The organism is Streptomyces angustmyceticus (assembly GCF_040701845.1).
Lineage (GTDB): Bacteria > Actinomycetota > Actinomycetes > Streptomycetales > Streptomycetaceae > Streptomyces > Streptomyces angustmyceticus_A.
Genome location: NZ_JBFBHQ010000001.1, coordinates 598,847 through 712,400 on the forward strand (window position 1 = coordinate 598,847; position 113,554 = coordinate 712,400).

General features: G+C 73.3%; 102 protein-coding genes, 1 pseudogene and 1 riboswitch (2 of these 104 cut by a window edge). Of the genes and pseudogenes, 54 read left to right on the forward strand and 49 right to left on the reverse strand.

The window, feature by feature from the left end; translation table 11 throughout:
- The 6 genes from AB0411_RS02540 to AB0411_RS02565 form a co-directional block, all read right to left on the reverse strand.
- Positions 1-799: the 5' portion of a nucleobase:cation symporter-2 family protein gene (locus AB0411_RS02540; RefSeq protein ID WP_366415324.1), read on the reverse strand. Its footprint begins 605 nt before the window's first position; the window shows 799 of its 1,404 coding nt (coding positions 1-799); the start codon lies at positions 797-799; its stop codon lies beyond the left edge, outside the window.
- 85 nt (positions 800-884) lie between these two features.
- Complete coding sequence (gene pucL / locus AB0411_RS02545; RefSeq protein WP_366415325.1) at positions 885-1,832, reverse strand: factor-independent urate hydroxylase; 948 nt, start codon at positions 1,830-1,832, stop codon at positions 885-887.
- Positions 1,833-1,839: 7 nt separating this feature from the next.
- On the reverse strand, positions 1,840-2,247 hold the full coding sequence (gene uraH, locus AB0411_RS02550; protein ID WP_366415326.1) for a hydroxyisourate hydrolase: 408 nt from the start codon (positions 2,245-2,247) through the stop codon (positions 1,840-1,842).
- Positions 2,244-2,795: a 2-oxo-4-hydroxy-4-carboxy-5-ureidoimidazoline decarboxylase gene (gene uraD, locus AB0411_RS02555; RefSeq protein ID WP_366415327.1), complete on the reverse strand. Its 552-nt coding sequence runs from the start codon at positions 2,793-2,795 to the stop codon at positions 2,244-2,246. The genes uraH and uraD overlap by 4 nt, the downstream gene beginning before the upstream one ends.
- A gap of 170 nt (positions 2,796-2,965) precedes the next feature.
- A complete protein-coding gene (locus tag AB0411_RS02560) occupies positions 2,966-3,364 on the reverse strand; it encodes a helix-turn-helix domain-containing protein (protein WP_366415328.1) in 399 nt (132 codons plus the stop codon).
- Complete coding sequence (locus AB0411_RS02565) at positions 3,361-3,630, reverse strand: hypothetical protein (protein ID WP_366415329.1); 270 nt, start codon at positions 3,628-3,630, stop codon at positions 3,361-3,363. Before AB0411_RS02565 ends, AB0411_RS02560 begins: the two co-directional genes overlap by 4 nt.
- A 136-nt stretch (positions 3,631-3,766) precedes the next feature.
- Between AB0411_RS02565 and AB0411_RS02570 the strand changes: the two genes are divergently transcribed.
- From AB0411_RS02570 to AB0411_RS02595, 6 genes are all read left to right on the forward strand, one after another.
- Positions 3,767-4,609: a TIM barrel protein gene (locus tag AB0411_RS02570; protein WP_366415330.1), complete on the forward strand. Its 843-nt coding sequence runs from the start codon at positions 3,767-3,769 to the stop codon at positions 4,607-4,609.
- Between the two features lie 121 nt (positions 4,610-4,730).
- Positions 4,731-5,627: a 2-hydroxy-3-oxopropionate reductase gene (locus AB0411_RS02575; RefSeq protein WP_366415331.1), complete on the forward strand. Its 897-nt coding sequence runs from the start codon at positions 4,731-4,733 to the stop codon at positions 5,625-5,627.
- Positions 5,628-5,631: 4 nt separating this feature from the next.
- Positions 5,632-6,867: a thiamine pyrophosphate-binding protein gene (locus AB0411_RS02580; RefSeq protein ID WP_366415332.1), complete on the forward strand. Its 1,236-nt coding sequence runs from the start codon at positions 5,632-5,634 to the stop codon at positions 6,865-6,867.
- Positions 6,868-7,089: 222 nt separating this feature from the next.
- A complete protein-coding gene (locus AB0411_RS02585; RefSeq protein WP_366415624.1) occupies positions 7,090-8,547 on the forward strand; it encodes a catalase in 1,458 nt (485 codons plus the stop codon).
- A gap of 482 nt (positions 8,548-9,029) precedes the next feature.
- The gene (locus AB0411_RS02590) at positions 9,030-9,788 is read left to right on the forward strand and encodes a hypothetical protein (RefSeq protein WP_366415333.1); all 759 of its coding nucleotides are present in this window, start codon (positions 9,030-9,032) and stop codon (positions 9,786-9,788) included.
- Positions 9,789-9,945: 157 nt separating this feature from the next.
- Positions 9,946-10,536: a GNAT family N-acetyltransferase gene (locus AB0411_RS02595; protein ID WP_366415334.1), complete on the forward strand. Its 591-nt coding sequence runs from the start codon at positions 9,946-9,948 to the stop codon at positions 10,534-10,536.
- Positions 10,537-10,572: 36 nt separating this feature from the next.
- Here the strand turns inward: AB0411_RS02595 and AB0411_RS02600 are convergent, their stop codons facing one another.
- The gene (locus AB0411_RS02600) at positions 10,573-11,241 is read right to left on the reverse strand and encodes a class I SAM-dependent methyltransferase (protein WP_366415335.1); all 669 of its coding nucleotides are present in this window, start codon (positions 11,239-11,241) and stop codon (positions 10,573-10,575) included.
- A gap of 333 nt (positions 11,242-11,574) precedes the next feature.
- Here AB0411_RS02600 and AB0411_RS02605 point away from each other — a divergent pair, with 333 nt between their 5' ends.
- From AB0411_RS02605 to AB0411_RS02615, 3 genes are all read left to right on the forward strand, one after another.
- The gene (locus AB0411_RS02605; protein WP_366415336.1) at positions 11,575-11,955 is read left to right on the forward strand and encodes an MmcQ/YjbR family DNA-binding protein; all 381 of its coding nucleotides are present in this window, start codon (positions 11,575-11,577) and stop codon (positions 11,953-11,955) included.
- Between the two features lie 199 nt (positions 11,956-12,154).
- Positions 12,155-12,727 carry a hypothetical protein gene (locus tag AB0411_RS02610; protein WP_366415337.1) on the forward strand — a complete coding sequence of 191 codons (573 nt, stop codon included), beginning with the start codon at positions 12,155-12,157 and terminating at the stop codon, positions 12,725-12,727.
- A gap of 271 nt (positions 12,728-12,998) precedes the next feature.
- On the forward strand, positions 12,999-13,631 hold the full coding sequence (locus AB0411_RS02615) for a methyltransferase family protein (protein ID WP_366415338.1): 633 nt from the start codon (positions 12,999-13,001) through the stop codon (positions 13,629-13,631).
- Positions 13,632-13,791: 160 nt separating this feature from the next.
- Here AB0411_RS02615 and AB0411_RS02620 read toward each other — a convergent pair whose 3' ends face one another.
- Entirely contained in the window at positions 13,792-15,432 is a 1,641-nt protein-coding gene (locus tag AB0411_RS02620) for an AMP-binding protein (RefSeq protein WP_366415339.1), read from the reverse strand.
- Positions 15,429-17,132 (reverse strand): AMP-binding protein, encoded by a 1,704-nt coding sequence (locus tag AB0411_RS02625; protein ID WP_366415340.1) that lies wholly within the window; start codon positions 17,130-17,132, stop codon positions 15,429-15,431. Before AB0411_RS02625 ends, AB0411_RS02620 begins: the two co-directional genes overlap by 4 nt.
- Before the next feature lie 93 nt (positions 17,133-17,225).
- On the opposite strand from AB0411_RS02625, the gene AB0411_RS02630 reads away from it, so the two are divergent.
- Positions 17,226-18,137, forward strand: coding sequence for a response regulator transcription factor (locus AB0411_RS02630; RefSeq protein WP_437041178.1), 912 nt, complete (start codon positions 17,226-17,228; stop codon positions 18,135-18,137).
- A 113-nt stretch (positions 18,138-18,250) separates the two neighbouring features.
- Here the strand turns inward: AB0411_RS02630 and dmpI are convergent, their stop codons facing one another.
- Together dmpI and AB0411_RS02640 are read right to left on the reverse strand one after the other, a co-directional pair.
- On the reverse strand, positions 18,251-18,433 hold the full coding sequence (dmpI, locus tag AB0411_RS02635) for a 4-oxalocrotonate tautomerase DmpI (protein ID WP_246296523.1): 183 nt from the start codon (positions 18,431-18,433) through the stop codon (positions 18,251-18,253).
- Positions 18,434-18,603: 170 nt separating this feature from the next.
- Positions 18,604-19,533 carry a LysR family transcriptional regulator gene (locus AB0411_RS02640; protein WP_366415342.1) on the reverse strand — a complete coding sequence of 310 codons (930 nt, stop codon included), beginning with the start codon at positions 19,531-19,533 and terminating at the stop codon, positions 18,604-18,606.
- 127 nt (positions 19,534-19,660) lie between these two features.
- Between AB0411_RS02640 and AB0411_RS02645 the strand changes: the two genes are divergently transcribed.
- Positions 19,661-20,224 (forward strand): GNAT family N-acetyltransferase, encoded by a 564-nt coding sequence (locus tag AB0411_RS02645; protein ID WP_366415343.1) that lies wholly within the window; start codon positions 19,661-19,663, stop codon positions 20,222-20,224.
- A 135-nt stretch (positions 20,225-20,359) separates the two neighbouring features.
- Here AB0411_RS02645 and AB0411_RS02650 read toward each other — a convergent pair whose 3' ends face one another.
- The 6 genes from AB0411_RS02650 to AB0411_RS02675 all read right to left on the reverse strand — a co-directional run bounded on the left by AB0411_RS02650 (position 20,360) and on the right by AB0411_RS02675 (position 28,642).
- On the reverse strand, positions 20,360-21,619 hold the full coding sequence (locus tag AB0411_RS02650) for a GNAT family N-acetyltransferase (protein WP_366415344.1): 1,260 nt from the start codon (positions 21,617-21,619) through the stop codon (positions 20,360-20,362).
- Between the two features lie 147 nt (positions 21,620-21,766).
- Positions 21,767-23,005, reverse strand: a complete 1,239-nt coding sequence (locus AB0411_RS02655) for an XdhC family protein (protein ID WP_366415345.1) — start codon at positions 23,003-23,005, stop codon at positions 21,767-21,769.
- Positions 23,006-23,041: 36 nt separating this feature from the next.
- Positions 23,042-24,499, reverse strand: coding sequence for an NCS2 family permease (locus AB0411_RS02660; RefSeq protein ID WP_366415346.1), 1,458 nt, complete (start codon positions 24,497-24,499; stop codon positions 23,042-23,044).
- A gap of 243 nt (positions 24,500-24,742) precedes the next feature.
- Entirely contained in the window at positions 24,743-27,154 is a 2,412-nt protein-coding gene (locus AB0411_RS02665; protein WP_366415347.1) for a xanthine dehydrogenase family protein molybdopterin-binding subunit, read from the reverse strand.
- A 4-nt stretch (positions 27,155-27,158) separates the two neighbouring features.
- A complete protein-coding gene (locus tag AB0411_RS02670) occupies positions 27,159-27,764 on the reverse strand; it encodes a (2Fe-2S)-binding protein (protein ID WP_366415348.1) in 606 nt (201 codons plus the stop codon).
- Positions 27,755-28,642, reverse strand: a complete 888-nt coding sequence (locus tag AB0411_RS02675) for an FAD binding domain-containing protein (protein ID WP_366415349.1) — start codon at positions 28,640-28,642, stop codon at positions 27,755-27,757. Before AB0411_RS02675 ends, AB0411_RS02670 begins: the two co-directional genes overlap by 10 nt.
- 270 nt (positions 28,643-28,912) lie before the next feature.
- On the opposite strand from AB0411_RS02675, the gene AB0411_RS02680 reads away from it, so the two are divergent.
- The 3 genes from AB0411_RS02680 (at position 28,913) to AB0411_RS02690 (ending at position 33,030) form a co-directional block, all read left to right on the forward strand.
- Entirely contained in the window at positions 28,913-30,574 is a 1,662-nt protein-coding gene (locus tag AB0411_RS02680; protein ID WP_366415350.1) for a PucR family transcriptional regulator, read from the forward strand.
- Positions 30,575-30,907: 333 nt separating this feature from the next.
- Complete coding sequence (locus AB0411_RS02685) at positions 30,908-31,762, forward strand: hypothetical protein (protein ID WP_403145013.1); 855 nt, start codon at positions 30,908-30,910, stop codon at positions 31,760-31,762.
- Positions 31,763-32,154: 392 nt separating this feature from the next.
- Positions 32,155-33,030, forward strand: a complete 876-nt coding sequence (locus AB0411_RS02690; RefSeq protein ID WP_366415351.1) for a hypothetical protein — start codon at positions 32,155-32,157, stop codon at positions 33,028-33,030.
- A gap of 50 nt (positions 33,031-33,080) precedes the next feature.
- Here AB0411_RS02690 and AB0411_RS02695 read toward each other — a convergent pair whose 3' ends face one another.
- A complete protein-coding gene (locus AB0411_RS02695) occupies positions 33,081-33,809 on the reverse strand; it encodes a GntR family transcriptional regulator (protein ID WP_366415352.1) in 729 nt (242 codons plus the stop codon).
- A gap of 144 nt (positions 33,810-33,953) precedes the next feature.
- Here AB0411_RS02695 and AB0411_RS02700 point away from each other — a divergent pair, with 144 nt between their 5' ends.
- On the forward strand, positions 33,954-34,793 hold the full coding sequence (locus AB0411_RS02700; RefSeq protein ID WP_366415353.1) for a (2Fe-2S)-binding protein: 840 nt from the start codon (positions 33,954-33,956) through the stop codon (positions 34,791-34,793).
- A gap of 257 nt (positions 34,794-35,050) precedes the next feature.
- The gene (locus AB0411_RS02705) at positions 35,051-36,130 is read left to right on the forward strand and encodes a DUF2637 domain-containing protein (protein ID WP_366415354.1); all 1,080 of its coding nucleotides are present in this window, start codon (positions 35,051-35,053) and stop codon (positions 36,128-36,130) included.
- A gap of 40 nt (positions 36,131-36,170) precedes the next feature.
- Here the strand turns inward: AB0411_RS02705 and AB0411_RS02710 are convergent, their stop codons facing one another.
- On the reverse strand, positions 36,171-36,536 hold the full coding sequence (locus AB0411_RS02710; protein ID WP_381846766.1) for an ATP-binding protein: 366 nt from the start codon (positions 36,534-36,536) through the stop codon (positions 36,171-36,173).
- Positions 36,537-36,966: 430 nt separating this feature from the next.
- Here AB0411_RS02710 and AB0411_RS02715 point away from each other — a divergent pair, with 430 nt between their 5' ends.
- The 4 genes from AB0411_RS02715 to AB0411_RS02730 all read left to right on the forward strand — a co-directional run bounded on the left by AB0411_RS02715 (position 36,967) and on the right by AB0411_RS02730 (position 43,942).
- Positions 36,967-40,128 (forward strand): alpha-mannosidase, encoded by a 3,162-nt coding sequence (locus tag AB0411_RS02715; RefSeq protein ID WP_366415355.1) that lies wholly within the window; start codon positions 36,967-36,969, stop codon positions 40,126-40,128.
- Between the two features lie 120 nt (positions 40,129-40,248).
- A complete protein-coding gene (locus AB0411_RS02720) occupies positions 40,249-40,743 on the forward strand; it encodes a hypothetical protein (protein ID WP_366415356.1) in 495 nt (164 codons plus the stop codon).
- A 71-nt stretch (positions 40,744-40,814) separates the two neighbouring features.
- The gene (locus AB0411_RS02725) at positions 40,815-43,610 is read left to right on the forward strand and encodes a M48 family metalloprotease (protein ID WP_366415357.1); all 2,796 of its coding nucleotides are present in this window, start codon (positions 40,815-40,817) and stop codon (positions 43,608-43,610) included.
- 107 nt (positions 43,611-43,717) lie between these two features.
- Positions 43,718-43,942, forward strand: a complete 225-nt coding sequence (locus AB0411_RS02730) for a hypothetical protein (RefSeq protein WP_366415358.1) — start codon at positions 43,718-43,720, stop codon at positions 43,940-43,942.
- 55 nt (positions 43,943-43,997) lie between these two features.
- Here AB0411_RS02730 and AB0411_RS02735 read toward each other — a convergent pair whose 3' ends face one another.
- Positions 43,998-44,435, reverse strand: a complete 438-nt coding sequence (locus tag AB0411_RS02735) for an SRPBCC family protein (protein WP_366415359.1) — start codon at positions 44,433-44,435, stop codon at positions 43,998-44,000.
- 95 nt (positions 44,436-44,530) lie between these two features.
- Complete coding sequence (locus AB0411_RS02740) at positions 44,531-45,307, reverse strand: SDR family oxidoreductase (RefSeq protein ID WP_366415361.1); 777 nt, start codon at positions 45,305-45,307, stop codon at positions 44,531-44,533.
- 159 nt (positions 45,308-45,466) lie between these two features.
- Here AB0411_RS02740 and AB0411_RS02745 point away from each other — a divergent pair, with 159 nt between their 5' ends.
- Positions 45,467-46,099 (forward strand): TetR family transcriptional regulator, encoded by a 633-nt coding sequence (locus AB0411_RS02745; protein WP_366415362.1) that lies wholly within the window; start codon positions 45,467-45,469, stop codon positions 46,097-46,099.
- 91 nt (positions 46,100-46,190) lie between these two features.
- Here the strand turns inward: AB0411_RS02745 and AB0411_RS02750 are convergent, their stop codons facing one another.
- A complete protein-coding gene (locus tag AB0411_RS02750; protein ID WP_366415363.1) occupies positions 46,191-47,933 on the reverse strand; it encodes a pyruvate dehydrogenase in 1,743 nt (580 codons plus the stop codon).
- A gap of 141 nt (positions 47,934-48,074) precedes the next feature.
- A complete protein-coding gene (locus AB0411_RS02755; protein WP_366415364.1) occupies positions 48,075-49,304 on the reverse strand; it encodes a protein phosphatase 2C domain-containing protein in 1,230 nt (409 codons plus the stop codon).
- A gap of 1,127 nt (positions 49,305-50,431) precedes the next feature.
- On the opposite strand from AB0411_RS02755, the gene AB0411_RS02760 reads away from it, so the two are divergent.
- Together AB0411_RS02760 and AB0411_RS02765 are read left to right on the forward strand one after the other, a co-directional pair.
- On the forward strand, positions 50,432-50,914 hold the full coding sequence (locus tag AB0411_RS02760) for a DUF456 domain-containing protein (RefSeq protein WP_366415365.1): 483 nt from the start codon (positions 50,432-50,434) through the stop codon (positions 50,912-50,914).
- Positions 50,915-51,219: 305 nt separating this feature from the next.
- The gene (locus tag AB0411_RS02765) at positions 51,220-51,951 is read left to right on the forward strand and encodes a hypothetical protein (RefSeq protein WP_366415366.1); all 732 of its coding nucleotides are present in this window, start codon (positions 51,220-51,222) and stop codon (positions 51,949-51,951) included.
- 163 nt (positions 51,952-52,114) lie between these two features.
- Here the strand turns inward: AB0411_RS02765 and AB0411_RS02770 are convergent.
- From AB0411_RS02770 to AB0411_RS02785, 4 genes and pseudogenes are all read right to left on the reverse strand, one after another.
- A pseudogene (locus tag AB0411_RS02770) lies at positions 52,115-52,370 on the reverse strand (VOC family protein); the annotation flags it as partial.
- 129 nt (positions 52,371-52,499) lie between these two features.
- A complete protein-coding gene (gene rsgA / locus AB0411_RS02775) occupies positions 52,500-53,639 on the reverse strand; it encodes a ribosome small subunit-dependent GTPase A (protein WP_366415367.1) in 1,140 nt (379 codons plus the stop codon).
- A gap of 359 nt (positions 53,640-53,998) precedes the next feature.
- Positions 53,999-55,078 carry a tRNA (adenosine(37)-N6)-threonylcarbamoyltransferase complex transferase subunit TsaD gene (tsaD, locus tag AB0411_RS02780; RefSeq protein ID WP_366415368.1) on the reverse strand — a complete coding sequence of 360 codons (1,080 nt, stop codon included), beginning with the start codon at positions 55,076-55,078 and terminating at the stop codon, positions 53,999-54,001.
- A 96-nt stretch (positions 55,079-55,174) separates the two neighbouring features.
- Positions 55,175-55,702 (reverse strand): DinB family protein, encoded by a 528-nt coding sequence (locus AB0411_RS02785; RefSeq protein ID WP_366415369.1) that lies wholly within the window; start codon positions 55,700-55,702, stop codon positions 55,175-55,177.
- 348 nt (positions 55,703-56,050) lie between these two features.
- Between AB0411_RS02785 and AB0411_RS02790 the strand changes: the two genes are divergently transcribed.
- Together AB0411_RS02790 and AB0411_RS02795 are read left to right on the forward strand one after the other, a co-directional pair.
- A complete protein-coding gene (locus AB0411_RS02790; RefSeq protein WP_366415626.1) occupies positions 56,051-58,837 on the forward strand; it encodes a SpoIIE family protein phosphatase in 2,787 nt (928 codons plus the stop codon).
- Between the two features lie 122 nt (positions 58,838-58,959).
- Positions 58,960-59,454 carry a hypothetical protein gene (locus tag AB0411_RS02795; protein WP_366415370.1) on the forward strand — a complete coding sequence of 165 codons (495 nt, stop codon included), beginning with the start codon at positions 58,960-58,962 and terminating at the stop codon, positions 59,452-59,454.
- Between the two features lie 45 nt (positions 59,455-59,499).
- Here the strand turns inward: AB0411_RS02795 and AB0411_RS02800 are convergent, their stop codons facing one another.
- Positions 59,500-59,979: a DUF4118 domain-containing protein gene (locus AB0411_RS02800; RefSeq protein ID WP_366415371.1), complete on the reverse strand. Its 480-nt coding sequence runs from the start codon at positions 59,977-59,979 to the stop codon at positions 59,500-59,502.
- A 285-nt stretch (positions 59,980-60,264) separates the two neighbouring features.
- Between AB0411_RS02800 and AB0411_RS02805 the strand changes: the two genes are divergently transcribed.
- From AB0411_RS02805 to AB0411_RS02815, 3 genes are all read left to right on the forward strand, one after another.
- The gene (locus AB0411_RS02805; protein ID WP_366415372.1) at positions 60,265-62,235 is read left to right on the forward strand and encodes an amino acid transporter; all 1,971 of its coding nucleotides are present in this window, start codon (positions 60,265-60,267) and stop codon (positions 62,233-62,235) included.
- Positions 62,236-62,352: 117 nt separating this feature from the next.
- Positions 62,353-63,153 (forward strand): maleylpyruvate isomerase family mycothiol-dependent enzyme, encoded by an 801-nt coding sequence (locus tag AB0411_RS02810; protein ID WP_366415373.1) that lies wholly within the window; start codon positions 62,353-62,355, stop codon positions 63,151-63,153.
- A 101-nt stretch (positions 63,154-63,254) separates the two neighbouring features.
- The gene (locus AB0411_RS02815; protein WP_366415374.1) at positions 63,255-64,166 is read left to right on the forward strand and encodes a sigma factor; all 912 of its coding nucleotides are present in this window, start codon (positions 63,255-63,257) and stop codon (positions 64,164-64,166) included.
- A 40-nt stretch (positions 64,167-64,206) separates the two neighbouring features.
- Here the strand turns inward: AB0411_RS02815 and AB0411_RS02820 are convergent, their stop codons facing one another.
- Positions 64,207-64,938: a Clp protease N-terminal domain-containing protein gene (locus AB0411_RS02820; RefSeq protein ID WP_366415375.1), complete on the reverse strand. Its 732-nt coding sequence runs from the start codon at positions 64,936-64,938 to the stop codon at positions 64,207-64,209.
- A gap of 109 nt (positions 64,939-65,047) precedes the next feature.
- On the opposite strand from AB0411_RS02820, the gene AB0411_RS02825 reads away from it, so the two are divergent.
- Positions 65,048-65,617: a mycothiol transferase gene (locus AB0411_RS02825; RefSeq protein WP_366415376.1), complete on the forward strand. Its 570-nt coding sequence runs from the start codon at positions 65,048-65,050 to the stop codon at positions 65,615-65,617.
- A 69-nt stretch (positions 65,618-65,686) separates the two neighbouring features.
- On the opposite strand, the gene AB0411_RS02830 is transcribed toward AB0411_RS02825, so the two are convergent.
- Positions 65,687-65,944 carry a hypothetical protein gene (locus AB0411_RS02830; RefSeq protein ID WP_366415377.1) on the reverse strand — a complete coding sequence of 86 codons (258 nt, stop codon included), beginning with the start codon at positions 65,942-65,944 and terminating at the stop codon, positions 65,687-65,689.
- 1,027 nt (positions 65,945-66,971) lie between these two features.
- Between AB0411_RS02830 and AB0411_RS02835 the strand changes: the two genes are divergently transcribed.
- Entirely contained in the window at positions 66,972-67,613 is a 642-nt protein-coding gene (locus AB0411_RS02835) for a helix-turn-helix domain-containing protein (protein ID WP_366415627.1), read from the forward strand.
- An 81-nt stretch (positions 67,614-67,694) separates the two neighbouring features.
- On the opposite strand, the gene AB0411_RS02840 is transcribed toward AB0411_RS02835, so the two are convergent.
- Complete coding sequence (locus tag AB0411_RS02840) at positions 67,695-69,344, reverse strand: nucleobase:cation symporter-2 family protein (RefSeq protein WP_366415378.1); 1,650 nt, start codon at positions 69,342-69,344, stop codon at positions 67,695-67,697.
- Positions 69,345-69,856: 512 nt separating this feature from the next.
- On the opposite strand from AB0411_RS02840, the gene AB0411_RS02845 reads away from it, so the two are divergent.
- On the forward strand, positions 69,857-70,072 hold the full coding sequence (locus AB0411_RS02845) for a hypothetical protein (protein WP_366415379.1): 216 nt from the start codon (positions 69,857-69,859) through the stop codon (positions 70,070-70,072).
- Here the strand turns inward: AB0411_RS02845 and AB0411_RS02850 are convergent.
- Both AB0411_RS02850 and AB0411_RS02855 read right to left on the reverse strand, forming a co-directional pair.
- Positions 70,069-71,208: a caspase family protein gene (locus AB0411_RS02850; protein WP_366415628.1), complete on the reverse strand. Its 1,140-nt coding sequence runs from the start codon at positions 71,206-71,208 to the stop codon at positions 70,069-70,071. The two genes, AB0411_RS02845 and AB0411_RS02850, sit on opposite strands and share 4 nt — an antisense overlap.
- Positions 71,209-71,210: 2 nt before the next feature.
- A complete protein-coding gene (locus tag AB0411_RS02855; protein ID WP_366415380.1) occupies positions 71,211-71,576 on the reverse strand; it encodes an effector-associated constant component EACC1 in 366 nt (121 codons plus the stop codon).
- Positions 71,577-71,820: 244 nt separating this feature from the next.
- Here AB0411_RS02855 and AB0411_RS02860 point away from each other — a divergent pair, with 244 nt between their 5' ends.
- Positions 71,821-72,321 (forward strand): MarR family winged helix-turn-helix transcriptional regulator, encoded by a 501-nt coding sequence (locus AB0411_RS02860; protein WP_366415381.1) that lies wholly within the window; start codon positions 71,821-71,823, stop codon positions 72,319-72,321.
- A 54-nt stretch (positions 72,322-72,375) separates the two neighbouring features.
- On the opposite strand, the gene AB0411_RS02865 is transcribed toward AB0411_RS02860, so the two are convergent.
- Positions 72,376-73,671, reverse strand: a complete 1,296-nt coding sequence (locus AB0411_RS02865; RefSeq protein WP_403145335.1) for a streptophobe family protein — start codon at positions 73,669-73,671, stop codon at positions 72,376-72,378.
- Positions 73,672-74,171: 500 nt separating this feature from the next.
- Here AB0411_RS02865 and AB0411_RS02870 point away from each other — a divergent pair, with 500 nt between their 5' ends.
- Positions 74,172-75,353 (forward strand): L,D-transpeptidase family protein, encoded by a 1,182-nt coding sequence (locus tag AB0411_RS02870; RefSeq protein ID WP_366415383.1) that lies wholly within the window; start codon positions 74,172-74,174, stop codon positions 75,351-75,353.
- A gap of 15 nt (positions 75,354-75,368) precedes the next feature.
- Here AB0411_RS02870 and AB0411_RS02875 read toward each other — a convergent pair whose 3' ends face one another.
- From AB0411_RS02875 to AB0411_RS02885, 3 genes are all read right to left on the reverse strand, one after another.
- Positions 75,369-75,812 (reverse strand): hypothetical protein, encoded by a 444-nt coding sequence (locus AB0411_RS02875; protein ID WP_366415384.1) that lies wholly within the window; start codon positions 75,810-75,812, stop codon positions 75,369-75,371.
- 37 nt (positions 75,813-75,849) lie between these two features.
- Positions 75,850-76,248 (reverse strand): cupredoxin domain-containing protein, encoded by a 399-nt coding sequence (locus AB0411_RS02880; RefSeq protein ID WP_366415386.1) that lies wholly within the window; start codon positions 76,246-76,248, stop codon positions 75,850-75,852.
- A 146-nt stretch (positions 76,249-76,394) separates the two neighbouring features.
- Positions 76,395-77,453 (reverse strand): aldo/keto reductase, encoded by a 1,059-nt coding sequence (locus tag AB0411_RS02885; RefSeq protein ID WP_366415387.1) that lies wholly within the window; start codon positions 77,451-77,453, stop codon positions 76,395-76,397.
- A 140-nt stretch (positions 77,454-77,593) separates the two neighbouring features.
- Positions 77,594-77,810, forward strand: a riboswitch (cobalamin riboswitch).
- Between the two features lie 156 nt (positions 77,811-77,966).
- Here AB0411_RS02885 and metE point away from each other — a divergent pair.
- Positions 77,967-80,291: a 5-methyltetrahydropteroyltriglutamate--homocysteine S-methyltransferase gene (metE, locus tag AB0411_RS02890; RefSeq protein ID WP_366415388.1), complete on the forward strand. Its 2,325-nt coding sequence runs from the start codon at positions 77,967-77,969 to the stop codon at positions 80,289-80,291.
- Between the two features lie 86 nt (positions 80,292-80,377).
- Here the strand turns inward: metE and lysA are convergent, their stop codons facing one another.
- Positions 80,378-81,709: a diaminopimelate decarboxylase gene (lysA, locus tag AB0411_RS02895; RefSeq protein WP_366415389.1), complete on the reverse strand. Its 1,332-nt coding sequence runs from the start codon at positions 81,707-81,709 to the stop codon at positions 80,378-80,380.
- Positions 81,710-81,844: 135 nt separating this feature from the next.
- On the opposite strand from lysA, the gene AB0411_RS02900 reads away from it, so the two are divergent.
- On the forward strand, positions 81,845-83,056 hold the full coding sequence (locus AB0411_RS02900) for a PucR family transcriptional regulator (RefSeq protein WP_366415390.1): 1,212 nt from the start codon (positions 81,845-81,847) through the stop codon (positions 83,054-83,056).
- A gap of 138 nt (positions 83,057-83,194) precedes the next feature.
- On the opposite strand, the gene AB0411_RS02905 is transcribed toward AB0411_RS02900, so the two are convergent.
- From AB0411_RS02905 to AB0411_RS02920, 4 genes are all read right to left on the reverse strand, one after another.
- On the reverse strand, positions 83,195-85,252 hold the full coding sequence (locus AB0411_RS02905; RefSeq protein ID WP_366415391.1) for a phosphocholine-specific phospholipase C: 2,058 nt from the start codon (positions 85,250-85,252) through the stop codon (positions 83,195-83,197).
- 797 nt (positions 85,253-86,049) lie between these two features.
- On the reverse strand, positions 86,050-86,607 hold the full coding sequence (locus tag AB0411_RS02910; RefSeq protein ID WP_366415392.1) for an ATP-binding protein: 558 nt from the start codon (positions 86,605-86,607) through the stop codon (positions 86,050-86,052).
- A 133-nt stretch (positions 86,608-86,740) separates the two neighbouring features.
- Positions 86,741-87,124 carry a hypothetical protein gene (locus AB0411_RS02915; protein ID WP_366415393.1) on the reverse strand — a complete coding sequence of 128 codons (384 nt, stop codon included), beginning with the start codon at positions 87,122-87,124 and terminating at the stop codon, positions 86,741-86,743.
- Between the two features lie 264 nt (positions 87,125-87,388).
- Positions 87,389-88,084 carry an isochorismatase family protein gene (locus tag AB0411_RS02920; RefSeq protein WP_366415395.1) on the reverse strand — a complete coding sequence of 232 codons (696 nt, stop codon included), beginning with the start codon at positions 88,082-88,084 and terminating at the stop codon, positions 87,389-87,391.
- A gap of 205 nt (positions 88,085-88,289) precedes the next feature.
- Here AB0411_RS02920 and AB0411_RS02925 point away from each other — a divergent pair, with 205 nt between their 5' ends.
- Entirely contained in the window at positions 88,290-89,486 is a 1,197-nt protein-coding gene (locus tag AB0411_RS02925) for a serine hydrolase domain-containing protein (protein WP_366415396.1), read from the forward strand.
- A gap of 12 nt (positions 89,487-89,498) precedes the next feature.
- Here AB0411_RS02925 and AB0411_RS02930 read toward each other — a convergent pair whose 3' ends face one another.
- On the reverse strand, positions 89,499-90,038 hold the full coding sequence (locus AB0411_RS02930) for a MarR family winged helix-turn-helix transcriptional regulator (protein ID WP_366415397.1): 540 nt from the start codon (positions 90,036-90,038) through the stop codon (positions 89,499-89,501).
- Positions 90,039-90,203: 165 nt separating this feature from the next.
- Here AB0411_RS02930 and AB0411_RS02935 point away from each other — a divergent pair, with 165 nt between their 5' ends.
- Positions 90,204-90,461 (forward strand): hypothetical protein, encoded by a 258-nt coding sequence (locus AB0411_RS02935; RefSeq protein WP_366415398.1) that lies wholly within the window; start codon positions 90,204-90,206, stop codon positions 90,459-90,461.
- A 24-nt stretch (positions 90,462-90,485) separates the two neighbouring features.
- Here the strand turns inward: AB0411_RS02935 and AB0411_RS02940 are convergent, their stop codons facing one another.
- Positions 90,486-91,964 (reverse strand): hypothetical protein, encoded by a 1,479-nt coding sequence (locus AB0411_RS02940; protein WP_366415629.1) that lies wholly within the window; start codon positions 91,962-91,964, stop codon positions 90,486-90,488.
- A 275-nt stretch (positions 91,965-92,239) separates the two neighbouring features.
- Between AB0411_RS02940 and AB0411_RS02945 the strand changes: the two genes are divergently transcribed.
- Together AB0411_RS02945 and AB0411_RS02950 are read left to right on the forward strand one after the other, a co-directional pair.
- Positions 92,240-93,505 (forward strand): molybdopterin-dependent oxidoreductase, encoded by a 1,266-nt coding sequence (locus AB0411_RS02945; protein WP_366415399.1) that lies wholly within the window; start codon positions 92,240-92,242, stop codon positions 93,503-93,505.
- 236 nt (positions 93,506-93,741) lie between these two features.
- Positions 93,742-94,206 carry a hypothetical protein gene (locus tag AB0411_RS02950; protein ID WP_366415630.1) on the forward strand — a complete coding sequence of 155 codons (465 nt, stop codon included), beginning with the start codon at positions 93,742-93,744 and terminating at the stop codon, positions 94,204-94,206.
- Here the strand turns inward: AB0411_RS02950 and AB0411_RS02955 are convergent.
- The 4 genes from AB0411_RS02955 to AB0411_RS02970 form a co-directional block, all read right to left on the reverse strand.
- Positions 94,137-94,874 carry a methyltransferase domain-containing protein gene (locus AB0411_RS02955; RefSeq protein ID WP_366415400.1) on the reverse strand — a complete coding sequence of 246 codons (738 nt, stop codon included), beginning with the start codon at positions 94,872-94,874 and terminating at the stop codon, positions 94,137-94,139. The genes AB0411_RS02950 and AB0411_RS02955 overlap by 70 nt on opposite strands.
- Before the next feature lie 8 nt (positions 94,875-94,882).
- Positions 94,883-95,551, reverse strand: coding sequence for a TIGR04282 family arsenosugar biosynthesis glycosyltransferase (locus tag AB0411_RS02960; protein ID WP_366415401.1), 669 nt, complete (start codon positions 95,549-95,551; stop codon positions 94,883-94,885).
- Positions 95,548-96,267 (reverse strand): glycosyltransferase family 2 protein, encoded by a 720-nt coding sequence (locus AB0411_RS02965; protein ID WP_366415402.1) that lies wholly within the window; start codon positions 96,265-96,267, stop codon positions 95,548-95,550. The genes AB0411_RS02960 and AB0411_RS02965 overlap by 4 nt, the downstream gene beginning before the upstream one ends.
- Before the next feature lie 87 nt (positions 96,268-96,354).
- Positions 96,355-97,416, reverse strand: a complete 1,062-nt coding sequence (locus tag AB0411_RS02970) for an NAD-dependent epimerase/dehydratase family protein (protein ID WP_366415403.1) — start codon at positions 97,414-97,416, stop codon at positions 96,355-96,357.
- A 338-nt stretch (positions 97,417-97,754) separates the two neighbouring features.
- On the opposite strand from AB0411_RS02970, the gene AB0411_RS02975 reads away from it, so the two are divergent.
- Entirely contained in the window at positions 97,755-98,759 is a 1,005-nt protein-coding gene (locus tag AB0411_RS02975; RefSeq protein WP_366415631.1) for a PP2C family protein-serine/threonine phosphatase, read from the forward strand.
- Positions 98,760-98,802: 43 nt separating this feature from the next.
- Here AB0411_RS02975 and AB0411_RS02980 read toward each other — a convergent pair whose 3' ends face one another.
- Positions 98,803-99,954, reverse strand: coding sequence for a YihY/virulence factor BrkB family protein (locus AB0411_RS02980; RefSeq protein WP_366415404.1), 1,152 nt, complete (start codon positions 99,952-99,954; stop codon positions 98,803-98,805).
- An 18-nt stretch (positions 99,955-99,972) separates the two neighbouring features.
- On the opposite strand from AB0411_RS02980, the gene AB0411_RS02985 reads away from it, so the two are divergent.
- The 14 genes from AB0411_RS02985 to AB0411_RS03050 form a co-directional block, all read left to right on the forward strand.
- A complete protein-coding gene (locus tag AB0411_RS02985) occupies positions 99,973-101,616 on the forward strand; it encodes an acyl-CoA dehydrogenase family protein (RefSeq protein WP_366415405.1) in 1,644 nt (547 codons plus the stop codon).
- Positions 101,617-102,105: 489 nt separating this feature from the next.
- Entirely contained in the window at positions 102,106-103,395 is a 1,290-nt protein-coding gene (locus tag AB0411_RS02990; protein WP_366415406.1) for a GAF domain-containing protein, read from the forward strand.
- Between the two features lie 269 nt (positions 103,396-103,664).
- Complete coding sequence (locus AB0411_RS02995; protein WP_366415408.1) at positions 103,665-104,354, forward strand: class F sortase; 690 nt, start codon at positions 103,665-103,667, stop codon at positions 104,352-104,354.
- Between the two features lie 137 nt (positions 104,355-104,491).
- Positions 104,492-105,088, forward strand: a complete 597-nt coding sequence (locus tag AB0411_RS03000) for a GNAT family N-acetyltransferase (RefSeq protein WP_366415409.1) — start codon at positions 104,492-104,494, stop codon at positions 105,086-105,088.
- A gap of 92 nt (positions 105,089-105,180) precedes the next feature.
- Positions 105,181-105,264 carry a putative leader peptide gene (locus tag AB0411_RS03005; protein WP_350257049.1) on the forward strand — a complete coding sequence of 28 codons (84 nt, stop codon included), beginning with the start codon at positions 105,181-105,183 and terminating at the stop codon, positions 105,262-105,264.
- Positions 105,265-105,480: 216 nt separating this feature from the next.
- Positions 105,481-107,178 (forward strand): nitrite/sulfite reductase, encoded by a 1,698-nt coding sequence (locus AB0411_RS03010; RefSeq protein WP_366415411.1) that lies wholly within the window; start codon positions 105,481-105,483, stop codon positions 107,176-107,178.
- 115 nt (positions 107,179-107,293) lie between these two features.
- Complete coding sequence (locus AB0411_RS03015; RefSeq protein WP_366415412.1) at positions 107,294-107,482, forward strand: hypothetical protein; 189 nt, start codon at positions 107,294-107,296, stop codon at positions 107,480-107,482.
- Positions 107,479-108,171 (forward strand): phosphoadenylyl-sulfate reductase, encoded by a 693-nt coding sequence (locus AB0411_RS03020; protein ID WP_366415413.1) that lies wholly within the window; start codon positions 107,479-107,481, stop codon positions 108,169-108,171. Before AB0411_RS03015 ends, AB0411_RS03020 begins: the two co-directional genes overlap by 4 nt.
- Before the next feature lie 20 nt (positions 108,172-108,191).
- Complete coding sequence (cysC, locus tag AB0411_RS03025; RefSeq protein ID WP_366415414.1) at positions 108,192-108,725, forward strand: adenylyl-sulfate kinase; 534 nt, start codon at positions 108,192-108,194, stop codon at positions 108,723-108,725.
- Positions 108,722-109,666 (forward strand): sulfate adenylyltransferase subunit CysD, encoded by a 945-nt coding sequence (cysD, locus tag AB0411_RS03030; protein ID WP_366415415.1) that lies wholly within the window; start codon positions 108,722-108,724, stop codon positions 109,664-109,666. The genes cysC and cysD overlap by 4 nt, the downstream gene beginning before the upstream one ends.
- A gap of 2 nt (positions 109,667-109,668) precedes the next feature.
- Entirely contained in the window at positions 109,669-111,030 is a 1,362-nt protein-coding gene (locus AB0411_RS03035; protein WP_366415416.1) for a sulfate adenylyltransferase subunit 1, read from the forward strand.
- 213 nt (positions 111,031-111,243) lie between these two features.
- Complete coding sequence (locus AB0411_RS03040) at positions 111,244-112,353, forward strand: aliphatic sulfonate ABC transporter substrate-binding protein (RefSeq protein ID WP_366415417.1); 1,110 nt, start codon at positions 111,244-111,246, stop codon at positions 112,351-112,353.
- Positions 112,354-112,396: 43 nt separating this feature from the next.
- Entirely contained in the window at positions 112,397-113,206 is an 810-nt protein-coding gene (locus AB0411_RS03045) for an ABC transporter ATP-binding protein (RefSeq protein WP_366415418.1), read from the forward strand.
- Positions 113,193-113,554: the start of an ABC transporter permease gene (locus AB0411_RS03050; RefSeq protein ID WP_366415419.1), read on the forward strand. The gene runs 568 nt beyond the window's last position; the window shows 362 of its 930 coding nt (coding positions 1-362); its start codon is at positions 113,193-113,195; the stop codon falls past the right edge of the window. Before AB0411_RS03045 ends, AB0411_RS03050 begins: the two co-directional genes overlap by 14 nt.

Here is a 113,554-nt window from a genome sequence, read left to right on the forward strand (position 1 = left end):
GCACGAGCATCACGATGCACAGCGAGAGGATCGCCGCGGGCTGGAACTCGGGGGCGCCGAAGGCGAACGGGGTGGGCAGCGCGGCGACCGGGGCCGTGCGCAGAGCGCCGAAGTCCGCCATCCCGAAGGGGATCGCGGCGAGCGTGCCGACGACCAGGCCGACCAGCAGCGCGATCTGCTGGAGGAACCCGCGGGCGAAGCGCTGGACGAGCAGGATCACCACGAGGGTGAAGGCGGCGAGCGCCAGGTGCCTCATGGCGCCGAAGTCCGCGGCCCGTGCGTCGCCGCCCTGCGCCCAGCCGACCGGCACGGGCATCAGGGTGACCCCGATGAGGGTGATGACGACGCCGGTGACGAGCGGCGGGAAGAAGCGCAGCAGTCTGCCGAAAAACGGTCCGACGGCGAGGCAGAAGACCCCGGCGACCATCACCGCCCCGTAGATCGCGGGGAGTTGGTGGCCCTTGGCGGTGGTCTCGGCGATGGCCAGCATCGGCGTGATGCCGGCGGAGCTGGCCGCGTTGACGAACGGCAGGCGGTTGCCGGCGAACCGGCGGACACCGAGCGTCTGCAGGAGGGTGGCGAGGCCGGCGATGAGCAGACCGGCGGCGATCAGCCGGGTCCGGCCCGCGGTGTCCAGGCCGACGGCCTGGCCGATGATGAGCGGAGGGGTGACGACACCGGCGTACATGGCGGCGATGTGCTGGAGCGCGGCCGGGACGAGCCGCCTGACGGCCGGCTTCTCGTCCACCGGGTGGACCGGTGGCGCGGGGTGGTGCGGGGTGTGCGTGTGCTGTGCCATGGGTCGTTCCCCTCGGGTTTCGCGCGCCCCTCCCCGCTGCGGAACGGGGAGGGGGACGCGAGGCACGGCGTTGCGTCGGAGCCGCTCAGAGGTTCGTCAGATCCACCGGGATCCCGGGCTCGACACCGTCGCGCAGAACAGTGGCTTCGATCAGGCCGTACGGGCGGTCGGCCGCGTAGTACACCTCGTTGTCGTTCTTGAGCCCGAACGGCTCGAGGTCCACGAGGAAGTGGTGCTTGTTCGGGAGCGAGAAGCGGATCTCGTCGATCTCGGAACGGTTGTTGATCACGCGCGACCCCATTTGGTACAGGGTCTGCTGGAGCGAGAGGCTGTAGGTCTCCGCGAAGGCCTGCAGGATGTGCTTTTTGACCTGCTCGTACGAGCGCTCCCAGTTCGGCATCCGCTGCTCGTCGTCGGTCCAGTTGAACCGCCAGCGGCCGGACACCTCGGTGGCCAGGATGCGGTCGTAGGCCTCCTTCAGGGTCGTGTACTGGTCCTTGATGTAGCCCCAGAACTCCGAGTTGGTGGAGTTCATCACCACCAGGTCCTTCAAGCCGGAGATGACCTGCCACCGCTCACCGTCGTAGGTGATCTCGGTCAGGCGGGTCTCCTGGCCCTTGCGGACGAAGGAGTGCTGGACCTCGTCGGCCCCGATGAAGCGGGAGTTGGCGTCGGAGGTGGCGATCCGCTCCCAGGAGTACTCCTCGATCCGGATGCGGGCCCGGTGGATCGGCTCCTGGCTGGTGACGAAGTGCCGGGCCAGGTGGATGCCGAACTGCTCGGCCGACTCGATCCCGTGCTCCTTGGCGAAGGCGTACACGGTGTTCTTGGTGGTGTCGGTGGGCAGGCAGTGGGCGTTGGAGCCGGAGAGGTGGACCTCTTCCAGGTCGCCGGAGAGGGAGACCGAGACGTTCAGGTCCTTGATGTGGTGCGTGTCGCCGTCGCGGGTGATCTTGACGACGCGGTTCTCCGCTTTGCCGTACTGGTTCTGGCCGAGAATCACCGGGCGGGCCGGGCGGGAATGGGCAGTCATGTCGGTGCTAGCTCCCTCGGTATACGGAGTAGCCGAACGGGTTGAGCAGCAGCGGTACGTGATAGTGCTCGCCCGGCGTGACGGCAAAGGTGATCGCCACTTCCGGGAAGAATGCTCCGCTGTCCCTTACGCGGGGGGCGTCCTGCTGTTCCTCGGCTTGCTGGGTTGCCTTGTGATGGACGAAGTAGTCCTCGACGGCGAAGTCGAGGCGCACGTGGGTGGTGCCTTCCGGCAGGGCCGGCAGATCCTTGCAGCGTCCGTCCGCGTCGGTGGAGGACGCGCCGTGGGCGCTCCAGGCACCGTCGCCTCCGGAGCGCACCGAGAGCGTGAGGGCGACGCCCTCCGCGGGGCGGCCCACGCTGGTGTCCAGGATGTGCGTGGACACCGACGTTCGTGCGGCCGTCTCGCTGCTCATGCGTCGTCTCCTTCTGCGTGCTCCGCGATACGGGTCAGGCGGATGCGGTTGATCTTGCCGAGCTCCCCGCGAACGATCTCTCGTTCTTGTTGCGGCGTGTTGTCGATCCGGTGACGGATCGCGTCGCGCATCTGCTCGCCGGTACGGCCGGAGGCGCAGATCAGGAAGACATGCCCGAACTTCTCCTGGTAGGCCAGGTTGAGTTCGAGCATCTCCGCCCTGAGCGCGTCGGAGGCGCCGGCCATCCCGCTCTGTTCGCGGTGCGAGGTGGCATCGCCCGGCTTCGGCCGGCCGATCGGCGGGTGCCCCGCCATCGCCTCGGCCAGGTCCTCGGCGCTCAGCTCGGCCATGGCGGCGTCGCTGGCGGCGAACAGGGCGTCGGCGGTGGCGTAGGGGCGCTGCGCAAGGAGCTTGCTCCCCCATGCCCGGCTGGCACACACCTCGTGCAGTGCGGCCAGGGCCGTACCGTCGTCGGCGGTGTTGAACCGGGTGAGCCCCGGCGTGCGCTCGGGGGTGTCCCCCGTCGAGCGCGGTGAACTCGAAGACACGGGAAGCCTCCGTGGCCTGGTGCTGGACAGCTCTCTTTGGCTGGAAACAGCTAAGACCCCCGGCAACATCACGTCAACACTTTGTTGAAAACTCGGCGACACGAAGCCGCCGTCCGGGTGACGTGCACGACCGTTTCACCGGGGCGCCGCCCGGCGCCGCACCCGGCCGCCTACGGGCCCTCCACCTGCGCGTTCCCGTCCTTCGCCGCGTTCTCGCGATTCAGGTAGTTGTACACGGTGAACCTGCTGACGCCGAGGGCGCCCGCGACCGTCTCGACGCCGTGCCGGACCGAGAAGGCGCCGCGGGACTCCAGGATCCGCACCACCGACTGCTTGGTCTTGCGGTCCAGCTCGGCGAGCGGCATGCCGTGCCGGCGCTGGAGCTCGGCGAGGATGTGGTCGAGCGAGTCCGACAGATGCGGGAGCCGTACGGCCACCCGCTCGTACCCCTCCCAGGTCAGCACGACATCGTCGCCCCGGGCCTGGTCCGGCGCGACCATCTGTCCGCCCATCGCGTCGATCAACGGCTTGACCGCCTGCACGAACGGGTGGTCGGCGGGCTCCGTCACGTCGCCTCCCCCTCGCCCCGCCCGGCTTCCCGGATCACATTGACCTGCAGGGAGACCCGGGTGGCGCCCGCCTGCAGCGATTCGCGCAGCAGGGCGGTCACGGCGCCCAGCACCTGCTCGGCGTCGCCCTCGGCCGTGTTGCCGAACGGCCCGACGTCGACGGCGTCCAGGGCGGCGCCGGTGACGACGTCCCGCGCCACCACCGCATGCGCCGGCGCCTCGTCCAGGTCGAACGGCTCCGTCGTGAACTCCACTCTCAATCGCACGCCGCTCAACCTACGCGCGGTTCGGCCCGGCCACCAGAAATTGCTTCGGGGCCCCCTTGACAGCCTCCGAGCCCGGCAGGCAGTGTTCCAGTAAGCAGAAAAACAGTTCCACTATCCGGAAGGGGCGCCGGGCCTGATGGGTTTCACGGACACGCGCTTCAACGTCAATCTGTCGATTCTGTTCACCGAGCTTCCGTTGCTGGAGCGGCCGGCGGCCGCGCGGGCGGCGGGGTTCACGGCGGTGGAGCTGTGGTGGCCGTGGGTGGACGCCCCGGTACCCGAGCAGGCGGAGCTGGCGGCGCTGCGCGCGGCGCTGAACGATGCCGGGACACAGCTGGTGGGGCTGAACTTCTACGCCGGCCGGCTGCCCGGACCCGACCGCGGCGCGCTGTCGGTGCCGGGCGAGGAGTCGGAGAAGTTCCGCGCGAACGTGCCGGTGGCGGTGGAGTTCGGCCGCTCGCTGGGCTGCACGTCCTTCAACGCCCTCTACGGCAACCGGGTCGAGGGGGTGCCGGCCGCCGAGCAGGACGCGCTGGCGCTGGAGAACCTGGCCTTCGCCGCCCGTGCGGTCGCGGAGGTCGGCGGGACGCTGCTGATCGAGGCGCTCAACGCACCCGAGTCCCCGAACTGCCCCATCGTCAGCGCGCCGAAGGCGATCGAGGTGGTGGACGCGGTGAACGCGGCCACCGGCCTGGACAACGCCCGCTTCCTGATGGACCTCTACCACCTGTCCATGAACGGCGAGGACCTGGACGAGGTCATCGACCGCTACACACCCAAGACGGCGCATGTGCAGATCGCCGACAACCCCGGCCGCGGCGCCCCCGGCACCGGCTCGCTGGACCTCGCCGCCCTGCTGGCCCGGCTGACGAAGGCCGGTTACGACGGCTGGACCGGCCTGGAGTACAAGCCCGGCGACGGACCGAGCGCCGGCGCCTTCGCCTGGCTCCCCGCACCCCTGCGCGCCGCCCGCACCTGACCCGGCACCTCGCCGGGCCGCCGTGGCGCACCGCAGCGCGGCCCGGCGCACTCCCGAACGAGCACCCCGGCGGCCCGCCCCCGCCGCCGACGCAGCACCGCATGGAAAGAAAGGCACCCCGATGAGCAATCTGCCCAAGATCGCATGGATCGGTCTCGGCATCATGGGCTCCCCCATGGCCGAGAACCTGATCAAGGCCGGCTACCCCGTCACCGGCTACACCCTGGAGACCGACAAGCTCGAACGCCTCGCGGCGGCCGGCGGAACGGCGGCCGCCTCGATCGCCGAGGCCGTCGCCGACGCCGATGTCGTCATCACCATGGTCCCCGCCTCCCCCCAGGTCGAGGCCATCGCCTACGGCCCCGACGGCATCCTCGCCCACGCCCGCCCGGGCACCCTGTTGATCGACATGTCCTCGATCACGCCCCAGACCTCCATCGACCTCGCCCGGGCCGCGGCCGACAAGGGCGTCCGCGTCCTGGACGCCCCGGTCTCCGGCGGCGAGGCCGGCGCCGTCGAAGCCGTCCTGTCCATCATGGTCGGCGGCGACCAGGCCGACTTCGACGCGGCCCGCCCCCTCTTCGAGGCCCTCGGCAAGACCATCGTGCGCTGCGGCCCGCACGGCTCCGGCCAGACCGTCAAGGCCGCCAACCAGCTCATCGTCGCCGTCAACATCCAGGCCTGCGCCGAAGCCGTCGTCTTCCTGGAGAAGTCCGGCGTCGACCTCCATGCCGCCCTCGACGTCCTGAACGGCGGCCTGGCCGGTTCCACCGTCCTGGCCCGCAAGAAGGACAACTTCGCCCAGCGCGACTTCCGGCCCGGCTTCCGCATCGACCTCCACCACAAGGACATGGGCATCGTCACCGACGCCGCCCGCACCGTCGGTGCCGCCCTCCCCGTCGGCAGCCTCGTGGCCAGCCTCGTCGCCTCCCTGCGCGCCCAGGGCGACGGCGGCCTCGACCACTCCGCCCTCCTGCGCGGCGTCGAACGCCTCTCCGGACACACCGCCGGAAACTGAGTCCATGGCGGCGCAGCGGATTCCCGCCGTACGAGCGGCCGTCCAGGTCATGAAGGACGAGGGCGTCGAGATCGCCTTCGGCTGCCCCGGCGCCGCCCTGCTCCCCCTCTGCACGGCCATGGCGGAGGCCGGCGGCATCGAACGGCTGCCGGCCCGCCACGCGGAGGGCGCCCTGCACATGGCGTACGGCTGGGCCCGTACGAGCGGACGGCCCGGTGTCGCCGCGGCGGCCGCGGGCCCGGGCGCGACGCGCCTGCTCGCCGGGCTGTACGCGGCGCAGCAGGACGCGGTACCGCTGGTGTGCCTCACCGGCCGGGAGGCGGCCGGTGAGCTCCGGACCACCGGCCCGCTGCGCGCCTCCGGGCCGCCGGACCTGGCCCGGCTGGCCGGCCCGGTCACCAAACGCGCCGAGCGGATCGAGGATCCGGCGCGGATCCCGGGCGCCTTTCGCGAGGCGTTCCGGATCGCGCGGGAGGGCCGCCCCGGCCCGGTCCTGATCGACATCCCGGCCGACCTGGCCGCGGCGGACATCGCGGACGGGAGCGGGTCCGGCCGCGCCGACCGGACGCCACAGGCCGCACCGGTACGCGGGCGGGCGGAGCCACCGCCCGCCCCGGCGGACCGGACCGGCCCCACCCGCTCCGGTGGCCCGGGCGCCCCGGCTCCCTGGCCCCTGACGGAGATCGCCGGGATGTTCACGGAGGGGACGCCGGACACCCACCTCGTCGGCGGCGCGGTGGGCATCCGGGCCTCCGCCGCGGGACCCGGTGGCGGCCGGTTGCACCACCACCACGGGCCGCCCGGCTGGGAGGTACCGGCCGCGATCGGCGTCCGCAAGGCCCTGGACCTGCGGGGCGAGCCGGACGCGGAGGTTCTCGTGGCCGTCGACGGCGAGGAATTCCCGTTCCTCGCCGAGGAGTTGGCGTCGGCGGTGCGCCACGAGGTGCCCTTCGTGCTGGTCATGCACCGGCCCGGCCACGGCCGGCGCCAGGACCGCTGCGCTCCCGACGAGCACCTCACGGACCACGTGAAGCTCGTGGAGGCGTACGGCTGCGCGGGCCGGGACGTGGTCGAACCGGCGGAGCTCCGCTCGGCGGTCGAGTGGGCCCGGAAGGAGGCCGTCTCCACCCGGCGGCCGGTCCTCGTGGACGTCCGGACCGGGCCCGCGGGACGTCCGCCCGGCGGTGCGGCCGGCGGCCCGGTGCACGAGCACACCCACGGGACGCGCAACACGCCCTAGCCCGGTCACACCCCGGACCAGGGCCCCAGACTTCCGGGCGGCGGCCGCGCCGACACTTGTCCTGTCGCGCCCAGGCGCGGCCGCCGCCCGGAATCCCTCCGGATACCTCCCCGCTTTGTTTCAACAAACTGTTGACGTTTGGTCGTAGCGCTTCTTACGCTCCGACACGCGGAAGCCAACTTCCGCGCTCTCGTACGGAAGGTCACCATGTCGAAGCCCACGCTGACGGCGCGCTTTCTCACTACGGAGGCTGGCGCCCCCGTCGCCGACAACCAGAACTCCGCCACCGCCGGCGTCGGCGGCCCGATCATCCTCCAGGACCAGCACCTGCTGGAGAAGCTCGCCCGCTTCAACCGCGAGCGCATCCCGGAGCGCGTCGTGCACGCCCGTGGCTCCGGCGCGTACGGCTACTTCGAGGTGACCGACGACGTCACGGGCTTCACCCGCGCCGACTTCCTCGGCGCCGTCGGCAAGCGCACCGAGACGTTCATCCGCTTCTCGACCGTCGCCGACAGCCTCGGCGGCCCGGACGCGGCCCGTGACCCGCGTGGCTTCGCGCTGAAGTTCTACACCGAAGAGGGCAACTACGACCTCGTCGGCAACAACACCCCGGTGTTCTTCATCAAGGACCCGATCAAGTTCCCCGACTTCATCCACTCCCAGAAGCGCGACCCCTTCACGGGCAAGCAGGAGCCGGACAACGTCTGGGACTTCTGGGCGCACTCCCCCGAGGCGACCCACCAGGTCACCTGGCTCATGGGCGACCGCGGCATCCCGGCCTCCTACCGCCACATGAACGGCTACGGCTCGCACACCTACCAGTGGACGAACGCCGAGGGCGAGGCCTTCTTCGTCAAGTACCACTTCAAGACCAACCAGGGCATCCGCTGCCTGGACGCCGCGCAGGGCGCCGAGCTGTCCGGCACGGACCCCAACAGCCACCAGACCGATCTGCTCCAGTCCATCGAGCGGGGCGTCTACCCCTCCTGGACGCTGTACGTGCAGATCATGCCGGCGGCCGAGGCGGCGAACTACCGCTTCAACCCGTTCGACCTGACGAAGGTGTGGCCGCACGCGGACTACCCGCTGCAGCGCGTCGGCCGCCTGGTCCTGGACCGCAACCCCGACAACGTCTTCGCCGAGGTCGAGCAGTCGGCCTTCTCCCCGAACAACTTCGTGCCCGGCATCGGCCCGTCCCCGGACAAGATGCTCCAGGGCCGGCTGTTCGCCTACGCCGACGCGCACCGCTACCGCCTGGGCGTCAACCACACCCAGCTGCCGGTGAACGCCCCCAAGGCGACCGAGGCCCACAACTACGGCCGGGACGGCCTGATGGCAACCCACCGCTACGACCGGCACGCCAAGAACTACGAGCCGAACTCCTACGGCGGCCCGGTGCAGACCGACGAGGCCCTCTCCGCCCCGTTCGCCGTCTCCGGCCACACCGGCACCCACGAGGCCCCGGCGCACACCAAGGACGACGACTTCTTCCAGGCCGGTGAGCTCTACCGCCTGATGTCGCAGGACGAGAAGACCCGTCTGGTGAACAACATCGCCGGTGGCCTCTCCCAGGTCGGCCGGGACGACGTGATCGAGAAGAACCTGGCCCACTTCCACGCCGCCGACCCGGACTACGGCGCCCGTGTCGAAGCCAGGGTCCGTGAGCTGCGCGAGGACTGACGGGAGGTCGGCACCCTCGCGCATCCGTACCGGCCGGCCTGTTTGAGGGGTGGCCGGCCGGTACGGAGCGGCAGCGCGAGCTCCGCGGTACACCGGGAGGACCAGTGCGGTGGCCGTGCCCGCCCGACAGACAGGGCGGGCCTCTCCCCCACCGCGGAGCCCGCCTGCTCCCCTTTCACCCACAGACTCCGTCCGGCGGCGCGATGTCCTGTCGCGCCCGATTCTCGCGCCGTCGGACGGGAACCACAGCAGGCCCGGAATCCGTACGGTCACGGATTCCGGGCCTGGTGCGTGGCGCGCCCGCCCTCACCGACGGCCCCTGCGCTCCGCGATGCGCTCCCCCCGTGCGCCGTGACTCCCCCTCGGTCCTTCCCCACCTGCGGCTCTCCTCGTAAATCACCCCCCTGCGACCGGTTTTGGAGAGACCATGGGGAGAGCAGCAGATCCGACCTGTCTGCCGCCCGACCTGCCAGGAGCCGACGATGGCCGACAGCGTGCCGGTGCGGTGCCCCACGTGCCGCCGTGAGAACGCCTTCACCCCGCCCACGTTCCCGTGCGCGTGCGGTGCCCCGCTGACCCTGCCCGTGCTGCGCGGCGGGGTGCCCGTCGAGATACTCCACCGCACCTGGCAGGCCTCCTGGGTGGAGGTGCGCTGCGAGGTCTGCGGACGGCAGGACGAGTGGCCGGCACCGGAGTCCGGCTGCGCCTGCGGCACGGTCGTACGGATCCCCGTAGCCCCCGCGCCACCCCAACCACCCCCGAATTTCCCCTCATCCGGCCGTCCAGCCGCCCCGAACCCTGCCGCGGCGGCCTCCCCCTCCCCGACCGCAGAGACTTCCCACGCGTCCCTGCGCCCGGCGTTCCGCCCGGTCACCATCCGTACGGCCCGCGACTGCGTCACCGCCGCCGAGCAGTACCTGAAGTGGCTGGGCTACGCCGATGTCGCACGGACCAAGGAGCGCACGGCCTCCGGCGTGGACCTCCGCGGCACGGGCGTGGTCGCCCAGGTCGACCCGACCACCCGCGCCACCCAGCTGCGCGAGATCGAATGCCTCTGGCTCAACGGCCTCAACGACTCGGCCATAGCGGTCTTCTTCTCCCTCGCCGGCTACGCCCGCGACGCCCGCTCCCGCGCCGACGAACTGCACCTCCCCCTGTTCGTCATGGACCTCACGGGCACCCCGCAACCGGTCAACGACCCGGCCGACGAACTGATCAAGTACGGGGCGGCGGGGCGGTGATGCCGCCACACCCCGACACCGCCACCACCCACGGCCGTCACCGACGGCACCGGCCACTGCACCACGCCTGACGCTCACGGCTCACGGCTCACGGCTCACGGCTCACGGCCACCGAAACCCGCTCGTCTCCCCCACCCATACCAGCGACACTGACACCGTGATCATCCGTACGCCCGCCCTCGCCGACCTGCCCGCCCTCCGCACCATCGAGCGCGCCGCCGGTGAGGCGTTCCGCGACCTCGGCATGACGGCGATCGCCGACGACGAACCCCCGTCATTCGCGGAACTGACGGCATATCTGCGCACAGGCCGAGCCCTGGCCGCGTACGAGGAACCGGGCAGTACTCCCACAGCCGTGACCAGGTCCGGGACTGGGGCTGGGACTGGGGCTGGCCCCGGGTCCTGGACCGGCCGGCCGATCGGCTACCTCCTCTGGAACCCGGTCGACGGCTGCACCCACATCGAGCAGGTCTCCGTCCACCCCCAACACGCCCACCGCCGCATCGGCCAAGCCCTCATCGACCATGCGGAACGCTCCGGCGGCGCGGCCCCACTCACCCTCACCACCTTCACCGACGTGCCATGGAACGCCCCGTACTACGCCCGCCTCGGATTCCGCATCCTCACCGATGCCGCACTCACCCCGGGCCTACGAGCGATCCGCACCCACGAGGCATCGCTGGGCCTCGACCGCTGGCCACGGGTCTGCATGCGACGGGACCCTGGCGGGGCCGGCGGCGGAACATGAGCGCTTCGACTGCCCCACCCCAGGCAATGGCGCCGCTCAGCCGCCCGTGCGGGACGCCGTGACCACGTGGCTCCGCATCCACGGTCCACCCCACCACATGCGCCAGCCCAGCGGGCGGACACCGAGTCCGCTCACGGGCAGCTCCGCCAAGACGTCCCGGTAACGGGCCACGGAGCGGCCGATGTCCACGATCACCAGCCGTCCCCCAGGGCCCAGTACGCGTACCGCCTCGGCGACCGCCCGACGCCGTCCTTCAGCATCCTTGATGTTGTGGATGGCCAGGCTGGAGAGCACGACATCGAACTCGCCGTCGCCGAAGGGCAGGTCCCGCAGGTCACCGGTGTGCAGCTCCACCCGGTCGTGGACCCCCTCAGCCTCCGCGTTGCGCGAGGTGACTCTCCGGGCGTTGCCCGACTGGTCAACAGCGCGCCACAAGTCCACGCCCGCGGCCCGGCCCTCCGACAGCCGCCGTGCGCCGGCCAGCAGCACGGCACCACGGCCGCACCCGAGGTCCAGGAGCTGCTCGTCTCCCCGCAGCGCCAACTCATCCAGCAGTTCCTCCCACACCGCGAACTTGCCGCGCCGCGTGGCATGCGCGTACAGGACGAAAGCGACGGCCATCACCAGCGCGCACAGAAACGGCACCCAGGCCACCCCGATCCCGGGCCCCGCGAGCGCACCGAACCCCGCCGCTGCCGGCCCCACGGCTCCGCAGGCAAGACCGAACAATGCGTACGGGGCGTCGATGCCATATGCCCCTCGCCGTCGCTCCCGCCCTCCGCCAACTCCACTCAGCACGATGAGTCCCCCTCAAGGATCACGACGAAATGCAGGCTAGTCCCATGAGTTGGCGCCCCGAGTGGCCTGAGCAGCCCGAGAGACCATTCCGGTCAAGGTTCCCGACAGGGCCGTATACCGAGACCGCTCGCCGTAGGGCTTGCGAACGCCCCCGGCCCGGATCGGGACTCCGGCTGCCGGATCCCGCGGCCGCACATGCCGTCCCATCAGGCAAGACCGTCCGCCGGACATAATGACGGAATGATCGACGCGAACACCCTTCGGGCCGTCTGCCTGGACTTCAACGGCGCGGTCGAGGAGTTTCCCTTTCCACGCCACCCCGACGTGTCCACCTTCAAGGTCGGCGGAAAGATCTTCGCGCTGACGACCCTGACGGCCACCCCGCTCACCGTGAGCCTCAAGTGCGATCCCGAGCTGGCGGAACGACTACGCGCCACACACCCCGAGGTGGTCCCCGGCTACCACCTCAACAAACGCCACTGGAACACCGTCTCCCTGACCGGCACCCTCCCCGACCGCCTCGTCCTCGACATGATCGAGGACTCCTACGACCTGGTCGTCGCCTCGCTCCCGCGCGCCCAACGCCTCCTGCTCGACTGGCCCGGGGAACGACGGGCTTGAACAACCACCCAGGCGCGACACCCCAGGCGGCCCGACAAGGCACAAGCCGCGCCCGTGCGCTTCATCAGCGGCGGCTTGTCGCATACGAGTGTCCGAAGCGAACCTGCACGACATCCAGGCGTTAAGGTCAGGCTGGCCCGCCCGCTCACTCATGACCAATTGGCAAGCAACTCACCGCAAAAACAAGGGAGTTCATCGAATGCAGCGATCGATACGACTGGCCGGGACGATCACGGTCGCGGCGGCGACACTGCTCGTGAGCGGCTGCGGCGGGGGCACGCACCACGACAAGGCAGCGAATACATCAAGCAAGCTCGGAAAGAATCCCTCACCAAAGCCGCGGCATGAGGAAATTGACGAACAGGAAAGCATGAAGAGCTTTCTCCCCGGAGCGTTCGCGCCCGTAGATGAAGAGTCCCTCAATGCAGATGAAGCGACGTTCGACAAAGACCAACTGAAGGGCAACTCCAAAAGCCCCGAGGAGGTCGCCAAGGACGCCGGGGCCACCAAGAAGGGCAGGGACGCGCTCTTCCTGGCCGTTGCCAAGAACGGCAATAGGGCAGTACTCGCCGGCAAAGCCGACTGCTCCGGCACGTATCACGTCGCCAGGGACGGCCGGACGACCTTCGACTTCTCGTGCGCGGGCGGCGACAAGGAACACGCAAAGGCCACCGGTACCGGCATCGAGGCCACCCGCCTTGCCATCACGTGGCCCACAGGAAAGAAGGACATCCTGGTCAAGGTCGCCGACAGGAACGGCAAAGAATTCTAGAGGGTTGTTCCGTGGCGATCTCCGGGTTGTGACACCAGTGCGTCCACGAGTTCTTACCCCCCGGACCACGCGCCGCCCCCGTACCTGGCGAAGGCAACTCCACGGCGGGTAGGGACGGCTGATTGCGCCACGGCAGCGACATAGGGGCACGGTGGGCATGGAGGCATCATCTCCGGTTCGTGCCGCTGCGCTGCTCCACCTGGGGGTGGAGAGTTGTGGTTCCACCCGTGGGTGGTGGTGCGCCCGTGTGCACCGGGAGCAGGCTCGTCGTATGGGCTTTCTACATTCGACGGTCGTTGCCGTCACTGACGTCTGCGTCGTGGTCTTTCTTGTGGCCTGGATCGCGGGGGCCGTCTACTTCGGCGTGAAGAGCCGGAAGGGGCCGGCCGGGTGGGTGCGCGGGTTGCCGCGCACGCTGCCCGGGCGGGTTCCGGTGATGGTGGGCGTGGGGGTGTTCTCGGTGGTGGTCGGCAGTGCGCCGGCTTCCTTCTGGCGTCATCTCCAGTACTGGCAGCCCGAGCTCGCGGTCCTGGGGGCGCTGCTCGCCGTCGCCTCGACGGCGTTGCTGCTGTGGGCCCGGTGGGCTCTGGGGGCGATGTGGGCCAGCGTCCCGCTGGTGCAGGAGCACCATGAGCTGCGTACGGACGGCCCCTACCGGCTGGTCCGCCACCCGATCTACACGGGTCTGCTCGGCCTGATCGTCGGCGGGATGCTGGCCTGCGGCTTCGGTGTCTGGGTTGTCTACCTGGCGGTGGCCCTCCCCTGGCTGCTGCGCCGGGTGCGGGTCGAAGACGGCTTGATGGCCGGGCAGTTCGGCGGTTCCTACGCTGACTACCGGGCGCGCGTCCCTGCGCTGATTCCGTGGACTGGTCCCGGCCGCACGGCCGGTGGCGGGCGGCAGTAGTGCGCGGCCCATGGGACGGCGCTCCACGTCGGTGAGCGGCGGGGCTGTGCGCGCGGGAGGGGCGAGGCATCCGGGTGCCCAGCCCCCTCCCCCGTCGCCCCCCGATCACCGGGCGTGGATTCCTCTCGCTACGCGCCCGGGCTTCAGCGCCGGGGGCGGCTCACGGCGATACGTGCCCCGCCTCCCCCGCCAACCGCTCCCTCAGTTCCACCTTGCGGACCTTGCCGCTGACGGTCATCGGGAAGGTGTCGACGATGTGGAGGTAGCGGGGGATCTTGAAGTGGGCGAGGCGGGAGCGGCAGTAGTGGTCCAACTCGGCTTGGGTGAGGGGGTCTTGGGGGTCGCGGAGGATGACGCAGGCGGCGATCTCCTCGCCGTACTTCTCGTCGGGGACGCCGACGACCTGGACATCGGCGATCTTGGGGTGGGAGTAGAGGAACTCCTCGATCTCACGGGGGTAGACGTTCTCGCCGCCTCTGATGATCATGTCCTTGATGCGGCCGACGATCCGGAGGTAGCCGTCGTCGTTCATCACCGCGAGGTCGCCGGTGTGCATCCACCGGTCGGCATCGATGACCTCGTCGGTGTGCGCGGCGTCCTCCCAGTAGCCGAGCATCACGCTGTAGCCGCGGGTGCACAGTTCGCCCGGGGTGCCGCGGGGGACGGTCGCCCCGCTTCCCGGGTCGACGACCTTGACCTCGATGTGCGGCAGCACCCGGCCGACGGTCGTCGTGCGGTGGGCGAGGTCGTCCTCGCGCCGGGTCTGGGTGGAGACCGGGGAGGTCTCGGTCATGCCGTAGCAGATGGAGACCTCGGCCATGTGCATCTCGGCGACCACCCGCTTCATCACCTCCTCCGGGCAGGGCGAGCCCGCCATGATGCCGGTGCGGAGGCTGGTGAGGTCGTAGGTGTCGAAGTCGGGGTGGTTGAGCTCGGCGATGAACATGGTGGGGACACCGTAGAGGGAGGTGCAGCGCTCGTCCTGGACGGCCCGGAGGGTGGCGGCGGCGTCGAAGGCGGGGCCGGGGATGACGAGGCAGGCGCCGTGCGAGGTGCCGGCGAGATTGCCCATGACCATGCCGAAGCAGTGGTAGAAGGGCACCGGCAGGCACACCCGGTCGTGCTCGGTGTAGGCGACGGTCTCGCCGACCCAGTAGCCGTTGTTGAGGATGTTGCGGTGGGAGAGGGTGGCGCCCTTGGGGAAGCCGGTGGTGCCCGAGGTGTACTGGATGTTGACCGGGTCGTCGGCGGTCAGGGCCGTGTCGTACGCGGCGAGCCGGGCGGGCGGGACGGTGGCGCCGGCCGCGAGCAGTTCGTCCCAGGCCGGGTCGTCGATGTAGACCACCTCGCGCAGCGCGGGGCTCTCGGCACGCACCTGCTCGATCATCCCGCGGTAGTCGCTGGTCCTGTGGTGGGTCGCGGAGACCAGGAGGGTGATGCCGGCCTGCCGCAGGACGTACGCCAGCTCGTGGACGCGGTAGGAGGGGTTGACGTTGACGAGGATCGCGCCGATCCGGGCGGTGGCGTACTGGACGAGGACCCATTCGGCGCAGTTGGGCGCCCAGATGCCGACCCGGTCGCCGGTGCGGACGCCCTTGGCGAGCAGGCCGAGCGCCACCTCGTCGACCGCGCGGCCCAGTTCGGTGTAGGTCCAGCGGCGGCCGCTCGCCACCTCGACCAGCGCCTCGCGGTCGCCGAACCGGGTGATGGTGCGGGCCAGGTCGGTGCCGATGGTGTGGTCGAGCAGGGGCCGGTCGCCGGCCCCGACGGCGTACGAGAGTTCCTGGTCCGGGCGGCTCATCGGTGGTTCTCCTCGCGGTACTCGGCGCTGCCGTCGCCCTGCGCGGTGCGTTCGCGCAGTTCGATACGGCGGATCTTGCCGGAGACGGTCTTCGGCAGTTCGGCGAACTCCAGCCGCCGGATGCGCTTGTAGGGGGCCAGGACCTCGCGGGAGTGCGCGAAGATCAGCTGTGCGGTCTCGGGGCCGGGCGACCAGCCGGCCGCCAGCACGACATAGGCCTTGGGCACGGACAGCCGCAGCGGGTCGGGGGCCGGCACCACGGCGGCCTCCGCGACCGCCTCGTGCGCCAGCAGGGCGCTCTCCAGCTCGAAGGGCGAGATCTTGTAGTCGGACGCCTTGAAGACGTCGTCGGCCCGCCCGATGTAGGTGAGCCGGCCCTCGCTGTCGCGGAAGCCGATGTCGCCGGTGCGGTAGTAGCCGCCGGCCATCGCCTCCGCGGTGCGTTCGGGGTCGCCCTGATAGCCGGTCATCAGGCCGACCGGCCGGGTGGAGAGGTCGAGGGCGATCTCGCCCTCGTCGGCCGGCGCCCCGGTGACCGGGTCGAGCAGCACCACGTCGAAGCCGGGGGTGGGCCGGCCCATGGAGCCCGGGGTGACGGGCTGGCCCGGGGTGTTCGCCACCTGGACGGCGGTCTCGGTCTGCCCGAAGCCGTCGCGGATCGTCACGCCCCAGGACTGCCGCACCTGCTCGATGATCTCCGGGTTGAGCGGTTCACCTGCGGCGACGATCTCCCGGGGCGGCGTGCGGAGCGCCGACAGGTCGGCCTGGATGAGCATCCGCCAGACGGTGGGCGGGGCGCAGAAGCTGGTGACCCCGGCCCGGTCCATCTCGGCCATCAGCCGGGCCGGGTCGAAGCGGGTGTAGTTGTGGATGAAGACGGTGGCCTCGGCGTTCCAGGGCGCGAAGAGATTGGACCAGGCGTGCTTGGCCCATCCGGGCGACGAGATGTTCAGGTGCACGTCGCCGGGTCGCAGGCCGATCCAGTACATCGTCGCGAGGTGGCCGATGGGATAGGACGCGTGGGTGTGCTCGACGAGCTTGGGGAGGGCGGTGGTGCCGGAGGTGAAGTAGAGCATCAGGGGGTCGTCGGCCCGGGTGGGGCCGTCCGGCTCATAGCTGTCGGGGCTCGCGTAGGCCTCCTCGTACGCCAGCCAGCCGTCCGCCGCGCCGCCGACCGCGATCCGGGTGTAGTCGCCCGGTACGGCGGCGAACTTGTCGGTGTCCGCGGCGCGCACCAGGACGTGGCGGGCCCGGCCGCGGTCGATCCGGTCGGCGAGATCGGCGGTGCCCAGCAGGGGGGTCGCGGGGATGACGACCGCGCGCAGCTTCATCGCGGCCAGCGCGCTCTCCCACAGTTCCGCCTGGTTGCCGAGCATCATGACGATGCGGTCGCCGGCCCGTACCCCTTGGGCGGAGAGCCAGTTGGCGGCCTGGTCGGAGCGGCGGCGCAGCTCCTCGAAGCTCAGCCGGGTCTCGCTGCCGTCCTCCTCGACGATGTGCAGTGCGGTGCGGTCGTTGCCGCGGGCGAGGGCGTCGAACCAGTCCAGGGCCCAGTTGAAGTGGGCGGGGCGGGGCCAGCGGAATTCCGCGCGAGCCGCTTCGTAGTCCTCCCGGTGCCGCAGCAGGAGATCCCGCGCCGCCCGGAACGCCTCGGTGGCGGCCGGTGCGCGGCCCGTCGCACCGTTTTCCGTGTCCGTCATGTGTCCTCCTCATTGCCGCACCGCTCCCTGCCATCGTGTAATCAGTGGCGCAGGTCTCACCACCCCCGAATGGGGGGAACCGGAGGTATCGGCGTGCAGTTCGAGCCGGCGGCGAACGATTCGGCGGACGTACGGGCGGCGCTGTCGCGGCTGCGGCGGGCGACCGGTCTGCCGGTGGCGTTCGGCGGCCTGCTGGCCGGCACGGGGCGCTACCGCATCAACGAGCTGGCCGGTACGGAGACCACGGTGCTGCACGGCCTGGACATCCTGCAGGGCAACGGGCTGGGCGGGAAGGCCGTGGCGCTGTCCCGCCCGCTGGCGGTGACCGACTACGGCGCCTCGTCGGTGATCAGCCACGAGTACGACGCGGCGGTGGCCGCGGAGGGGCTGCGGTCGGTGCTCGCGGTGCCGGTGATCGTCCGGCGGCGGGTGCGCGGGGTGCTGTACGGGGCGCTGCGCCGGCCGGTGCGGCTGGGCGACCGGCCGCTGTCGGCGGCCGTGGAGGCGGCACGGGAGCTGGAGCAGGCGCTCGTGCTGCAGGACGAGGCGGCGCGGCTGCTGGCGGAGGCCCTTCCGCCAGCCGCGGGGGCGCGGGAGGCACCCCCGCGGCAGGGGGCTGACGCCGGCGATCCGGCGAGGTGGGAGGAGGTGCGGGAGGCGCACGGCGAGCTGCGCGCACTGGCGCAGCGGGTGGACGACCCGCTGCTGCGCCGGGAGATGCTGGCGGCGTGCGGGCGGCTCGCGGCGGCCTCGTCGCGACGGCCCGGCGCGGACGGTGCGGGCGGCGTGGCGGGCGCGGCCGGCGCGGATCCGGGGCTGTCGCCGCGTGAGGTGGACGTCCTGGCCTGTGTGGCGTCGGGCGCGACGAACGCGGTGGTGGCGGAGCGGCTGGGGCTGCGCCCGGAGACGGTGAAGAGCTATCTCCGGTCCTGCATGCGGAAGTTGGGGGCGCACACCCGGCTGCAGGCGGTGGTCGCGGCGCGGCGGGCCGGGGTGCTCCCGTAGGGCGGGAGCCGAGGCGTTCCCGTAGGGGGCGAGGGGCGGGGTGCTCCCGTAGGGGCGCAGGGTGCTCCCGTGGGGGGGCCGGCCCTCCCCCGTGGTGGCCGGCCCGGCCGTGGCTACTTGTCGGCGGTCAGCGTGCCCGCCGCGCCCCAGCTGTCGGTGGGGACCTCCTGGATCCACACCTGCACGGTCTCGGCGGGAATGCGGTACGCGTCCACGAACGCGTCGGTGATCTGGCGGACCAGCTCCCGCTTCAGCTCGACGCTGCGCGGACCCTGCTGGACGGTGACGATCGGCATGACGGAACTCCCTTGTCGGTGACGGCCGTCGGGAACAGCTGTGGGGTTCTCCCCGTGTTCCCCGGCCTGGAGCACCCGGATTCCTCCCGGGTATCCGGTGGTTGACCGGCGTGAGCCCAGTCCATCGCGAATGGGGCGGGCGACCAAGAAGCGGAACGCGCACCCAGCGATCACGGATCGAGATCGGTCACCGCGCTCCGCTCCGTCGCCGCGCAGGCCCGCAGCAGGGGATCCAGTCCGGCGGGCGGGTCCGTGCGGCGCACCACGAGCGAGGTGGTCAGCTCCATGCCCGGGTGGCCGAACGGCAGGAAGACGACCCTGGGGGTGCTCAGCCGGGCGGCGTGCGAGGCGTAGACGACGGTCCACAGCCCGTCGGACGTGCCGGCGGCACCGATCGCCGTCAGGGTGTCGTCCAGCGAGCCGTACGCGGGCCCCGGGACGGGGGTGAAACCGGCGTCGTGGCAGGCGCCGACGACCAGATCGACCAGGGCGGGATTGGTGCGCCGCGCGGTCAGCACCATTGGGACGGCGGCGAGTTCGGCGAGCGCGAGGGCGCCCGGCGAGGCGGCCAGTGGGTGCCGGGCCGGGAGGACCGCCACCAGCGGGTCCTGCCACAGCGGCACGAAACGCAGGCCGTCGTGTCCCCGGGGTTCCGGCTCACCGCGGAGGAAGGCCGCGTCCAGCCCGCCGGACGCCACCAGGTCGAGCCGCTCCGCGGCCCGCGCCGCCACCAGCTCCACCCGGGTTTCCGGGGCGATGCCGGCCAGCGCCTCCAGCACCCGGTCCAGATGGGCGCCCAGGCCCGTGCTCGTCCCCAGGCGCAGGGTGGTGGAGCGGCCGGCGGTCAGCTCGTCGACGACGGCACGGGCGCGCCGCTCGGCGGCGAGCAGGGCCCGTGCCTCCGGCAGGAACCGCTCGCCCACGGCCGTCAGCCGCACCTGGCGCGCCGACCGGTCGAACAGCTCGGCCCCCAACTCCCGCTCCAGCCGCCTGATCTGCTGGCTCACCGCCGACTGCACGATGTGCAGCTTCTCCGCCGCCCGCCCGAAATGCAGCTCCTTCGCGACCATGACGAAGTACCGCACCTGCCGCAGCTCCACGCCGCTCCCCTTTCCCGGCCCGCTCGCCACGGGCCCGGCCGCCCCGCCCCAGCACTCCCCCGGCCGTCAACTTCGGCGCGGGTCAATTCCGTTGCCGTCCGGTCCGCGGCCCGGACATCATCCCCTCATGATCGACGCCACCGCTCTCTCCGAGAAACCGGTGCTCACGGGCGACCGGATCCGTCTCACACCGCTGTCGGCACGTCACGCGGCGGCCTTCCACGCCTCCGCCGCCCACCCGGAGATCCGCCGGCTGACCGGCACCCACCATGACTTCACGCTGGAGGAGCTGCAGGCGTGGTGCGCCGGCCGGGCCGACTGCCCGGACCGGCTGGACCTGGCCGTCGAGGACCGGGACTCCGGCGCGTTCCTGGGCGAACTCGCGCTGAACGACATCGACGCGCCGAATGCCTGCGGAAGCTTCCGGATCGCCCTCGCCCCGGACGCGACCGACCGCGGCATCGGCACCGAGGCGATCCGGCTGCTGCTGGGCTACGCCTTCGACCGGGTGGGCCTGCACCGCGTCCAGCTGGAGGTCTACGACTTCAACCCGCGCGCCCGGCGGGCGTACGAGAAGTGCGGCTTCGAGGTGGAGGGCCGGATGCGGGAGGCCCTGTTCTGGGACGGCGCGTGGCATGACGTGCTCGTGATGGCGGCACTGCGGCCGCGGCGGGACGGGGGCGGGAACTGAGAGGGGCCGGGCGCATGTCGAGGTCGGCCGCGCGTCGAGGCCGCGCGCGGGCGGCCCCGCGCCGGCCGGGCACGGGGAGCCACCCTGACCGGCCCCCGCCCGCGCACGTGCCCCCGCCCGCGCCCCGCCCGTCGCTCAGTGGTTCTCCCCGGTGAAGGGCAGCCACTCCGTCTGCAGGGCGGCGTCCAGGCGGCGGACCGCGCCCGGGGTGTGCTCGGTGGCCAGGCCGGCGTGTGCGAAGTGGCGCAGGGGGGTGCCGCCGAGGTAGCAGGAGGCCAGCTCCCGTACGTCCAGGGAGAGGTCGGGGGCCTCGTCGGCGGGCTCCCACGTGGCGCCCTCGGGGCCGGCGGTCAGCCGGAAGCGGCCCGCGTTGGCCGGCAGGACGGTGTCGCGCAGGTCGACGACGAGGTCGACGGGGGCCGCCCAGGAGCGGGCGGTCAGCGCGGCGCGGACGTCCAGCAGCCGGAGCCAGAGGTCGGGTTCCTGGCCGGTGACGCGTACCTGGTCGCGGTCGGCGGCGAGGTGCAGGAGCGGGTCGTCGGCGGGGCGGCCCTGGATCTCTACGGTCGAGGTGAGGTCGATCGAGACGAGGTAGGACCACAGGGCGGCGGCGGCCGGTCCGGATTCCGCTTCGAGTTCGCCGACACGGACCGTGCCGGGGCCGCTCCCGCCGGGGCCGCGGGTGCGGTAGACCGCGTAGCCGCCGGGCGTCCGGCCGGGGGCGCCGAGCACCACCACGTGCGCCGCCCCGAATCCGTCCTGTCCGGCTCTCATACTGGCGCCGTCGAGGTCCAGTGCCCCGCAGCGCCACCAGCTCTCGTCGCGGGTGAACCGCCCGGCCCGCCGCGCCAGGGTCGCGTCGTAGTGCGGGGCGAGGACGGCGGGTGCCCCGGCCGGGTCGATCAGCCGCAGCGGACGGCTGTCGGGCGCGGTACGGAGCGCGAGGGGGCGGGTGGAGTCGATCTCGATGCGGCAGAGCTCGGTGGCGGCACCGAAGCCGTAGCGGCCGTAGATGGCGCTCTCGGACGGCCACAGGCAGGCCAGTGGGCGCCCGTCGGCGGCGCAGCGGCGCCAGAGCCCGTCCATCATCGAGGTGAGGATGCCGCGGCGCCGATGGGTGGGCAGTACGGAGACGAAGTCCACTGCGGCGCACGGGAGTTGGCCGCCCGGGACGGAGAGGGTGCGACGGTGCGCCCCGGCCACCCCGGCCAGCTGTCCGCCGTCGTACGCGCCGACGCGGAGGCCGGCCCGGAGCATCTCCGCGTGCCGGTGCCGGGTCCTGTCGCCGGGCGTCAGATGGAAGACGGAGTACGTCAGGTCCAGGGCCCGGTCGCAGTCGGCCTCCGGGATGTCGCGGAGCTCCGTGGTGGGGCGGGCGTCGTCGTCAGTGGTCACCGGGGGACGCTAGCGCGGTGCGCCGGGACGGTCATCCCGATTTCCGGCGCCTGTCGCCGGGCGGCCGCCCGACCGCCTGACGCCGACCACCGGACGCGGGCCGCCGGCCGCACGCCCGCCGCGCCGCCGCTCCCCGCGCCCCCGCCCTCACGCCACCGACCCGATCCGCCCCACCGGCCGCCCCGTGTCGTGGTGGATGGGGGTGTGCGCGCCGGTCAGCGGGGTGCCGGTGCCGCCGCGGCGGTTGGCGACGATCTCGGCGGCGATGGACAGCGCGGTCTCCTCGGGGGTGCGGGCGCCGAGGTCGAGGCCGATGGGCGAGCGCAGCCGGTTGAGTTCGAGTTCGGTCAGGCCGGTGTCGCGCAGCCGCTGCAGCCGGTCCAGGTGGGTGCGGCGCGAGCCCATCGCGCCGACGTAGGCGACCGGGAGCTTGAGCGCCCGCTCCAGCAGCGGGACGTCGAACTTGGCGTCGTGGGTGAGCACGCACAGCACCGTGCGGGGGTCGAGGTCCTGGGAGTCCAGGTAGCGGTGCGGCCAGTCGACGACGATCTCGTCGGCGTCCGGGAAGCGGGTGCGGGTGGCGAAGACGGGGCGGGCGTCGCAGACCGTGACGTGGTAGTTGAGGAACTTGCCGACCTTGACCAGCGCGGAGGCGAAGTCGATCGCGCCGAAGACGATCATGCGGGGCGCGGGGACGGAGGATTCGACGAGGAGGCGGAGGGGCTGACCGCACTGCGCGCCGGTCGGCTGCTCCGCGTCGCCGCCCTTCGCGCCCCCGCCGGGCGCCGGGCCCGACCCGATCTCGATCGTCGTGGTGCGCCCGGCGTCCAGCAGGGCGCGGGTCAGGGCGGTCGCGGTGCGGTCGAGGGCGGGGTGGCCGCCGAGGGTGCCGGTGCGGCTGCCGTCGGGGCGGACCACCAGCGCCCGGCCGAGGAGCTCGGCGGGGCCGTCGATGACCCGGGCGAGGGCCGCCGCCTCTCCCGTGGCGGCGGCGGCCAGGCCGGCGGCGAGCGTGCCGGCGGCGCCCTCCGCCGGCTCCCCCGCCGTGCGGTCGCCGGCCGGGCGCGCGGCGGGCGCCCGGACCGGCTGGACGAGGATGTCGATGACGCCGCCGCAGGTCAGGCCCACGGCGAAGGCATCCTCGTCGCTGTACCCGAAGCGCTCCACTACCGGCTCGCCGGTCCGCAGCGCCTCCTGGCACAGCTCGTACACCGCCCCCTCCACACATCCGCCGGAGACCGACCCGATCGCCGTGCCGTCACTGTCGACGGCCAGGGCGGCTCCGGGCTGGCGGGGCGCGCTGCCGTGCGTGGCCACCACGGTGGCCACCGCGAAGTCGCGGCCCTGCCCGACCCACCGGTGCAGCTCTTCGGCGATGTCCAGCATGTCGGTCTCCTTACGGACGGGGGAGGAGGCGGGCGGTTACTTGACGCCCAGCCACTGCTCGATGGGATGGAGCGAGAAGTAGACGACGAAGATCGCGGCCAGCACCCACATGAAGCCGCCGATCTCGCGCCATTTGCCCTGTGCCGCCTTAATGGCAACGTAGGCGATGACGCCCGCGCCGACACCTGCGGTGATGCTGTAGGTGAACGGCATCAGGACCACGGTCAAGAAGACCGGGATGGACACCGAGCGATCGCGCCAGTCCACGTGGCCGGCGGCGCTCATCATCATCGAGCCGATGACGACGAGGGCGGCCGAGGCGACCTGGGCCGGTACGAGCTGGGTGACCGGGGTGAAGAACAGGCAGGCCGCGAAGAGCAGGCCGGTGATCACGGACGACAGGCCGGTGCGCGCGCCCTCGCCGACACCGCTCGCCGACTCGATGAACACGGTCTGGCCGGACGCGCCGGCCACCCCGCCGATCGCCCCGCCCGCGCCGTCCACGAACAGCGCCTTGGACAGGCCCGGCATCCGGCCCTTGTCGTCGGCCAGCTCGGCCTCGGTGCCGACGCCGATGATGGTGGCCATGGCGTCGAAGAAGCCCGCCAGCACCAGGGTGAAGACGATCATGCCGACGCTGAGCGCCCCGAGGGAGCCCCAGCCGCCGAACTCGACATGACCGAAGAGGCCGAAGTCGGGCATCGCGACCGCGCTGCCGCTCAGCTCCGGGGGCGTACCGCCCCAGTCCTTGGCCGTGAGGCCGCCGATCCTGGTCGCGGCGATGGACAGCACGCTGCCGGCCACGATGCCGATGAGGATCGCGCCGGGCACCTTGCGGGCCTGCAGCATGAAGATCAGCAGCAGGGTGACGCAGAAGAACAGCACCGGCCAGCCGGACAGCTGCCCGGTGAGGCCGAGGGTGACGGGGCCGCCCTGCCCCTTGCCCACGAAACCGGCCTTCACCAGCCCGAGCAGGGCGACGAACATGCCGATGCCCATGGTGATCGCGTGCTTGAGCGCCAGCGGGATCGCGTTCATGATCATCTCGCGGAGGCCGGTGACCACCAGGAGGCAGATCACCACGCCGTAGACCACACACATGCCCATGGCCTGCGGCCAGGTCATGTGCGGGACGACCTGGGCGGTCAGCGCGGCCGAGACGTTCAGGCCGGCCGCCAGGGCCAGCGGCACCTTGCCGATGAAGCCCATCAGCAGCGTGGAGACCGCCGCGGCCAGTGCGGTCGCGGTGACCACGCCCGCGTGCGCGAGGGTGTTCTTCTCCACGTCCGGGGTCGACAGGATCAGCGGGTTGAGCAGGAGGATGTAGCACATCGCCATGAAGGTGGTGATGCCGCCGCGCACCTCTCGCGCCGGCGTCGATCCTCTGTCGGATATGTGGAAGTACCGGTCGAGCCAGGACCGGCCCGCGGGCTGGCGCGAGCCGGCCCCGGCGTCTTCCGCCGTGGTCCTCGGCTCGGTGGACTGCTGGGTCATGGTGCCTTACTCCCAAGGTTCACAGGGGCACTCGCACGGGGTGCGAGATTTGGGATGGAACGTCGGCTGCACGACCCGGGGGACGGCCCGAGGCGAACGGGGGGTACTGGCTCCGCCGGAGCGGAGCAGCGACTGCGTGGTGCGTTGGCGGGACTCCGGGCGGTGGGCGGAGGAGGACGGACAGGGACACCCCTGACACCCACCGCCCGGAGGCCGGTGCCCGGGGTCGCCCCCGGACGGTCTCTAGGTGCCGGTGAGGTGTTCGGGCCGCACCGGCGTCTTGTTGAGCTCCAGCCCGGTCGCGTTCCGGATCGCCGCGAGGACGGCCGGGGTGGACGACAGGGTGGGGGCCTCGCCGATGCCGCGCAGCCCGTACGGAGCGTGCTCGTCGGCGAGTTCGAGCACATCGACCGGGATGGTCGGGGTGTCGAGAATCGTGGGGATGAGGTAGTCCGTGAAGGACGGGTTGCGCACCTTCGCGGTCTTCGGGTCGACGATGATCTCCTCCATGACCGCCACGCCCAGCCCCTGGGTGGTGCCTCCCTGGATCTGGCCGACGACGGACAGCGGGTTGAGGGCCTTGCCGACGTCCTGGGCGCAGGCCAGTTCGATGACCTTGACCAGGCCGAGTTCGGTGTCCACCTCGACCACCGCGCGGTGGGCCGCGAAGGAGTACTGGACGTGGCCGTTGCCCTGGCCGGTGTGCAGGTCGAAGGGCTCGGTGGGGCGGTGGCGCCACTCCAGCTCCAGGTCGACCGCCTCGTCCTCCAGGACGTCCGCCAGGTTGGCGAGGACCTCGCCGCCGTCGGTGACGACCTTGCCGCCCTCCAGCAGGAGTTCGGCGGTCGCCCACGCGGGGTGGTACGTGCCGAACTTGCGCCGGCCGATGTCGAGGACCTGCTCGCGGACGTGCTCACAGGCGTTCTTGACGGCGCCGCCGGTGACATAGGTCTGGCGGGAGGCGGAGGTCGATCCGGCCGAGCCGACCTGGGTGTCGGCCGGCTGGATGGTGACCTGCTGGACCCCCAGCTCCGTACGGGCGATCTGGGCGTGGACGGTGACACCGCCCTGGCCGACCTCCGCCATCGCGGTGTGGACCGTGGCGACCGGCACCCCGCCGACGACCTCCATCCGCACCCGGGCGGTGGAGTAGTCGTCGAAGCCCTCGGAGAAGCCCACGTTCTTGATGCCGACGGCGTAGCCGACACCGCGGACCACGCCCTCGCCGTGGGTGGTGTTGGACAGCCCGCCGGGCAGCGCACGGACGTCCGCGCCCGCCCCGGCCGTCAGCCACTGCTGCTCCGGCGGGAGCGGCATCGCCTTGACGCGGCGCAGGAGTTCGGCGACCGGGGCCGGGGAGTCGACCGGCTGCCCGGTCGGCATGATCGTGCCCTGTTCCATGGCGTTGAGCTGCCGGAACTCGACCGGGTCCATGCCCAGTTTCTTGGCGACCTTGTCCATCTGCGCCTCGTAGGCGAAGCACGCCTGGACGGCGCCGAAGCCGCGCATCGCCCCGCAGGGCGGGTTGTTGGAGTACAGCGCGATGGCCTCGATGTCGACGTCGTCGACCACGTACGGGCCGACGGCGAGCGAGGAGGCGTTGCCGACGACGGCCGGAGAGGCGGACGCATAGGCGCCGCCGTCCAGCACGATGCGGCACTTGAGGTGGGTGAGCTTGCCGTCCTTGGTGGCGCCGTGCTCGTACCAGAGCTTCGCCGGGTGCCGGTGGACGTGCCCGAAGAAGGACTCGAACCGGTTGTAGACGATCTTGACGGGCTTGCCGGTGCGCAGCGCCAGCAGGCAGGCGTGGATCTGCATCGACAGGTCCTCGCGGCCGCCGAACGCGCCGCCGACGCCGGACAGCGTCATCCGCACCTTCTCCTCGGGCAGGCCGAGGACGGGGGCGATCTGGCGCAGGTCGGAGTGCAGCCACTGGGTGGCGACGTAGAGGTCGACGCCGCCGTCCTCGCCGGGCACCGCGAGGCCGGACTCCGGGCCGAGGAAGGCCTGGTCCTGCATGCCGAAGACGTACTCGCCGGAGACGATGACATCGGCCTTCTTGGCGGCCTCGTCGGCGTCGCCGCGGAGGATCGGCTGGCGGTGGACGATGTTCGGGTGCGGTACGTGCCCGATGTGGTGGTCGGTGCGGTTCTCGTGGACCAGCGGGGCGCCCTCGGCGGTGGCGGAGGCCTCGTCGGTGACGACCGGCAGCTCGGCGTAGTCGATCTTGATCTTGGCGGCGGCGCGGCGCGCGGTCTCCGGGTGGTCGGCGGCGACCAGCGCCACCGGCTCGCCGTGGTGGCGCACCTTGCCGTGCGCGAGAACCGGGGTGTCCTGGATCTCCAGGCCGTAGTTCTTCACGTCGGTGGGCAGGTCGTCGTAGGTCAGGACGGCGTAGACGCCGGAGGTCGCCAGCGCCTCGGAGGTGTCGATCGACCGGATCTCGGCATGCGCGGTGGTGGAGCGCAGGGTGAAGCCCCACAGCATGTCCTCGTGCCACATGTCCGAGGAGTAGGCGAACTCGCCGGTCACCTTGAGGGTGCCGTCGGGCCGCAGGGTGGACTCGCCGATGCCGGCCTTGGTCGGGCCGCCCTGCGTCAGGTTCGTCGGGGTGCGGCCGGGCGCGGTGGCGACCCGGGTCTCCTTGTCGGCCATGGCGTCAGGCCCCCTGTCCGGCGGTCCGGGTCTCGCCGCGGGCGGCCGCCAGCCGGACCGCGTCGAGGATCTTCTCGTAGCCCGTGCAGCGGCACAGGTTGCCCGACAGGGCCTCGCGGATGTCGGCGTCCGACGGGGAGTCGTTGCGCTCCAGCAGCTCGTCGGCGGCGACCAGCAGCCCCGGGGTGCAAAAGCCGCACTGGACGGCGCCGGCGTCGATGAACGCCTGCTGGATCGGCGAGAGCCCCTCGTGCGAGGCACCGTCACCGCTCTGCGGGCCGGCCGGGCGGGCCTGCCAGCCCTGGGCCTCGTCCAGGCCGGTGCCGCAGGTGCCGTCGGCGCAGCCGCCCTCGGCGCGCTGCCGGGCGAAGTCCGCCAGACCCTCGACGGTGACCACCTCGCGGCCCTCGACCTGGCCCGCCGCGACCAGACAGGAGCACACCGGCACCCCGTCGAGGCGGACCGTGCAGGAGCCGCATTCGCCCTGCTCACAGGCGTTCTTGGAGCCCGGGAGGCCCATCCGCTCACGGAGGACGTACAGCAGGCTCTCGCCTTCCCAGACGTCGTCGGCCTCCTGCCGGCGGCCGTTGACGGTGAATGTCACGCGCACTGTGCGCTCCTCTCGTTGCCCCGGTAGGACTCCCAGGTCCAGCCGAGGGTGCGGCGCGCCATGATGCCGACCGCGTGCCGGCGGTACTTGGCGCTGCCGCGCACATCGTCGATCGGGTTGCAGGCGCCGGCGGCGAGCTGCGCGAACTGCTTGGCGACGGACGGCGGGATGGGGTTGCCGGACTCCCAGAAGCCGCCCTCCTCCAGCGCCGCGGCGAGGAAGTCCTCGGCCTCGCGGGCCCGTACGGGCGTGGGCGCGGCGGAGCCGATGCCGGTGCGCACCGTGCGGGTCTCGGGGTGCAGCGCGATGCCGAAGGCGCAGACCGCGATCACCATGGCGTTGCGGGTGCCGACCTTGGAGAACTGCTGCGGGCCGTCCGCCTTGGGCAGGTGCACCGAGCGGATCAGCTCGTCGGCCTCCATGGCGTTGCGCTTGACGCCGGTGTAGAAGTCGTCGATCGGGATCATCCGGCGGCCGCGCACGGATTCCACCTCCACCTCGCAGCCGGCGGCGAGCAGCGCGGGGTGCGCGTCGCCGGCCGGGGAGGCGGTACCGAGGTTGCCGCCGACACCGCCGCGGTTGCGGATCTGCGGGGAGGCCACCGTGTGCGACGCCAGGGCCAGGCCCGGGAGTTCGCCCCGCAGGTTCTCCATGATCTTGGTGTACGGGACGGAGGCGCCCAGGCGCACGGTCTTCTCGCCGACCTCCCACTCGCTCAGCTCACCGATGCGGTTCAGGTCGAGCAGGTACTCGGGACGGCGGTGGTCGAAATTGATCTCGACCATCACGTCCGTGCCGCCCGCGATAGGCACAGCGGTAGGGTGCTCGGCCTTGGCGGCGAGCGCCTCCTCCCAGCTGGCGGGGCGAAGGAAGTCCATGGTTGGCCTCTTCTACGAATTCTACGAAATCGGGTCGTTCGCTACTCATGGTGAGGACGCTGCGTCGCCATCGCCACGGATACGTTCATGTCCTGTTCATGTGGATGGGCTCAGTGAACGCGCCCGGCACCCACTGGGTGCAGTCACCGAAACCATGAAGCGGTTGGCTGGCCAGGCCACCCGTCTTGTAGATTCGAACGAAAGACGAGGCTCTGAAACCTCGCGGCATTCCACCGGCAACACAGACAGCAAAGAACGGCGGGCGAGGTCATGCGGCTCCGCGCACTCCTGGACACTCCCACCCTGGGCCTTCGGCTGCTCGGGGGCGAGGACGAGCTGGACCGTACGGTACGCGGCGTGATGACCACCGACCTGCGTGACCCCAGCCGCTACCTCTCCGGCGGCGAACTGGTGCTGACGGGGCTCGCGTGGCGCCGGGAGCCCGACGACTCCGAGCGGTTCGTCCGCATCCTGGCCACCGCCGGGGTCGCCGGACTCGCGGCGGGCGAGGCCGAGCTGGGCTCGGTCCCCGACGACCTAGTGCAGGCCTGCCTCCGGCACCGGCTGCCGCTGTTCTCCGTCGTCGAGGACGTCTCGTTCGCCTCCATCACCGAGCATGTCGTCCGCCAGGTCTCCAGCGAACGCGCGGGCGACCTGGCCGCCGTGGTGGACCGGCACCGGCGGCTGATGACCTCCGGCCCCACGGGCGGCGGCCCGGAGGTGGTCCTGGACCTGCTCGGCTCCGACCTGGACCTGCGGGCCTGGGTGCTCTCCCCCACCGGCCGGCAGATCGCGGGCTCGACGCTGGCGGACGCCGGCCCCGAACTCTCCGGCGAGGTCGCCGCCCGGCTCGCCGGCGAGCACCTGGCGGCGGCCCGCACGGGCCGCAGGGGCCCGCACCGCGTCACCCTGGACTCCGCCACCTTCTCCCTCTTCCCGATCCGCCACGAGGGCCGTGACCTGCGCCAGACGCTGCTGAGCGACTGGTTGCTGGCCGTCGAGGCGGACGCCGGCGACTGGCCCGACGAGCGGCTCGACCTGCTGCACGGGGTCACCCAGCTGATCGCCGTGGAGCGCGACCGGCGCGACGCGGCCCGCACGGTCCGCCGCCGGCTCGCCCAGGAGGTGCTGGAGCTCGTCCAGACCGGCGCGCCGCCCGCCGAGATCGCGGCCCGGCTGCGGGTGGCGGCCCCGGTGCTGCTGCCCGGACTGGGCGCCGCACCGCACTGGCAGATCGTGGTGGCCAGGGTCGAGTGGGAGGACGGCGACCTCCCCGGCGGCCCGGTGGCACAGAGCCTGCTGGAGGAGATGCTGGTCGACCCCGGCACCTTCGGCCCGGAGCCCTCCGACCGCATCGCCGTGGCGCACACCGGCGACGAGGCGGTGGCGCTGGTTCCGCTGCCCGTCCCGGACGAGCCCGGTGACGCCTCGATCACCGGCCTGCACGCCGATCAGCTGCTCTCCGTCGTCCGCGAGCCGCTGAGCCGCGGGCTGGCCGACGACGGGCGGCTGACGGTCGGGGTGAGCGCCGCGGTGCACTCGGCGGAGGGGCTGCGCGGCGCCCTGGAGGAGGCCCGGCACGCCCGCCGGGTCGCCGCGGCCCGCACGGGCCGGGTCTGCGCCGCCGGACACGAGGAGCTGGCCTCGCACGTCCTGCTGCTGCCGTTCGTGCCCGACGACGTCCGCCGGGCCTTCACCGCCCGCCTCCTGGACCCGCTGCGCGACTACGACCGCAAGCACCGCGCCGAGCTGATCCCCACCCTGGAGGCGTTCTTGGACTGCGACGGCTCCTGGACCCGCTGCGCCAGCCGCCTCCACCTGCACGTCAACACCCTCCGCTACCGGGTGGGCCGCATCGAGCAGCTCACCGGCCGCGACCTGTCCCGCCTGGAGGACAAGCTCGACTTCTTCCTGGCCCTGCGGATGAGCTGACGACGCCCCCGCCGGGCGTCGCGCCGCGACGGCCCCGCGCCCTGCGGCTCCCCGGGCCCCGCCGGTACGACCCGGCGGGGCCCGATTACTCCATCCGGGGTAACTCGATCGGGCGTCATCGCGCTCAACTTCCGCCTGCCGCAGGCCGGTCGCACAGTGCGGCGATGCGCCCGATCAGGGCCCTGCGGGGCCCGTGAACCCCCCTCCCGGGGATTGTGAATTCATTCACCCACCCCCTTGGCCGCACCACGGAATTCGTGCTGAGATTCGCCCACTGCTTCCAACTTCCAGCTCAATGGCGCGCTCGGGGAGGGCAATGTGGCGGATACCGCCATGTCGGAATCCGCGGATTCCGCGGATCCGGTCAGTTCTGCGGTTCCGGTGCCGATCGTGGTACCAGCACCCGCATCCGCACCGGAAACAGGCTCGGCAGGCACGGTCGAGGGGGACGACCCCCTCGACCGTGCCGTTTGGCGGCTGCGCTCCCGCGGCTGCTGGGACGACGCGGCCGCCCTGCTGGAACCGCACTCCGTCCACCACGCACCGTCCGCACTGCGCCGCGCCGCGCTGCTGGTCGAGCGGTGCATGTTCACGGCGGCCGGCTGGGCCGAGGCGGAGGACGCGCTGCGCGCCGCCGAGGCACTGGCGGGCACCGACGACGAGCGGGGCGGCGCGGCCTGCGAGCGCGGCCATCTCGCGTACGCCGCCACGGTCCTGGGCGTCCGCGACCGGGCCGACGAGGCCCGCTCCGCACTCGGCCGGGCCGCCGCGCTGCTGACGCCCACCGCGGCCGGGCGCCCGCTGCTGGACTTCCGCCGCGGGCTGATGGCCGAGCACGTCGCCGACAGCCCGGACTCGGCGCGGGCCGCCTACCGCCGCGCCCACGCCGGCGCCACCGCCCACGGCGACACCCTGCTGCTGTCCTTCACCTGGCGCCATCTGGCCGGACTGGCGCTGCGCGACGGCGAGTTGGCCGAGGCCCGGCACGGTTTCGCCGAGTCGCTGCGGATCCGCGAGGAACTCGGCTTCCTGGTCGGCACGGCACCGGCCCTCGTGGCGCTGGCCGAGGCCGCCCCGGACGCCGACGCGGACCGGCTGCGCGCCGAGGCGGCCCGGCTCTTCCGTCTCATGGGCGGCGTGCCCACCTGGCTCGCCGACCATCTGTCCACCGGCATCACGGCCACCTAGGACGTGTCCGTGCACCTCACGGGCGGCGGCCGGGCCAGCACTTTCCGTGGTGGCCCGGCCGCCGCCCGTACGTCACCGCCCGTGCCCGTTCATCCGCGCACCGTCAACCCCCCAACATCGGCCATGCCGGCTCCGTCGACGATTGGCCGGATCTGGACGGTCCCCGCCCCGGATCGGCCGGGGTGCGACGGTTGCCGCTCCGGCCGGCCGTCGACGCGCCGGGCGAACCCTGAGGTGGGACTATGGGCCGAAGGCCCGGGGAAGGGGTGTCTCACGACGCCCCACAGGCCCCGAGAATGGCCACAAGTCGCACTGTGAGGCGGCAGCGGGGTATGGATGCTGGTCCGGGACCAGCTGGCCCCACCCACTGGCACAGCCTTTCAGGAGGCCACATGACAGCAGGAGTGACCAACACGACCGCTGCAACCGACTGGGGCAAGGCAGATTTCGAGGCGATTTACAACTGCCCGGATCCCCGTAGGTACTTCACCACTCTGCACCCCCTGGACTACCAGATTCCGCACCACGGCCAAGCGGTCTTCCGCGCCGTGGCCGAGACCCTCCAGCGGCACCGGAGCGACCGCCCGCCGCTGAACGTCGTCGACCTCTGCTGCTCGTACGGGGTCAACGCCGCACTGCTCAACCACGAGCTGTCCCTCGCCGATCTCTACGGCCGCTACACGGCGAACGGCCACGCACTGCCGTCCACCGCCCAACTCGTCGAAGAGGACCGCTCGTTCTTCGCCACCCGGCGACGTGCCGAACCCTTGCGGGTGACCGGCATCGACGCGGCGGACCGCGCGGTCGGCTATGCGCGGGCGGTCGGCCTGCTCGACCACGGCTTCGCGGAGAACCTGGAACTCGACGAGCCGAGCCCGGAGCTGCGGAAGGTGCTGGCCGGCACCGACCTGATCACCGTCACCGGCGGTGTCGGCTATATCTCCGCGCGCACCTTCGGCCGCCTCTTCGACTGCGTGTCCGCACCGCCATGGGTCGCCGCGTTCGTCCTGCGCGAGGTGGACTACCGGCCGATCTCCGCCCTGCTGGCCCGGGCCGGGCTGGTGACGGAGAGGCTCACCACCCGCACCTTCCGTCAGCGGCAGTTCGCCGACGGCAACGAGCGGCAGGCGGCGTTCGACGCACTGGCCGCCCGGGGCCTGTCCACCGCACAGAAGGAAGCCGACGGCTTCTACCACGCCGACCTCTATCTCTCCCGGCCCGCCGCCGATGTCGCGGCCCTGCCACTGGAGGAGTTGCTGCCCGGCTAGCCGGCCCGGCGCCGGGCCGCCTCGGCCGGGCGGGCCCGCCCGGAGCGGGGTCAGTGCGGGTGGCGGGCCACCGACACATGTTCGCGGGTGATCCGCTCGGCCACCGCGTACTCCTGGGCGACCAGGGCGTCGAGCAGCGCCGTGTGCTCGGAGGCGTCGGCCAGCAGGTCGGCCGTGCGCCTCCGGGGACCGTCGGCCGGCGGCCGCTGGGAGCGGCGCAGCAGATCCCCGGTGACCTCGGTGAGCCAGCGGTTGCCGGTGAGCGACATCAGGGCGTCATGGAAGGCGTGGTCGGCCTCCGCGTAGCCGACCCGGTCCCCGCGGGCCGCGGCCGTGACGCCCTCCTCCGCGAGCGGGCGCAGCCCCTCGAAGCGCTCGGGGGGCAGCGCCCGGGCCAGCCGGACCACCGCGGGCACCTCCAGCATCGCCCGGACCTCGGCCAGCTCGGCGAGGTCGCGGGAGCTGCACTCGGCGACCCGGAAGCCGCGGTTGGGCACGACCTCGACGGCCCCTTCGCAGGCGAGCTGCTGCATGGCCTCGCGGACCGGGGTCGCGGAGACGCCGTAGCACTCGGCGAGCCCGGGTGCGGAGTAGACCTCGCCCGGGGTCAGCTCCCCGCCGACCAGTGCATGGCGCAGCGCGGCCAGCACCTGGCCGCGCACGGAGTGCCGCCGGGGCACGGGGGGACCGGCCTGCCCGGGCACCCGTGCCCCGGCGTGCGGTCCCTGTTCCGCTGTGCCCTGTTCCCTCACGGTTCCTCCTGACGTCTGAAGCACCATAGGCGGCGGACGCCCCAGTTCAAATCCGGGGCGCCGGTCAGAAGGCCCTGCGGGCCGCCAGGACTGGCGTTCAGCAGGCCGGGGTAAGCCTTCGAATAAGGTAAGCCTTACCTTCTGACGATCGCTGATTCGGTGGTCCCCCGCATGACTCGTGTCCCCGCCGCCCCGCCTGCCGTCCACCCCCTCGCCGAGGCCTACGACCGGCTCACCGCGGCCTTCCCCGGCCTGCGGGTGGCCCTGTGGGACACGACCCCGCCCAGCGGCGACGGCTGGGTCCGCGCGGCCGGGCTGGCGGCCGGCGGCGAGAGCCTGGAGTCCTTCCTCGCCTGGGACGACGCACGGATCGTGCGGGACTACGGACAGCGCGCCCGGCCGGACGTCGTCGCGGGCTTCGCGCTGCACCGCTACGCCTGGCCCGCCTGCCTGCTGATCACCGTCCCCTGGTTCCTGCACCGGCGGGTCCCGCGGCTGCCCGTGCAGGACGTCTGCTTCCAGCGGGAGCCGGGCCGGATGGCAGTGCGGATCGAGGCGTTCGCCTGCCTTCCGGACGATCCGGCGGCAGCGCTGCCCGGCGCCCGGGTGGTGCCGGACGAGGAGGCGCTGCGCGCCGAGGTCAGGGCGGCGGTGGCCGCCCACCTCGGGCCCGTCCTGGACGGTTTCCGCACCCGGATGCGGCGCGGGCCGCGGGCGCTGTGGGGCCTGGCGTCCGACGAGATCGCCGAGGGCCTGTGGTACATCGGGCACCTGCTGGGCGAGGAGCAGCGCGCGGTGGCCGCGCTGGAGCTGCTGCTGCCGGGCGCCACCGCTCCGTACGCGGGCGGCGCGGGGTTCCGCGAGCTGACCGGACCGCGCGGCGAGGCCCTGGCGACCCGGGACCGCGCCAGCTGCTGCATGTTCTACACACTGCGCCCCGAGGACACCTGCCTCACCTGCCCGCGCACCCTCGACGAGGAGCGCGTCCGGCGCCTCACCGCAGCCGGCTGAGGCTCCCGCCGTGTGCGGACGGGTCCCGGGTCGCGGTACGTGCCCGCCGGGGCCGGGAGGGACGGGCCGGGGCCGCACGGAACACCCGCCGGGGTGAGGTTCGTCGAACTCAACTCCGCATACACGGAAGACAGTTCGACCACAGGATGACTCATCCTCCCCCTTGGCGTTCTCTTGCCCCGAAACCCACTGGGCGGGGTGCGGATTCCGCCAGGATGTCGCGCGAAATCGTGTAGCCGAGGCAAAGGGACCCCAGAATGAGGATGACCGACATATCGCTGGATTGGCTGGTTCCCGGAGCCCTGGTGCTCGTCGGTGTGCCGGTGGCCGTGGCGCTGGTGGTGCGCGGCAGGCGTGCGGCCGCGCGGTCCGGCGGGGAGGACTCCTGGGAGCGCAGCGAGGAGCGCCGCCGCCGTAAGGAGACCGTCTTCGCCTCGGCCTCCTATCTGCTGCTGTTCTGCTGTGCGGCGGTCGCCGCCGCGCTGTCCTTCCATGGTCTGGTCGGCTTCGGCGTGCAGAACCTCAACCTCTCCGGGGGCTGGGAGTACCTGGTGCCGTTCGGGCTCGACGGCGCGGCGATGTTCTGCTCCGTGCTCGCCGTGCGGGAGGCCAGCCACGGTGACGCGGCGCTGGGCTCGCGGATGCTGGTGTGGACGTTCGCGGGCGCGGCGGCGTGGTTCAACTGGGTGCATGCGCCGCGCGGCCTGGACCACGCGGGCGCACCGCAGTTCTTCGCCGGGATGTCGCTGTCGGCGGCGGTCCTCTTCGACCGGGCGCTCAAGCAGACCCGCCGGGCCGCGCTGCGCGAACAGGGCCTGGTGCCCCGTCCGCTGCCGCAGATCCGGATCGTCCGCTGGCTGCGCGCTCCCCGCGAGACCTTCGCGGCCTGGTCGCTGATGCTGCTGGAGGGCGTACGGACGCTGGACGAGGCGGTCGAGGAGGTCCGCGAGGACCGGCGCGAGAAGGAGGCGCACCGCCTTCGCCGGCGCGAGCAGGGCAGGCTCGACCGCGCACGCCTCAAGGCCATCAACCGGCAGCACCGCAGCTGGGGCCTCGGGCGTGGTGGCGGCCGGCAGTTGGTGACGACGGCAGCGGCCCCCGCGGAGGTGGCCGGACCCGACCCCGCCATAGCCGGCGACGTCGAGCCGCCGCGGACCGGGGACCTGCCGTCACGCGCCCGTCCGGCACTCAAGGCCGTGTCCGGCGCTGAGGCCGAGGGCGCCGGCACCGCGGCCCCGCGGACCGTGGATCTCACCGCCGAGGACGACACCCAGACGATTCCCCGTCTGGACTCCCTGGAGGAGAAGCTCGCCGAGATCGAACGGCAATTCGGCTGACCGGCGGCGGACCGCGCCCTCGGGCACCCCCGCCCAGGGGTCAGGCCGGTCCGCCGCCCAGTTCGAACCACACGCTCTTGCCGAGGCTTTCGGTGCGTATCCCCCAGGCGTCGGCTAAGGAGCGCACCAGCATCAGCCCCCTGCCGGAGGTCCCGTCGGTCGTCGGCGCGCGCGGCTCGGGACGGCCGGGGACGAAGTCCCTGACCTCCACCCGCAGCCGGTCGCCGACCCTGGCCGTGACGACGGCCCCGCCCTCCGCATGCACCAGCGCGTTGGTGACCAGCTCGCTGGTGAGCAGCGTCGCGACCTCCGCGAGTTCGCCGTCCCCCGGCGACGCCCAGCGGCTGAGCAGCTGGCGCAGCTCCCTGCGCACCTCGCCGACCGCTTTCAGATCCGCATGCCGCACCTTGCGCTCCAGTACACCCGGCGCTCGTGCGGTGATCCCCCCGTCCCGGCCCCCCTCGGCCGTTTCCTGCCGTCTGTCCCGTCCTTCGCGCCGCACAGGCTGACGCATTTTCTCCCCCGCCCCCAACGAACTTCGGCGCTCTGCCTCGAACAGCCTCACGCTCAGCATGCCCATCCGCTCTGCCGCCATGCTTCGGTTTTGCCGCTTCCGCCCGCCTTGCCGCCGATCCGCCGCCTGCGCGCCGGGTGGGCCGGGCGGGGCCCGGGGGGCCTCCCTGCTCGGGTCCGGCCGGACGGACACCCCTGAGTGGGTATGTCTGACCCGAGCCTGTCGTGGGAGCCCGGCCGGGGCTGCCGGGCACTCCCCGGCGACCGCCGGGACCCCGCCCGCGCCCGGGAGGCGTCGGGGAGTACGAGCGTGAGGAGCCGCTGTGCACGACGACCGTCTGCTGGTGGAGGGGCGCCTGGAGCGGGCGCTGGGGCAGTTCATCCGGCCCGCGCAGTACGCGGCGCGGGTGCCGCTGCGGCTGGCCGTCTGGCACGCGCCGGTCATGGGGGGATCTCCTGCGCGAGGGGGGTCGGGAGAGGGGGAAACGGTGCCGGTGGGCGAGGCGCTGCGGGCCGCGTACGAGCCGTTCACGGTCGGCGAGCCCTGGGGGCCGCCGTGGTCCACGAGCTGGTTCCGGCTGGCGGGCGAGGTGCCGCAGGAGTGGGCGGGGCGGCGGGTGGAGGCCGTCATCGACCCCGGCTTCAGCGGTGACGGGCCCGGGTTCCAGGCCGAGGGCCTCGTCTACGACGCCGAGGGCGTACCGATCAAGGGCATCCACCCGCGCAACCGGCACGTCCCCGTGGGCGCGCCGGCCGGCGGTGGCGAGGAGGTCCGCCTGCTGCTGGAGGCGGCCGCGAACCCGGCGGTGCTGCGGGACTTCCGCCCCACCGACCTCGGCGATGTGCGCACCGCTCCGAGCCGGCCGCTGTACCGCTTCGCCTCGGCGGATCTCGCGGTGCTCGACGAGACGGTCTGGCAGTTGGTCCTGGACATCGAGGTGCTGTCGGAGCTGATGCACGAGCTGCCGGCCGACGGCTCGCGCCGGCACGAGATCCTGCGGGCCCTGGAGGACATGCTGGACGCGCTCGACCTGCACGACGTCGGCGCCACCGCGGCCGCCGGGCGCGACGCGCTGGCGGACGTCCTGAGCCGCCCGGCCGCGGCGAGCGCCCACCGCGTCTCGGCCACCGGACATGCCCATATCGACTCCGCCTGGCTGTGGCCGCTGCGCGAGACCGTGCGCAAGGCGTCCCGCACCTTCGCCAATGTCACCCAGCTGGCCCAGGAGTACCCGGAAGTGGTGTTCGCCTGCTCCCAGGCGCAGCAGTACGCCTGGGTCAAGGAGCACCAGCCGCACATCTGGGAACGCATCAAGGAGGCCGTACGGGACGGCAATTGGGCGCCGGTGGGCTCGATGTGGGTGGAGTCCGACGCCAATATGCCCGGCGGTGAGGCGCTGGCCCGGCAGCTGGCGTGCGGCAAGCGCTTCTTCCTGGAGGAGCTGGGCGTGGAGACCGAGGAGGTCTGGCTGCCGGACTCCTTCGGCTACACCGCCGCCTTCCCGCAGCTGGCGCGGCTGGCCGGCGCGAAGTGGTTCCTCACCCAGAAGCTGTCGTGGAACCAGACCGACAAGATGCCGCACCACACCTTCTGGTGGGAGGGCATCGACGGCACCCGCGTCTTCACCCACTTCCCGCCGGTCGACACCTACAACTCCCGGCTGGCCGCCGCCGAACTCGCCCACGCCGAACGCAACTTCGCCGAGAAGGGCCGCGCCACCCGCTCCCTGGTGCCGTTCGGCTGGGGCGACGGCGGGGGCGGCCCGACCCGCGAGATGCTGGAGCGGGCCCGCCGGCTGCGCTCCCTGGAAGGCTCGCCGCGCGTCGCGATCGAGCCGCCCGCCCGGTTCTTCGCGGCCGCCCACGCGGAGTACGGGGCGGCGGCGCCGGTCTGGTCCGGTGAGCTGTACCTCCAGTTCCACCGCGGCACGTACACCTCGCAGGCGAAGACCAAGCAGGGCAACCGGCGCAGCGAACACCTGCTGCGCGAGGCCGAGTTGTGGGCCGCGACGGCGGCGGTGCGGACGGGCGGCGGCTACGCCTACCCGTACGACGCCCTCGACCGCCTCTGGAAGACCGTGCTGCTGCACCAGTTCCACGACATCCTGCCGGGGTCGTCGATCGCCTGGGTCCACCGCGAGGCCCGGGACACCTACGCGGCGGTCGCGGCCGAGCTGACCGGCATCATCGAGACGGCACTCGGGGCGCTGGCGGACGGGGACGCGGCGGCCGGGAGTCCGACGGTGTTCAACGCCTCGCCCTACGACCGCAACGAGGTCGTGGCGCTGCCGGCGGCGCCCGGGGCGGACGGGCCCACCGAGGTCGCGGTGCACGTCCCCGCGCTGGGCTCGGCCGCCGTCCGCCCGGCCGCCCCGGACTCCGCCACCCCGCCGCCCCCTCCCGTACGGGCGGACGCCGACGCCGGGGACACCGTCACGCTCGACAACGGGCTGCTGCGGGTGGTCGTCGACGCCGACGGCCTGCTGACGTCGGTGCGTGATCTGCACGCCGGGCGGGAGGTGCTGGCGCCGGGCGCCCGCGGCAATCTGCTGCAGCTGCACCCCGACCACCCCAACCAGTACGACGCCTGGGACCTCGACCGGCACTACCGCCGCCGGCACACCGATCTGGCCGAGGCCGAGTCCGTCGAGCTGACCGCGGCCGGGCCGCTGTCCGCGACGGTCCGGGTGACCAGGGCGTTCGGCGCGTCCCGGATCACCCAGGAGCTGACGCTGCGGGCGGGCTCGCACCGCCTCGACATCGCCTGCGACATCGACTGGCACGAGTCGGAGAAGGTCCTCAAGGCCGCCTTCCCCCTGGACGTGCACGCCGAACAGTGCGCCTGCGAGGTGCAGTTCGGGCATGTCCACCGCCCCACCCACACCAACACCAGCTGGGACGCGGCCCGCTTCGAGATCTGCGCCCACCGCTGGCTGCGGGTCGCCGAGCCCGGCTACGGCGTCGCCCTGCTCAACGACTCCACCTACGGCCACGACGTCACCCGCACCCCGCACCCCGAGGGCCTGGGCACGACGGTCCGGCTGACCCTGCTGCGCGCGCCGCACAGCCCCGACCCCGAGACCGACCAGGGCAGTCACCGCTTCCGCTACGCGCTGCTGCCGGGCGCCGGGACCGGCGAGGCGGTCGCCGAGGGGCTGGCACTCAACCTGCCCCTGCGGACCGCCACCGCACCGCCCGTCCCCCCGCTGATCCGCGTCGACCACCCGGCCGTGACCGTCGAGTCGGTCAAGCTCGCCGAGGACCGCAGCGGCGATGTGGTGGTGCGGCTCTACGAGTCGCACGGCGGCCGGGCGAGCGGCACCCTCTCCCCCGGCTTCCCGGTCGAACGGGCCACCGTGACCGACCTGCTGGAGCGGCCGCTGCACGAGGAGGAGGGCGGGCCGACCTCGGATGTGGCGGTGGAGCTGCGCCCGTTCCAGATCCTGACGCTCCGGCTGCGGCCGCAGTGCCCGCCGGGGAGCTGAACCGGGTTCCGGGCGGGCGGGGCCCGGGCCGGCTCCCGCGCCCTGACCGGTTCTCGTCACCTGCCGTGGCACCGCATGCTGGAATGCTTCCAACGCACTTGCCATTCACGGGGGTTGTCGATGGTGTACGTACGCGATCTGGTGCGCGAGGTGGTGGCGGAGCACGCGGCGCACGAATTGCCGCTCGTCGACAGCCTGCGCAGGCTCGATGACGACGAGGTCGTCCGCACCCTCGGCCGGCGGGGGCAGAAGCGGGAACCGCTCGGCTTCGGCTATGCCGAGGTGGCCGCGCTGGTCACCCCCGTGGTCTGGCTCGTGCTCGACCAGGCGGCCCGGCGTGCGGTCGACACGGCCACCGAGAGCCTGCTGACGCGGGGCCGCTCGGGAGTGCGCAGGATGCTGCGCCGCGCTCCGGCCCCGCCGCAGCGGGTGCCGGTCGAGCTGGACCCGGCCGAGCTCGCGCTCGTCAGGGCGCAGATCCTGGAGCGGGCGGCCGAGCGGGGCATCGAGGCCCGGGAGGCCGAGGCCCTGGCGGACGGCGTCGTGGCGAGGCTTGCGACGGCGGCGGCCGAGACCCGCCCCGAGCTGCCTCCCACACCCGACGCCGCCTCGTGAAGGGCTTCGCCGCCTTCCGGAGCGCGACCGGGACCGGGCCCCGGTTCGCGCTCCTGATGGTTCTCGTGACGGTGTCGAGCGTTCCCCTCTTCGGCACCCTGTTCACGGTCGTCCTGGAGCGGAACAACCCGCGGCGCGGCCTGACCGGCGCCATGGGCTGCCTGTACGCCGCCGGGTTCGACCCCGCCCAGAGCGACACGGACAACATGACGGCGACCATGCGCCGTTCGCCCGCCCTGGTGAAGTGCCTGGGCGAACAGCCGGTGTCCTACGCGGGCGTGATCGCGACGCTGGTGCTGCTCGCCGTCGCGGGGCTGGTGTACTGGTGTCTGCCGAAGGTGCGCGACCGGCGGCGCCGGTTGGTGCCGGTCGAGGCCGTGGACGCCGACGGCACGCTGCGGGCGGAGCTGGCCGCGCTGGCCGAACGCACCGGGATCCGCTCGGACGTGCGCTTCCGCATCGACCCAGCCCGGATGACCTCCGGCGCCGGTGTCCACGGCCGCACCGGCAGATACACCGTCTGCCTGCACGCGGGCCTGCCGGCCCGGCGCGGCACCGACCCGGAGGGCTTCCGCGCCGTCGTCCTGCACGAACTCGCCCACATCCACCACCGGGACGTGGACTACGCCTACGCCGCCACGGTGCTGTGGCGGGTCTTCGTCCTCTTCGCCCTGCTGCCGGACTTCGCCCTGATCGGCTGGGCCGTCTTCCTCGTCGTCTCCGGCACCGAGACGCCGTGGTGGCCCGGGGCCGCGCCCGAGGTGCTGGCCTTTGTCACCACCGGACTCCTGCTGGCCGGACTGGTACATCTGGCCCGGGCGGATCTGCTGCGCCGGCGGGAACACCACGCCGACCTTCGAGCGGTCGCCTGGGGCGCGCACCCCGCCAACTGGGACCGGCCCGACCCGCCGGGCACCGTGGCCCCCCTGCTGCACCGGCTCACCGCGCTGCTGCGGACCCACCCCGGCTGGGCGGAACGCCGGCGGGTCCTCGCCGATCGCGATCACCTCCTCCGGGTCAGTCCGCTGGAGATGTTCCTGGCCGGCGCCTCGGCCTCGATGCTCTTCGGGTCGCTGGCCACGCTCCCCTTCCGGCCCCTGGCGCACGGCGCTCTGTGGCTCACGGTCGCGCTGGTGGCTCCGGTGCTCTGCATCGCCCTGGGCCTGCCGGTCGTACGGGCCTCGCGCACGGCCGGTGGGGCCCCCGGGTCCGGCGCGCTCCCGGGCCTCTGGCTCGGCTGCGGCCTGCTGGTGGGGGAGTTCGTGGCCAGCGGCCGGTACCGGGTCGACTGGCTGCTGCCGCAGCCCCTGTATCTGCTCGCGTTCCTCTTCATCGGGGCGGTGCCCGCGGTGTGGTGGTCCCAGACCCTGCGCCTGGCCCTCGGTCTGCCGAAACGGGGTCAGCGCCGTGCGGCGGCCGTGGTGTGTGCGCTGGTGACCGCGACGGTGCTGTGGGGCGGGCTGACGTGGTGGCGGCTGGGAGGCGAGCGCATCGCGCTGGGGGGCGGCGGCGATCTGGGCGGGGCGCTGGCCAGGGCCTACGCCGAGGCGGTCCCGGGCGCCTGGCAGGACTACGACATGGACCTGTCGGCCCTCTCCTACGGCCTGTCCCTGCTCTCGCCGCTGCACCGGCAGGTTCCGGTCGGAGTCGCCGTGCTCCTGATGTGGCTCGTACCGCTGGTCCTGCTGCTGTGGCAACGACCCGGCGCGGGTCCGCGGGTGCGCCGGACGCTCGTCGCCGGCTGTGCGGGCGGGCTGGTGTCCTGGGCGGGACTGGCCCTGACGTGGTCCGTGGGGCACGCCCGGCGGCCGGCCACGGTGAAGGAGCGGACCGGTCCCTTCCTCGTCGTCCACCAGTGGTGGGTGATCGTGACGGTACTGGCGGTCTGTCTGCTGACGGCCGCCGTCGTGGCCGCCTTCTCCCGGCGGCACTGGCTGCTGCGCGCGGTGATCGCCGCTCAGGTGACCCAACTGACGGCGTACGGTGCGGTGTTCCTCCTGTCCTCGGCCGACGGGTGCCTGGGGCCGCTGAACACCGTCCTCGACGTCTGCCGGTGGCACCCCCGCAACGGCCTGGCCCTCGGCACGGCCGTCACTCTCCTCACCCTCACCAACGCCGTGCTCGGCTCGGCCTGCGCGGCCCTCCTGGGCGCAGGTACGGCAGGGATCGTACGGCGGTTGCGGGGACGGCCTGCGGTGCGCCTCCCGGCAGTCCCGGCGCCCGCCGTGCCGGTACGCCGGCGCCCGGTCCTCCTGAAGGCGGGTACGGCGCTCACGCTCGGCGTGCCCGCTGTGCTGCTGACCGTCGTGGCGAGCACTCAGGTCGCCGTCACCTCCGCCGCGTCCCCGTTCTCGCCGAAGGCGGCAGCCCGGGGAACGAAGGGACCGGACGGCAGCCCGCCGCCGACGCAGACACGCACGATGCGTACGTGGCAGACCTGGTCCTGGCTGAACAACGGCGGGAACCTGCACACCCAGCGCATCAACGCCGCCCAACTGGCGCTGAACGCCGAGCTGCTGAAGGCCGCCGCCCGCAAGCGGGACACGAACGGGCAGGTCCCGGTGGACGAGAAGACGTTCCACCGCGTCTGCGGCGCCTTGGGCAAGCGGGTCGAAGAGGCCCAGGACTACTTCCCGGTCCCCAGCCCCGACCTGCAGAAGTCCTGGTCGGACGCGCTGAGCCGGCTGCATCACGGCACCGGGCGCTGCCAGGAGGCGATGATCCCGCCCAAGGGCGGACCGCGCAGGACGGATGCGGAACGCTCACAGCAGTTCTCCGCGTCTCTCAAGGAGTTGGCCGCCGGACTGCGCAGCTTCGTCGCCGCGCGCCAGGACATCCAGAAGGCGGCCACCTCGAAGACCAAGTAGGGCCGGGGCCGGCCGTCCGCTGCGTACGGCCGGGCGCGGCCGGGACGCCTTACGGTCTCGACCGGTCCGGCACGGACCGGGTCACGGAAACAGGAGCAGGAGCAGGAATGAAGCTTTTCTGGCTTTTCGGGTGGATACGGCACGCCGAAGCGTTCGGGTACAGCCATGGCGCCCTCCCCGGCACCATCGGGACGATCGCCCTCCTCCTCACGGCCGTCGTCGTCGGCTGCGCCCTCCACCGCGTCGACCGCATCCGCCGCCTCCGCTACGCGGCACCTGCCGCGGCGGTCGCCGTCTTCGGCGCCGGAGTCGCCTGGCTCGCGACCAGTTGAGGCACGGTTCTTCGACCTCCAAGGGCCAGGGCCGCGCCCGGGCCCAGTGGCCCGGTCAGGCGGTCCGGGCGAAGCGCTCTTCGAGGGCGGCCAGGCCGGTGGCGTAGACGGTGTCGCCGAAGTGCCGCTCGATCTCGGGAACGAGTGCGTCGGCGGCCCCGTAGGTCGCGGTCCACCGGATCTCGGCTCCCGCGTGGTGCGGGTGCACGGACAGCGTGGCGACGTAGTCGGAGACGGGGACGGCGGATTCATGGATGGTGTACCGGAGCATCCGGCGCGCGTCGTCCTTCTCCAGGAGCCGTTCCCGGATGACCACCCGGCCGTCGACGGAGAACGCCTGCACCGCCCCGGGCGTCTCGGGATCGGCGCCGTCCTCGAAGACCGACGGCGGCAGCAGGGGGTGCCAGTCGGCGAGGCCGCCGAACCTGCCGATGAGCCGCCAGACGGCATCGGGGCCGGCGGTGACGACGGTGGTGCGGGTGAGCGTGTGCACGGGCGGACCCTTGATGGCGGGGGACTCCGATGCCTGCGATGACTGCGGGTGCCCCTGACCGGCCGTTGCCTCCGGCCGTTGCTCTCGGCCGCCGCTCACCACGTGCCGTCGCCGCGCACTACGGCGTCGGCGCCGCCGTCGATGAAGACGACCTGGCCGGTGACCAGTTCGTTCTCGGGAGCGGTGAGCCAGGCCAGGAGGGGGGCGATCTGTCCCGGCTGGGCGTGGCCGTGCAGGGGCATGGGGACGGTCGCGTCGACGATCGTGCGCATGTCGGCAGCGGCCAGCAGGGGTTCGGTCATCGGGGTGACGACGGTTCCGGGGGCGATGGCGTTGAGGGGGATGCCGGCGCCCGCCCAGTCGGCCGTTACGGCGGTGCGGCGTATCCACCGGGCGAGGGCGGCCTTGGTCGAGCCGTAGATCGCATGGCCCTCGCCCCGGTCGACCGCCGCCTGGGCGGCGGCCAGCGCCGCTTCCTCGTCACCGGCGAGCGCCGCGTCGGCGATGGCCGGGTCGTGAGGGTGGACGGCGGCGACCGAGGCGATGGCGACGGCGCGCGGGGCGGTACCGGCGGCCAGCAGGGGACGCAGTCCTTCCAACGTGGCGACCGCGCCGAAGTAGTTGACGCTGACGGCGCGCGGCGCGAACCCGGCGAGACCGGCGCCCGCGATCACGGCGTCGAGCCGCCCACCGCTCAACTCAGCCGCCCGCCGGACCAGATGGGCCCGGCCCTCGGGGGTGGCGAGGTCCGCGACGATGTCGGCGTCCTGGAGGTCGGCGCCGATGACCGTGTGCCCCTGCGCCGTGAGCCGGGCGGCGGTGGCCTTGCCGATGCCGGAGGCGGCTCCGGTGATGAGGTAGGTGCGGGGCATGGCCGGCTCCTTCGCTGCGCTGATCCGGGCTGATCGGTGGTCGGTCGGGGCGTCGGTCGATCGGTGACCGGTGATCAGGGTACGCCTTTTTTGGCATGCCGTGCCATAAATTCTCTGGGAGAATGCGGAACCGAGGTGAAGCACGGCGAGGAGCACACCATGGCGGCAGCACGGGGCCGTCCGTCCCTGACGGACCAACGGCGCCTTCAGACGCAGCTGGAGATCGCGGAGGCCGCGGCGACCCTGTTCGCCGACCGCGGTTACGACACGACGACGGTCGAGGACATCGCCTCGGCCGCGGGCATCTCCCTGCGCACCTTCTACCGCTACTGCCCGGCGAAGGAGGACGCCCTCACCCCGCTCTTCGCCTCCAGCGTCGGCCACCTCGTGGACGTCCTCGCGGAGCATCCCGCCGAAGAACCGCTCAGCACGGCCCTCGACGCGTCCTTCGGGACGGCGACGGCCGAACGGCGCCTGGCGGACGCCGCCCGGGCCCGCCGGCTGGTCCGGGTCCTGGGGACCGTCCCCGTCCTCAAGATGCGCTGGCTCGCCGCGGGGCGGGAGATGCAGGAACGGCTCGCGCCCGCACTGGCGTCCCGCGCGGGCGCCCCCGTCGGCAGTCTCGAAGTGCGCCTGCTGACCACCGCGGTACTGGATGCGTTCACCGTCACCATGGAGCACTGGGCGTGGCAGGACGAGCCCGGGGAACTCGTCGACCTGATGCGGCGCGCACTGTCCTTCCTGCGGCTCGACGAACTCCGGGCGCAGCCGGAACCGTCCACCGACAGGTAATCAACCTCCCGGAATCCGGAGCAGGTTGTCCCCTGGATCCGGATTCCGGGCACGTTGCCCCCTGGACCGGGATCCGGGGCACGTGGCACCCCTAGATCCGGGGCACGTTCCGCAAGTTGGAGCGGGCCATCTGCAGCATCCGGCCGACGCCGCCGTCGAGCACGATCTTGCCGGCCGACAGCGCGAAGCCGGACACCATCTCCGCGCTGATCTTCGGCGGGATCGACAGGGCGTTGGGATCGGTGACGACATCGACCAGCGCCGGCCCCTTGTGCTTGAAGGCCTCGCGCAGGGCGCCGCGCAGGTGCTTGGGCTTCTCCACCCTGATGCCGTGGGCCCCGGCCGCGCGGGCGATGGCCGCGAAGTCCGGGTTCTTGTTGCCGGTGCCGTACGACGGCAGGCCGGAGACCAGCATCTCCAGCTCCACCATGCCCAGCGAGGAGTTGTTGAACAGCACCACCTTCACCGGCAGGTCGTACTGGACCAGGGTGAGGAAGTCGCCCATCAGCATGGAGAACCCGCCGTCGCCCGACATCGAGACGACCTGGCGTCCGCGGTCGATGAACTGGGCGCCGATCGCCTGCGGAAGCGCGTTGGCCATCGAGCCGTGGCTGAATGAACCGATCACCCGGCGGCGGCCGTTGGGCGTGAGATAGCGGGCCGCCCAGACGTTGCACATGCCGGTGTCGACCGTGAAGACCGCGTCGTCGTCGGCCTCCTCGTCCAGGACCGAGGCCACGTACTCGGGGTGGATCGGCAGGTGCTTCTCGACCTTCCGGGTGTAGGCCCTGACCACGCCCTCCAGGGCGTCGGCGTGCTTCTTCAGCATCCGGTCCAGGAACCTGCGGTCCGTCTTCGGATTCACCTTGGGCATCACACCGCGCAGCGTCTCGCGGACATCGCCCCAGACGGCCAGGTCGAGTTTGGAGCGGCGGCCGAGGTGTTCGGGCCGGACGTCGACCTGCACGATGGTGACGTCGTCGGGCAGGAACGCCTCGTACGGGAAGTCCGTGCCGAGCAGGATCAGCAGGTCGCACTCGTGGGTGGCCTCGTACGCCGCGCCGTACCCCAGCAGTCCGCTCATGCCGACGTCGTAGGGGTTGTCGTACTGGATCCATTCCTTGCCGCGCAGTGCGTGGCCGACCGGGGACTTCACCCGCTCGGCGAACTCCATGACCTCGGCGTGCGCACCCGCGGTGCCGCTGCCGCAGAACAGCGTGACCTTGTCGGCCTCGTTGATCATCCGGGCCAGCGTGTCGATCTCGGCGTCCCCGGGGCGGACCGACGGGCGCGTGGTGACCAGGGCGTGTTCGATGGTGCGCTCGGGGGCCTGCTCGGCGGCGATGTCGCCGGGGAGGGAGACGACCGAGACCCCGCGCTGGCCGATGGCGTGCTGGATCGCGGTCTGCAGCACCCGCGGCATCTGCTTGGTGCTGGAGATCAGTTCGCTGTAGTGGCTGCACTCGACGAACAGCCGGTCGGGGTGGGTCTCCTGGAAGTAGTTGGTGCCGATCTCGCTGGACGGGATGTGGGAGGCCAGGGCGAGGACCGGGGCCATGGAACGGTGGGCGTCGTAGAGGCCGTTGATGAGGTGCAGGTTGCCGGGACCGCAGGAGCCGGCGCAGGCCGCGAGCGAGCCGGTGAGCTGTGCCTCCGCCCCGGCGGCGAACGCGGCGACCTCTTCGTGGCGGACCTGGATCCAGTCGATCGCGGAGTTGCGGCGGATGGCGTCCACCACCGGGTTGAGGCTGTCGCCGACGACCCCGTAGAGCCGGCGCACCCCCGCCCGCACGAGGATGTCCACGAACTGCTCGGCCACGGTCTGCTTCGCCATGTCGCTGTCGCTCCTTCGACGGGTGGGGGCTGCCCGCTGAGGCGGAGGGGGCTGCTCTCCCATGAACCCATGCGGTGCCGCGGCGCGCCTCCGCTGTGCGTCCCCTCCCCCTCCGCGCTCCGGCTCCCCGTGTGCCCGGCGCTACGACTCCCACACCCCGACGGCCGTACGGTCCATCGCGTGGCCCTCGGCCCGTAGTTGCGAGGCGGCGAGGAAGTCCACCAGGCCCGGCGGCTCGGCGGTGGACCACCGGTCGGCCAGCCGGGCGGCGAGGGCGGGCCCGTCCCGCAGCGGCTCGGCGAGGCCGGCGCTGCACAGCAGCAGCGTGTCCCCCGGACGGGCGAACGCCGTGCGGAAGAGGAACGGCTCGGACCGCTCCGGGCCCTCGGCCGACGGGTACGGGTCGTGCGCCGGCTCCTGGGCGGGACGGGGCAGTCCGGTGCCGCCGCCCGCCGTTCTGCCGGCGGTGTGGTCCGTCACGGCGGGCTCCAGGTCCTGCCAGGCCCCGTCGCGCAGCAGGAAGAGGCCGCCCGCGCCGACACCGAAGAACACCCGGGTACGGCAGTCCGGGTCGGCGGGTACCAGCAGACAGCGCAACGCGGCCGGCTGCCACCCCGCGGGTGCGTCCCGGGGCCGCTCCGCGGGGGCGTCCCGCTCCGGCGCCCGGCCGCGCAGTTTGCCGTAGCTGCGGTCGGTGAGCCGCTGCAGCCCGGATTTGAGGGCGTCGCGACGCTCCGCCTTGATGTCCTCCGCCAGTCGGGTGTAGCTGCGGCCGATCGCGCCACCGATCCAGGTGCAGGCGTCCCGGGCGTCCCTCGCGGCACGGTGGGCGCCCCCGGCGGACGGCCGGCCGGTGGCGACGGCCACCAGGATCAGCGCGTGCCGGCCGGCCCCGAAGCGGGTGGTGAGCAGCGCGTCCCGGCGCACCTCACCACGAACGCGGGCGGCGTCACCGCGCTGCGAGGCGGCCCGCAGGGTCAGCGCGCCGTAGCAAGAGCCGTCGAGGGTGGTGTCGGGCACCGGGTCGTCCAGCACCGCGGGGTCGGCTTCGGGCAGTTCTCCCGGCTCGGCGGGCTGGGCCGACCCGGCCGGCTTGACGGGCTCGGCTCCGGGGGAGGGCGAGTGGGCAGGTGCGGGGGTGGCGGCGGTGGGTGGAGGGGTGTCGTGGGGGTCGGGCGGGGTCGAGCGTCGGTTGACGGGTGGGAGATCGGCGGCCCGGCGGTCGGGGGACGGGGCGGGGGTCGAGGGGTGGTCCGGGGACGGGCGGTCGGCGGCTCGTCGGTTCGGGGCCGAGGGGCGGGCGGCGGACGGGCCGGGGGCGGAAGGGCGGTCGGTCGACGAGCGGTCAGCGGACGGGCGGTCAGCGGACACGCCGGGGGCCGAGGGGCGGGCGGCCGACGGGCCGCGGGGCGGCGGGCTGTCGGGGGCTCGTCGATCTGAGGACGGACCGTCGGCGGCTCGTCGGTTCGGGGCCGACGGGCCGTCGGCGGACGGGCCGGGGGCCGACGGGCGGTCCCGAGACGGGCGACCGGTGGAGGTCCCGCGCGTCCCGGGGCCGGTCGACCGGAGCGGGATCGGTGGGGACGGCTCGGGCGGGGAGGGGGCGGTCCTGCCCGGTGGTTTTCGCGGCGGCGGCTCGGCCGCACCGGAACTCGGAGGCGGGGTCGGGGTCGGGGTCGGGGTCGGGGGCTTCTGCCGCGTCGTACCGCCCCTCCGCGGCGCTCCCAGCGCCCGCAGCGCCGACGCGACCCGTTCGTCGAGGGTGTCCACGGCGTCGGACGGCCCGGCATCGCCCACCGTGCCGGGTGCCGGGGCGCCCTCTCCCGCGCCCTCGCCGCCGTACAACTGCCGCCACCAGTCGTCCTCGTGGCTCCGCGCGGCTCCCTGCTGATTCATGGGCCGTATTGTCCCTGCGCGACCACGGCCGAAACAGGGCGCGAAAGAGCGTCCACCGGGCGGCCGGCCTCCTACGGGTGACCGGCCGCAGGACTTCAGCGGACGGCGCAGGTCATGGGTGGCCCGGTGGAGCGGAGGACCGGGGACGTCGGCCGGTCCGGCCTTCGGCGTCGTCGGTTTGACGGGGTGAAACGGGAGGGGCGGGGCTGACGACGGCCCATCCGGCGGGAATGTGGCCCGGCCGGATGGGCATGTGGTCCGGCCGGCGGGCATCCCCTCCTCGGCGGGCGAGCACCCCTCTGACCCGGCCGACGCCCGTGGCCCGGCCGATGCCCCTGGCCCTGTTTACGGCCCTGGCCCGATCGACGTCCCCGGCCCAAGCGGCACCCCGGCCCCGGCCACTGCCCCCGCTCCGGCCGGCCGGCAAGCGCTTCCGGGCCGCTTCCGGCACGCTGGGCCCATGAGAGTGTGCAGCCTACGAGCCGTCACGGCGTCTGTGCCCGCCGGGTGTGAGGCCGGAAGGTGAACGCGTGCGGCGAGCGGGCCGGCGGACGGTGCGTGCCTCGCGCGGGCAGGCCGGCCGGGCGTGACAGGGCCTCCGCATGAGCGTGTGGCAGTTGGTCGCGGTCGGTCTGGTGATGCTGCTGGGGCTGCTCGGGGTGCTCGTACCGGGCATCCCCGGCCCGCTGATCGTCTGGGCGGCCGTCCTGTGGTGGACGCTGTCCGAGAAGTCCTCCCTCGCCTGGGTGGTGCTCATGGGCGCGACCGCCGTACTGCTCCTCAACCAGACGCTGAAGTGGCTGCTGCCGGTCCGCAACCTGCGGGCCGCGGGCGCGCCGTACCGGGCGCTGTTCCTGGCGGGCGTGGCCGGCATCGTGGGGTTCTTCGTGATCCCGGTCATCGGCGGACCGCTGTGCGCCGTCGGGGGCCTCTACCTGCTGGAACGCGTCCGGCTCGGCAGCCACGGCGACGCCTGGGCCTCGACCCGTACCGCCATGCGCGCCATCGGCCTGAGCGTCCTGATCGAGCTGTTCGCCTGTCTCCTGGTCGCCGGCACCTGGGCGGGAGCGGTGGCGGCAGGCTGAGACCTCACCCGGCCCGGCCCCGGCACCGCCTCCCCCCCATCAGCATCTCTCCCCCGCCGTCCGCAGCCCGTGGTGCCACAGATGGTGCGGGCCCATGCGCCCCACAGTGCCGCCACGCGCCAGTCGGGCCCACCGGCTCGAAGGTGGAAGCCGGCGAGGCAGCCGGCAGAGGTCTTGTCGTAGCGAGTGGTGATGCCTCTCCTTGCTGCCCTTCTTCTTACGGTTGACAGCTTTGTCCATACGGCTCCCACTCGGCTGGTCGAGTGGGAAACTCAGCGGACGTGACGACCTGAGGAGTTCAAGGCATGGCAACAGGTGCGCTTGACGGGCCGGTTCCGGCAGCAGCCGTACGCGGGCAGCGAGTCCTCGACCTCCTGGACAAGGCAATCGACATCCAGAGCCCGCTGGTGCGCAAGAACATCGCCCGGGCCCGCCAGCGGAACCCAGAGGCGACACCGGCACAGGTGATCCGCAATCTGGAGCGGATGTACGTCAGCGCCTTGACCGGGACGGGTGCTGCAGTTGGAGGAACTGCGGCCGCGCCCGGCGTCGGCACGGGAGTCGCACTGGCACTGTCGGCAGGCGAGACTCTCTCATCTCTTGAGCTGAGCGCCCTCTACGCGCTCTCGATCGCCGAAGTCCACGGGGTCCCCCTCGACGAGATCGAGCGCCGCCGAACGATCGTGATGGGAATCATGCTCGGCGGGACCGGCTCCACCACCATCACCAAGGTCGCCGAGCGTACGGGGCAACACTGGGGACGTCAGGTTGTCGCCAAGGTGCCTGTCGAGACGTTGCGTCAGATCAACAAGATCTTGGGGAGGAACTTCGTCACGAAGTACGGGACCAAGCAGGGAATCATCGTTCTCGGTCGAGTGGCACCGTTCGGTATCGGCGCCGTGATCGGTGGTGGCGCCAACGCTGCCATCGCCACCCTGGCTGTGCGGGCCGGTCGTCGCGCATTCGGCCCACCCCCGACGTCGTGGCCATGCCTGACGCGCAGCACACCGCCCACGCCCGAGAACCCGCATGGTTGACCGTCGGTGCAGCTGAAGGGTGTCGAGTGCCCCGCCTCCACCACCGGAGTCGGCTACGGCACCTGCACCGCGCCGGCGGGGGTGCGCAGTGGCCGGTGGGTGACCGTGGCCGCGCCCCTCGCACTGGTCACCCACCACCGACCACCCCGTCCAGGCGTCAGTCCTACTGACGCCGCTGGCCGAGGATGCGGAACTCGTTGCCTTCGGGGTCTGCCAGGACGACCCACGCTTGTTCGCCCTGGCCGACGTCCACGCGCCGTGCGCCGTGCGCCTCCAGGCGGACCACCTCGGCGGCTTGGTCGTCGGGGCCTGGAGTCGAGGTGCGGTCGGCTCTTGGCCTTCTTGCTTTCCTCGAGCCGGACGAAGTCCATACCCGGAAGGCGGTCCGGCGCCGGGCGGATCTCGAACTCCTCCTCGGACGGAATTGGGCCCCGCCCCAGCTCCGGGACCCGGCGTCGGCCCCAGCCCCCCCGCCCCGGTCGGCCCCGGAGCACGTGCGGCGCCGGCCCCGGCCCCGGGTACAGGCCCCGGGGCCCCGGGCCGCTACCTCACCTCTGCGGCCCCCGCTTCCGTTCCATCATGTGGCGGCCCAGCGCCTGCTTCTGCTTCCAGTCCCGGCGGATCTCGGCGCGCAGCCGGGCGTCCGTCTTGGCCACGATGCGCTGGTTCTCCCGCAGCAGCTTGCGGTAGCTCTCCAGGCGCCGCAGGGGCAACTCGCCGTTTTCGACGGCCTCTTGGACCGCACAGCCCGGTTCGGCCTCGTGTGCGCAGTCGTGGAAGCGGCACTCCTCGGCCAGCGACTCGACATCCGAGAACGTCCGGGACAGGCCGGTCCCCGCGTCCCACATGCCGACGCCGCGCAGCCCCGGCGTGTCGATCAGCACCCCGCCGCCGGGGAGCGCCCGCAGGTCGCGGGTGGTCGTGGTGTGCCGGCCCTTGCCGTCACGGTCGCGGATGGCCTGCACCCGCTGCAGTTCCTCACCGAGCAGGGCGTTGGCCAGCGTGGACTTGCCCGCGCCGGACTGCCCCAGCAGGACGGAGGTGCCGCCCGCGAGCACGGCGGTGACCACCTCCACCCCCTCGCCGGTCATCGAACTGACCGCCAGCACCTGCACCCCTGGGGCCGCGGTCTCCGCGTCCGCGACGAGATGCGCCAGAGTGTCCGGCCCCCCGGCCAGATCGGCTTTCGTCAGCACCACCAGCGGTTGTGCCCCGCTTTCCCAGGCCAGCGAGACGAACCGCTCGATCCGCCCGAGGTCCAGCGCATCGGCCAGCGACACCGCGATCACCGCGTGGTCGACGTTCGCCGCGAGGATCTGTCCCTCGGAGCGCTTGGAGGAGGCGGACCGCAAGAACGCCGTGCGCCGCGGCAGCAACGCCCGTACCACGCCGTCGAGATGGCTGCCGGTCAGCCCGTTCTCCAGGTCGATCACGGCCCAGTCGCCGGTGCACGGCACCCGCATCGGGTCGCTCGTGGCGACCAGCGCGGTGTCCGCCAGTACGGTCCGGACGCCGGCGCCCTCGCCCGTGCCCTCGGCGACGACGGCATCCACCCGTCCGCGGTCCACGCGGACGATACGGCCGGGCACCGTCCCGCGCCCGGCATGGGGGGTGAAACTTTCCGCGAACCCGTCGTCCCAGCCGTAGGCGGCCAGCGGGTGCGCAGCAGAGAAATCGAGGTCCAACAACGGGATGACCCTTCAGGAAGGAGCAGCCCCGGCCGCCCGCGCAAGGCGCGGGAAGAAGAAAGATGATGTCGAGTCAGCCGGAGACCACGGGAGAGAGGTTGATGGTCTTCTGGACGCGGGCAGCGCCCTGCGCAGCGACAGTCATCGGTCCTCACCTCCCGGTATTTCTCGACAGCCGACGACGGTGACCTCGGGTCCCGTCCGGAACACTGCCGACCTTAGGCCGTCCCGGAGCGGCAGTGCCACTCCTTTTTCCGCCCCCCTTTTTCCGCTCCCCTTCTTCCGCTCCCCTCTGCCCGTTGCCTTCGCCCGCTCCCTTGTCCCCCTCCCCTCGCCCGCTCCCTTGTTCCGCGCCTTTGCTACGCCGCCGTTCGCCCCGCCGCCGCGTCCATGTGCCCCGTCGGGTGCAGCGCGGCGTACTCCAGGGGCGCCGACGGGTCGATCGAGACGTCCAGCGGGGCCGGAGCGGTGCCCGCACGGACCAGGAGGTCCCCGATGGCGGCGATCATCGCCCCGTTGTCGGTGCACAGCCGCAGCGGCGGTACCCGCAGGGTGATCCCCGCGGCGGCGCACCGCTCCTCCGCCAGGCTCCGGACCCGGGAGTTGGCGGCGACCCCGCCGACCACGACGAGGGTGCCGACACCGTGGTCGGTGCAGGCGGCGACCGCCTTGCGGGTCAGGACGTCGGCGACCGCCTCCTGCAGTGCGGCCGCGCCGTCCGCCACCGGCAGCTCCCGGCCGCGGTGCCGCTCCGCCCAGCGCGCGGCGGCGGTCTTCAGGCCCGAGAACGAGAAGCCGTAGGGGTCGTCGTGCGGCCCGGTCAGCGGGCGGGGAAAGCGGACGGCGCGCGCGTCGCCCCCGCGTGCCGTCCGGTCGATGGCCGGTCCCCCGGGATACGGCAGCCCGAAGACCCGGGCGGCCTTGTCGAAGCATTCTCCCGCCGCGTCGTCGAGGGTGTCGCCGAGGTGCACGATGCGGTCCCGGGCCAGGTCGCGGACGAGCAGCAGCGACGTGTGGCCGCCGGAGACGATCAGCACCACGCAGGGGTCGGGCAGCGGGCCGTGCGCCAGGGTGTCGGCGGCGACATGGCCGGCCAGGTGGTGCACGCCGTACAGCGGCACGTCCAGCGCGTACGCCAGGCTCTTCGCACCGGCCAGCCCGACCTGGAGCGCACCGGAGAGCCCCGGCCCGGTGGTCACCGCGACCGCGCCGATGTCGGACATCCGCAGCCCGGCCTCCGCGAGCGCCCGGTGCACCACCGGCGTGAACGAGTGGAGATGGGCGCGGGCCGCGACCTCCGGCACCACTCCCCCGAACCGGGCGTGCTCGTCCATGCTCGACGCCACGGCATGCCCCAGCAGCCGGCCGTCCCGGACCAGGCCGGCGCCCGTCTCGTCACAGGACGACTCGATGCCCAGCACGACGGGTGTCCCACGCATGCCGTTCTCCTCTCGCATCCGGCGGCCAGCTTTCTGCGCCGGCTTCGTAACTGCGAAGGATATGCAATAAGCGCGGGCTGCCGTCCCGCGACCGCCTCATGCCCCCGTGGCGCCGTCGATGGTCTCCCTGAGCAGGTCCGCATGGCCGTTGTGGCGTGCGTACTCCTCGATCATGTGGACCAGGATCCAGCGCAGCGAGACGCCCTGGCCGCCGGCGTGACCGGCTTCCTCCTCCGAGAGCTTGCCGGTGGTGTCGAGCGCGGCGCCGGCGGTCAGTTCACGGCTGCGGGCGACTTCGGCCTGCCAGCGGGCCAGGGCCTCGTCCATTCCGCGGTCCGGGGCGAGCGTGAAACCGTCCGCGTTGTCCGCCTCGTGGACCGGCGGGACGTCCTGGCCTGCGAAGACCCGCTGGAACCAGTTGCGTTCGACCTCCGCCAGGTGCTGGACCAGGCCCAGCAGCGTCATGGCCGACGGCGCCACCGGGGCGAGGCGCGCCTGACGGTCGTCCAGGCCCGCGCACTTCAGCGCGAGCGTGGCGCGGTGGAAGTCCAACCAGCCTTCCAGCGTGGCGCGTTCATCGGCCTGCAGGGGCGGAATCGGCCGCCCGTCCGGTGTGGCATCCATGGGCTCAGCCTTTCACGGGCGGGGGCCGGGGGCCGAGGGCCAGGGGCCGGTCCCTGAGCCGGTCCCGGCGGCCCTGGGGGATGGTGCGGCGAAGGCGGGAAGCGCGGCCGGGAGTCCCGTTCGGCGGCCGGCAGCCCCCTCCGTACGGACCCGTCGGAACGAGGAGAGCGGTACGAAGAAGGCGGCCGGGTGCCGCCCCGGAGCGGGCACGTCGGCGGGGCGCGGGACCCGCTCGGCCGTCCGCCCCGCGGCGGAGCACAATGCTAGACATGGGGCATGACGGAATTTTTCGGGCGAGAGGGTGACGATTCCGCGTCATCACACTCCCCGGGACGACGCCTCCGCTCGCTGCTGCAGGTGCCCAGCGTCGCGGGCCAGGTGTTCGTGCTGCAGCTCGCCCTCGCGGTGCTGCTGGTCGTCGCCGCCGTCGTGGCGCTCGTCCTCCAGGCGGAGGGCGCGAGCATGCAGGAGGCCCGTCAGCGTTCCCTCGTCGGGGCCGCCGCCTTCGCCCATGCGCCCGGCACCCTCGCCGCCATGAAGTCCCGCGACCCCACCGCGCTGCTGCAGCCCGGGGCGGAGGCGGCGCGCAAGGCCGCCGGTGTCGACTACCTCGTCGCGTTCAGCCCCACGGGCATCCGCTGGACGCACCCCGACCCCCGGCTGATCGGCAAGCATGTCGTCGGCGCCGGCACCTCTCCGCCGTCGCTCCACGGCAAGCCGCGCACCGCCACCTTCACCTCGTCCGTCGGTCCCGCGGTGAACACGACGGTTCCGGTCGCCGGCCCGGACGGCTCGACCGCCGGGTACGTGGCCGCCGGGATCCGCGTCCAGCGGGCGGGCGAGCGGGTGGTGCGGCAGTTGCCGCTGGTGCTCGGCGCCGCCGCCGGCGGGCTGCTGGTGGTCGCCGGCGGGGCTGCGTGGGTGAGCCGCCGGCTGCGGCGGCAGACGCACGGGCTGCAGCCGGCCGAGCTGCGGCGGATGTACGAGCACCACGACGCGGTGCTGCACGCCGTACGGGAGGGCGTGCTGATCATCAGCGGCGGGCGGCTGCTGCTCGCCAACGACGAGGCCCGGCGGCTGCTCGCGCTGCCCACCGACGCGGAGCGGCGCCCGCTCGCCGATCTGGGGCTGGAACCCCGGCTGGGCGCGCTGCTGGCCTCCGGCCGGGAGGCGACCGACGAGGTGCTGCCGGCGGGCGACCGGCTGATCGCGGTGAACGTCCGGCCGACGGCGCCGCACGGCGGGCCCGCCGGGACGGTGGTGACGCTGCGGGACACCACCGAGCTGCGGACGCTGGCCGGCCGGGCGGGCGTGGCCCAGGAGCGGCTGAAGCTGATCTATGACGCGGGGCTGCGGATCGGCACGACGCTGGAGGTGGGACGGACCGCCGAGGAGCTGGCCGATGTCGCGGTCCCCCGGTTCGCCGATGTGGCCACCGTCGAGCTGCTGGAGCCGGTGCTGCGGGGTGACGAACCGGCGGCCGGGCCGGGCACCGGCCTGCGGCGGCTGGCGGTCAGCGGGGTCCCCGAGGCCTCCGCGATCTACCGGGTGGGCGAGGTCCTCAGGTTCGCGACCGGCACGCCGATGGCCACGGCCCTGACGAGCGGCCGCCCGGTCCTGGTGGACGATCTGCCCCGGTCGGACGAGTGGCGCCGGCCGGACCCGGAGCACACCCAGCGGGTGCTGGACGCCGGTATCCGGTCGCTGATCGCCGTACCGCTGCAGGCCCGCGGCGTGGTGCTGGGGCTGGCCAACTTCTGGCGGACCGGGGCCGCCGGCGGGTTCGAGGAGGAGGATCTGGCCTTCGCCGAGGAGCTGGCCGCGCGCGCCGCGGTCGCGATCGACAACGCCCGCCGCTACACCCGCGAGCACACCACGGCCGTCACCCTGCAGCGCAGCCTGCTCCCGCAGACCCTGCCCGAGCAGTCCGCCCTGGAGGCGGCGCACCGCTACCTTCCCGCCCGCGCCGGGGTCGGCGGCGACTGGTTCGATGTCATCCCGCTGCCCGGCGCCCGGGTCGCGCTGGTGGTCGGCGACGTCGTCGGACACGGGCTGCACGCCGCCGCCACCATGGGCCGGCTGCGCACCGCGGTCCACAACTTCTCCGCCCTCGACCTGCCGCCCGACGAACTGCTCAACCATCTGGACGAACTCGTCACCCATATCGACACGGACGAGGCGGGGACGGCGGACTCCGGCACCGGCGCGGACGGCGGGGACGAGGGGACCTGGCCGGGCGGCGCGGACAGCGCCGCCGAGGGCGCGCCGACGCGCCCCGGGCGCACCGGCATCACCGGCGCGACCTGCCTGTACGCCATCTACGACCCGGTCGGCGGCCGGACCACCCTGGCCCGGGCGGGCCACCCGGGGCCGGCCGTGATCGCCCCCGACGGCACCGTCTCGTTCCCCGAGGTCCCCGTCTCCCCGCCGCTGGGCCTGGGCGGCAGGGAGCCGGTGGAGACCACGGAACTCACCCTGGGCGAAGGCTCCCGGCTGGTGCTGTACACGGACGGGCTGATCGAGGGCCACGACCGCGACATCGGCCGGGGCCTGGAGCTGCTGCGGACGGCTCTGGCCGGCGCGGCGGACCGCGCCCCGGAGCAGATCTGCACAGCGGTGCTCGACACGATGCTGCCCGAACACCCCAGTGACGACATCGCCCTGCTGGTGGCCCGCACCCGGCTGCTGGAACCCGGCCGGGTCGCCGAATGGGACGTGCCCTCCGACCCCGCGGCCGTCGCCCGCATCCGGTCGGCCTGTCTGCGCACGCTGGAGTCGTGGGGGCTGGCGGCGCTGTCCTTCACCACCGAGCTGATCCTCAGCGAGCTGATCACCAACGCCATCCGCTACGGGGCCCAGCCGATCCGGGTGCGGCTGCTGCACGACCGCGCCCTGATCTGCGAGGTCTCCGACGGCACCAGCGCCTCCCCGCACCTGCGCCGGGCGGCCACCACGGACGAGGGCGGCCGCGGCCTCTTCCTCGTCGCCCAGTTCGCCCAGCGCTGGGGCACCCGTTACACGCCCAACGGCAAGGTCATCTGGACCGAGCAGACCCTCGACGGCGGCCGGCCGGAACCCGGGCCGGACTCGGTCGACGACATCCTCGACCAGTGGGACGACGTTCCTGCGCTGTGAGGACGTTCCTGCGACGACGTTGCTGTGCCCCGCCTCCCCTCGCGACTGCCGTCGGATGCACCCCCGTTGCCCCCTGGCTAAGCTCGGTGAAGGGGCCGAAGATCTGATGATGGAGGCTCCCCGTGGTGCAGCTGCCCGAAGCGCGTGACCTGGCCCCTCGTCTGGCCACCGGTGCGTTCCTGCTGAATTCCGGGCTGACGAAGTTGCGGGCCGACGAGGCCACCGCACAGGCGGTGCACGGCATGGCCTGCGTCGCGTACCCGTTCCTCGACCGGATGCCCGCCGAGCGGTTCACCCGGCTGCTGGCGTGCTCGGAACTCGCCCTCGGCGGCGCCCTGCTGGTGCCGTTCGTACCGACCCGGCTGGCCGGGCTGGGCCTGACCGGCTTCTCCGGCGGGCTGTTCGGCCTGTATCTGCGCCTCCCCGGCATGCGGCAGGAGGGCAGTCTGCGGCCGACCCAGGACGGGATCCCCCTGGCCAAGGACAGCTGGCTGCTGGGCATCGGGCTCGGGTTCCTGGGCGCGGCCGGGCGGCGGAAGCGGGCCGCGGCCGCCCGGTACCGGCACGCCTGCCGGCGCTACCACGGGCACCATCACCGGGGCCGCTGCCGGTGCTGAGCGCGGCGACGGCAAGGGAGCCGGCCGAGCGGAGGCCGGGCCCGGTCAGCGGCGGCCCGTGTGCCGCCGCAGCGCCCGTACGGCGGCGGCGCAGCCCGCTGCCGTGACGCCGGCGAGGAGGAGGACCAGCAGGCCGGTCCGGTCCTGCGGCCGGAAGGCCAGATCGGAGCGCTGGTTGAGCACAAAGCCGTCGTAGAACATCCAGGACACCAGGGCCACGACCGGCGCCAGCACCGGCCGTGCCAGCAGGGACACGGCGGCCGTCAGCAGGGCGAAGACCGCGAGCGCCGCCGTGGCGTGCGCCGCCGTGCCGGTCAGCAGCAGGGCGGTCACCAGCAGCGCCGCTCCCAGGGCGCCGAGCGGCAGCGCGAGGTCACGGGCCAGGGCGCCCGGGCCGGGCCGCGTCCGGCGGACCGGCCGCGTACGGGGCACGGCCACCCGCGGGAGGCGCGGGGTGCGGGGGATGCCGGAGGCGTGGGGGACGTACGTGCGGCGTGCGGGCGCCGGGCGGTGAAGGGCGGCCACGAAGAACACCTCCTGCTGCGGCCCCGCGGCGGACCGGACGGTCCGGTGGACCCGCGAAGGACCCTTGCCGCCAGACTGCGCGCCCCGGACCGGTGCGGGAGCGCTCGGGTGCGGTCCTTGACGCCGTGCCTACGAGCAGCGGGCGCTTTCTGACGCGGCCTTGACGGCGGGGCGCACCCGCCGATGTCGCCCGGCGCGGGGTGGGACACAGCGCCGCTGACGTGGTGATGCATACTCGCTCCTCGTTGCCCCAACGACGACCGATGATCGGCAGGCCCTCCCCGCATGACCACTGTCCAGGCGGACCCCACGCCGTCCCCCACCACCGCCTCCAAGAGGTGGCGTGCCTGGCTCCTGGACGGACTGAGCAGCCAGGCCGCCCGCCACCCCGGGCCGCACGGCACCCCGCCGGCCGAGCACAAGGGCCACTCCTGGTGGCGCGTCATGTGCCTCACGGGCGTCGACTACTTCTCCACGCTGGGCTACCAGCCGGGCATCGCCGCGCTGGCCGCCGGGCTGCTCTCGCCGTTCGCCACGCTCGTGCTGATCGCGCTGACGCTGCTGGGCGCGCTGCCCGTCTACCGCAGGGTCGCCAAGGAGAGCCCGAACGGCGAGGGCTCGATCGCCATGCTGGAGCGCCTGCTGCCGTGGTGGGCGGGGAAGCTGCTGGTCCTGGTCCTGCTGGGGTTCGCGGCCACGGACTTCATCATCACCATGACGCTGTCGGCCGCCGACGCCTCGGCGCATGTCGTGGAGAACCCGTTCGCCCCTCCCCTGCTGCACGGCGCGAACCTGTGGATCACCCTGGTGCTGCTGGCCGCCCTGGGGGCGGTGTTCCTCAAGGGCTTCCGTGAGGCGATCGGCATCGCCGTCGGGCTGGTCGGCACCTATCTGGCGCTGAACATCGTGGTCCTGGGCACCGCGGCCGCGCAGGTGCTGGCGCACCCGGTGGTGGTCGGCAACTGGTGGGACGCGATGACCGCCGAGCACTCCTCGCCGGTGGCGATCGTCGGGGTGGCGCTGCTGGTCTTCCCCAAGCTGGCGCTCGGCATGTCCGGCTTCGAGACGGGCGTGGCGGTGATGCCGCAGGTACAGGGCGACGCCAGCGACACCGGGGCCCGCCCGGCCGGGCGGATCCGGGGCACCCGCCGGTTGCTGACCACCGCGGCGCTGGTGATGAGCGGCTTCCTGCTGCTGTCGAGCCTGGCCACCACGCTGCTGATCCCGCAGAAGGAGTTCGAGGCCGGCGGGTCGGCCAACGGACGGGCGCTGGCCTACCTCGCGCACCGGTATCTGGGCGAGGCCTTCGGCACCGTCTACGACCTCTCCACCATCGCCATCCTCTGGTTCGCCGGTGCCTCGGCGATGGCCGGGCTGCTCAACCTCGTACCGCGCTATCTGCCGCGTTACGGCATGGCGCCGGAGTGGGCCCGCGCGGTGCGTCCGCTGGTGCTGATCTTCCTGGCCACCGCCTTCGGCATCACCTTCTTCTTCAACGCCAGCGTCGACGAGCAGAGCGGTGCGTATGCGACCGGTGTGCTGGTGCTGATGCTCTCGGCGTCCTTCGCCTCCACCGTCGCCGCCCGTCACCGGCGGCTGCGGGCGGCCACCGCGGGCTTCGGCGCCATCACCCTCGTCTTCGGCTACACCCTGGTCACCAATGTCATCGAGCGGCCGGACGGCCTGAAGATCGCGCTGCTGTTCATCCTCGGCATCCTGCTCACCTCGTTCGCCTCGCGGGTGCACCGGGCCTTCGAACTGCGCGCCGTACAGGTCGACTTCGACGAGACCGCCGAGCGGCTGATCGGCGCGGCGACGGCGGCCGGGCCGCTGCGGGTCATCGCCAACGAGCCCGACGAGCGGGACGAGGCCGAGTACCGGGAGAAGGAGTACAGCCAGCGCGAGGAGACCCACATACCCGACGGCCGGCCGGTGCTGTTCCTCGAAGTGACCGTCAGGGACTCCTCGGACTTCACCACCGATCTGCACGTGAGGGGCGAGGAGCGGTACGGGGCGCAGATCCTGCGGGTGGAGGGCGCCGGCGTGGCGAACACCATCGCCGCCGTGCTGATGCAGCTGCGCGAGCACACCGGCCAGGTCCCGCACGTCTACTTCAACTGGACCGAGGGCCATCCGCTCGGCCATCTGCTGCGGTTCCTGGTCTTCGGTGACGGCGAGGTCGCCCCGGTCGCCCGCGAGGTCCTCCGGCGCGCCGAGCCCGACCCGGCCCGCCGCCCGCGGGTCCACGTCGGCTGAAGCACGGGGCCCGCCCACGGCCACCCGCACACGGCTCCCCCGACCGGCTGTGACAGGCTGCCCGCAGATGCCCGGCCGGTCAGGTCGCCGGGCCGAGGAGATCGGGATACCGCGCCCATGAACACGCCGGACGCCTCGGGCCGGGAGACGCTCTCCCCCGCCGTACACCGCACCGCCGTCGCGGCGGAGACCGCGAGGTTCGTGGCGGCACTGGACGGTGCGCAGCTGTCGCTGCCGGTACCCGGCTGCCCCGGCTGGACGCTCCGCGACCTGGTCCGGCACACCGGGAGCGTGCAGCGGTGGTTCTCCCTCCTGCTGCGTCAGCGCATCCAGGAGCCGCCGCGCAGCCGCGAGGTGGAACTGGAGCTGCCCGCCGACGACACCGGCTGGGCCGACTGGCTGACGGCGAGCGCGGCCCGGGCCGCCGACGCGTTCGCCGGGACCGACCCGGACGCCCCGATGTGGGCCTGGGGGGTCGATCAGCACGCCCGGTTCTGGATGCGGCGGATGCTGTTCGAGACCCTGGTGCACCGCACCGACGCGGAACGCGCCCTGGGCCTCGGCACGGACATCGACCCCGGGCTCGCGGCCGACGGCGTGGACGAGTTCCTGGTCAATCTGCCGTTCGCGACCCCCTTCGCCCCCGGGGTGGCGCACCTTCGCGGCGACGGGGAGACCCTGCGCTTTTGGTGCACGGACACCGCCGGTGACTGGCTGGTCCGCCTGCGGCCCGACGGCTTCGAGGTGACGCCCCGGGCCGGGGACGCGGCGGCCGGCCCCGCCGACGCCGTCGTGCAGGGCCCCGCCGCGGACCTGTTGCTCCGCCTCTACGGGCGCCCGCCCCGCGGCACGGACACCGTCGGGACGTCGGGCGACGAGGAACTGCTGACGCGCTGGTTCACCCACTCCGCGTTCTGAGGCGGCCCCCGGCGCTCCGTGGCAGCGTGGGGCCCATGTGTCACACCGGTTCGGTCCCCTGGCCCGCGCATGCGGCCCGTCGCGACGAGGGCGGGTGACCGATGGACGCACCGGACCTGCTCGCGGAACGCTTCGAGCGGCACCGCCCCCGGCTGTGGGCGGTGGCCTACCGGCTGCTCGGCTCAACGGGCGAGGCGGAGGACGCCGTCCGGGAGACCTGGCTGCGGCTGAGCCGCTCCGGCCCGGGCGAGGCGCCGGACCGCGTCGGCCCGCTCATGACGACGGTGGCGCGGGTGGCGCTCCGCATGCTGCGCTCGCGCCCGTCACAGCAGGAGCACGCCCGGGACGCGCACCGGCCCGCCCCGGGTGGGAGCCGCGCGGACGAGGACGTCGCCCCCGGGCACCGAGCGGTGCTCGCCGACTCCGTCGGCCTGGCGCTGCTCCTCGTCCTCGACACGCTGGCGCCCGCCGAACGGCTGGCGTTCGTGCTGCACGACATGTTCGCGGTGCCCTTCGACGTGATCGCGCCGGTCGTCGGCCGCTCCCCGGCCGCGACCCGGCAGCTCGCCGACCGGGCCCGCCGCCGGGTGCGCAGCGTGGCCGGCCTGCCGGAGACCGATGTCACCCGGCAGCGCGCGGTCGTCGACGCGCTGCTCGCCGCCGCGCGTGCCGGGGACGTCGAGACGCTGGCGGCACTGCTCGACCCGGAGGTGGAGCTGTGCACCGACGCCGCGGCCGCGCGGGCGGGGACGCGCCCGGCGCACGGCCCGGCGGCGGTGGCCGAGTCCCTCGCCGGCTGCGCGGAGGCCGCGCGCCCCGCTCTCCTCGGGGGAACCGTGGGCCTCGTCCGGGCCCCGGGCGGTATCCCCCGCGCGGTGGTCGGCTTCACCATCAGGGACGGCCGGGTCCTGGCCGTCGCACTGCTCGCCGACGCCGAGCGCATCGGCCGGCTCGACCTGGAACTGCTGGACGGCTGGACGACCGTCGCCGGAGGGTTCGGCGGCCGCCGGTAGCCGGCAGGGGGCGCATGTCGGGCCGGCCGGTGCGCCGCGGCTACTCCTGGAGCTCGTCCCGGACCGCCCGCAGGGCGGCCGACACGTGCTCCTCGGTGTGCGCCTTGTCGAGGCCGAGCCCGCTGAGCACGCCCTCCCCGTTCTCCTGCTCCAGCAGCGCCAGCAACAGGTGCTCCGTACCGACGTAGTTGTGGCCCAGCCGCAGCGCCTCGCGGAAGGTGAGTTCGAGCGCCTTCTTCGCACGGGCGTCGAAGGGCACGAGGGCCGGAAGGGGCTCGCCGGAGGGCTCCGGCAGCGCCTCGGCGGCGGCCGCTGCGGCCGTCTCCAGCTGTACGCCCTGGGCGACGAGCACCCGTGCGGCCAGCCCTTCCGGGTCGTCGAGCAGGCCGAGCACGAGGTGTTCCGTGCCGATCTGCGGGTGAGCGCCTTCGCGGGCCTTGTTCTGGGACGCGACGACGACGCTCCTGGCCCGGGGGGTGAACCTGCCGAAGTCCTGGCTCATGTCGGGCGCCGGCTCGTCCTTCGTCACGAACCGCTTCTGGGCGGCCTGCCGGGTGACGCCCATGGACTTGCCGATCTCGGTCCACGAGGCGCCGGAGCGGCGGGCCTGGTCGACGAAGTGGCCGATGAGATGGTCGGCCACTTCGCCGAGATGGTCAGCGGCGACGACCGCGCTCTGAAGCTGCTCGAGGGCGTCGCCGTGCACCTTCTTGATGGCCTCGATGAGGTCGTCGAGGCGGACGGGATTGTTGATCTGAGTCGGTTCAGCCATGAGGCAACCCTAGGTTGACAGTCGAGCGAGTGTCAACCCTTGGTTGACACTCGGGTGGCGCCCCTCGGAGCACGAATTCGGTGGCGGGCCCGGGCCGCCGCGGAGGAGCATGCACCGCATGAGCGACCAACCCGCGCGATGGAGCCAGGCAACCGTCCACCCCGACATGTGGACCGACCCGGACGACGACCCCCGCGACAGCGGCGGTCCGGGCCCGGACGGCGAACGCGCCACGCTGCACGACTACCTGACGAACTACCGCCTGACCCTGCGGATGAAGTGCGAGGGCCTGGACGCGGAGCAACTGGCCCGCCGGACGGTTCCGCCGTCGACGATGTCGCTGCTGGGCCTGGTGCGGCACCTCGCCGAGGTGGAACGGGACTGGCGCACCTGGATCGGCGACGGCGAACCGGCGGCGAAGCTGTACGGCGCGCGCGACGCGGACTTCGACGACGCGGTCGCCGAACAGGCCGTGGTCGACGCCGCGTACGACGATCTGGCACGTGAACAGGCCGCGACCGACGCCGCGCTGGCCGCGTACCCGGACCTGGGCGCGCGGGTGGGCAAGGACCGGATCGCGGTCCGGGAGCTGCTGGTGCACAGGATCGAGGAGTACGCCCGCCACTGCGGGCACGCCGACCTGTTGCGCGAGTGCCTCGACGGCAGAGTGGGGCAGTAGCCCGCCACCGGAGACCGGCACCCGCCGCGCCGGTCTCCGGTGACGGGGTGCCGGCCGCCGGGCCCGCGGTCAGCGAGTGGCCGGCTGCGGGGAGAACTCCCGCGGGCGGCCGCGGTGATCCTTGAGGCGGCCGAGCAGGCTCGCCGGGTATTCGATCAGCCAGTAACTCGCCGTCGCCACGGGCACCGCGGCCACGCACACGCCCAACAGGGCCCACGGGAAGCCCGACTGGGCGGTGGGCAGCAGACCGGCGCGGTGGCTCTGGAGCATGACCGGCTCGTGCCAGATGAAGAGGCTGTAGCCGACCAGTCCGGTGGGGTCAGCCAACGAACCGTCAAGAAGCCGTACCGGGCGGCGCGTTGGCGGACGTGGACGATACTGAGGATCAGCACCGTCCACCGGACCGAGGCGATCGGGTGGCAGAAGGTGAAGGTGACGTCCTCCGGGCCGGAGCCCGGGGACAGCGCGAACAGACCGGCCGTCGCGAGCGCGGCCGGCGGCAGCGCGGCGCGCGGGCCGAGCCGGCCCCGGTCACCGAGGGCGGCGATGGCGTCCGGCCGCGCCTGCCCATCCACCGGTAGACCTCGCCGCGCGGGGCGTGGCTCACCTCGTGGCCGGTGGAGCACAGGGTCCGGGTGAGCCGTTCGCGTCGGGGGCCGGGGGCGCCGGCCACCAGGACGTGACCGCCGCCCCGGGGCGGGCCGGCAAAGTCGTCGCTACCGTGCGGGGCCGCCTCTCCGGGAGCGGACGGGGGCACGCGGACGCACGGCTGCCGGGGCGGTCTCCGAGCATCGGAACGCACGAGCGCGTTCCCGCACTGATCGCATATGAGGGTCCCGTCCTGATGAGGGTCCCGTCCTGAGCGGATTGTGGGGGGGGAGGACCGAATGTCAGTAATGGTGGTCCGGCTCCGCGGAGCCGGGCCGGTCGAGAGCGCCGGCCTCGACGCTGACCGTGTCGCCACGCCCTCTTCCACGTAACGCTCTGATGACGTCCCGCCATCCGGGCGGTCTCCACAATTACTACCGCCCGGTAAGGGATATGGCTTCGGCTATACCCAGTAAGCGAGTTGATGCGTGAAATCGGACAGATAGTGCACATCTCCCGCGCATCCGACTCCGCACCCCTTGACCGGCTTCGGCTCCTGGGGGAACTGGAGATTCGTACCTATCGCCCATCTGTTAATCTGCCCGCTCCTGGATGTTCCTCCATGTCCCCTCCCCCCAAAGCGCCCCCCGTCCGCCGGGGGCAGCGAGGTGTCCCGTAGGTGTACAGCAGCACTCCCTTCTCCCCCGCAGAGGCCAGATCCGCGCGGGCCCGGGTGGGCCTGAGCACGGCTCAGGTCGCCCAGTCCATGACCGCGTGCGGCGCGCCGGTCCCTCCCGAGCTGATCGAGGCCTGGGAGTACGGCACCCAGGCGCCGTCCGAGGCGCAGCTGTTCGTCCTGGCCGATGTCCTGTGGTGCCCGCCGACGGTGCTGATGGGCGTCGAGCCCCGGACGCTGGCCGAGCACCGGATGGCCCGCCAGTTGAGCGTGGAGCGGCTGGCGCAGCTGATCGGCATGGACCCGGCCATGTACTGGGCGGCCGAGTCGGCACAGCAGTGGAACGGCGACTACCGGCAGACCAAGGCGCTGGTGGAGGCGCTGGGACTGTCGCTGCGGAAGCTGATCGGGGTGATGGGCCGCAACGACGACCTGGGCGGGCATCTCCGGTCGGCCATCGACGGGCGCTGGAAGGGGCATGTGGGGCCGATCAGCCAGATCACCACGCTGAACAAGACCCGGGTGAGCGATGCCCTGCGCACGATGCACGCGGAGTTCGCGGAGTTCTCCGAGCGCTACATGGGGCATGTGGTGGCGCGGAACGACGACTCCCGGCTCAAGGAGGTCGCGGCCGAGCGCTCGGCGTACCTGCGCCGGCTGGTCGACCACTTCTGGGACCTGATCGGGGATGCGGGCGAGGCGCCGCCGTTCAACTCGGTGGCCACCCACTGACGCGAGCGGCGGGGGACGGACACAAGCGGGCGGGGAGGGACCTGGATCAGGTTCCCTCCCCGCCCGCTCGGCGTCTGCGGTTCAGCGGCCGGGGGCGCCCCAGTCCGGGCCCTGCTGCGTGTGCGGGCCCTGCGGACCGGACGGGCCGGGCGGGGTGTGCGGAGCCTGCGGCTCATAGCGGCCCGGCTGCGTGTGCGGGCCCTGCGGCTCATAGCGGCCCTGCTGGGTGTACGGGCCCTGCGGCTCGTAGCGGCCCGGCTGCGGGTGAACGCCCTGCGGGGCGAACGTTTCCGCGGGAGCGTGCGGGCCGGCCGGCTCGGGCGCTCCCAGCGGCCCCGGTGCCCCGGCCGGCTCGTCGTCCTCGATCTCGTCCCAGTCGATCTCCATCGTGCTGCGGCGGGTGAAGACGTTGAAGAAGAGGTTCAGCAGGACGGCGGTGAGGCTGCCCAGCGTGATGCCGCTGTTGAGGACGGCCCGGACGTCCTCCGGCATCCGCTCGAAGAACGGTGCGACGGCGTTGGGCAGCAGCGCCGCGGCGAGGCTGACCGCCAGGATCAGGGCGTTGCGCTCCTCGCGCAGATCCACCTTGCCCAGGATCTGGATGCCGACCGCGGCGACCATGCCGAACATCGCGATCGCGGCGCCGCCGAGCACCGGGTGCGGGATCGCGGCCACCACGCTGCCCGCCTTCGGCAGCAGCCCCAGCAGGATCATGAAGCCGCCGGCCGCGACCACCACGAACCGGCTCATGATCTTCGACATCCGCACCAGGCCGATGTTCTCGGCGAATGCCACGTACGGGAAGGAGTTGAACACGCCGCCGAGAACGGTGGCGACACCGTCGGCGCGCAGGGCGTTGGCGACCGTGGCGTTGTCGATCTTCTTGCGGGTGATCTCCCCGATGGCGTAGACGTCCCCGGTGGTCTCCACCATGGTGATCAGCATGACGACGACCATGGCGATGATCGGGAACAGCTCGAACTTCGGCATTCCGTAGTGGAACGGCGTGCTGACACCGAACCAGTCGGCGTCCTTCACCGGGCTGAAGTCCGCGTCGCCGAGGAGCCAGGCGACCGCGGTGCCGGCGACCAGGCCGAGCAGTACGGCGAGGCTGCTCAGGTACGGCTTGCCGAGGCGGACCACGAGCAGGATGAAGAGCAGGGTGCCCAGCGCGTATCCGAGGTTCTTGAGGTCGCCGTAGCCGGGGTGCCCGATCAGCTTCGCGCCGCCGGCCGCGTCCTGGAGGCCCTGCGGGATGAGGGTGAGGCCGATGATGGTGAGGACGGTCCCGATGACCACCGGCGGGAAGTACTTCACCAGTTTGCTGAAGAACGGTGCGAACAGGAAGGTCGCTATGCCCGCGGTGATCACCGCGCCGTAGACGACGAGCAGTCCGGCGGTCCCGCCGCCCGCGCCCATGCCGATCGCGATCATCGGCGAGACCGCGGTGAAGGTGACGCCCTGGACCAGCGGCAGCCTGGCGCCGATCTTCCAGACGCCGAGGGCCTGGATGATCGAGGCCACACCACAGGTCAGCAGGTCCGCGTTGATCAGGTAGACGAGCTCCTCATGGGAGAGATCCAGGGCGTTCCCGAGGACGATCGGGACGATCACCGCTCCCGCATAGAAGGCGAGGACGTGCTGGAACCCGTAGAGGGTGAGTTTGCCGACGGGGAGCACCTCGTCGACGGGGTGGACCTGCTGGGGGTTTTGTCGGGAGACTCGTGCCATCTCTGCCTTGCCTTCGGGAGGTAGGTGAATAAGAAGGAACCGGCGCCGTCGCGTGCCGATGACGGACGGGCCGGCTGGGTCTTACAAAGCCGACGTCGGGCGGTGTCGCCGACACCACGTAGCCCTGCGCTGCACTTGCGTCCTGATTCGGCAGGACTTCCTTCGATCAGCGCCGCATATTCCGCTCTTTCCCTGGAATGTGCGGGCGGGCCAATCGGAGCGTTCACCTTAGTTGACCTGCGCCGTTTCTCGCGAGTAACCCGTCGTGTTCGCTCCCATAAAAGGGGATCATGTCCCGAAATCCCGTTTTGGTGAGGGAAATTGCCCCGCCTCGGCGAGGTATGCGACGGCCAGGCGGGAACGGACACGGGCGCGGGGCGGCGGACACACGTTGAGCGCCAATTGCCGACAAGATCAAGCCGGTGTTCCCGATATGCCCGAGAACGGACCCGTCCCCCTGGCACACTCCACTGCTGACATGCAGTGAAACGGAAATCGGGGGTGTGGGCGCCATGGCGCAGAGCAGGAAGGGCTACTACCGGGCGGGGCACTATGTACGGCCGTCGAGCGGCTCCCGACGGGCCAAGATGCCCGCGCTGTGGGTGCTCGTGGTCGGTGCGCTCCTGGTGATCGCCACCTGGAACACGCTCTTCGGGGGCGAGGACAGCAAGGCGACGCCCGGCCCGCAGCGAACGGCCCATCACGAGAAGGCCGATCCGGACCGTTAGTCACCGCCCTTGCGACGGACGACTCGGGACCATACGGACGCGGCGCGTCCACCGCGGGCCCTGCCGCGGTCCACCGCCGGGCTCGCGGGCCCGGTGGCGGGCGCCTCCGCCCGAAGACGCTCCCAGGCGCGTCGCCAGCCGTCGACCTGCTCGTCCGGTACCCCGCACGCGGTCAGGTAGATCCCCGTGGTCTTCCATGCCCTGGGAAGGTCCTTGCGGTTGAGGAGACCGCTGACCGTTCCGGCAGCGATCCCTCCGCCGGAGCGAAGGCCGACGGCGGCGTGGGTGAGTCCGCTCACGATGCGCACCTGCCCCAAGGCGTCGAGGAACCCCTGAGCCGTGTGGACGGCCGCGGGGTCCGGCCAGGAACGGAGCTCGGCCGGGCCGCCGCTCGCGTCGCTCCCCAGCGGGCTCCGGCTGAAGGCCGCGTTCCAGCCGAGCGCGAGTCGCCCGTTGCTGTTTCGTCCCCGGCCCTGGGGGACCGGACGGCCCTTCGCCGTCAGGGCGGTGCGCAACTGCCGGAGGACGGAGTCGAGATCCAGCTTCTCGGGGCCGCCCGCAATGCCCCTGCCCAGGATGTCGAGCAGTTCTCCCGTGAACGCCGTGTGCGTCTCCCCGGGCGGAGCGAGGGCCTGGCGGGTCTCCGAGGCCGCCGCCAGCAGGTAGGTCCCTTCCACATCGGCCTGGGCAGCCAAGTCGCAGGACCCCATCATGCCGAGGGCGAGGCCGCTGTAGCAGCAGTCGAGGATGACGACGGTGCGCTCCGCCGCCCCCTCCAGAAGCGCCCTGCGCAGCCAGTTGTACGGGATCCCCGTTTCCACCCGTTGCTGCCGGGAGCGCGGCAGCCCCAAGTAGAGCTCGCCCTCGGGGTCGACGAGTCCGTGCCCCGCGTAGTACACGAGCAGGGTGTCCCGGGCCGTGGCAGCCGCGTCCCGCAGGGCGTCCATCACGGCTTCCGCGCCGACCGGATCGGCGAGGACGGTGCAGTTGTCCTGCCTCAGGTTCCAGGACGCGGGGCCGCGGAGCGTCTCGGCAAGGGCGGTGAGGTTGTTGGCCACGGCGGGGAGGTCGACGAGGAAGTCGTAGCTGCTCGTCCCGATCAGCACCGCCGCCGAGGCGCCGGGGTCCGGCAGCACGCTCAACGCCCCGCGCCCTCTCCGCCCCCGTCCCGCTCCTCCTCCAGGAGGCGGATGATGCGGGCGATCTGTTCGTCGCTGCCATCGGTCAGGGCGTCGGCGAGGTCGTCCCGCCGGACCGTGACGCGGGAGGCTCGCGGACGGGTCCGCTTCCAGGCGGCGAGCGCCAGCACGAAGTTCGCCGCGTTCCATCCGTTGTCGGTGACCAGTTGCACGATGTCGGCCACGGACCCCATCCGGCCCTCCTGCGGGGGCTGCTCACGCAGCTCCAACACAGCGGAACGCCTGAGGTCAGGGTCCCTGCGAAGCCAGTTGAGCAACGAACGCAGCTCGTCGTCCGCCGGCTCGACACGAACCTCGATGCGCATGCCATCCCCCTCGTCACAGCACTTTCGATCACGGTGGTCCGACCATCGTCGGGCATACCGCGCCGGAAAGGATCACTTTCCCCCAACGGCCTTGCCGGGGAGCGGAATCAGACGCAGAGGAGGCCCTGCAGCGGCCGGATATCGCCGGCCGGATGCCCTGCGGTCCTCACCGGCTCCGGAGCTGCGGTTCCCGCGGCCCGGGTGAGGCACGACTACCATGGCAACAGAGTGCCAAGGTGGCATTATGTTGCCATATGTCGACGAGGGAGCGGGAGCGACGATGTCCGACGAGATGGCCCTGCTGGTGGCGGACGTGTTCGAGGCGGCGGGGGCGCTGCGCCGTTCGGGCGAGGCCTTTGCCGCTGCCGAGGGACAGACCCAGGCCCGCTGGCAGTTGATGAGCGCGGTGTCCGAGGAGGCGCTCACGGTGCCGCAGGCGGCCCGCCGCCTCGGCATCGCCCGGCAGGGGGTCCAGCGCGTGGCCAACGACCTGACGGACGCGGGCCTGGCGGAGTTCCTGCCCAACCCGGACCACCGCACCTCCCCGCTGCTGTCCTTGACGCCCGAAGGGCACACCACCCTGCGCAGGATCACCGCCCGCGCCGAAGCGGCCCACAGGGTCATCGCCCCGAAGCTTCCCGGGGACGACCTCGCCGGCGTCCGTACGCTCCTGCAGCGCCTCACCGAGGAAGTGCGGAACTACGGAACCGGCCCGGAGCGGGGCGGGAAGGCCGCGGCGGGGTGAGGGCGGGGTCGGCAGCGCCCCGGGCGGCGCCTCCCGCATCGCCCCGCCGTACCGCTACTCCCGTCCCACCTCGCCCGGATGGCGTACCCGTCGTGCCGGCAGGCTGCCGAGGAAGCCGGTGACCAGCCCCCAGACGAGGCCGACGCCCACGAGCCGGAGGAGTTGCGGCTCCAGGGTGACCTCGCCGCCCAGGTCGCCGCCGAGGTCGCCGACGCCGATCAGCGAGAGCCCGTAGTGGGCGGAGATGCGGGTGAGCAGGCCGACGATGAGCAGGGTGAGCGCCAGGGCGACGGCCATCTCGACGGCGTGCCGCCAGGCCGGCCGCCGGGCCGGGGAGCGGACCGCCGCGGTGAAGGCGGCGACGAGCAGCACCACGGCCGCCACCGGCACCAGGATCCAGGCCCGGCCGTCGTGCTCGGACAGCGAGCCCAGGTCGAGGGTCTGCTTCCCGTGGGTGCGGAGGATCTGGTCGAGGACGTGCGGCAGGGGCAGTCCGATGGCCTTGTCGACATGCCCCACCCAGGCGCCGCCGGTGCCGATGCCCAGCGCCATCCAGGTGAGGTTGGGCAGTCCGAGGAACAGGGCGGCGAAGGTGTCGGCCGGGCGGTCCTTGGTGATGAGCTCGACGATGCCGATGACCAGCCCGATCGCGACGTAGACGAGCAGCGTCAGCAGCATCGCGAAGGCGGGTGGCCGTACCGAGTCCTGGAAGCGCAGCAGCTGCGGGGAGAGCGGGGCCCGGCGCGAGACCACGAAGGCCAGGACGAGCAGCGCCAGCACCCACACCAGTCCGACCCCGAGCGTCGCGGGCACATCGGCACGGAAGCCGACGGTGGGGGTGGCGCCCAGTTCGGCGCCGAGCCGGTCGGCGAGGTCGTTGCCCACAAGGACCCGGAAGCGGTGCCGGGCGGCGAACGTGAGCAGCAGCAGAAGCACCAGCCAGCACACGGCCGTTCGGGCGATCCGGGCGAACAGTTCCCGGGTGCCGGCCACCGCCCGGTGGCGCAGCGGCCGCAGGAAGAGGACGGCGGTCACCAGCGCTCCGGCGAGCGTGACCGACAGCGGTACGACGTCCAGGGCGGCACCGGCCCGCGCCAGGCCGCCGATGTCGCCGAAGAGGCCGACCGAGCCGCCGGCCGCGACCAGCACGGTGGCCGCGACCACGGAGGGGAACGCCCCGCCGGGCAGGTCCGCCGCGCCCGCCGCCCACAGGCCGAGCGCGGCGACCACGAGCATGGTGACGATGCCCGCCACGGCCGCGCCGAGCGCCTCCGCCCAGGCCCGTAGGGCGGGCGGTACGCCACGGCGGCGTACCGGGCCCGGCGAACCGGCCGACGCGGCGCCTCGCATCTGGCTCACGTTCTCTCCTGCCGGTCACGGGACCGCGTACCGGCGGTCCGCCTGGAAGGACACGGTGGCCGCGGTGCGCTGCCCGGCACGGAGCCGGCCACCCTGTGCTGCCCCGCACGAGCCGGTACGGGCACCGCACGGCGGCGGTTCCGGTACGCGTCCCGCCTGCGCGGCATGCACGCACCACCGTAGACACCGGCGCGGCACCCCGCTTGCGGACGCCGCGGACCCGCCGGGCGGTGGGGGGCCGCCGCCGGCGGGCCGCCGCGTGCCGCCGGTCCGGTGCGCCGCCGCGTCGCCTCGCCGCTGCGCCGCGGCGGTGCGCTCCGCCGTGGCCCCGATATCGAACTGTGTCCTAATACACCGGCACCCCGGACAACCGCGGACGCGGACAACCCCTCTGCCTGTACGTGGTGGAGGCATGGACAGCCCACGACGGTCACCCCCGTACGGGGCCGTGCCCCGCCACTGTCAGTCGTTCTGCTCTGGAGGGAACCCCCGTGTACGCCGGACCACGCCGCCACTCCGCCCGGTTGATACCCGCCCTGATAGCGGCGGGCACGCTGCTGACCGCGTGCGGCCCGGGTGCCGACGGGCCGAAGGCGGACGAGCCCGCGGCGAAGGTGACCGTCACCCCGGCCGCCGGCACCAGCGCGGCCAAGCTCGGCTCGGAGATATCCGTGCGGGCCGACGGCGGCAAGCTCACCTCGGTCGAGGTCGAGGACGACAAGGGCGGCAAGGTCACCGGTCGGCTCGCCGGTGACGGCGTGTCATGGAAGTCGGACGGCAAGGTCAAGCCGCAGACCACCTACACCGTGCGGACCAAGTCCAAGTCGGCGCAGGGCACGGAGTCCTCGGCCACCTCGAAGTTCACCACGGAGCGGGCCGACAAGGTCAACAAGCTCACCAACACCCCCGGCGGCGGGCAGACCGTGGGCACCGGAATGCCGGTCTCGATCCTCTTCGACCACCCGGTGGCCAAGGACCGGCGGGCGGAGATCGAGAAGGCCCTGAAGGTCACCACCCAGCCGAAGGTCGAGGGTGCGTGGGGCTGGGTCAAGGACTACTCCGGCAAGGACCGCATCGACTGGCGCCCCAAGGACTACTGGCCCACCGGCACCAAGGTCTCCGTCAAGGGCGCGCTGTCCGGGATCGACTCCGGTGACGACGGCGGCTGGTTCGCCCGCGACTACAACTTCGGCTTCCGCATCGGCGCCGACCACAAGGCCGTCATCGATGTGCCCGCGCACCAGCTGACCATGTACGAGAACGGCAGGAGCGTCGGCACCATCACCGGTTCCGCGGGCTCCCCGCAGGACCCGACCCGCGGCGGTGTGCACACCGTGCGCAGCAAGAACGCGGCCGAGACCATGGACTCCGCCACCATCGGCCACGGCAGCGAGTGGATGCTGGACTCCAAGTGGGTCACCCACCTCACCGCGTCCGGGACCTTCCTGCACTCCGCCCCGTGGAACAAGTCGCTCGGCGTGGTCAACAACAGCCACGGCTGCTTCGGCATGTCCACCTCGGACGCCAAGAAGGTCTACGACTTCCTGTCGATCGGCTCCACGGTCGAGGTGAAGGGCACCACCAACACCAACAAGACCGACGTCGGCAACGGCCTGGAGGTCTGGCAGGAGAGCTGGCAGCAGTGGCAGCAGCGCAGCGCGCTGGGGCACTGACCGGGCGGCCGTCCGTCACCGGCGGTCCCTGCGGGGGCCGCGGGTGCGGGTGAGCAGCAGGAAGACGGTGGCCAGGACGGCGACGGCCTGGCCCAGGGCCGCGAGCTTCTTGTCGGCGCTCCAGTGCGGTTCGTACATGTCCGGCAGCGGGCCCGGCGCACCGACGTCCACGTAGGTGTACAGGAGCAGCAGCGCGAGTCCGCCGGTCGCGACGAGCCAGGCGAAGGTGTCGCCGCCCGGCCGCCGCCAGACCAGCACGAGCAGGGCGGCGAGCGCGGCCAGCGCGGCCTCGACGCGGAAGAGCATGCCCTGGCCGATGGTCGCCGTGACCCCGTCGTACCGGCCGGCGAGCCGGGCGTGGACGTAGGCGTCCAGGGCCAGGCCGGCCGCCGCCAGCAGCCGTGCGGCATCGCGGGCGATCCGGCCGGGCCGCCGCGGTGCGCGGTGGTCTGGTGCCACGGCTCCTCCAAGCCTCTCGGTGAGCGGCGGTGGCCGGTCAGCGGACGGTGAGCGTGGCCTTCATGTACGGGTGGATCGTGCAGGTGTAGGTGTAGCGGCCGGCCCGTCCGGGCGCCCGGAAGGTGGCGGTCCGGCCCGGCTTGATGCTGCCCGTGTCGAAGAGCCTGGCGCCGCCGGCCGTCACCGTGTGGGTGGTGGAGTCCTCGTTGACGGCGGTGACCGTGGCACCGGGCCGTACGGACAGGTTGGCCGGCCGGAAGGTGAAGTCCTTGATGGTGAGGCGCGCGCCGGCCGGTGTGGCGGTGCCGGTGCGTGGGGCGGGGGTCCGGGAGCGCGACGGGGCGGTCCCGCCGCCGGGGTTCGAGCAGTCGCCGACGCCCGCGGCGAACAGGGCGACGGTGGCCGCGGCGACGGCCGTCCTGGCGGTCTTCCTCATCGGGCGTCCGTCTCCTTCGGTCCGGCCGGTGCGGCCCCGTCGAGGCCGCACACCCCTCAATAGACCGCAGACGCCGCCACCCGGCCATCCGGGCGGCGGCGTTCGGCGTAGCGGGCTGGGCGGGACGGGCGGCGGGACCGGGCCCGTCAGCGGATCCCGTCCGTCGTGCGGCGGTAGGTGGAGCGGCGGTCCACGATCCGGTCCCCTCGGTCGCCGTAGACGTTCTCGGTGATGCCCGGCTCCCGCAGGAAGTCGTGCGGGAAGCCCAGCGGTACCGCGCTGCACCGGTCGAGCCGTGCCAGCGCGTCGGCGTCCAGCGTGACGTCCACCGCGGCGAGGTTGTCGCGGAGCTGGCTCTCCTTGGTGGCGGCGATGATCGGGATGACGTTGCCGGGCCGGCTGCGCAGCCACGCCAGGGCCACCTGCGCCGGGCTCCAGCCGCCCTGCTCGGCGATCTCCAGCACCGCGGTGACGGTCTCCTCCGCGTTGTGGTCGCGCCGGCTCTCCTCGCCCACGACGTCGCGCCGGCCCGGCTCGCCGCGGCGGTACTTGCCGGTGAGCCGGCCGGCCGCGAGCGGCGCCCAGGCCAGTACGGCCAGGTCGAAGGCGCGGGCCTGCGGCAGCAGTTCGCGCTCCGGCGTCCGCTCCAGCAGGTTGTAGCGCAGCTGCGAGCCCGCGAACGCGGTCCAGCCGCGCAGCTCGGCAAGGGTGTTGGCCTGCGCGATCTCCCAGGCCGGCCAGTCGGACACCCCGATGTAGAGCACCTTTCCCGACCGCACCACGTCGTCGAGCGCCCGCATCACCTCCTCCACGGGCGTGAAGTTGTCCCGTGCGTGCACCCACAGCACATCGAGGTGGTCGGTGCGCAGCCGGCCGAGGCTCTCCTCCACCGACCGGACCAGGTTCTTGCGGTGGTTGCCCGCCGCGTTCACGTCGCCCTTGCGGGTGGCGCAGGTGTACTTCGTCGCCAGCACGAAGCTGTCCCGGCGGCCGTCGAGCAGCTCCCCGAGGATCCGCTCCGAGGCGCCGTTCGTGTAGTTGTTGGCGGTGTCGAGGAAGTTGCCGCCCGCCTCCGCGTAGGCGTCCAGGATCCGGCCGCTGGTGTCCTTGTCGGCGCCCCAGCCCCAGTCGTCGCCGATGGTCATGGCGCCCAGGCTCAGCTCGCTCACCCGCAGGCCGGTCCTGCCGAACAGTGTGTAACGCACGTGGTTCCCTTCGCTCAGCAGCTCTCCGGTGGTGCGCTCACGCTAGGAGCTGGAGCGCGCTCCAGCGCAAGGCGCGGCCCGGCGGCGGCCGTATCCGGCCCGGTGGGGATCGGCCGGGCGGGGCGTTGACGGCGGGGGTTAGTGTGTGCGGAGCAACTGGTTCGCCCTGCCCGCCAGGCAGGCGCGTCGCAAGAGGGAACCCGGTGGGAATCCGGGACTGCCCCGCAGCGGTGAGTGGGAACGACCGCCGTCATACGCACTGGGCCCGGCCGGGTCTGGGAAGCGACGGCCAGTAGGTGTCCGCCCTTGGCGGACGTGCTCATGAGTCCGAAGACCTGCCAGTGCCCCCGCGCGACCGGTGCGCGGGGAGATCTCGGTGACCTCGAGGGCGGGTCGGCGGACATCGGACGGGTATCTCCGGCTCGTATGCGCCGGGTCCGTCCGGTTTGCCGTTCCTTCGCGCCCTCGGCCCGTCCCGGGGTCCATGGAGACATACTCGCGAAGGAGAGTTCCGTGACCAGCACGTCCGCGGCCGCGACCGCACGCGCCACCGTGCACGGCTACCCCCGCCAGGGGCCGAACCGTGAACTGAAGAAGGCCATCGAGGGCTACTGGAAGGGCCGGGTCGACGCCGACGCCCTGCGCGCCACCGCCGCCGAACTGCGCCGCGACACCTGGCGGCAGCTCGCCGGGGCCGGTGTCCACGAGGTGCCGACCGGCGACTTCTCGTACTACGACCACGTCCTGGACACCAGCGTGATGGTCGGCGCCATCCCCGCCCGGCACCGCGACGCGGTGGCCGCCGACCCCCTCGACGGGTACTTCGCGATGGCCCGCGGCACCCAGGACGTGGCGCCGCTGGAGATGACCAAGTGGTTCGACACCAACTACCACTACCTGGTGCCGGAGTTGGGGCCCGACACGGTCTTCGCCGCGGACTCCGCCAAGCAGGTCTCCGAGCTGACCGAGGCGCTCGCGCTCGGTGCGGCCGCCCGCCCGGTCCTCGTCGGGCCGGTCACCTACCTGCTGCTGGCCAAGCCGGCGCCCGGTGTCGCGGCCGGTTTCGATCCGCTGACGCTGCTCGACCGGCTGCTGCCCGTCTACGCCGAGGTGCTCGCCGACCTCCGGGCGGCCGGCGCCGACTGGGTGCAGCTGGACGAACCGGCCCTGGTGCAGGACCGCTCCCCCGCCGTCCTGAACGCCGCCGCCCGCGCCTACCGCGACCTCGGCACCCTCCCGGACCGCCCCCGGCTGCTGGTCGCCTCGTACTTCGACCGGCTGGGCGAGGCGCTGCCGGTGCTGGCCAAGGCCCCCGTCGAGGGGCTGGCACTGGACTTCACCGGTGCCGCGGCCGGCAATCTCGGGGATCTGGCGGCGGTCGGCGGGGTGCCCGGCAAGCGGCTGGTCGCCGGTGTCGTCGACGGCCGCAACGTCTGGATCAACCCGCTGGAGAAGTCGCTGGCCACCCTGGGGACGCTCCTCGGCCTGGCCGACCGGGTCGATGTGGCGTCGTCCTGCTCGCTGCTGCACGTCCCGCTGGACGCCGCCGCCGAGCGCGACATCGACCCGCAGATCGCCCGCTGGCTGGCCTTCGCCCGGCAGAAGACCGCGGAGATCGTGACGCTGGCGCGCGGGCTGGCGCAGGGCACCGGCTCCATCGGGGCCGAACTCGCCGCCAACCGCGCCGACCTGGCCTCCCGGGCCGGTTCGGCACTCACCCATGACCCGGCGGTGCGCGCCCGTGCCGCGGCCGTCACCGACGCGGACGGCCGCCGCTCGCAGCCGTACGCCGAGCGGGCCGCGGCCCAGCGCGCGCACCTCGGGCTGCCGCTGCTGCCGACCACCACCATCGGCTCGTTCCCGCAGACCGCCGACCTGCGCACCGCCCGCGCCGACCTGCGGGCCGGACGGATCGGCACCGCCGGGTACGAGGAACGCATCGCGGCCGAGATCCGGGAGGTCCTGGCCTTCCAGGAGAAAGCCGGTATCGATGTGCTGGTGCACGGCGAGCCGGAACGCAACGACATGGTCCAGTACTTCGCCGAGCGGCTCACCGGCTACCTCGCGACCCGGCACGGCTGGGTCCAGTCGTACGGCACCCGCTACGTCCGCCCGCCGGTCCTGGCCGGGGACGTCTCCCGCCCCGAGCCGATGACGGTCCGCTGGACGACGTACGCCCAGTCGCTCACCGACCGGCCGGTCAAGGGCATGCTCACCGGCCCGGTCACCATGCTCGCCTGGTCCTTCGTCCGCGACGACCAGCCGCGGGCCGAGACCGCCCGGCAGGTGGCGCTCGCCCTGCGCGACGAGGTCGACGACCTCGAGGCGGCCGGGAGTTCGGTGATCCAGGTCGACGAGCCGGCGCTGCGCGAGACGCTGCCGCTGCGGACCGCGGCGCGTGCGGAGTACCTGGCCTGGGCCACCGAGGCGTTCCGCCTGACGACCGCCGGGGTCCGCCCGGACACCCAGATCCACACGCACATGTGCTACGCGGAGTTCGGCGACATCCTGCGGGCCATCGACGACCTCGACGCCGATGTGATCAGCCTGGAGGCGGCCCGCTCCCATATGCAGGCGGCCGCGGAGCTCGCCACGGCCGGCTACCCGCGCGAGGTGGGGCCCGGCGTGTACGACATCCACTCGCCCCGCGTACCGGGCGTGGCGGAGGCAACGGCCCTGCTGCGCAAGGGACTCGAGGCCATTCCGGCCGAGCGGCTGTGGGTCAACCCGGACTGCGGTCTGAAGACCCGCGGCTGGCCCGAGGTGCGGACCGCCCTGCAGAACCTGGTCGCCGCGGCCCGCGAGGTCCGCGGGAGCCTGCCGGGCCCGGCTTCCTGACGGCGGGCGGGCCGGGCCGGCGCCCGCGGGGGTGCCGGCCCGGCCCGTGTCCGGGGCCTGGGCCGGGGCCAGGGCCGGGCGGCCCGTCAGGGCAGGTCGCGGCGCATCAGGTCCGCGTAGGTCTCGCGTCGTACGACGGGGCGGGAGCGGCCGTCGCGGCAGAAGACGACCGGCGGGCGGCGGGCCGCGTTGTAGTTGTTCGCGAGGGAGTAGGTGTACGCGCCGGTGACCGGGACGGCGATCAGGTCGCCCGGCCGCGGGTCGGGCAGGTACACGCCCGCGCTGAGCACGTCGCCGGACTCGCAGTGCCGGCCGACGACCCGGCACCGTTCGCCGGGCGCCCCGTCGGCGGGGGCGCGCACCCGGGTGGCCACCGCCGCCTCGAACCGCTGCCCGTACAGCGGAACTTCGAGGTTGTCCCCCATCCCGCCGTCCACGGCCACGAAGGTCTCGCCGCCGGACCGCTTGACCGTCACCACCCGGTAGAGCGAGACGCCGGACTCGGCGACCAGGGACCGGCCGGGCTCGATGATGACCCGGGCGCCGGCCGGCAACAGCTCGTCGGCCGCGGCGGTCAGCGCGTCGAGGTAGGCCTCGACGGTCGGTGGCCGGTCGTCGTACGTGTAGCGGGCGCCCAGCCCGCCGCCGAGGTCGTACACCGGGAACCGGCCCAGCTCCGCCACCGCCGCCACGGCCCGGACGAAGGGTTCGGTGTCGAGGATCTGCGAGCCGATGTGCACATGCAGGCCGTCCAGGCGCAACCGGGAGCTCGCGCGCAGCCGGGCGATCGCCTCGCGCGCCTGCGGCAGCAGCAGACCGAACTTCGATCCGCGCTGGCCCGTGGTGACCGCCTCATGGGTGTCGGGACGGACGTCGGGAGTGACCCGGACCAGGACCCCCTGCGCGCGAGGACGGGGCCCGGGGGCCTGCGCCATGAGGTGTTCCAGCCGGTCGATGTCGTCGAAGTTGTCGATGACGATCAGGCCCACGCCGGCCTCCACGGCGGCCCGGAGGTAGCTCTCCGTCTTGGCGTTGCCGTGCACGATCACCTGGGCCGGGTCGGTGCCCGCGGCGAGGGCGAGGGCCAGTTCGCCGCCGCCGGCGACGTCGACGCCGAGGCCCTCCTCGACGAGCAGCCGGTAGACGGCGGTGCACGGGAAGGCCTTGGAGGCGAAGGCCACCATCGCGTCCGGGCGGCGCGCGGCCAGACCGTCGGCGTAGCGGCCGGCCCGGTCCCGCAGCGCGCCCTCGTCGACGAGCAGCGCGGGGGTGCCGTGGCGCGCCGCCAGCTCCGTCACCGGGCATCCGCCGATGCGCAGCCCGCCGTCCGGGGCGGTCGTGGTGCCGGGCGGGAACAGGCCCAGCAGGGCGTCGGGCGACGGGGGGACGGGCGCCGCTGCGGTGGTCGCCAGGGCCATGGGGGTGCTCCTTGCTGGGGCGGGCGGGGCAGGGGGCGCACGGCGCGCCCACCGGGCCCGGCCCCGGATCGGCTCCGCACCATGCTGGTGCGCCTCCCCTTTCCCGTCGTTGGCGCGATCGCCTAGGGTCCGACCGTGGACTTGACGGATTCGCCGAACGCGCCCGGCCTCGGCGGCACCAGCGAGGAGCTGTTCGCGCTGGCCAATGCCGTGGCCGCGGTGATCGGCGGCTCGGTGGCGATCGAGGACCTCGACCACCGGGTGCTGGCGTACTCGTCGGTGCCGGGCCAGCGGATCGACGACCTGCGCCGCCGCGGCATCCTGGACCGGCGGGTGCCCGACGATCCCGAGCAGCGGCGCCAGTACCGCGAGGTGCTGGACGCGCCCGGCGTGGTCCGGCTGCCGGTGCTGTCCGGCGACGAGCTGCCGCGCGCCGCGGCCGCGGTCCGCGCGGGCGAGCTGCCGCTGGGCACCATCTGGGCGATCGAGGGCGGGACCCGGCTCGACGCGGCCGGCGACCGGGCACTGCTGGACGGCGCCCGGCTCGCCGCGCTGCACATGCTGCGCCGCCGCAGCTCGGCCGAACTCGACCTGCGGGCCCGCGAGGACAGCCTGCGGGCGGCGCTGCGGGGCGACGGCAGCGCCCAGGAGATCCGCTGCCGGCTCGGTCTGCCGGAGCACGCGCGGCTGACGCTCCTGGGCTGTGCCCCGGCCGCCGGCGGCCCCGACCGGACGGGCCCGGCGGCGGTCCGCCTGGACGCCGCTGCCGCCCGGCACTGGGCCGCGGTGCACGCCGAGGCGGCCGTGGCCACCGTCGGCCGCACGGTCTACGCCCTGCTGCCCCGCACCGGCCCGGACGAGGCCCGCCGGCTGGCCGAGCAGGCCGTGGCCGCGCTCGGCCGCACCCTGGACACGCCGCTGCGCTGCGCGGTCGGCCGCCCCGCCGACGACCCCGCCGAACTGCCCGCGCTGCGTGCGGAGGTGGACGACATCCTCCGGGTGACGACCGCGGACGACCGCGCCCCCCGCGTCGCGGCGCTCGGCGACGTCCACGCCCAGGTCCTGCTGCTGCACTGCGCCGACGCCCTGGACCGCCGGCCGCGGCTGCGCCACCCCGGTATCGAGGCCATGCGGGAGCACGACCGCGCCCGCCGCACCGACTACGCCGCGTCGGTCCTGGCCTGGCTGGAGGCGACCGGCAATGTCGGCGAGGCCGCGCGGCGCCTGTCCGTCCACCCCAACACCCTCAAGTACCGCCTGCGCCGCGCCCACGAGCTGTTCGGGATCGACCTGGAGCAGCCGGACGTGCGGCTCTCGTGCTGGCTGCAACTGCGGCTGACCGGCTGACGGGGCGGGGGCCGCCGACGGCGGCCGGACGCGTACGCCCGCGGCCGGCCCGGGGAACGCGGTACGGGGCACCCGCCGGACCTGCGGGTGCCCCGTACCGGAGGAGGCCGGGGGGGACGGCGTGCGCCGTCCGCCGCCTCAGCCCGTGATGATCGCCGGGTCGCTCACGCCCGGCTCACCGTTCTCCACATGGCCGGCGAACCGGCGCAGGAAGGTGCTGTCGGTGTCGGAGACGACCGACAGGTCGTACCAGCGCTTGCTGGCGCGCAGGTCGACCTGCTTCGTGACGGTGGCGCCCGCACGGACGGGGTAGGTCTCGCTCGCCCCGCCGTAGGCGTGGGTGACGGTGAGGTGGCAGTCGGTGCTGCCGTGGTTGGTCATGGTGAGGGCGACGCGGCCGGTCCGCGCGTCGTGGCGGGCGGTCACCTCGGGTCCCGCCTTCTTGCCGTCGCCCTTGAAGGAGCGCAGGAATCCGTTCGGGCCGTACACCGAAAGGTCGTAAGTGTCCTTGGAGTACGCGGTGTTCCAGGTGTCGGAGATCTTCTTGCCGGCCTCCGTGGTGTACGTCCAGGGGCCGTCGGTGCGGTTGCCGCCGGTGACGGTGAAGCAGGCGCCGGCCTTGTCGCCACCGCTGAAGGTGAGGGTGTAGCGCCCGGTGGAGGGGGTGGCGGCACCGTCGACGAGCGGCGCGTACGGCAGCGCACGGGACGGCCGGGAGCCCGCCTCCTGCTTGGGCAGGACGGGGTTGGCCGGCGGCTTCGGCACATAGCTGTCGTGACGCTCGTTGTCCGGCGGCCGGAAGCCGTCGGTGGCCGGGAGCTCGGCGGGCTTGGTGTTCTCCAGACCGAAGTCGAAGGCCGAGGTCAGGTCGCCGCAGATGGCCCGCCGCCAGGGCGAGATGTTGGGCTCGTGCACCCCGAAGCGGCGCTCCAGGAAGCGGATGATCGAGGTGTGGTCGAAGACCTCGGAGCAGACGTAGCCGCCGGTGCTCCAGGGGGAGACCACGATCATCGGGACGCGCTGGCCGAGGCCGTAGGGGCCGGCGGCGTACTTGGCGTTGCCGCCGAAGTAGTCGAGCGAGGTGTCCACGGTCGACCGGCCCTGGTCGGCGGAGCCCGGCGGGAACGGCGGGAGGACGTGGTCGAAGTAGCCGTCGTTCTCGTCGTAGGTGACGAGCAGGGCGGTCTTGCTCCACACCTCGGGGTTGGAGGTGAGCGCGTCCAGCACCTGGGAGACGTACCAGGCGCCGTAGTTCGCGGGCCAGTTGGGGTGCTCGGAGAAGGCCTCGGGGGCGGCCACCCAGGAGACCTGGGGCAGCTTGTCGGCCTTCACATCGGCCCTGAGCCGGTCGAAGTAGCCGTCGCCCGCCTTGGCGTTGGTGCCGGTGCGGGCCTTGTCGTAGAGCGGGTCGCCGGGCTTGGCGTCGCGGTACTGGTTGAAGAAGAGCAGCGAGTTGTCGCCGAAGTTGCCGCGGTAGGCGTCCTCGATCCAGCCCCACTTGCCGTTCGCGTCCAGGCCGTCACCGATGTCCTGGTAGAACTTCCAGGAGATCCCGGCCTTCTCCAGCCGCTCCGGGTACGTCGTCCAGCTGTAGCCCGCCTCCTCGTTGCCGAGGACGGGGCCGCCGCCCGAACCGTCGTTGCCGACGTGGCCCGTGTACATGTAGTAGCGGTTGGGGTCGGTCGCCCCGATGAACGAGCAGTGGTACGAGTCGCAGATGGTGAACGCGTCGGCGAGCGCGTAGTGGAACGGGATGTCCTTGCGCGTCAGGTGCGCCATCGTCCCGGCGGACTTGGCGGCTATCCAGTTGTCGTACTTGCCGTCGTTCCGGGCCTTGTGGCCGCCCGCCCACTCGTGGTCGAGGCCCTCGATGAACTGCATGCCGAGGTTCTCGGCGTCCGGGTGGTAGGGCAGGACGTCCTGGGAGCCGTCGGGCTGGTGCCAGACGGACTTCCCGTTCTCCAGGATGAGCGGGCGCGGGTCGCCGAAGCCGCGTACGCCCTTCATCGAGCCGAAGTAGTGGTCGAAGGAACGGTTCTCCTGCATCAGGACGACCACATGCTCGATGTCGTCGATGGAGCCGGAGCGTCGCTTGGCGGGGATGGCCGCGGCACGGGCGATGCTGCTCGACAGGGCCGAGACACCCGCGGTGGCACCGGCGATCTGGAGGAAACGCCGCCGATTCAGTTCAGGCATGGCTTTGGGGACCTCATGTCGTGTGGGGGAATGCGCGAAACAGGGAGTGTTGCTGTGTGGTGGTGCACGGTCGTGAGGAAACCGTCAGCAGAGTGTTCCAAGAGGAACGAGGCGCGGGGAAGGGGGGGTGTCGCAGGCGTGACATATCGCCGTACGCACGACGAACTCCCAGGCCAGGAGGGACACACGAGGATTCCGGCGGCGGGCGCGGCGGGCCGGGCGGCGGCCGGGGCACGGGCGCGGGCAGCCGGAAGCGGGACGGCTTCGCGGCAGGGCGAAGCGACCCGGGCAACGCGGGGCAGACCGCGGCGCGGAGCGAGCGGACGGCGCACCGCCCACCGGCAACGGCGCGGGGGCCAGGCTACGGTGAGCGGCGGCCGGACACCAGGGGCCGGACGGCGTTCGGCACGGCAGCGCGGCCGGACGCCGTCCGGCGCGGCGGCCGCGGCGCGGCCGAGGGGACGGCGGCAGGAAGCTCCGCGCGCCGCGGGGCCACCGGCGGCGGCGCGGCGGCGGTGCGGCCCTCAACTGCCGTGACATGCCGGGCCGGCAGGAGCGCGGGCGGCGGCGGGCACGGGCGACGGTGCGCACGGGGTGCCCGTGGGAGGCCCGGCGGACGGCGGCCCGCCGGCGGGGCGTGACACGGAGGGGCGTCGGCGCCTCGCCGGCTCCGTCAGGTGGCGCCGGTGCGTCGGGTGGGTGAAGGGCGCGTCGACGTGTCCTCGACGCGCCGGAGGCGAAACGTCGGACGAGCGCGGGCCGGGAGGCGTCGGACGAGCGCCGTCAGGCGAACACCGTCAGACGAGCGCGGCCGTGGAGGACGGCGCCGGGGCGGTCTCGGCAGCGGTGGCCGCGGCGGCCTCGGGCACGGGCTCGACGAGCGGCTCGACCGGAACCGCCGGAGGAACCGCCGGCTGGCTCTTCGCGTCGGGCACGCTGCGCAGCGGGGTGCGGCTGGTCAGCCGGGCCCTGCGGGTCGCCTCGACCCGGCGGGTGAACCAGATGACCTTGCCGTCCGGGGTGCCGCAGGTGCCCCAACTGTCGCTCAGTGCCGCCACCGTGGCGAGTCCGCCACCGGCGGCCGAGAGCAGTTTCGGCAGCCGCGGGCCCTCGTCGGCGACGGACGCGGTGAGGTGGCGGCCGCTCCAGCGGAGCTCGACGACGCACTTGGCGTCCGGGCCGATATGGCGGTGGACGTTGGTCAGGAGTTCCGCCACTCCCCGGCATACGGGCGGGATATGCAGTTCGAGATCCCAGTACCGCAGGTGCGCGGCGAGGATTCGCCGGATCTGCGGCACACGCTCCGCCGAAGCATGCAGTTCGACCGTGTAGTGCCGGTCGCTGGGAAGTGTCATGTCGTGGCTCCTCACCGCGAGGCTCACGCCCTTCACCTCGTTGGACCAACGAACCCCGAAACACGAAGAGTGAGCATTTATCACGTATGGGTCATTTGTCATGGTGACCCCGCGCGGCGGGTTCCGCAACAGATCATCGGGACTCCAGCCGGAGCTCGACCTCCTTCTCCTGGTCGCCGGCGGCCGTGCCGAGGACATGCACCGTGAACGCGGATTCCAGGCCCTTGCACAGCTGGTCGACGGCCCAGTAGCCGCCTTGGAGGCTGACCAGGACGGGGGCGGTCAGCCGGCGGGGCTCGGCCGCCGACTTGAGGTCGCTCACGTCGAACGTCGAGGTCCACACGGTCGAGCCCGGCCCGGCGACCTCCTCGGGTACGTCGTCCGCGGCCCGGTCGGAGCTGAACGAGGTGCGCAGCGCGCTGAAGACGGCGTGCGCGTCCTGCGTCGCGCAGCTCTCCAGCTCCACCACCACCTCGGCCGATACGTGTTGCGTGCCTGCCGGTTTCGCGCTGTTCACTGTGGGACCTTCCTCTGCGGCCGTCCTCCGGAAGCCGAACGCTTCCAGGCTCGCCCGGCCGACCGGTGTGTGCGACCGGAGACCGCACGAAGGGGGTGCAGGGGCGCGGCCGCACCCCGGAGCCGATGGCCCGGCGGGCGGCCCGCGGACCGGCCGGGTGCGGCCGACCGCGAAGACCGGGCCCCTTCGGCACCCGGGTGAACCCTCGGCGCACGGCGGCCGGGTGGGGAGGGCCGGCAGACGATCGGGGCCGCGGAGTGACGATCACGCGCCGGGCGGGGCGGCGGTGAAGGCGACCTCGGCGGCCCGCGCGACGATCTCGGCCTCGTCCCCCAGGGCCCACTCCGCCGCCCGGGAGGACTGGGCGGCCGGCACGCTCTCGCTGATGCCGGGGGCCGCGGGAATGTCGTAGGTGGCGTGCGCGTCGTGCGGCAGGACGACACGGAAGCCGCGGGCCAGGGCCGTACGGGCGGTGGCGCTCACGCACATCTCGGAGAGCAGCCCGCACAGTGCCAGCGCCTCGACGCCCGCGTCGGCGAGCAGGGCGCCGAGCGGGGTGCCGTCGAAGCCGTCGTCCTCGGTCTTGCGGACCACGGTCTCGCGGGGTCCGGGCACCACGGGCAGCCGGAGCCGCCAGCCGGGCGTGTACGGCTCGTCGGCGGTCCCGGGGGCGCCGTCGTTCTGCAGATGGACGACGAGGGCGCCCGCGGCGCGGGCCCGGGCGAGCAGGTCACGGCTCCGGTCGAGCACCCGCGCGGCGTCGGGCACCGCCTCGTCGCCCGCGACGAACGCCGTCTGGAGGTCGACGAGCAGCAGCGCCTCGACGGGGCGGACCGCTGCCCCGGCCGGGGGCGTGCTCCCGGCGGCGGGGACGGGGACAGGGGCGGCGGTCTCCGTCCCGGTCCCGGGCTCGGCCCCGGTCCCGGCGACCGTGGCCGTCATCGGCTGGTGCGCAGTCATACGGACCATGGTGCGGGCCGGGCCGGCCGGTGATCATCCGCCGGGACGGAATCCGGACACGCGCCGCTGAGCCGTCCGGGCCCCCGTGATTGCCATGGGCCTCGGCCTGGACGGATCATCCGGTACGGGACGCCGTACGCGCGTACGGGGGTACGTACGGAAGTACGGGGACGACCGGACACGGACGACGCGAGGAGAGTCACCCATGGGACCAGCCACCGTCGACGGCCGCTGCGCGCCGGGCTTCGCCGGCGTACGGGAAGCGTTCGAGCGGAACTTCCGCGAGCACGGTGACATCGGCGCGGCGGTGGCGGTGACCGTGGACGGCGAGGCGGTGGTCGACCTGTGGGGCGGCCATGCGGACGCCGCCGGGACCCGCACCTGGGAGCGCGACACCCTCGTCAATGTCTATTCGACGTCCAAGGGGATGACCGCGCTGTGCGCGCATCTTCTCGTGGACCGCGGCGAGTTGGACCTCGATGCGCCGGTGGCGCGGTACTGGCCCGAGTTCGGGCAGGCCGGCAAGCAGGACATACCCGTGCGCTGGCTGCTCAGCCACCGCGCCGGCCTGATCGCGCCCCGTGAGCCGCTCCCCCCGGGGTGCGCCTACGACTGGGAGGCGGTGTGCGCCGCCCTGGCGGCGGCCCCGCCGTGGTGGGAGCCGGGCACCGCGCAGGGCTACCACGCGGTGACGTTCGGCTACCTGGTGGGCGAGGTCGTCCGGCGGATCACCGGGCAGTCCCTCGGCGCGTTCCTGCGCAGCGAGATCACCGGGCCGCTGGGCGCCGGGGTGTTCATCGGCACCCCCGCCGAGGAGCACGCCCGCTGCGCGGACATGGTCGGGCAGCTGGACGAGGCGCGGCTCGCGGCGCAGTTCCCCGGCGGCGTGCCCCGGCCGCCCTTCCGCGCGCTGTCCGACCATCCGCTGGCCGTGGTGATGCTGGCGCTGACGTCCATCCCCACCGGCGACGTCAACAGCGCCGCCTACCGGTCGGCCGAGATCCCGGCGGGCAACGCCCACGCCGGCGCCCGCGGGCTGGCGACCGTGTACGGCGCACTGGCGGGCGGCGAGCTCGTCGGGCCCGCCACCCTGGAGGCGATGCGCCGTTCGCAGAGCCTGCCGGGCGAGCGTGATCTGACGATGGACGCGCTCGCCCCGGCGGGCCGCGAACACCGCTGGGGCCTGGGCTACATGCTCAACCACCAGGGCCAGGCGGGCCCCAATCCGCGGGCGTTCGGGCACGGTGGCGCGGGCGGCTCGTTCGCCTTCGCCGATCCGGAGAACCGGCTGTCGTTCGCGTACACCATGAACAAGTACGGCGGGGGCACGACGGGCGACGATCCGCGCAACCGCGGCCTGGTCCGGGCGGTGTACCGGGCCCTGGCGGAGACCCGGCGGTGAGGGGGCGGCCCGTCAGGGAGCGGCCGCTTCGGGCGGCGGGGCCGGCCGCGGGACCACCGGAGGTTCACCGGCCGCGTCGGTGAGGGCGCGCAAGGATTCGATGAGCCCGGTGCGCTGGGCGGGCGGCAGCCGGGCGACGATCTCGGCGGTCTCCGTGTGCCGGCCGGCCAGCACCCGGCCGACGAGGCGGCGGCCGTCGTCCGTCGGGCTCAGCACGACCTCGCGGCGGTTGCCGGGGTTGGTCCGCCGGGTGACGCTGCCGGCCGCCTCCAGCCGGTCGACCATCCGCATCGCGGTGGACGGGTTGACGCCCAGCGCCCCGGCCAGTGCGGCGAGTTTGACCGGGCCCCGGCCGTCCAGCACCACCAGGGCCCGCAGCTGGGGCAGGGTGAGGGAGGGCGCCGTCCGCCCGAGGGCGCGGGCGGAGATCCCGACCAGCAGCCGGGAGGCGGTCCGCACCGCGGCGATGACCTCCTCGACGTCATGATCGAGATCCTCGCCGGGCGCGGCCGCCCCGGCCCGCCGCGGTGCGCGCTGCGCGTCGTGCCCCATGGCGCCCTTTACACCCGCCGAGGGCATCGCGCCTGGTGGAGGGCCCTTTCGAAGGTCATCGAGAGGACCGGAATCCGGGCCCGCGAACCCCCTTGCCGAGCGCAATAATGGGAAGTGCGGCATGCATCCGGCCCGGCGCGAGCGCGACGGGCCCGAGAGGGCGTGATGACCATGGAACGGGACACCGAGACGGTTCACGAGGCCTATTCCTTCGTCTGTCTGCACTGCGGGCACGGCTGGGAGGAGGAGTACGAGATCCGGCACACCACGGACCTGGCCGGCCACCGGCGTGCCGACTACTTCGCCCACGGCGCCCGGGTCCGCTCCCCGCTGACCCTCACCGACTGCCCGTCGTGCAACCTCGGCCCGATCCGTATCCTGCGCCCCGGCCGGGTCAACTCGACGCGCCCCTATCTCGCCTGACCCCCGCCTCCTCCTGATGACTCGTCACCACCCGGTGTACAACAGGTGGTTGAGGAGGAGGGCCAGCGCGGCCTGGGCCGCCAGCCACCGGCGGTGCCGGTGTGCGGGCAGCAGCGCGCAGGCGGCCGGCAGCCAGACGGCGAACGGCAGCCAGATCCGCTCGGTCTCCGCCTTGCTCATCCCGGAGAGGTCGGCGACCAGCACGGCGAGCAGGACGGCCGCCACGAGGACGGTCAGCCGGGCGGCGGGGGCGCGCGGCGGGCCGGCGGAGGGGCTGAGCCCGCGCAGGGCGGTGGGGGCCGCGGCCAGGGTCCGGCGCACACCGGCCACCGTCGCCGGGCCGGTGATCAGGACGGTGCAGGCGAGGTTGCCCCATACCCAGTAGGCGTACGGGCGGACCGCGGCGGCGCCCTGGTAGTAGCGCTCGACGAGCAGCCGGTAGCCCTCCCACCAGTGGAATCCCGCGAGGGTGAAGGCGGCCGCGACGGCCAGCGCCCCGGCCGCCAGCAGGGGCAGCGGGCGCGCGGTGCGGGTGAGCAGCAGGATCGCCGCGCCGATCAGCGCGATCAGGGTGAGGCCGTAGGAGAGGTAGCAGGTCAGGCCGAAGAGGAGGCCGGAGGCCAGGGCGGCGCCGGCCCGGAGGGGGTCGCCGCCCCGCGGTGACCGGGGCAGGGTGCGGCGGGTGGTGGCGAGGGCCAGCAGCGCCAGGGCCCAGGCGGCGACGGCCGCGAAGTAGCCGTCCGCCGAGGTGCCCACCCAGACGGCGGCCGGGCTCAGGACGAGGAAGGGGGCGGCCCGGCGGGCGGTGGCCTCGTCGGTGAGGGCGCGCAGCCCGACGAGGACCGCGGCCACGGCGGAGGTGCCGGCCGTGATGCACCAGACGCCGGCCCAGCCGCCACCGCCCAGGCCGATGCGGTCCAGGCCGACGAAGGTGAGGACGGCGGCCGGTGGATGCCCGGCGACATGGGCGGGCCAGTGGTCCGGCGCGTTGTTGAGGATGTGGTGGGTGAAGTCGCGCAGCGCCGCCCCCGCGTCGTCGAAGCGGCGGATGACGGTCAGGTACTCGTACGCGGTGGTGAGCCGCTCGGCGATACCGGTCCGCCAGCCGTCGATCAGGGCCAGCGCCCCCGTCCAGAGCAGGGCGGCGGCCCAGCCCGTGAGGACCAGGCGGCGCCAGGGCAACCGGGCCGCGAGGGACGGTCCGTGGACGATCACCATGACGGCGACGGCGAGCGCGGCGGGGGTGCCGGGTCCCAGGTGCGGGAACCACGAGGCGTACAGCGGGGGCCAGTTGACGTGCAGGCTGCCGTCGGCGCGCTCGATGGCGGTGCCGACCAGCGCGGCCACCACGACGAGGAGGGCGCCGGTCGCGGCGGCCGCCAGATCGCGGCGGTGCGCGGCGCGTTCCGCGGGGAGTGCGCCGGCGGGGTCGCCGGGGGCCGGAGGAGAGGCCGGCCGGGGACCCGGATCGGATTCCGGACGGGGATCCGGACCGGGAGTCATACGGGAGGTCGCACGGGAGGTCACAGCGGCACGCTAGGCGCCGGCCGGCGGCAACGGACGCTCTGCGGCGGCGGTGTCATCGTTCCGTCAGATTTCCCCGGTGCCCGGGCGGCGAAGGGCGCCTCCGCCCCCACGACGTCAGAGTTTCGTCATGCGTCACGGGCCCGCCGGCACACCGGTCGCGGCATACCGTCGAAGCCAGGCCGCGCCGGCCCCGAGCGCCGGACGGGCCCAGGCGGCGGACCCTCGCCGCGCCGAATCGCCAAGGACACACCATGAGTGCCCCGCACCCTTCCGCTCCTCCTTCCCCTCCCCCGGCCCCGCCGTCCGTCTGGCGCAGCCCGCTGCGCGGTCCGCGGCTGACCGCGCTGCTCGGCGTCGTCCTGCTGGCCGGGATCACGCTGCTGTTCGTGACCGGTCTGCTGTCGTACGCCGCGTACAACCCGGATCTGGGCGGCGGGATCAACGACAAGACGCCCGGCAAGGGCCTGTTGGGCATCTACCTCTTCAGCTGGCCGACCGGCCCCTCCTGGCTCTACCGGCTCACCCAGGGGCTGCACGTCACGGTCGGGATCGCGCTGGTGCCCGTCCTGCTGGCGAAGCTGTGGTCGGTGATCCCGAAGCTGTTCACCCTGCCGCCGGCCCGGTCCGCGGGCCATGCGCTGGAGCGGCTCTCGCTGCTGTTGCTGGTCGGCGGAGCGCTCTTCGAGTTCGTCACCGGCATCCTCAACATCCAGCTGGAGTACCTCTTCCCCGGGTCGTTCTATCCGCTGCACTTCTACGGCGCGTGGGTGTTCATGGGAGCGTTCGCCGCCCATGTGGTGCTGCGCATGCCGCGGACCGTACGGGCGTTGCGCGAGCGCACCGACCCGGCGGCGGCCGACGACGACACCGGGCTGGTCCCGGTCCGGCCGGACCGGCCGACCATGACCCGGCGGGGAGCGCTGGGGCTGGTCGGTGCCGGTTCGCTGCTGCTGTTCACCACGGCCGCCGGGCAGAGCCTCGGCGGATGGTGGCGGCGCACGGCCCTGCTGGCGCCGCACGGTGGCCGGGAGCCGGGCAGCGGACCGAACGGCTTCCAGATCAACAAGACCGCCGCGGCCGTCGGCATCACGGCCCGGGAGACGGGCGACGCCTGGCGGTTGACGGTCGAGGGCGGCGGACGGCGGGTGCGGATCGGCCGCGCCGAGCTGCTGGCGCTGCCCCAGCACACGGCGGCGCTGCCGATCGCCTGCGTCGAGGGCTGGTCGACGGGCGACCAGGAGTGGAGCGGGGTGCGGCTGCGGGACCTCGCCGCGCTGGTGGGGCTCGGCGACCGGCCCCCGGGCGTGCTGGTGGAGTCGCTCCAGTTGCACGGCGCGTTCCGCCGGGCGGCACTGCGCGACAACCAGGTGCGCGATCCGCGTTCGCTGCTCGCGCTGCGGGTGGGCGGCGCCGAGCTGTCCCCGGACCACGGCTGTCCGGCGCGGATCATCGTCCCGGCGGCTCCCGGGGTGCTCCAGACCAAGTGGGTGGCACGGCTGACGTTCGGGGAGTGGTGACGATGCGCAAGAGGCGGCGGACGGTGCGGGAACGGGCGGCACGGATGCGGCAAGCGGACCCGCGCGAACAGGCGGCGGGGGGTTGGCAGGCGGCCCCGGGCGAACGGGCGGCGCGGACACCGCAACCGGCCCCGGGCGGAGGGGCGGTGCCGGCCCTGCGCACGAGGGCCGGGCGGGCGCTCGGGGCGCTGCGCCTGCCCCGCCGCTACGGCGAGGGGCCGCTGCATCTGCTGCTGATGCTCGCGTCGTTCGCGCTCACCGGCTACGCGGGGGTGCGGCTGCTGGCCGGCGGGCAGTGGCCGCTGGTGCTCGTCTGGTTCGCCGGGGCCGCGCTGCTGCACGATCTGGTGCTGCTGCCGCTGTACGCGCTCGCCGACCGTGCGCTGGTCCGTTGGACCGCCGGGACCGGCCGGAACCGGGCCCGGGCCGCGTACGTCCGGGTGCCCGCCGCGCTGTCCGGGTTGCTGCTGCTGGTGTGGTTCCCGCTGATCGCCGGCGCGGCGGGCGGCGGTTCGGCGGCGCACTACGAGGCCACCACGCGGCTGCCCGGCGGGGTGTTCCTGACCCGCTGGCTGCTGGTCACCGCCGGGCTGTGCGCCCTGTCCGCCCTGTGGCTGCTGGTGCGGACCGTTCAGCGGCGGCTGTGCGGGGCGCCCCGGCGGCGCAGCGAGACGAAACAGCGCGCGGCGCCCGGCGCCTGATCGGCCTGGTCCGTGACGGTCCACTCCTCGACGGGGGTCCAGCCGGCGGCCGCCGCGTGGCGCAGCAGCGCGGCGGCGCCGACCCGGGCCCAGGGGAACGACTCGCCCGGTGCGCACGGGGCGCCGGGCGAGGGGTGGTAGCCCCGCTCGACCCGGACCTGGACCCGTTCGTCGACGTCCGCCGCGGCGGTCTCCACGATCAACAGGCCCTGCCGGCCGACCAGTTCGGCGGTGCGGGTGAGCAGGGCGCGCGGGTCGCCGCCGATGCCGATGTTGCCGTCGAGGAGCAGAGCCGTGCCCCAACTCCCCTCGTCGGGGAGGGAGTCGAAGACGGAGCGGTGCAGCGCGGAGCCGCCGGACGCCGCGGTGCGGGCCACCGCGGCGGTGCTGACGTCGATGCCGAGCGCCCGCCGGCCCTGTGCGGCGAGTGCGGCGACCAGCCGGCCGGGGCCGCAGCCGATGTCGAGGACGGCGCCCTCGCAGCGGCGCAGCGCCGACAGGTCGGCGGCGTCCGGCCCGGCGCACCAGCGCTCGACCTCCAGCGGCAGCAGCCAGCCGTCGCTGCGCCGCAGGAAGAGCGGGCCACGGCCGCTGCGCAGTGCGTCGGCGTACGGGTCCGCGCCCCAGGTGACGGTGTCGTGCCGGTCGGTTTGTGCCGTCGGTGGCATGGCGGTGCTCATCGGCCGGTGACCGGGGTCAGGCGGGCGAGGGTGGCGGCGAAGGTGCCGGCGGGGGCCGCGGCCGCGACCCGCTCCGCGTCGTCGGCGGTGTCGACGTCCCGCAGCGGCGGCAGGTCCCGCACCCGCAGCCCGGCGGCGGTCAGCCGGGCCCGCTGGGCGGCGCCGGTGCGGGCGGTGGACATGGGGACGCCGCGCAGCAGCCGGGGGTCGGGGGACGCCAGGCCGAGCGCCCAGAATCCGCCGTCCTCGGCGGCACCGAACCAGGCGTCGCAGTCGTCCCAGGCACCGGTGTCCAGCGCGGGGGCGAGGAGGTGCGGGGTGATCTGCGGGGTGTCCATGCCGAGGAGGAGGGTGGGGCCGGTGCTTGCGGCGAAGGCCGCGGCGAGCCGCTCGTCGAGGCCGCCGGCGCACTGGGGCCGGACCTCGAAGCCGTCCGGCAGCCAGCCGCCCGGGCGGCCGTCGAGGACGACCACCCGCCGCCGGGCGGGCATGGCGCGTACGGCCCGGAGGGTGTCGTACAGCGCCGCCTCGGCCAACTCGGCGGCCTCGTCGGGAGTGAAGGGCGGGGTGAGCCGGGTCTTGACCCGGCCGGGCACCGGTTCCTTGGCGATGACCAGGAGCGTGGTGGGGCCCGGACCCGCCGGGCGGTCTGCGGGCGCGGTCATCGGGCGGTCTCCTCCGTACGGGACGGGAGCGGGGGCTGGTTCAGGACGTCGCGCATGTCGCGCACCGCGTGCCAGGTGCCGCGCCAGGTGCCGGTCACCTTGGAACGGCCGGTGCGCGGGCGGTAGGGCACCTCGCGCTCCTCGACCCGCCAGCCCGCGTCGGCGGCCCGGACGACCATCTGCAGGGGGTAGCCGCTGCGGCGGTCGGTCAGCCCGAGGCCGAGCAGCGCGGTGCGCCGGGCGGCGCGCAGCGGGCCGAGGTCGTGCAGCCGCAGTCCGGTGCGGCGGCGCAGCATCCGGGCGAGGGCGAGGTTGCCGAGCCGGGCGTGCGGCGGCCAGGCGCCGCGCCCCTCGGGGCGGCGGCGGCCCAGCACCAGGTCGCTGTCGCCGTCGTGGACGGCGCGGACGAACGGGGTGAGCAGGGCGGGGTCGAGGGAGGCGTCGCAGTCGCAGAAGCAGACGATGTCGGCGTCGGCGGCCAGCAGTCCGGCGTGGCAGGCGGCGCCGAATCCGCGGCGCGGCTCGTGCACGACGGTGGCGCCCAGGCCGCGGGCGATCTCGGCGGAGCCGTCGGTGGAGCCGTTGTCCACGACGATCGCCCGCCAGCCTGCCGGGATGCGGGCCAGCACCCAGGGCAGCGCGGCGGCCTCGTCGAGGCAGGGCAGGACGACATCCACCGAGGGGGTACGGGGGGTGGGAGGAGGGGAGTGGGTCACGCCTTCACCTATGCATCAGAAGCGGACGGGCCAAGGGGTGTTGAAGTTTGTGTGGGGCGCGGGTGCCGGCGGGCGGCGGCGCGCGGGTCAGCCCATCGGTGCCGCCCGCATCCCCTCCCGGGCGAACTCCCGCATGCCCGCCGCGAATCCGGTCGCGGCCCGCCAGCCGAGGTCGTCGGCGATGCGCTGCGACGAGGCGGTGATGTGCCGTACGTCGCCGAGCCGGTACTCCCCCGTGACCACGGGCGCCGGTCCGCCGCACGCCCCGGCCAGGGCCTGCGCCATCTCGCCGACGGTGTGCGGCACCCCGCTGCCCGTGTTGTACGCGGTCAGGGTGCCCGCCGCCCGGTCCGGCAGCGCCTCCAGGGCGACCACGTTGGCGGTGGCGATGTCCCGTACATGGACGAAGTCCCGCCGCTGGCCGCCGTCTTCGTAGACGGTCGGGGACTGTCCGCGGGCCAGCGCCGAGCGGAAGAACGAGGCCACCCCCGCGTACGGGGTGTCCCGTGGCATCCCGGGCCCGTAGACGTTGTGGTAGCGCAGCGCGACGGCCCGGCCTCCGGTGGCGCGGGCCCACGAGGCGGCCAGGTGTTCCTGGGCGAGCTTGGTGGCGGCGTAGACGTTGCGCGGATCGGTGGGGGCGTCCTCGCCGACCAGTCCCGGCCGCAGTGCGGCGCCGCACTGCGGGCAGCGCGGCTCGAACTGCCCGGCGTCCAGCTCGTCCACGGCCCGCGGGCCGGGCCGCACCACCCCGTGGCCGGGGCAGGTGTAGCGGCCCTCCCCGTAGACCACCATCGACCCGGCGAGCACCAGCTCGCGCACCCCGGCGTCGGCCATCGCGGCCAGCAGCACCGCGGTGCCCAGGTCGTTGCAGCCGACGTAGTCGGGTGCGTCCGCGAAGTCCTTGCCCAGGCCCACCATCGCCGCCTGGTGGCAGACCGCCCGCACGCCCCGCAGGGCCTCGTCGACCGCCGCCCGGTCGCGCACGTCGGCGACGATGCGCCGCGCGCCCGGGCGCGGCGGCGGGGGCTCGGGGTGCGCCGAGGGCAGCAGCGCATCGAGCACGACGGGCTCGTGCCCGTGCGCCATGAGCGCCTCGACGACCTGCGATCCGATGAATCCGGCACCGCCGGTGACCAGTACACGCATGCCGGTCACGCTAAGCGGGACGGGGCGCTCCGGCCCGCGCATGAGCCGCCGTGTCATGGGTCCGTAAGATCCGCGGCCGCCCGGCGCGCCCGCTGCCGCACCGTCCGGGCCACTGCGATTCGGTAACAGGGCGCATTCGAGGTATTTCGGTACGGCATATGTTGCTTATGCTCAGGTCGGGCGCCGGGGGGCCGCTTTCGGACACTCCGACGGCCGGCGGGCCCCTTGCCCGACCTTGCCCGATCACCTCACTGACACCGTCGGAGAACACCTTGGCCGTGGAGAATGTGGAGCAGCGCACCGGCTCCCGGGTGCTGCCCGCGCTTCCGTACGCGGTGATGGCCGTGGTCACCACGGTCGACCTCACCGCGGGCCCGGGCGTCGGGTTCCTGCCGCTGGTCTCACTGGGGCCGGCGTTCGCCGGGCTGGTCGGCGGCTGGCAGCGGACCGCCGTGGTCGGGCTGACGGCCTTTGTGCTCTGCCTCGGGCTGGGCGTCTACAACGGCCTGTTCGAGAGCCGGCGCGGACTGACCGCGCTGCTGTCGGTGGCCGGGGTGACCGCGGCCGGGGTGGTCGCCGCGGTGATGCGGCAGCGGCGCGAGGCGGAGCTGGCCAGCGTCCGTTCCATCGCCGAGGTCGCCCAGCGGGTGCTGCTGCGCCCGGTGCCGCGCGGCGCCGGGCCGCTGCGGGTCGCTGTCTCGTACACCTCGGCGGTGGCCGAGGCCCGGATAGGGGGCGATCTGTACGAGGTGGTGACCTCGCCCGCCGGGGTGCGGATCATCGTCGGCGATGTGCAGGGCAAGGGCCTGGAGGCCGTGGAGAGCGCGGCGGTGGTGCTCGGCGCCTTCCGGGAGGCGGCGCACGACGAGCCGGATCTGCCGGCCGTCGGCGAGCGGGTCGAGCGGGCGCTGAACCGCCATCTGTCCGGCGAACGGTTCGTCACGGCGGTGCTCGCCGAGATCGGTGACGGCCCGAACGCCACCCTCCTGAACTTCGGCCACCCGGCGCCGCTGGTCGTCCGCCCCGCGGGCGCGGTGGCGTTCGCCGCCCCGCCGGACCGCGCCCTGCCGCTCGGCCTCAGCCTGCACGACGCCGGGGCACCGGCGCCCTACGAGGTGCCCTTCGCGCCCGGCGACCAACTGCTCTTCTACACCGACGGCGTCACCGAGGCCCGCGACGCGGCGGGCCGCTTCTACCCCCTCGACGAACGCGCCGCGCTGCTCAAGGACCCCGACCCGGAGACCGCGCTGCGCGCGGTGCGCGAGGACCTGGTCGAGCATGTCGAGGGGCCGCTGCACGACGACGCGGCGATGCTGCTGGTCCGCTACCGCGGGGCCTGCTGACCCGGCGTCGGGCCGGGCCCGGGAGCCGGCTGGGGGTCGGCGCTCAGTCGTCGCGCGGGTCCCCGGTGCCGCGCTCCCCGTCGCCGTCTCGGCCCTCAGCCCCGTCCCGGCCCCCGTCGCCGTCGCTGCTCCCGCCCCGGTCCCCGTCGCCGTGACCGTCCCCGTCCGCCTCGCCCGCACCGGCCCCCTTCGCGCGGCCGGTGCCCGGCTCCCCCGCTCCCGACCGGGCCTCCGCCTTGGCGGCCGAGCGCCGTGCGACCTCCTCGCGGGCCGCGGCCGTGGCGACCGAGGGCCACACCCGGTCGAGTGAGGCGTTCATCGCGGCGCCGACCAGCACCGCGAAGGCGGACACCCCGATCCACAGCAGTACCGCGACCGGCGCGGCCAACGAGCCGTAGATCGTGGGCCCCTCGACCGTCGAGGTGAGGTAGAGCCGGAGCAGGAAGCTGCCGAGCACCCACATGCCGAGCGCCACCACCGCGCCGGGAATGTCCTCCGGCCAGGGCGAACGGACGGGGACGGACGCGTGGTAGAGCGTGGTGAGGAAGGCGACCGACAGGAGCAGGACGACCGGCCAGTACAGCGCCCGGATGATGTGCTCGCTGGCCGGCAGCCAGCCCACGACGGTGTCGGGACCGGCGACCATCAGCGGCAGCGCCACGGCTCCGACGACCAGCGCGGCGAGGTACAGCACGAACGCCAGCAGCCGGGTCCTGATGATGCCCCGCCGGCCGTCGAGCCCGTACATGATGGTGATGGTGTCGACGAAGACGTTCATCGCCCGGGACCCGGACCACAGGGCGATGGCGAAGCCGAGGGAGATGACGTCCGGGCGGCGGCCGGTGAAGACGTCGTTGAGCAGCGGCCGGGCGATCTCGTTCACGCCCTTGCTGGACAGGACCGTGCCGGCGGCGCCGAGGATGTGCCGGCGGACGTTGTCGAGGGTGTCGTGCCCGATCCAGGTGTTGGTGTAGCCGAGCACGCCGAGGAGTCCGAGGATCAGCGGCGGCAGCGACAGCAGGCTCCAGAAGGCCGCCTCGGCGGCCAGGCCCGTGACGCGGTACTTCATGCAGGAGTTGACCGTGTCCTTGAGCAGGAGCCAGGCCAGCCGGCGCTTGGAGACATTGCGGTAGAGGGCACGGGCCTTGGTCAGACGGCCCGCGGGCCGCTCGGTTGGTTCGTTTGCCGGCTGCACCTCCTTACCGTATCCGGCATGGCAGCCACCACTCACACGGTCACGAACCAGCCTCCGCCGCTGGTCGGATACGACGTCTTCACCGGCGATGCGGCCCTGGCCGAGGGCGTCGCCCGGCATGTCGCCGGCGTCCGGCTCGACGAGGTACGCGAAGAGCTCAGCACACTGGGGAAGGCGGCCGGCTCCGCGCACGCCCGGCAGTGGGGCGAACAGGCCAACGCCCACCCCCCGGTCCTGCACACCCACGACCGCTACGGCCACCGCATCGACGAGGTCGAGTACCACCCGGCGTGGCACCGGCTGCTCGGCCACGCCGTCACGGCCGGCCTGACCGGCGCGTGGTCCCGGCCGGACGGCCATGTCCGGCGCACCGCCGGCTTCATCGTGTGGACCCAGGCCGAGGCGGGACACGGCTGCCCGGTGTCGATGACCCATGCGGCGGTGCCCACGCTGCGCGCCGAGCCCGAGCTGGCGGCCGAATGGGAGCCGCTGCTGACCTCGCGGGTGTACGCGCACGAGCTGCGCCCGGTCGCCGAGAAGGGCGGCGCGCTGGCCGGGATGGCCATGACGGAGAAACAGGGCGGCAGCGACCTGCGGGCCGTCACCACCCGCGCCGAGCCGCTGGCCGCCCCCGGCGAGTACGTGCTGACCGGCCACAAGTGGTTCTGTTCGGCGCCGATGTCCGACGCCTTCCTGGTGCTGGCCCGCGCGCCGGGAGGGCTCACCTGCTTCCTGCTGCCGCGGGTGCTGCCGGACGGCAGCCGTAACGCCTTCCGCATCCAGCGGCTCAAGGACAAGCTCGGCAACCGCTCGAACGCCTCGGCGGAGGTCGAGTTCGACGGGCAGAGCTGGGCGCGCCGGGTCGGCGAGGAGGGGCGCGGGGTGGCGACCCTCATCGACATGGTCGCGGCGACCCGGCTGGACTGTGTCAGTGCGTCGGCGGCGGTGATGCGGCAGGCCGTGACGCAGGCGCTGCACCACAGCGCCCACCGGGAGGCCTTCGGGGACCGGCTGATCGACAAGCCGCTGATGCGCAATGTGCTGGCCGACCTGGCGCTGGAGTCGGAGGCGGCGACCACGCTCGCCCTGCGGCTGGCGGCGGCGTACGACGGCGGCACCGAGCAGGACCGGCACTTCCTGCGGCTGGCGGTGCCGGCGGCGAAGTACTGGGTGACCAAGCGCTGCACCCCGCTGGTGACCGAGGCGCTGGAGTGCCTGGGCGGCAACGGCTACGTCGAGGAGTCGGGGCTGCCGCGGCTGCTGCGCGAGGCGCCGCTCAACTCGATCTGGGAGGGTTCCGGCAACGTCCAGGCGCTGGACGTGCTGCGGGCCCTGCGGCGCGAACCCGAGGCGCTGAACGCGTTCCTCACCGAGATCGGGACGGCGCGGGGCGCGGACCACCGCCTGGACCGGGCCATCACGGGGATGCTCACCGAACTCGCCGATCTGGAGGGCATCGAGGCGCGGGCCCGGCGGCTGGCGGAGCGGATGGCGCTGGTCCTCCAGGGTTCGCTGCTGGTGCGTCATGCGCCGCCCGAGGTCGCGGACGCGTTCTGCGCCGCCCGGCTCGGGGGCGACGCGGGCGCGGCCTTCGGGACGCTGCCGCACACGCTGGACCTCGGGGCCGTGGTGGCTCGGGCGCGGCCGGTGGCCGAGCACTGAGTGCGGGCCGGCCCGGCACGGCGGCGGTTCCCCGTCGCCTCCGGGCCGTCGCCCACGAGGCTACGGGGACAGGGGGTCACCGCCGCCGCGCCGGTCGGGGAGCGGTGCCGCGCCGACACGGCACCGCTCCCGGTACAAGGGTGTCCGGGGCACCGCACAGGGCCCCCGGGTGCGCGGACGTCGGCCGGCCCCGTGAGCCCCCTCCCGCGCCGTGCCGACGTCACGTGTGGCGGCCGACGGAGTCCCTGCGACATCCCACGGGTTCCTCGACGGGTGACCGGCGAACCCGCGGGGGCGAGACACCATCGGCCGCTTCGGCCAGACTCCCCGCAACGCGTCGTGGGCGACAACGGTTGCATTGCGTTGCAGCGCCCGGTGACGGCCCGGGACAATGGCCGCTTCCAGGACGGACCGGTGGCCCGGTGAGCGCACGAGAGGCACGCGAGGCACGAGGCACGACCCGGGGAACAGGGCAGTACGGAGAACAGCGTGAGCGACAGAGCGATCGACGGCGCGGTCTGGTCGGCCCAGGACAACCGCGCCACCGCACACCGTCTCGCCACGGTCCACGAGGCGGCGCTCGCGGGCGGGACGGCGCCCGGCGAGGCGGGGGACGCGCCCCGCACGGTGATCGGTGAATCGTGGCGGCGGGTGCTGGTCTCCGGCGTCGACCCGGATCACGACCGGCCTCAAACCCCGCTCTCCGTAGCGGAGTTGGAGCACCGCCGGCAGAAGTCCCAGCTGGCGACGGTGCTGCCGGTGTTCCACGAGGGGCTGTTATCCGCGGCCGACGCCGCTCAGCAGATCATGGTCGTCACCGACGCCGAGGGCCGGGTGCTGTGGCGCGAGGGCAGCGCCCCGGTCCGGCGGATGGCCGACCGGCTGGGCTTCGACAAGGGCGCCGACTGGACGGAGGGCGTCGTCGGCACCAACGCCATCGGCACCGCGCTGGTGGCCCGCCGGCCGGTGCTGGTGCACTCCGCCGAGCACTTCGTCCGCAGCCACCACGCGTGGACCTGTGCCGCGGCGCCGCTCCACGACCCGCGCGACGGGCGCCTGCTGGGCACCGTGGACCTCAGCGGTCCGGCGCCCTCCTTCCACCCCACGACGCTCTCCCTGGTGTCCTCCGTCGCCCGGCTCGCCGAGGGCGAGCTGCGCACCCGCCACCATCTGTCCCTGGAGCGGCTGCGGTCGAGCGCGGCACCGGTGCTGGCGCGGATCGGCGGGCGGGCGCTGGCCGTCGACCCGAGCGGCTGGGTCGTGGGGGTGACGGGCCTGACGCCGCCGGACCGGGTGGCGCTGCCCAAGGCACCGGAGGCCGGGCCGCTGTGGCTGCCGCGGTACGGCATGTGCGCCCTGGAGCCGTTGCCCGGCGGCTGGCTGATCCGCGTCGGGCGGCAGGAGCGGGAGATGCGGCCGAGCCGGGTGGTGCTGGACGTCAGCGGCCGGGACGGCTCGACGGTCACCGTCAGCGGCGCGGCCGGCAGCTGGTCGCACGAGCTGACCCCGCGCCATGCCGAGCTGCTGTTCGTCCTCGCCGCGCATCCGCAGGGGCGCAGCGCCGCCCAGCTCGCCCGGGACCTCTTCGGCGACGACAGCCGCACGGTCACGGTGCGGGCCGAACTCTCCCGGCTGCGCCGCCATCTCGCGAGCGTCCTGGCCCACCGGCCCTACCGGTTCGCGGACGGGGTCGAGGTGGAGCTCCTGCTGCCGCCCCGGCCCGCCCACCTGCTGCCGCAGTCCCTGGCCCCGGCGGTGGCGGCGGCCCGCCGGGGGTGACGGAGCGGGAGCCGGGGGCGGCCCACGGGGTGGGGGTGCGGGGAGGCCACGGGGCGGCGGTGCGGAGGGCAGGCGAGCCGGGCCGGGGAAGGCGCCGGGGGCCGGGGGAAGGTAGCGGGTCACGGGTGGCGGACGGCGGTGCGCGGCGCCCGCCACCCGTTCGGTCGCCTGCTGTCGCCCCCGCCCGGGCGCGCGCCTAGCGTGCCGACAGCGGACCGTGCGCCCCCGGGGAGCGGCGTCCCGGGAAGCGCGGTCACGGGAGGTGAGCGATGAGCCCGACGGGCCCGCCGGACGCGACGGCCGGGGAGCCGGCGGCCGCACGCCGGCCCAGGTGGGGTGCGCTGGCGCTGGCCGGGCTCATCGGCATCGGCATGGTGCGCCAGGGACTGTCCGGTGAGGCGGACGGGCCGCCGCAGCCGGGGGCCGGCACCGCGCTCTTCCCCGGCGACCTCCCGCCCGACGGCCCCGCGCCGCCGCCGCTGCCCCGCTCCGCGCCCGCCCGGGTGGCGATCGCGTCGCTCGACGTGTCGGCCCCGCTGCTGCCGCTGGGCCTGGACAAGGACGGCTGGATCGAGGCCCCGCCGGCCGGCGCCCCGCGGCTGGCGGGCTGGTACGCGGGCGCGCCGACCCCGGGCGAGAACGGCACCGCCGTGATCGTCGGCCATGTCGACAGCCTCAGCGGGCCCGCGGTCTTCTACGGGCTGGGCGCCCTGGAGAAGGGCCGGACGATCCGGGTCACCCGCGAGGACGGGCGGACCGCGGTCTTCGAGGTCTACGGCATCCAGGTCTTCGACAAGCGGAAGTTCCCGGCCCGGAAGGTCTACGGCCCCACCGGACGCCCCGAGCTGCGCGTCCTGACCTGCGGCGGCCCCTACGAGGCGGGCTCCGGCTACACGGGCAACGTGGTGGTCTTCGCCCGGATGACGACCGCCGGCGGCCCGGCCCCCCGGAGCCGGTGACCCCCACACTGTGAGCCACCGTCTCACGATACGGACGAGCCCTCCCCTCGGCCTCCCCGCCCCTCGCACCCGCCCCGCCCGGCCTCCCCCCTCGGCCCGGGCCCGGCCCCCCGGCCCCGGTGTGATGTGCTGGCCGCATGAGCATCTCGGTCACCACGTGGTACCTCGAACAGACCTCGCGCGCCGACCTGTCCCCCGCCGAGGGGCCGACGCCCGACCGGGACGTCCGCATCCTCCGGTCCGAGGTGCCGTCGCCCGAATTCAGCCGCTTCCTCTATACGGCGGTCGGCGGGGACGTCACCTGGACCGACCGGCTGGCATGGCCGTACGCGCAGTGGGCGGCGCACCTCGGGCGCCCCGGCGTGGAGACCTGGGTGGCGTACGAGCGCGGGACGCCGGCGGGGTTCATCGAGCTGGCGGCCGAGAGCGGCTCCGTGGAGATCGCCTACTTCGGGCTGCTCCCCGGCTTCCGCGGGCGCCGGATCGGCGGGCACCTGCTCGGGTACGGGACCGAGCGGGCCTGGGACCTGGCCGAGCGGTGGCCGGGCCTGCCGCGGACCGAGCGGGTGTGGGTGCACACCTGCAGCAAGGACGGCCCGCACGCGAAGGCGAACTACGAACGGCGCGGCTTCCGGGTGTACGACACCACCGTGGCCGAGGAGCCCGACGTGGCGGCTCCGGGACCCTGGCCCGGCGCGGGGCCCATCACGGCCGGCACACCCGCCGGGGAGTGATCGACACCACACCGTCTCGTGATGCGAGACAGAGGTGTCCGGATCCTGGATAACGGTGGACTGGCCGGAGAGCGGCGTGACACGCTTCCGTCATGTCTCGAGCTGGAATTGCCTTGGTGAGTCGGCGGCACGTCGACCTCGGCCGCATGTCCAGCGCCATTTGTCGGGCGGGCTGAGGCTGCCTCCACCAGGGCCTCCGGCCCCGGGCAGCACCCAGCACCACCACCGCACCTCCCGCCGTCCCCACCGTCGCGGACGCCCTGACACCCCTCGACCCGCAGACCTTCCGACGCGTGTGCCACGCGCCGCCTTTCGGTATGCCTGCGCAGGTCATCGCGGGTGCCCGGCGCCCCGTCCGCATTCCTTGAGCCCGCCCAGAAGGACGTACACCCATGGCCGCCTCCCCCGAACTCCCCGCAGCTGCCACGACCCGCCGCAAGGCCGGACGCCACCGCGGCGAGGGCCAGTGGGCCGTTGGCCACCACACGCCCCTCAACGGCAACGAGCAGTTCAAGAAGGACGACGACGGTCTCAATGTGCGGACACGCATTGAGACGATCTACGCCAAGTCCGGTTTCGACTCCATCGACCCCAACGACCTGCGCGGGCGGATGCGTTGGTGGGGCCTGTACACCCAGCGCAAGCCCGGGATCGACGGCGGCAAGACCGCGATCCTGGAGCCGGAGGAGCTGGACGACAAGTACTTCATGCTGCGGGTGCGCGTCGACGGCGGACGCCTGAGCGTGGCGCAGCTGCGCGCCATCGGCGAGGTCTCCGAGCAGTACGCCCGCGGCACCGCGGACATCACCGACCGGCAGAACATCCAGCTGCACTGGATCCGCATCGAGGACGTCCCCGCCATCTGGGAGAAGCTGGAGGCGGTGGGCCTGTCCACGACGGAGGCCTGCGGCGACTGCCCGCGCGTGATCATCGGCTCCCCGGTGGCCGGCATCGCGGCGGACGAGATCATCGACGGCACCCCGGCCGTGGACGAGATCCACGAGCGGTACATCGGCAGCAAGGAGTTCTCCAACCTGCCGCGGAAGTTCAAGACGGCGATCTCCGGCTCGCCCGTCCAGGACGTGGTCCACGAGATCAACGACGTCGCCTTCGTCGGTGTCGTCCACCCCGAGCACGGCCCCGGCTTCGACCTCTGGGTCGGCGGCGGCCTGTCCACCAACCCCAAGCTCGCCCAGCGCCTGGGCACCTGGGTGCCGCTGGACGAGGTCGCCGACGTGTGGGCCGGTGTCGTCGGCATCTTCCGCGACTACGGCTACCGCCGGCTGCGCACCCGCGCCCGGCTGAAGTTCCTGATGGCCGACTGGGGCCCGGAGAAGTTCCGCCAGGTGCTGGAGGACGAGTACCTCCAGCGCAAGCTGACCGACGGCCCCGCGCCCGAGGAGCCGCTCTCCCGCTGGCGCGACCACATCGGGGTGCACCAGCAGCAGGACGGCCGCTTCTACGTGGGCTTCGCCCCGCGTGTCGGCCGGGTCGACGGCACCACCCTGACCAAGATCGCCGAACTGGCCGGCGCCCACGGCTCCGACCGGCTGCGCACCACCGTCGAGCAGAAGATGCTCATCCTCGACGTCGCGCAGGACCAGGTCGACTCGCTGGTCGCCGGGCTGGAGGCGCTGGACTTCCAGGTCACCCCCTCGCCGTTCCGGCGCGGCACGATGGCCTGCACCGGCATCGAGTTCTGCAAGCTCGCCATCGTCGAGACCAAGGGCCGGGGCGCCTCGCTCATCGACGAACTGGAGCGCCGCATGCCGGACTTCCAGGAGCCGGTCACCATCAACCTCAACGGCTGCCCCAACGCCTGCGCCCGCATCCAGGTCGCCGACATCGGCCTCAAGGGCCAGCTGGTCCTGGACGACGAGGGCAACCAGGTGGAGGGCTACCAGGTGCACCTGGGCGGCGCGCTGGGCCTGGAGCCCGGCTTCGGCCGCAAGGTCCGCGGCCTGAAGGTCACCGCCGACGAACTCCCCGACTACGTCGAGCGGGTGCTGCGCAACTTCGAGGCGCAGCGCACGGACGGCGAGCGGTTCGCCCAGTGGGCGGCCCGGGCGGAAGAGGGTGCCCTGAAGTGAGCGAGCCTCGGCGCGCGGCGCCGGCTGGACCGAGGAGCCGCGCAGTGACGAAGGAACGAGCAGTGACGAGGGAAGCCGGCGCACCCGAGCGCGCCGTGGCCGAGCGGGAGGCACAGTGAGCGAGCGTGCGGCGCCCTTCTACTGCCCCTACTGCGGCGACGAGGACCTGCAGCCTTCCGAGGAGGGCCATGGCGCGTGGGAATGCCGGGCCTGCAGCCGTGCGTTCCGGCTGAAGTTCCTGGGCCTGCTGGCGCCGGGAGGCACCGGCCGGCCCCCTTCCGCTTCCGACGGAGGTACCTCGTGACCACCGCTACCGACCTTCAGCAACTGGCCGAGCAGGCGGGCCGGGACCTGGAGGACGCGCCCGCCCCGGCGATCCTCGAATGGGCCGCCGAGACCTTCGGTCCGCGCTTCTGCGTCACCTCCTCGATGGAGGACGCGGTCGTCGCGCACCTGGCCTCGCGGGCCTTCCCGGGCGTGGACGTCGTCTTCCTGGACACCGGCTACCACTTCCCCGAGACCCTCGGGACCCGGGACGCGGTGGCCGAGGTGATGGACGTCAACGTCCGCACCCTGACGCCGCGCCAGACGGTCGCCGAGCAGGACGCCGAGCACGGTCCGAAGCTGCACGACCGCAACCCGGACCTGTGCTGCGCACTGCGCAAGGTCGCGCCGCTCGAGGAGGGCCTGGCCGGCTACGACGCCTGGGCGACCGGCCTGCGCCGGGACGAGTCGCCCACCCGGGCGAACACCCCGGTCGTCGGCTGGGACCCCAAGCGCCGCAAGGTGAAGATCTCGCCGATCGCCCGCTGGACGCAGGCCGACGTGGACGCCTACGTGGCCGAGCACGGGGTGCTCACCAACCCGCTGCTGATGGACGGCTACGCCTCCGTCGGCTGCGCGCCCTGCACCCGCCGGGTGCTGGAGGGCGAGGACGCCAGGGCCGGCCGCTGGGCCGGGAGCAACAAGACCGAGTGCGGGCTGCACGGATGACAGAGCATCAGGAGATATCCATGACGGGCGCCACGATCTGGCTGACCGGTCTGCCGAGCGCGGGCAAGACGACCCTCGCGCACGAGCTGGCCGGCCGACTGCGCGGCGACGGCCACCGCGTGGAGGTGCTCGACGGCGACGAGATCCGCGAGTTCCTCTCCGCGGGCCTCGGGTTCACCCGCGAGGACCGGCACACCAACGTCCAGCGCATCGGCTTCGTGGCCGAACTGCTGGCGAGCAACGGCGTCAAGGCGCTGGTGCCGGTGATCGCGCCGTACGCGGACAGCCGGGAGGCGGTCCGCAAGCGGCACCAGGGCGAGGGCACCCCCTACCTGGAGGTGCATGTGGCGACGCCCGTCGAGGTGTGCTCCGAGCGGGATGTGAAGGGGCTCTACGCCAAGCAGGCGGCCGGTGAGATCTCCGGCCTGACCGGCGTGGACGACCCGTACGAGGCTCCCGCCGCACCCGACCTGCGCATCGAGTCGCACACCCAGACCGTGCAGGAGTCCGCGGCGGCGCTGCACGCGCTGCTCACCGAAAGGGGACTGGCATGACGACCGTCACTGCGGTGACCGGGAACGCCGGAGACGCCGACAACCCGTACGCCCTCTCCCACCTCGACGCCCTGGAGTCCGAGGCGGTACACATCTTCCGCGAGGTGGCGGGCGAGTTCGAGCGGCCGGTGATCCTGTTCTCCGGCGGCAAGGACTCCATCGTCATGCTGCACCTGGCCCTGAAGGCGTTCGCGCCGGCCGCGGTGCCGTTCTCGCTGCTGCACGTCGACACCGGGCACAACTTCCCCGAGGTCCTCGACTACCGCGATCGCACGGTGGAGCGGCACGGCCTGCGGCTGCACGTCGCCTCCGTCCAGGACTTCATCGACCGCGGTGAGCTGCGCGAGCGCCCCGACGGCACCCGCAACCCGCTGCAGACCGTCCCGCTGCTGGACGCCATCGACAAGGGCCGCTTCGACGCGGTCTTCGGCGGCGGCCGCCGGGACGAGGAGAAGGCGCGCGCCAAGGAGCGGGTCTTCTCGCTGCGCGACGAATTCGGCGGCTGGGACCCGCGCCGGCAGCGCCCCGAGCTGTGGCAGCTCTACAACGGCAAGCACTCTCCCGGTGAGCACGTCCGCGTCTTCCCGCTGTCCAACTGGACCGAGCTGGACGTGTGGCAGTACATCGCCCGCGAGAAGATCGAACTGCCCGCCATCTACTACGCCCACGAGCGCGAGGTCTTCGCCCGCAACGGCATGTGGCTGGCGCCCGGCGAGTGGGGCGGCCCCAAGGACGGCGAGAGCCTTCAGACCCGGCAGGTGCGGTACCGCACCGTCGGCGACATGTCCTGCACCGGTGCCGTCGACTCCGACGCCGACACCATCGAGGCCGTGATCGCGGAGATCGCCGTGTCCCGCCTCACCGAACGGGGCGCGACGAGGGCCGACGACAAGATGTCCGAGGCCGCCATGGAAGACCGCAAGCGCGAGGGGTACTTCTAGCCATGAGCACGACCACGCACACGGACGCCCTGGACGCCGTCGACGCGGGTGCCACCTCGCTGCTGCGGTTCGCCACCGCCGGGTCCGTCGACGACGGCAAGTCGACGCTGGTGGGGCGGCTGCTGCACGACTCCAAGTCGGTGCTCGCCGACCAGCTGGAGGCCGTCGAGCACGCCTCCCGCAACCGCGGGCAGGAGGCGCCCGACCTGGCGCTGCTGACCGACGGGCTGCGCGCCGAGCGCGAGCAGGGCATCACCATCGACGTCGCCTACCGCTACTTCGCCACCCCGCGGCGCCGCTTCATCCTGGCGGACACCCCCGGGCATGTGCAGTACACCCGCAACATGGTCACCGGCGCCTCCACCGCCGAGCTGGCCGTGGTGCTGGTCGACGCCCGCAACGGCGTGGTCGAGCAGACCCGCCGGCACGCCGCGGTCGCCGCGCTGCTGCGCGTCCCGCACGTCGTGCTGGCCGTCAACAAGATGGACCTGGTCGACTACGCCGAGCCCGTCTTCGCCGCCATCGCCGAGGAGTTCACGACGTACGCGGCCTCGCTGGGCGTCCCGGAGATCACCGCGATCCCGATCTCGGCGCTGGCCGGCGACAACGTGGTGTCGCCGTCGGCGAACATGGACTGGTACGGCGGTCCGACGGTGCTGGAGCACCTGGAGACCGTGCCGGTCGTCGCCGACCCCGCCGACGACCCCGGCCGCTTCCCGGTCCAGTACGTCATCCGCCCGCAGACCGCCGAGCACCCCGACTACCGCGGCTACGCGGGCCAGATCGCCTCCGGCGTGCTGCGCGTCGGCGACGCCGTGACCGTGCTGCCCTCGGGCCGGACGAGCACCATCGAGGCGATCGACGCGCTGGGCCAGGCCGTGGACGTCGCCTGGGCGCCGCAGTCGGTCACCGTCCGGCTCACCGACGACATCGACGTCTCGCGCGGTGATCTGATCGCCCCGACGGCCACCGCGCCGGGTGTCTCGCAGGACATCGAGGCGACCATCTGCCATGTCGCGGACCGTCCGCTGACCGTCGGGCAGCGGGTGCTGCTCAAGCACACCACCCGCACCGTCAAGGCGATCGTCAAGGACATTCCGTCCCGGCTGACGCTGGACGACCTCTCCCAGCACCCGGCGCCCGGCGAGCTGGTCGCCAACGACATCGGACGGATCGTGGTCCGTACGGCCGAGCCGCTGGCCCTGGACGCCTACGCCGACTCCCGCCGCACCGGCTCCTTCCTGCTGATCGACCCGGCGGACGGCACGACGCTGACCGCGGGCATGGCGGGCAACGCCTTCGCCGAGGCGGCCGCCGAGGCCGCGCCGGCCGACGCCGCGGACGACGAGGGATGGGACTTCTGAGCATGCTCAAGGACATCTTCTCGACCTTCGCGAAGGAGGGCGGCCGCGTCGGCAGCGGCGCCCTGGGCAGCGGGCAGGGCGGAGTCGGCCGATGTGTGCGCTGACGATGCACGGCTCCGTATCCACCGCACCGCCCTTCCGAAGATCCATCGATCTGCCGGGCGCGCCATAGAAGGCGCGTGCTGACCCGGCCCTCCGAGAGGAACCCCTCCCGTGTCTGCCCTTCGTCACCGCCTGCTGGCGGCCGCCGTCACCGTCCCGCTCCTGACCGTGGCACTGGGCGCCTGCGGCTACGGCTCCCAGGCCAAGAAGGACACCGGCGCCGGTGTCGCGCCCAAGGGTGCCAAGACCGACGGGCTCGATCACGTCACGATCGGCGTCTTCGGCAACACCACGCACGCCACCCCGCTGGTCGGCCTCCAGACCGGCCGGTTCCAGAAGGAGCTGGGCGGCACCGAGGTGAAGTCGTCCACCTTCAACGCGGGCCCGGCGGAGATCGAGGCGCTCAACTCGGGCGCCATCGACATCGGCTGGATCGGCCCCTCCCCGGCGATCAACGGCTACGCCAAGTCGCACGGCAAGAGCCTGAAGATCATTGGTGGTTCGGCCTCCGGCGGGGTCTCGCTGGTGGTCAACCCCAAGAAGATCAAGAGCCTGGACGATCTCAAGGGCAAGACGATCGCGACCCCGCAGCTGGGCAACACCCAGGACGTCGCGCTGCTGCACTACCTGGCCCAGAAGGGCCTCAAGGTCGACGCCACCACCGGCAAGGGCGATGTCACCGTCCAGCGCACCGACAACAAGGTGACACCGACGGTCTTCCAGCAGGGCGGCATCGACGCCGCGTGGGTGCCCGAGCCGACCGCTTCCAAGCTGGTCGCCGAGGGCGGCAAGACGCTGCTGGACGAGAAGAAGCTGTGGAAGGACGGGAAGTTCGTCATCACGAACATGATCGTCTCGCAGAAGTTCCTCAAGGAGCACCCCAAGGCCGTCGAGGCGGTGCTGCGGGCCTCGGTGAAGACCAACGACTGGATCCGGTCGCACCCGGCCGAGGCGAAGAAGGCCCTCAACGACAAGCTCGGCTCCTCGGACGTCTCGGGCAAGTCGCTGCCGGACAAGGTCATCGACCCGGCGTTCAAGAACGTCGACATCACCGACGACCCGCTGGCCGCCACCCTCCAGGAGGAGGCGGACCACGCCGTCAAGGCGGGTCTGCTCAAGAAGCCCGACCTCAAGGGCATCTACGACCTCACGCTGCTCAACAAGGTGCTGAAGTCCCAGGGCAAGCCGCCGGTCTCCGACGCCGGACTCGGCAGCAAGTAGCCCCCTCCCCGCAGTACCGCACTCCCCCCAGGAGGTGACACCGATGACGACCACCACCACGCTCAGCAAGCAGCGGCCCGCCACGGCGGACACGAACACCACCGTGCCGTACGCGGCCCGCATCGACCACGTCTCGAAGTCGTTCGGCCGCACCGGCGCACAGCAGCATGTCCTGGACGACATCAGCATCGATGTGGCGCCCGGTGAATTCGTCTGCCTCCTGGGGGCCTCGGGCTGCGGCAAGTCCACCCTCCTCAACCTCGTGGCCGGGCTCGACGCTCCGTCCGCCGGCGCCATCGAGACGCCCGGCGGACGGCCGGCCCTGATGTTCCAGGAGCATGCGCTGTTCCCGTGGCTGACCGCGGGCCGCAACATCGAACTGGCCCTGCGGCTGCGCGGGGTGCCGCGCGCGGAGCGCCGGGACGAGGCCGAGCGGCTGCTGGAACTCGTCCGCCTCAAGGGCGCCCACGGCAAGCGGGTGCACGAGCTGTCGGGCGGTATGCGCCAGCGGGTGGCGATGGCCCGCGCCCTGGCCCAGGACAGCCAACTGCTGCTGATGGACGAGCCGTTCGCCGCGCTCGACGCGATCACCCGCGATGTGCTGCACGACGAGCTGACCCGTATCTGGCGCGAGACCAACCTCTCGGTCCTGTTCGTCACCCACAACGTCCGCGAGGCCGTGCGGCTCGCCGAGCGGGTGGTGCTGCTGTCCTCCCGCCCCGGCAAGGTCGCCCGCGAGTGGCGGGTGGACATCCCGCAGCCGCGCCGCATCGAGGACTCCGCGGTCGCCGACCTTTCCATCGAGATCACCGAACAGCTCCGTGGGGAGATCCGCCGACATGGCCAGCACTGAGACCACGCCCGCCGCCGCCCGGAACGCGGACACCGCGGCCGGCGGCACCGCCGCCACGGCCGGTGACATCGCGGGCCTGGAGGCCGGGCTCGACGCCCTGGAATCCCGGGTCGTCGACCGGCAGCCGTGGCTGCGCGCCGCCGCCGCGAAGGCGTTCCCCCCGCTCGTCGCGATCGTCATCGTGCTCGGGCTGTGGCAGCTCGCCTACCACTTCGAGCTGAAGCCGCACTACCTCCTGCCGAGCCCCCTCGACGTCGCCCACTCGCTGCAGCAGAAGTGGCTGGAGGGCACCCTGCTGGGCTTCGTGTGGACCAGTGTCTCCCGCGGCGCCCTGGGCTTTGTGGCCTC

What these genes read in the sequence shown, in the direction of transcription:
- AB0411_RS02580 (WP_366415332.1), top strand. Translation starts at nt 5,632, where the DNA reads ATGGCGGCGCAGCGGATTCCCGCCGTACGAGCGGCCGTCCAGGTCATG.
- AB0411_RS02785 (WP_366415369.1), bottom strand. Translation starts at nt 55,702, where the DNA reads ATGGATGCCACACCGGACGGGCGGCCGATTCCGCCCCTGCAGGCCGAT.
- AB0411_RS02945 (WP_366415399.1), top strand. Translation starts at nt 92,240, where the DNA reads ATGAGTGCCCCGCACCCTTCCGCTCCTCCTTCCCCTCCCCCGGCCCCG.
- cysC (WP_366415414.1), top strand. Translation starts at nt 108,192, where the DNA reads ATGACGGGCGCCACGATCTGGCTGACCGGTCTGCCGAGCGCGGGCAAG.
- AB0411_RS02740 (WP_366415361.1), bottom strand. Translation starts at nt 45,307, where the DNA reads ATGCCCCGCACCTACCTCATCACCGGAGCCGCCTCCGGCATCGGCAAG.
- AB0411_RS03035 (WP_366415416.1), top strand. Translation starts at nt 109,669, where the DNA reads ATGAGCACGACCACGCACACGGACGCCCTGGACGCCGTCGACGCGGGT.
- AB0411_RS02940 (WP_366415629.1), bottom strand. Translation starts at nt 91,964, where the DNA reads ATGACTCCCGGTCCGGATCCCCGTCCGGAATCCGATCCGGGTCCCCGG.
- AB0411_RS02975 (WP_366415631.1), top strand. Translation starts at nt 97,755, where the DNA reads ATGGCCGTGGTCACCACGGTCGACCTCACCGCGGGCCCGGGCGTCGGG.
- AB0411_RS02840 (WP_366415378.1), bottom strand. Translation starts at nt 69,344, where the DNA reads ATGGCACGAGTCTCCCGACAAAACCCCCAGCAGGTCCACCCCGTCGAC.
- AB0411_RS02685 (WP_403145013.1), top strand. Translation starts at nt 30,908, where the DNA reads ATGTCGGAATCCGCGGATTCCGCGGATCCGGTCAGTTCTGCGGTTCCG.
- AB0411_RS02620 (WP_366415339.1), bottom strand. Translation starts at nt 15,432, where the DNA reads ATGAGCCGCCCGGACCAGGAACTCTCGTACGCCGTCGGGGCCGGCGAC.
- lysA (WP_366415389.1), bottom strand. Translation starts at nt 81,709, where the DNA reads ATGGCCCTGGCGACCACCGCAGCGGCGCCCGTCCCCCCGTCGCCCGAC.
- AB0411_RS02690 (WP_366415351.1), top strand. Translation starts at nt 32,155, where the DNA reads ATGACAGCAGGAGTGACCAACACGACCGCTGCAACCGACTGGGGCAAG.
- AB0411_RS02880 (WP_366415386.1), bottom strand. Translation starts at nt 76,248, where the DNA reads ATGAGGAAGACCGCCAGGACGGCCGTCGCCGCGGCCACCGTCGCCCTG.
- AB0411_RS02815 (WP_366415374.1), top strand. Translation starts at nt 63,255, where the DNA reads ATGGACGCACCGGACCTGCTCGCGGAACGCTTCGAGCGGCACCGCCCC.
- AB0411_RS02955 (WP_366415400.1), bottom strand. Translation starts at nt 94,874, where the DNA reads ATGCCACCGACGGCACAAACCGACCGGCACGACACCGTCACCTGGGGC.
- AB0411_RS02615 (WP_366415338.1), top strand. Translation starts at nt 12,999, where the DNA reads ATGGGCTTTCTACATTCGACGGTCGTTGCCGTCACTGACGTCTGCGTC.
- AB0411_RS02810 (WP_366415373.1), top strand. Translation starts at nt 62,353, where the DNA reads ATGAACACGCCGGACGCCTCGGGCCGGGAGACGCTCTCCCCCGCCGTA.
- AB0411_RS02750 (WP_366415363.1), bottom strand. Translation starts at nt 47,933, where the DNA reads ATGGCGAAGCAGACCGTGGCCGAGCAGTTCGTGGACATCCTCGTGCGG.
- AB0411_RS02820 (WP_366415375.1), bottom strand. Translation starts at nt 64,938, where the DNA reads ATGGCTGAACCGACTCAGATCAACAATCCCGTCCGCCTCGACGACCTC.
- AB0411_RS02845 (WP_366415379.1), top strand. Translation starts at nt 69,857, where the DNA reads ATGGCGCAGAGCAGGAAGGGCTACTACCGGGCGGGGCACTATGTACGG.
- AB0411_RS03010 (WP_366415411.1), top strand. Translation starts at nt 105,481, where the DNA reads ATGGCCGCCTCCCCCGAACTCCCCGCAGCTGCCACGACCCGCCGCAAG.
- AB0411_RS02935 (WP_366415398.1), top strand. Translation starts at nt 90,204, where the DNA reads ATGACCATGGAACGGGACACCGAGACGGTTCACGAGGCCTATTCCTTC.
- AB0411_RS02610 (WP_366415337.1), top strand. Translation starts at nt 12,155, where the DNA reads ATGCAGCGATCGATACGACTGGCCGGGACGATCACGGTCGCGGCGGCG.
- AB0411_RS02570 (WP_366415330.1), top strand. Translation starts at nt 3,767, where the DNA reads ATGGGTTTCACGGACACGCGCTTCAACGTCAATCTGTCGATTCTGTTC.
- AB0411_RS03045 (WP_366415418.1), top strand. Translation starts at nt 112,397, where the DNA reads ATGACGACCACCACCACGCTCAGCAAGCAGCGGCCCGCCACGGCGGAC.
- AB0411_RS02920 (WP_366415395.1), bottom strand. Translation starts at nt 88,084, where the DNA reads ATGACTGCGCACCAGCCGATGACGGCCACGGTCGCCGGGACCGGGGCC.
- AB0411_RS02805 (WP_366415372.1), top strand. Translation starts at nt 60,265, where the DNA reads ATGACCACTGTCCAGGCGGACCCCACGCCGTCCCCCACCACCGCCTCC.
- AB0411_RS02985 (WP_366415405.1), top strand. Translation starts at nt 99,973, where the DNA reads ATGGCAGCCACCACTCACACGGTCACGAACCAGCCTCCGCCGCTGGTC.
- AB0411_RS02970 (WP_366415403.1), bottom strand. Translation starts at nt 97,416, where the DNA reads ATGCGTGTACTGGTCACCGGCGGTGCCGGATTCATCGGATCGCAGGTC.
- AB0411_RS02705 (WP_366415354.1), top strand. Translation starts at nt 35,051, where the DNA reads ATGAGGATGACCGACATATCGCTGGATTGGCTGGTTCCCGGAGCCCTG.
- AB0411_RS02745 (WP_366415362.1), top strand. Translation starts at nt 45,467, where the DNA reads ATGGCGGCAGCACGGGGCCGTCCGTCCCTGACGGACCAACGGCGCCTT.
- AB0411_RS02910 (WP_366415392.1), bottom strand. Translation starts at nt 86,607, where the DNA reads ATGACACTTCCCAGCGACCGGCACTACACGGTCGAACTGCATGCTTCG.
- AB0411_RS02665 (WP_366415347.1), bottom strand. Translation starts at nt 27,154, where the DNA reads ATGGCCGACAAGGAGACCCGGGTCGCCACCGCGCCCGGCCGCACCCCG.
- AB0411_RS02645 (WP_366415343.1), top strand. Translation starts at nt 19,661, where the DNA reads ATGATCGACGCCACCGCTCTCTCCGAGAAACCGGTGCTCACGGGCGAC.
- AB0411_RS02660 (WP_366415346.1), bottom strand. Translation starts at nt 24,499, where the DNA reads ATGACCCAGCAGTCCACCGAGCCGAGGACCACGGCGGAAGACGCCGGG.
- cysD (WP_366415415.1), top strand. Translation starts at nt 108,722, where the DNA reads ATGACGACCGTCACTGCGGTGACCGGGAACGCCGGAGACGCCGACAAC.
- AB0411_RS02605 (WP_366415336.1), top strand. Translation starts at nt 11,575, where the DNA reads ATGATCGACGCGAACACCCTTCGGGCCGTCTGCCTGGACTTCAACGGC.
- pucL (WP_366415325.1), bottom strand. Translation starts at nt 1,832, where the DNA reads ATGACTGCCCATTCCCGCCCGGCCCGCCCGGTGATTCTCGGCCAGAAC.
- AB0411_RS02995 (WP_366415408.1), top strand. Translation starts at nt 103,665, where the DNA reads ATGAGCCCGACGGGCCCGCCGGACGCGACGGCCGGGGAGCCGGCGGCC.
- AB0411_RS02675 (WP_366415349.1), bottom strand. Translation starts at nt 28,642, where the DNA reads ATGGACTTCCTTCGCCCCGCCAGCTGGGAGGAGGCGCTCGCCGCCAAG.
- AB0411_RS02575 (WP_366415331.1), top strand. Translation starts at nt 4,731, where the DNA reads ATGAGCAATCTGCCCAAGATCGCATGGATCGGTCTCGGCATCATGGGC.
- dmpI (WP_246296523.1), bottom strand. Translation starts at nt 18,433, where the DNA reads ATGCCGATCGTCACCGTCCAGCAGGGTCCGCGCAGCGTCGAGCTGAAG.
- AB0411_RS02655 (WP_366415345.1), bottom strand. Translation starts at nt 23,005, where the DNA reads ATGCTGGACATCGCCGAAGAGCTGCACCGGTGGGTCGGGCAGGGCCGC.
- AB0411_RS02730 (WP_366415358.1), top strand. Translation starts at nt 43,718, where the DNA reads ATGAAGCTTTTCTGGCTTTTCGGGTGGATACGGCACGCCGAAGCGTTC.
- AB0411_RS02855 (WP_366415380.1), bottom strand. Translation starts at nt 71,576, where the DNA reads ATGCGCATCGAGGTTCGTGTCGAGCCGGCGGACGACGAGCTGCGTTCG.
- AB0411_RS02700 (WP_366415353.1), top strand. Translation starts at nt 33,954, where the DNA reads ATGACTCGTGTCCCCGCCGCCCCGCCTGCCGTCCACCCCCTCGCCGAG.
- AB0411_RS02720 (WP_366415356.1), top strand. Translation starts at nt 40,249, where the DNA reads ATGGTGTACGTACGCGATCTGGTGCGCGAGGTGGTGGCGGAGCACGCG.
- uraH (WP_366415326.1), bottom strand. Translation starts at nt 2,247, where the DNA reads ATGAGCAGCGAGACGGCCGCACGAACGTCGGTGTCCACGCACATCCTG.
- AB0411_RS03000 (WP_366415409.1), top strand. Translation starts at nt 104,492, where the DNA reads ATGAGCATCTCGGTCACCACGTGGTACCTCGAACAGACCTCGCGCGCC.
- AB0411_RS02925 (WP_366415396.1), top strand. Translation starts at nt 88,290, where the DNA reads ATGGGACCAGCCACCGTCGACGGCCGCTGCGCGCCGGGCTTCGCCGGC.
- AB0411_RS02695 (WP_366415352.1), bottom strand. Translation starts at nt 33,809, where the DNA reads ATGGTGCTTCAGACGTCAGGAGGAACCGTGAGGGAACAGGGCACAGCG.
- AB0411_RS02950 (WP_366415630.1), top strand. Translation starts at nt 93,742, where the DNA reads ATGCTCGCGTCGTTCGCGCTCACCGGCTACGCGGGGGTGCGGCTGCTG.
- AB0411_RS02760 (WP_366415365.1), top strand. Translation starts at nt 50,432, where the DNA reads ATGAGCGTGTGGCAGTTGGTCGCGGTCGGTCTGGTGATGCTGCTGGGG.
- AB0411_RS02765 (WP_366415366.1), top strand. Translation starts at nt 51,220, where the DNA reads ATGGCAACAGGTGCGCTTGACGGGCCGGTTCCGGCAGCAGCCGTACGC.
- AB0411_RS02905 (WP_366415391.1), bottom strand. Translation starts at nt 85,252, where the DNA reads ATGCCTGAACTGAATCGGCGGCGTTTCCTCCAGATCGCCGGTGCCACC.
- AB0411_RS02960 (WP_366415401.1), bottom strand. Translation starts at nt 95,551, where the DNA reads ATGACCGCGCCCGCAGACCGCCCGGCGGGTCCGGGCCCCACCACGCTC.
- AB0411_RS02680 (WP_366415350.1), top strand. Translation starts at nt 28,913, where the DNA reads ATGCGGCTCCGCGCACTCCTGGACACTCCCACCCTGGGCCTTCGGCTG.
- AB0411_RS03005 (WP_350257049.1), top strand. Translation starts at nt 105,181, where the DNA reads ATGTCTCGAGCTGGAATTGCCTTGGTGAGTCGGCGGCACGTCGACCTC.
- tsaD (WP_366415368.1), bottom strand. Translation starts at nt 55,078, where the DNA reads ATGCGTGGGACACCCGTCGTGCTGGGCATCGAGTCGTCCTGTGACGAG.
- AB0411_RS02825 (WP_366415376.1), top strand. Translation starts at nt 65,048, where the DNA reads ATGCACCGCATGAGCGACCAACCCGCGCGATGGAGCCAGGCAACCGTC.
- AB0411_RS02930 (WP_366415397.1), bottom strand. Translation starts at nt 90,038, where the DNA reads ATGGGGCACGACGCGCAGCGCGCACCGCGGCGGGCCGGGGCGGCCGCG.
- AB0411_RS02625 (WP_366415340.1), bottom strand. Translation starts at nt 17,132, where the DNA reads ATGACGGACACGGAAAACGGTGCGACGGGCCGCGCACCGGCCGCCACC.
- AB0411_RS02590 (WP_366415333.1), top strand. Translation starts at nt 9,030, where the DNA reads ATGGCCGACAGCGTGCCGGTGCGGTGCCCCACGTGCCGCCGTGAGAAC.
- AB0411_RS02835 (WP_366415627.1), top strand. Translation starts at nt 66,972, where the DNA reads ATGACCGCGTGCGGCGCGCCGGTCCCTCCCGAGCTGATCGAGGCCTGG.
- AB0411_RS02860 (WP_366415381.1), top strand. Translation starts at nt 71,821, where the DNA reads ATGTTGCCATATGTCGACGAGGGAGCGGGAGCGACGATGTCCGACGAG.
- AB0411_RS02865 (WP_403145335.1), bottom strand. Translation starts at nt 73,671, where the DNA reads ATGCGAGGCGCCGCGTCGGCCGGTTCGCCGGGCCCGGTACGCCGCCGT.